Annotated in this window: 107 protein-coding genes and 4 pseudogenes (2 of these 111 only partly in view); 57 read left to right on the plus strand and 54 right to left on the minus strand. The window is 62.8% G+C overall.

Features of this window, described 5'->3' with window-relative positions; translation table 11 throughout:
* The 5 genes from AB3X98_RS16270 to AB3X98_RS16290 form a co-directional block, all read left to right on the plus strand.
* Positions 1-180: the 3' portion of a 2Fe-2S iron-sulfur cluster-binding protein gene (locus tag AB3X98_RS16270; RefSeq protein ID WP_368602340.1), read on the plus strand. It extends 108 nt beyond the left edge of the window; the window shows 180 of its 288 coding nt (coding positions 109-288); the start codon falls outside the window, past its left edge; its stop codon occupies positions 178-180.
* The gene (locus AB3X98_RS16275) at positions 174-1,121 is read left to right on the plus strand and encodes an alpha/beta hydrolase (protein ID WP_368602197.1); all 948 of its coding nucleotides are present in this window, start codon (positions 174-176) and stop codon (positions 1,119-1,121) included. The genes AB3X98_RS16270 and AB3X98_RS16275 overlap by 7 nt, the downstream gene beginning before the upstream one ends.
* A gap of 121 nt (positions 1,122-1,242) precedes the next feature.
* Positions 1,243-1,935 carry a GntR family transcriptional regulator gene (locus AB3X98_RS16280; protein WP_368602196.1) on the plus strand — a complete coding sequence of 231 codons (693 nt, stop codon included), beginning with the start codon at positions 1,243-1,245 and terminating at the stop codon, positions 1,933-1,935.
* Positions 1,936-2,268: 333 nt separating this feature from the next.
* Positions 2,269-2,559, plus strand: coding sequence for a hypothetical protein (locus tag AB3X98_RS16285; RefSeq protein ID WP_368602195.1), 291 nt, complete (start codon positions 2,269-2,271; stop codon positions 2,557-2,559).
* Complete coding sequence (locus AB3X98_RS16290; RefSeq protein ID WP_368602194.1) at positions 2,517-2,867, plus strand: hypothetical protein; 351 nt, start codon at positions 2,517-2,519, stop codon at positions 2,865-2,867. Before AB3X98_RS16285 ends, AB3X98_RS16290 begins: the two co-directional genes overlap by 43 nt.
* 327 nt (positions 2,868-3,194) lie before the next feature.
* On the opposite strand, the gene AB3X98_RS16295 is transcribed toward AB3X98_RS16290, so the two are convergent.
* Positions 3,195-4,109 (minus strand): LysR family transcriptional regulator, encoded by a 915-nt coding sequence (locus tag AB3X98_RS16295; RefSeq protein WP_368602193.1) that lies wholly within the window; start codon positions 4,107-4,109, stop codon positions 3,195-3,197.
* Positions 4,110-4,203: 94 nt separating this feature from the next.
* On the opposite strand from AB3X98_RS16295, the gene AB3X98_RS16300 reads away from it, so the two are divergent.
* The gene (locus AB3X98_RS16300) at positions 4,204-5,181 is read left to right on the plus strand and encodes a zinc-binding dehydrogenase (RefSeq protein ID WP_368602192.1); all 978 of its coding nucleotides are present in this window, start codon (positions 4,204-4,206) and stop codon (positions 5,179-5,181) included.
* A gap of 642 nt (positions 5,182-5,823) precedes the next feature.
* On the opposite strand, the gene AB3X98_RS16305 is transcribed toward AB3X98_RS16300, so the two are convergent.
* The 4 genes from AB3X98_RS16305 to AB3X98_RS16320 all read right to left on the minus strand — a co-directional run bounded on the left by AB3X98_RS16305 (position 5,824) and on the right by AB3X98_RS16320 (position 10,355).
* On the minus strand, positions 5,824-6,879 hold the full coding sequence (locus AB3X98_RS16305) for a hypothetical protein (RefSeq protein WP_368610284.1): 1,056 nt from the start codon (positions 6,877-6,879) through the stop codon (positions 5,824-5,826).
* 125 nt (positions 6,880-7,004) lie between these two features.
* Positions 7,005-8,324 carry a hypothetical protein gene (locus AB3X98_RS16310; protein ID WP_368602190.1) on the minus strand — a complete coding sequence of 440 codons (1,320 nt, stop codon included), beginning with the start codon at positions 8,322-8,324 and terminating at the stop codon, positions 7,005-7,007.
* A 25-nt stretch (positions 8,325-8,349) separates the two neighbouring features.
* Complete coding sequence (locus AB3X98_RS16315) at positions 8,350-9,609, minus strand: hypothetical protein (RefSeq protein WP_368602189.1); 1,260 nt, start codon at positions 9,607-9,609, stop codon at positions 8,350-8,352.
* A gap of 44 nt (positions 9,610-9,653) precedes the next feature.
* Entirely contained in the window at positions 9,654-10,355 is a 702-nt protein-coding gene (locus AB3X98_RS16320) for an NADPH-dependent F420 reductase (RefSeq protein WP_368610285.1), read from the minus strand.
* Between the two features lie 117 nt (positions 10,356-10,472).
* Here AB3X98_RS16320 and AB3X98_RS16325 point away from each other — a divergent pair, with 117 nt between their 5' ends.
* On the plus strand, positions 10,473-10,931 hold the full coding sequence (locus AB3X98_RS16325; RefSeq protein WP_368602188.1) for a nuclear transport factor 2 family protein: 459 nt from the start codon (positions 10,473-10,475) through the stop codon (positions 10,929-10,931).
* Positions 10,932-11,060: 129 nt separating this feature from the next.
* Entirely contained in the window at positions 11,061-11,972 is a 912-nt protein-coding gene (locus tag AB3X98_RS16330; protein WP_342947280.1) for a LysR family transcriptional regulator, read from the plus strand.
* A 75-nt stretch (positions 11,973-12,047) separates the two neighbouring features.
* Here AB3X98_RS16330 and AB3X98_RS16335 read toward each other — a convergent pair whose 3' ends face one another.
* Positions 12,048-12,959: a LysR family transcriptional regulator gene (locus AB3X98_RS16335; protein WP_368602187.1), complete on the minus strand. Its 912-nt coding sequence runs from the start codon at positions 12,957-12,959 to the stop codon at positions 12,048-12,050.
* A 212-nt stretch (positions 12,960-13,171) separates the two neighbouring features.
* Here AB3X98_RS16335 and AB3X98_RS16340 point away from each other — a divergent pair, with 212 nt between their 5' ends.
* Entirely contained in the window at positions 13,172-14,149 is a 978-nt protein-coding gene (locus AB3X98_RS16340) for a zinc-binding alcohol dehydrogenase family protein (RefSeq protein WP_368602186.1), read from the plus strand.
* 43 nt (positions 14,150-14,192) lie between these two features.
* On the opposite strand, the gene AB3X98_RS16345 is transcribed toward AB3X98_RS16340, so the two are convergent.
* The 4 genes from AB3X98_RS16345 to AB3X98_RS16360 are packed head-to-tail and all read right to left on the minus strand — an operon-like array spanning position 14,193 to position 16,881.
* A complete protein-coding gene (locus tag AB3X98_RS16345; protein WP_368602185.1) occupies positions 14,193-15,125 on the minus strand; it encodes an MBL fold metallo-hydrolase in 933 nt (310 codons plus the stop codon).
* Between the two features lie 53 nt (positions 15,126-15,178).
* Complete coding sequence (locus AB3X98_RS16350) at positions 15,179-15,577, minus strand: cupin domain-containing protein (RefSeq protein WP_368602184.1); 399 nt, start codon at positions 15,575-15,577, stop codon at positions 15,179-15,181.
* 23 nt (positions 15,578-15,600) lie between these two features.
* Positions 15,601-16,080, minus strand: a complete 480-nt coding sequence (locus AB3X98_RS16355; RefSeq protein ID WP_368602183.1) for a carboxymuconolactone decarboxylase family protein — start codon at positions 16,078-16,080, stop codon at positions 15,601-15,603.
* Positions 16,081-16,125: 45 nt separating this feature from the next.
* Positions 16,126-16,881 carry an SDR family oxidoreductase gene (locus AB3X98_RS16360; protein ID WP_342947277.1) on the minus strand — a complete coding sequence of 252 codons (756 nt, stop codon included), beginning with the start codon at positions 16,879-16,881 and terminating at the stop codon, positions 16,126-16,128.
* A gap of 182 nt (positions 16,882-17,063) precedes the next feature.
* Between AB3X98_RS16360 and AB3X98_RS16365 the strand changes: the two genes are divergently transcribed.
* The gene (locus AB3X98_RS16365) at positions 17,064-18,653 is read left to right on the plus strand and encodes a winged helix-turn-helix domain-containing tetratricopeptide repeat protein (RefSeq protein ID WP_368602182.1); all 1,590 of its coding nucleotides are present in this window, start codon (positions 17,064-17,066) and stop codon (positions 18,651-18,653) included.
* A gap of 184 nt (positions 18,654-18,837) precedes the next feature.
* On the opposite strand, the gene AB3X98_RS16370 is transcribed toward AB3X98_RS16365, so the two are convergent.
* On the minus strand, positions 18,838-20,523 hold the full coding sequence (locus AB3X98_RS16370) for a sialidase family protein (RefSeq protein ID WP_368602181.1): 1,686 nt from the start codon (positions 20,521-20,523) through the stop codon (positions 18,838-18,840).
* A 378-nt stretch (positions 20,524-20,901) separates the two neighbouring features.
* Here AB3X98_RS16370 and AB3X98_RS16375 point away from each other — a divergent pair, with 378 nt between their 5' ends.
* Both AB3X98_RS16375 and AB3X98_RS16380 read left to right on the plus strand, forming a co-directional pair.
* On the plus strand, positions 20,902-21,252 hold the full coding sequence (locus tag AB3X98_RS16375) for a hypothetical protein (protein ID WP_368602180.1): 351 nt from the start codon (positions 20,902-20,904) through the stop codon (positions 21,250-21,252).
* 26 nt (positions 21,253-21,278) lie between these two features.
* Positions 21,279-22,265, plus strand: a complete 987-nt coding sequence (locus AB3X98_RS16380; protein ID WP_368602179.1) for an aldo/keto reductase — start codon at positions 21,279-21,281, stop codon at positions 22,263-22,265.
* Here AB3X98_RS16380 and AB3X98_RS16385 read toward each other — a convergent pair.
* Complete coding sequence (locus AB3X98_RS16385) at positions 22,262-23,311, minus strand: methyltransferase (RefSeq protein ID WP_368602178.1); 1,050 nt, start codon at positions 23,309-23,311, stop codon at positions 22,262-22,264. The two genes, AB3X98_RS16380 and AB3X98_RS16385, sit on opposite strands and share 4 nt — an antisense overlap.
* Positions 23,312-23,713: 402 nt before the next feature.
* On the opposite strand from AB3X98_RS16385, the gene AB3X98_RS16390 reads away from it, so the two are divergent.
* Positions 23,714-24,475 (plus strand): DUF4239 domain-containing protein, encoded by a 762-nt coding sequence (locus tag AB3X98_RS16390; protein WP_069266418.1) that lies wholly within the window; start codon positions 23,714-23,716, stop codon positions 24,473-24,475.
* A 66-nt stretch (positions 24,476-24,541) separates the two neighbouring features.
* Here the strand turns inward: AB3X98_RS16390 and AB3X98_RS16395 are convergent, their stop codons facing one another.
* Complete coding sequence (locus AB3X98_RS16395) at positions 24,542-25,459, minus strand: AraC family transcriptional regulator (RefSeq protein ID WP_368602177.1); 918 nt, start codon at positions 25,457-25,459, stop codon at positions 24,542-24,544.
* Between the two features lie 96 nt (positions 25,460-25,555).
* On the opposite strand from AB3X98_RS16395, the gene AB3X98_RS16400 reads away from it, so the two are divergent.
* From AB3X98_RS16400 to AB3X98_RS16410, 3 genes are all read left to right on the plus strand, one after another.
* Positions 25,556-26,311 carry an SDR family oxidoreductase gene (locus AB3X98_RS16400; RefSeq protein ID WP_368602176.1) on the plus strand — a complete coding sequence of 252 codons (756 nt, stop codon included), beginning with the start codon at positions 25,556-25,558 and terminating at the stop codon, positions 26,309-26,311.
* A gap of 19 nt (positions 26,312-26,330) precedes the next feature.
* A complete protein-coding gene (locus AB3X98_RS16405; protein ID WP_368602175.1) occupies positions 26,331-27,089 on the plus strand; it encodes an SDR family oxidoreductase in 759 nt (252 codons plus the stop codon).
* A 388-nt stretch (positions 27,090-27,477) separates the two neighbouring features.
* Entirely contained in the window at positions 27,478-27,834 is a 357-nt protein-coding gene (locus AB3X98_RS16410) for an STAS/SEC14 domain-containing protein (protein ID WP_342947269.1), read from the plus strand.
* Between the two features lie 206 nt (positions 27,835-28,040).
* On the opposite strand, the gene AB3X98_RS16415 is transcribed toward AB3X98_RS16410, so the two are convergent.
* A complete protein-coding gene (locus AB3X98_RS16415) occupies positions 28,041-28,925 on the minus strand; it encodes an alpha/beta fold hydrolase (RefSeq protein ID WP_368602174.1) in 885 nt (294 codons plus the stop codon).
* Positions 28,926-29,028: 103 nt separating this feature from the next.
* Here AB3X98_RS16415 and AB3X98_RS16420 point away from each other — a divergent pair, with 103 nt between their 5' ends.
* A complete protein-coding gene (locus AB3X98_RS16420) occupies positions 29,029-29,931 on the plus strand; it encodes a LysR substrate-binding domain-containing protein (protein WP_368602173.1) in 903 nt (300 codons plus the stop codon).
* Here AB3X98_RS16420 and AB3X98_RS16425 read toward each other — a convergent pair whose 3' ends face one another.
* The 4 genes from AB3X98_RS16425 to AB3X98_RS16440 form a co-directional block, all read right to left on the minus strand.
* On the minus strand, positions 29,932-31,356 hold the full coding sequence (locus AB3X98_RS16425; protein ID WP_368602338.1) for an NAD-dependent succinate-semialdehyde dehydrogenase: 1,425 nt from the start codon (positions 31,354-31,356) through the stop codon (positions 29,932-29,934).
* Positions 31,357-31,456: 100 nt separating this feature from the next.
* Complete coding sequence (hpaI, locus tag AB3X98_RS16430) at positions 31,457-32,248, minus strand: 4-hydroxy-2-oxoheptanedioate aldolase (protein ID WP_368602172.1); 792 nt, start codon at positions 32,246-32,248, stop codon at positions 31,457-31,459.
* A complete protein-coding gene (locus AB3X98_RS16435; RefSeq protein ID WP_368602171.1) occupies positions 32,223-33,557 on the minus strand; it encodes an MFS transporter in 1,335 nt (444 codons plus the stop codon). The genes hpaI and AB3X98_RS16435 overlap by 26 nt, the downstream gene beginning before the upstream one ends.
* 57 nt (positions 33,558-33,614) lie before the next feature.
* Positions 33,615-35,162 carry a UxaA family hydrolase gene (locus tag AB3X98_RS16440; protein ID WP_368602170.1) on the minus strand — a complete coding sequence of 516 codons (1,548 nt, stop codon included), beginning with the start codon at positions 35,160-35,162 and terminating at the stop codon, positions 33,615-33,617.
* Between the two features lie 206 nt (positions 35,163-35,368).
* On the opposite strand from AB3X98_RS16440, the gene AB3X98_RS16445 reads away from it, so the two are divergent.
* Complete coding sequence (locus tag AB3X98_RS16445) at positions 35,369-36,421, plus strand: LacI family DNA-binding transcriptional regulator (protein ID WP_069266407.1); 1,053 nt, start codon at positions 35,369-35,371, stop codon at positions 36,419-36,421.
* A gap of 81 nt (positions 36,422-36,502) precedes the next feature.
* Here the strand turns inward: AB3X98_RS16445 and AB3X98_RS16450 are convergent, their stop codons facing one another.
* The 4 genes and pseudogenes from AB3X98_RS16450 to AB3X98_RS16465 all read right to left on the minus strand — a co-directional run bounded on the left by AB3X98_RS16450 (position 36,503) and on the right by AB3X98_RS16465 (position 41,466).
* On the minus strand, positions 36,503-37,690 hold the full coding sequence (locus AB3X98_RS16450; RefSeq protein WP_368602169.1) for a porin: 1,188 nt from the start codon (positions 37,688-37,690) through the stop codon (positions 36,503-36,505).
* A 108-nt stretch (positions 37,691-37,798) separates the two neighbouring features.
* Positions 37,799-39,130 carry an MFS transporter gene (locus tag AB3X98_RS16455; protein ID WP_368602168.1) on the minus strand — a complete coding sequence of 444 codons (1,332 nt, stop codon included), beginning with the start codon at positions 39,128-39,130 and terminating at the stop codon, positions 37,799-37,801.
* 1,530 nt (positions 39,131-40,660) lie between these two features.
* Positions 40,661-40,813: pseudogene (locus tag AB3X98_RS16460) on the minus strand (LysR family transcriptional regulator); the annotation flags it as partial.
* 26 nt (positions 40,814-40,839) lie between these two features.
* Positions 40,840-41,466, minus strand: a complete 627-nt coding sequence (locus AB3X98_RS16465; RefSeq protein ID WP_069266404.1) for a response regulator — start codon at positions 41,464-41,466, stop codon at positions 40,840-40,842.
* Between the two features lie 369 nt (positions 41,467-41,835).
* Here AB3X98_RS16465 and AB3X98_RS16470 point away from each other — a divergent pair, with 369 nt between their 5' ends.
* Positions 41,836-43,815, plus strand: a complete 1,980-nt coding sequence (locus tag AB3X98_RS16470; protein ID WP_368602167.1) for an ArnT family glycosyltransferase — start codon at positions 41,836-41,838, stop codon at positions 43,813-43,815.
* A gap of 177 nt (positions 43,816-43,992) precedes the next feature.
* Here the strand turns inward: AB3X98_RS16470 and AB3X98_RS16475 are convergent.
* A pseudogene (locus AB3X98_RS16475) lies at positions 43,993-44,136 on the minus strand (2-hydroxy-6-oxo-6-phenylhexa-2,4-dienoate hydrolase); the annotation flags it as partial.
* A 219-nt stretch (positions 44,137-44,355) separates the two neighbouring features.
* Complete coding sequence (locus AB3X98_RS16480) at positions 44,356-44,934, minus strand: TetR/AcrR family transcriptional regulator (RefSeq protein WP_368602166.1); 579 nt, start codon at positions 44,932-44,934, stop codon at positions 44,356-44,358.
* A 129-nt stretch (positions 44,935-45,063) separates the two neighbouring features.
* Between AB3X98_RS16480 and AB3X98_RS16485 the strand changes: the two genes are divergently transcribed.
* Both AB3X98_RS16485 and AB3X98_RS16490 read left to right on the plus strand, forming a co-directional pair.
* Positions 45,064-45,798 (plus strand): SDR family oxidoreductase, encoded by a 735-nt coding sequence (locus AB3X98_RS16485; RefSeq protein WP_342947256.1) that lies wholly within the window; start codon positions 45,064-45,066, stop codon positions 45,796-45,798.
* Between the two features lie 92 nt (positions 45,799-45,890).
* Positions 45,891-46,496 (plus strand): annotated as a pseudogene (locus tag AB3X98_RS16490) (NADPH-dependent F420 reductase); the annotation flags it as partial.
* Between the two features lie 82 nt (positions 46,497-46,578).
* Here the strand turns inward: AB3X98_RS16490 and AB3X98_RS16495 are convergent.
* Complete coding sequence (locus AB3X98_RS16495) at positions 46,579-47,046, minus strand: CBS domain-containing protein (protein WP_368602165.1); 468 nt, start codon at positions 47,044-47,046, stop codon at positions 46,579-46,581.
* Positions 47,047-47,201: 155 nt separating this feature from the next.
* Positions 47,202-48,131, minus strand: coding sequence for an N-acetyl-gamma-glutamyl-phosphate reductase (gene argC / locus AB3X98_RS16500; protein WP_342947254.1), 930 nt, complete (start codon positions 48,129-48,131; stop codon positions 47,202-47,204).
* A 139-nt stretch (positions 48,132-48,270) separates the two neighbouring features.
* Here argC and AB3X98_RS16505 point away from each other — a divergent pair, with 139 nt between their 5' ends.
* From AB3X98_RS16505 to AB3X98_RS16530, 6 genes are all read left to right on the plus strand, one after another.
* Positions 48,271-49,155 carry a LysR family transcriptional regulator gene (locus AB3X98_RS16505; protein ID WP_342947253.1) on the plus strand — a complete coding sequence of 295 codons (885 nt, stop codon included), beginning with the start codon at positions 48,271-48,273 and terminating at the stop codon, positions 49,153-49,155.
* An 875-nt stretch (positions 49,156-50,030) separates the two neighbouring features.
* Complete coding sequence (locus AB3X98_RS16510; protein ID WP_368602164.1) at positions 50,031-52,841, plus strand: bifunctional YncE family protein/alkaline phosphatase family protein; 2,811 nt, start codon at positions 50,031-50,033, stop codon at positions 52,839-52,841.
* A 308-nt stretch (positions 52,842-53,149) separates the two neighbouring features.
* Complete coding sequence (locus AB3X98_RS16515; protein ID WP_368602163.1) at positions 53,150-53,782, plus strand: energy transducer TonB; 633 nt, start codon at positions 53,150-53,152, stop codon at positions 53,780-53,782.
* 25 nt (positions 53,783-53,807) lie between these two features.
* Positions 53,808-54,539, plus strand: coding sequence for a MotA/TolQ/ExbB proton channel family protein (locus tag AB3X98_RS16520; protein ID WP_368602162.1), 732 nt, complete (start codon positions 53,808-53,810; stop codon positions 54,537-54,539).
* Between the two features lie 15 nt (positions 54,540-54,554).
* Complete coding sequence (locus tag AB3X98_RS16525) at positions 54,555-54,971, plus strand: biopolymer transporter ExbD (protein ID WP_069266394.1); 417 nt, start codon at positions 54,555-54,557, stop codon at positions 54,969-54,971.
* 384 nt (positions 54,972-55,355) lie between these two features.
* On the plus strand, positions 55,356-57,317 hold the full coding sequence (locus AB3X98_RS16530; protein WP_368602161.1) for a TonB-dependent receptor: 1,962 nt from the start codon (positions 55,356-55,358) through the stop codon (positions 57,315-57,317).
* Positions 57,318-57,329: 12 nt separating this feature from the next.
* Here AB3X98_RS16530 and AB3X98_RS16535 read toward each other — a convergent pair whose 3' ends face one another.
* From AB3X98_RS16535 to AB3X98_RS16545, 3 genes are all read right to left on the minus strand, one after another.
* Complete coding sequence (locus tag AB3X98_RS16535; RefSeq protein ID WP_368602160.1) at positions 57,330-57,644, minus strand: DUF4148 domain-containing protein; 315 nt, start codon at positions 57,642-57,644, stop codon at positions 57,330-57,332.
* Between the two features lie 162 nt (positions 57,645-57,806).
* On the minus strand, positions 57,807-58,298 hold the full coding sequence (locus AB3X98_RS16540) for an aminoacyl-tRNA deacylase (RefSeq protein ID WP_069266391.1): 492 nt from the start codon (positions 58,296-58,298) through the stop codon (positions 57,807-57,809).
* A 128-nt stretch (positions 58,299-58,426) separates the two neighbouring features.
* Positions 58,427-58,747 (minus strand): DUF4148 domain-containing protein, encoded by a 321-nt coding sequence (locus tag AB3X98_RS16545; RefSeq protein WP_069266390.1) that lies wholly within the window; start codon positions 58,745-58,747, stop codon positions 58,427-58,429.
* Between the two features lie 307 nt (positions 58,748-59,054).
* On the opposite strand from AB3X98_RS16545, the gene AB3X98_RS16550 reads away from it, so the two are divergent.
* Positions 59,055-60,206 carry an MFS transporter gene (locus AB3X98_RS16550; RefSeq protein WP_069266389.1) on the plus strand — a complete coding sequence of 384 codons (1,152 nt, stop codon included), beginning with the start codon at positions 59,055-59,057 and terminating at the stop codon, positions 60,204-60,206.
* Positions 60,207-60,262: 56 nt separating this feature from the next.
* Here AB3X98_RS16550 and ccsB read toward each other — a convergent pair whose 3' ends face one another.
* The 4 genes from ccsB to AB3X98_RS16570 all read right to left on the minus strand — a co-directional run bounded on the left by ccsB (position 60,263) and on the right by AB3X98_RS16570 (position 65,295).
* The gene (gene ccsB, locus AB3X98_RS16555) at positions 60,263-61,453 is read right to left on the minus strand and encodes a c-type cytochrome biogenesis protein CcsB (RefSeq protein WP_368602337.1); all 1,191 of its coding nucleotides are present in this window, start codon (positions 61,451-61,453) and stop codon (positions 60,263-60,265) included.
* 88 nt (positions 61,454-61,541) lie between these two features.
* Entirely contained in the window at positions 61,542-62,213 is a 672-nt protein-coding gene (locus AB3X98_RS16560; RefSeq protein WP_368602159.1) for a cytochrome c, read from the minus strand.
* 52 nt (positions 62,214-62,265) lie between these two features.
* Positions 62,266-63,774, minus strand: a complete 1,509-nt coding sequence (locus tag AB3X98_RS16565; protein WP_256094851.1) for a cytochrome C — start codon at positions 63,772-63,774, stop codon at positions 62,266-62,268.
* Positions 63,775-64,227: 453 nt separating this feature from the next.
* Positions 64,228-65,295 carry a purine nucleoside permease gene (locus tag AB3X98_RS16570; RefSeq protein WP_368602158.1) on the minus strand — a complete coding sequence of 356 codons (1,068 nt, stop codon included), beginning with the start codon at positions 65,293-65,295 and terminating at the stop codon, positions 64,228-64,230.
* Positions 65,296-65,580: 285 nt separating this feature from the next.
* Between AB3X98_RS16570 and AB3X98_RS16575 the strand changes: the two genes are divergently transcribed.
* Both AB3X98_RS16575 and AB3X98_RS16580 read left to right on the plus strand, forming a co-directional pair.
* Complete coding sequence (locus tag AB3X98_RS16575; RefSeq protein WP_069266384.1) at positions 65,581-66,942, plus strand: metallophosphoesterase; 1,362 nt, start codon at positions 65,581-65,583, stop codon at positions 66,940-66,942.
* Positions 66,943-67,366: 424 nt separating this feature from the next.
* Positions 67,367-68,617: a hypothetical protein gene (locus tag AB3X98_RS16580; RefSeq protein ID WP_368602157.1), complete on the plus strand. Its 1,251-nt coding sequence runs from the start codon at positions 67,367-67,369 to the stop codon at positions 68,615-68,617.
* Between the two features lie 98 nt (positions 68,618-68,715).
* Here the strand turns inward: AB3X98_RS16580 and AB3X98_RS16585 are convergent.
* Together AB3X98_RS16585 and AB3X98_RS16590 are read right to left on the minus strand one after the other, a co-directional pair.
* Positions 68,716-69,088, minus strand: a pseudogene (locus tag AB3X98_RS16585) (PaaI family thioesterase); the annotation flags it as partial.
* An 11-nt stretch (positions 69,089-69,099) separates the two neighbouring features.
* Positions 69,100-69,336 (minus strand): hypothetical protein, encoded by a 237-nt coding sequence (locus AB3X98_RS16590; protein ID WP_342947246.1) that lies wholly within the window; start codon positions 69,334-69,336, stop codon positions 69,100-69,102.
* Positions 69,337-69,473: 137 nt separating this feature from the next.
* Between AB3X98_RS16590 and AB3X98_RS16595 the strand changes: the two genes are divergently transcribed.
* On the plus strand, positions 69,474-69,782 hold the full coding sequence (locus AB3X98_RS16595; protein ID WP_342947245.1) for a DUF4148 domain-containing protein: 309 nt from the start codon (positions 69,474-69,476) through the stop codon (positions 69,780-69,782).
* A gap of 24 nt (positions 69,783-69,806) precedes the next feature.
* Here the strand turns inward: AB3X98_RS16595 and AB3X98_RS16600 are convergent, their stop codons facing one another.
* Positions 69,807-70,640, minus strand: coding sequence for an oxidoreductase (locus AB3X98_RS16600; protein ID WP_368602156.1), 834 nt, complete (start codon positions 70,638-70,640; stop codon positions 69,807-69,809).
* Positions 70,641-70,734: 94 nt separating this feature from the next.
* On the opposite strand from AB3X98_RS16600, the gene AB3X98_RS16605 reads away from it, so the two are divergent.
* From AB3X98_RS16605 to AB3X98_RS16660, 12 genes are all read left to right on the plus strand, one after another.
* Entirely contained in the window at positions 70,735-71,706 is a 972-nt protein-coding gene (locus tag AB3X98_RS16605; protein ID WP_069266379.1) for an AraC family transcriptional regulator, read from the plus strand.
* 460 nt (positions 71,707-72,166) lie between these two features.
* On the plus strand, positions 72,167-73,255 hold the full coding sequence (locus tag AB3X98_RS16610) for a sn-glycerol-3-phosphate ABC transporter ATP-binding protein UgpC (RefSeq protein ID WP_342947242.1): 1,089 nt from the start codon (positions 72,167-72,169) through the stop codon (positions 73,253-73,255).
* Entirely contained in the window at positions 73,245-74,171 is a 927-nt protein-coding gene (locus AB3X98_RS16615) for a carbohydrate ABC transporter permease (protein ID WP_368602155.1), read from the plus strand. Before AB3X98_RS16610 ends, AB3X98_RS16615 begins: the two co-directional genes overlap by 11 nt.
* A complete protein-coding gene (locus AB3X98_RS16620) occupies positions 74,168-75,031 on the plus strand; it encodes a carbohydrate ABC transporter permease (protein WP_069266377.1) in 864 nt (287 codons plus the stop codon). The genes AB3X98_RS16615 and AB3X98_RS16620 overlap by 4 nt, the downstream gene beginning before the upstream one ends.
* A gap of 114 nt (positions 75,032-75,145) precedes the next feature.
* Positions 75,146-76,477 carry an extracellular solute-binding protein gene (locus AB3X98_RS16625; RefSeq protein ID WP_368602154.1) on the plus strand — a complete coding sequence of 444 codons (1,332 nt, stop codon included), beginning with the start codon at positions 75,146-75,148 and terminating at the stop codon, positions 76,475-76,477.
* Positions 76,478-76,551: 74 nt separating this feature from the next.
* Positions 76,552-78,063 (plus strand): alpha-N-arabinofuranosidase, encoded by a 1,512-nt coding sequence (locus tag AB3X98_RS16630; RefSeq protein ID WP_368602153.1) that lies wholly within the window; start codon positions 76,552-76,554, stop codon positions 78,061-78,063.
* A 17-nt stretch (positions 78,064-78,080) separates the two neighbouring features.
* A complete protein-coding gene (locus AB3X98_RS16635) occupies positions 78,081-78,845 on the plus strand; it encodes a FadR/GntR family transcriptional regulator (protein ID WP_256094849.1) in 765 nt (254 codons plus the stop codon).
* A 174-nt stretch (positions 78,846-79,019) separates the two neighbouring features.
* Positions 79,020-79,982 carry a hypothetical protein gene (locus tag AB3X98_RS16640; protein ID WP_368602152.1) on the plus strand — a complete coding sequence of 321 codons (963 nt, stop codon included), beginning with the start codon at positions 79,020-79,022 and terminating at the stop codon, positions 79,980-79,982.
* A gap of 399 nt (positions 79,983-80,381) precedes the next feature.
* Entirely contained in the window at positions 80,382-80,567 is a 186-nt protein-coding gene (locus AB3X98_RS16645; protein ID WP_342947239.1) for a hypothetical protein, read from the plus strand.
* 41 nt (positions 80,568-80,608) lie between these two features.
* Positions 80,609-80,809 (plus strand): DUF6726 family protein, encoded by a 201-nt coding sequence (locus tag AB3X98_RS16650; protein WP_069266533.1) that lies wholly within the window; start codon positions 80,609-80,611, stop codon positions 80,807-80,809.
* A gap of 14 nt (positions 80,810-80,823) precedes the next feature.
* Entirely contained in the window at positions 80,824-81,645 is an 822-nt protein-coding gene (locus AB3X98_RS16655; RefSeq protein ID WP_368602151.1) for a hypothetical protein, read from the plus strand.
* A 129-nt stretch (positions 81,646-81,774) separates the two neighbouring features.
* The gene (locus tag AB3X98_RS16660) at positions 81,775-82,470 is read left to right on the plus strand and encodes a flagellar basal body L-ring protein FlgH (protein ID WP_368602336.1); all 696 of its coding nucleotides are present in this window, start codon (positions 81,775-81,777) and stop codon (positions 82,468-82,470) included.
* A gap of 606 nt (positions 82,471-83,076) precedes the next feature.
* Here AB3X98_RS16660 and AB3X98_RS16665 read toward each other — a convergent pair.
* Together AB3X98_RS16665 and AB3X98_RS16670 are read right to left on the minus strand one after the other, a co-directional pair.
* On the minus strand, positions 83,077-83,895 hold the full coding sequence (locus tag AB3X98_RS16665; RefSeq protein ID WP_368602150.1) for a response regulator: 819 nt from the start codon (positions 83,893-83,895) through the stop codon (positions 83,077-83,079).
* 85 nt (positions 83,896-83,980) lie between these two features.
* The gene (locus AB3X98_RS16670; RefSeq protein WP_342947236.1) at positions 83,981-84,532 is read right to left on the minus strand and encodes a hypothetical protein; all 552 of its coding nucleotides are present in this window, start codon (positions 84,530-84,532) and stop codon (positions 83,981-83,983) included.
* 480 nt (positions 84,533-85,012) lie between these two features.
* Between AB3X98_RS16670 and AB3X98_RS16675 the strand changes: the two genes are divergently transcribed.
* The 3 genes from AB3X98_RS16675 to AB3X98_RS16685 all read left to right on the plus strand — a co-directional run bounded on the left by AB3X98_RS16675 (position 85,013) and on the right by AB3X98_RS16685 (position 88,094).
* Positions 85,013-85,930, plus strand: a complete 918-nt coding sequence (locus AB3X98_RS16675; protein WP_368602149.1) for a lysozyme inhibitor LprI family protein — start codon at positions 85,013-85,015, stop codon at positions 85,928-85,930.
* A 78-nt stretch (positions 85,931-86,008) separates the two neighbouring features.
* Positions 86,009-86,776 carry a response regulator gene (locus AB3X98_RS16680; RefSeq protein WP_069266729.1) on the plus strand — a complete coding sequence of 256 codons (768 nt, stop codon included), beginning with the start codon at positions 86,009-86,011 and terminating at the stop codon, positions 86,774-86,776.
* Positions 86,777-86,780: 4 nt separating this feature from the next.
* Complete coding sequence (locus AB3X98_RS16685) at positions 86,781-88,094, plus strand: ATP-binding protein (RefSeq protein ID WP_368602148.1); 1,314 nt, start codon at positions 86,781-86,783, stop codon at positions 88,092-88,094.
* Positions 88,095-88,134: 40 nt separating this feature from the next.
* Here the strand turns inward: AB3X98_RS16685 and AB3X98_RS16690 are convergent, their stop codons facing one another.
* A complete protein-coding gene (locus tag AB3X98_RS16690) occupies positions 88,135-89,067 on the minus strand; it encodes a tyrosine-protein phosphatase (protein ID WP_368602147.1) in 933 nt (310 codons plus the stop codon).
* A gap of 430 nt (positions 89,068-89,497) precedes the next feature.
* On the opposite strand from AB3X98_RS16690, the gene flhC reads away from it, so the two are divergent.
* Positions 89,498-90,208: a flagellar transcriptional regulator FlhC gene (flhC, locus tag AB3X98_RS16695; RefSeq protein ID WP_069266731.1), complete on the plus strand. Its 711-nt coding sequence runs from the start codon at positions 89,498-89,500 to the stop codon at positions 90,206-90,208.
* Positions 90,209-90,226: 18 nt separating this feature from the next.
* On the opposite strand, the gene AB3X98_RS16700 is transcribed toward flhC, so the two are convergent.
* Complete coding sequence (locus tag AB3X98_RS16700; protein WP_368602146.1) at positions 90,227-90,778, minus strand: hypothetical protein; 552 nt, start codon at positions 90,776-90,778, stop codon at positions 90,227-90,229.
* A gap of 23 nt (positions 90,779-90,801) precedes the next feature.
* Between AB3X98_RS16700 and AB3X98_RS16705 the strand changes: the two genes are divergently transcribed.
* The 3 genes from AB3X98_RS16705 (at position 90,802) to AB3X98_RS16715 (ending at position 93,485) form a co-directional block, all read left to right on the plus strand.
* A complete protein-coding gene (locus AB3X98_RS16705; protein ID WP_342947231.1) occupies positions 90,802-91,257 on the plus strand; it encodes a hypothetical protein in 456 nt (151 codons plus the stop codon).
* A gap of 119 nt (positions 91,258-91,376) precedes the next feature.
* The gene (locus AB3X98_RS16710; protein ID WP_368602145.1) at positions 91,377-92,348 is read left to right on the plus strand and encodes an alpha/beta hydrolase; all 972 of its coding nucleotides are present in this window, start codon (positions 91,377-91,379) and stop codon (positions 92,346-92,348) included.
* Between the two features lie 162 nt (positions 92,349-92,510).
* The gene (locus AB3X98_RS16715; RefSeq protein ID WP_368602144.1) at positions 92,511-93,485 is read left to right on the plus strand and encodes a hypothetical protein; all 975 of its coding nucleotides are present in this window, start codon (positions 92,511-92,513) and stop codon (positions 93,483-93,485) included.
* Between the two features lie 183 nt (positions 93,486-93,668).
* Here AB3X98_RS16715 and AB3X98_RS16720 read toward each other — a convergent pair whose 3' ends face one another.
* The 13 genes from AB3X98_RS16720 to AB3X98_RS16780 form a co-directional block, all read right to left on the minus strand.
* Complete coding sequence (locus tag AB3X98_RS16720; protein ID WP_368602143.1) at positions 93,669-94,100, minus strand: cache domain-containing protein; 432 nt, start codon at positions 94,098-94,100, stop codon at positions 93,669-93,671.
* A 71-nt stretch (positions 94,101-94,171) separates the two neighbouring features.
* A complete protein-coding gene (locus AB3X98_RS16725; RefSeq protein ID WP_069266736.1) occupies positions 94,172-94,588 on the minus strand; it encodes a PaaI family thioesterase in 417 nt (138 codons plus the stop codon).
* Between the two features lie 57 nt (positions 94,589-94,645).
* Positions 94,646-95,422 carry an enoyl-CoA hydratase/isomerase family protein gene (locus AB3X98_RS16730; protein WP_069266737.1) on the minus strand — a complete coding sequence of 259 codons (777 nt, stop codon included), beginning with the start codon at positions 95,420-95,422 and terminating at the stop codon, positions 94,646-94,648.
* Between the two features lie 8 nt (positions 95,423-95,430).
* The gene (locus tag AB3X98_RS16735; protein ID WP_069266738.1) at positions 95,431-96,093 is read right to left on the minus strand and encodes a 4-carboxy-4-hydroxy-2-oxoadipate aldolase/oxaloacetate decarboxylase; all 663 of its coding nucleotides are present in this window, start codon (positions 96,091-96,093) and stop codon (positions 95,431-95,433) included.
* Complete coding sequence (locus tag AB3X98_RS16740) at positions 96,090-96,758, minus strand: RraA family protein (protein WP_342947225.1); 669 nt, start codon at positions 96,756-96,758, stop codon at positions 96,090-96,092. The genes AB3X98_RS16735 and AB3X98_RS16740 overlap by 4 nt, the downstream gene beginning before the upstream one ends.
* Positions 96,759-96,794: 36 nt before the next feature.
* Positions 96,795-97,448, minus strand: a complete 654-nt coding sequence (locus AB3X98_RS16745; RefSeq protein WP_368602142.1) for an RraA family protein — start codon at positions 97,446-97,448, stop codon at positions 96,795-96,797.
* Between the two features lie 40 nt (positions 97,449-97,488).
* Positions 97,489-98,487, minus strand: a complete 999-nt coding sequence (locus tag AB3X98_RS16750; protein ID WP_368602141.1) for a protocatechuate 3,4-dioxygenase — start codon at positions 98,485-98,487, stop codon at positions 97,489-97,491.
* 43 nt (positions 98,488-98,530) lie between these two features.
* Positions 98,531-99,769: a CaiB/BaiF CoA transferase family protein gene (locus AB3X98_RS16755; RefSeq protein WP_368602140.1), complete on the minus strand. Its 1,239-nt coding sequence runs from the start codon at positions 99,767-99,769 to the stop codon at positions 98,531-98,533.
* A gap of 12 nt (positions 99,770-99,781) precedes the next feature.
* The gene (locus AB3X98_RS16760) at positions 99,782-100,225 is read right to left on the minus strand and encodes a Zn-ribbon domain-containing OB-fold protein (RefSeq protein ID WP_368602139.1); all 444 of its coding nucleotides are present in this window, start codon (positions 100,223-100,225) and stop codon (positions 99,782-99,784) included.
* Positions 100,226-100,227: 2 nt separating this feature from the next.
* The gene (locus tag AB3X98_RS16765; protein WP_368602138.1) at positions 100,228-101,391 is read right to left on the minus strand and encodes a thiolase domain-containing protein; all 1,164 of its coding nucleotides are present in this window, start codon (positions 101,389-101,391) and stop codon (positions 100,228-100,230) included.
* Positions 101,388-102,533 (minus strand): acyl-CoA dehydrogenase family protein, encoded by a 1,146-nt coding sequence (locus tag AB3X98_RS16770; RefSeq protein ID WP_368602137.1) that lies wholly within the window; start codon positions 102,531-102,533, stop codon positions 101,388-101,390. The genes AB3X98_RS16765 and AB3X98_RS16770 overlap by 4 nt, the downstream gene beginning before the upstream one ends.
* A gap of 18 nt (positions 102,534-102,551) precedes the next feature.
* A complete protein-coding gene (locus AB3X98_RS16775; RefSeq protein ID WP_368602136.1) occupies positions 102,552-103,745 on the minus strand; it encodes an acyl-CoA dehydrogenase family protein in 1,194 nt (397 codons plus the stop codon).
* 16 nt (positions 103,746-103,761) lie between these two features.
* Positions 103,762-105,921, minus strand: a complete 2,160-nt coding sequence (locus AB3X98_RS16780; protein WP_368602135.1) for an acetate--CoA ligase family protein — start codon at positions 105,919-105,921, stop codon at positions 103,762-103,764.
* 311 nt (positions 105,922-106,232) lie between these two features.
* Here AB3X98_RS16780 and AB3X98_RS16785 point away from each other — a divergent pair, with 311 nt between their 5' ends.
* The 7 genes from AB3X98_RS16785 (at position 106,233) to AB3X98_RS16815 (ending at position 112,964) form a co-directional block, all read left to right on the plus strand.
* A complete protein-coding gene (locus AB3X98_RS16785) occupies positions 106,233-106,976 on the plus strand; it encodes a GntR family transcriptional regulator (RefSeq protein WP_256094894.1) in 744 nt (247 codons plus the stop codon).
* A gap of 38 nt (positions 106,977-107,014) precedes the next feature.
* On the plus strand, positions 107,015-107,392 hold the full coding sequence (locus tag AB3X98_RS16790) for a RidA family protein (RefSeq protein WP_069266747.1): 378 nt from the start codon (positions 107,015-107,017) through the stop codon (positions 107,390-107,392).
* Positions 107,393-107,461: 69 nt separating this feature from the next.
* The gene (locus tag AB3X98_RS16795) at positions 107,462-108,466 is read left to right on the plus strand and encodes an amidohydrolase family protein (RefSeq protein WP_069266748.1); all 1,005 of its coding nucleotides are present in this window, start codon (positions 107,462-107,464) and stop codon (positions 108,464-108,466) included.
* A gap of 2 nt (positions 108,467-108,468) precedes the next feature.
* A complete protein-coding gene (locus AB3X98_RS16800; RefSeq protein ID WP_069266749.1) occupies positions 108,469-109,716 on the plus strand; it encodes an aromatic ring-hydroxylating dioxygenase subunit alpha in 1,248 nt (415 codons plus the stop codon).
* 67 nt (positions 109,717-109,783) lie between these two features.
* Complete coding sequence (locus tag AB3X98_RS16805; RefSeq protein WP_368602134.1) at positions 109,784-110,770, plus strand: 2Fe-2S iron-sulfur cluster-binding protein; 987 nt, start codon at positions 109,784-109,786, stop codon at positions 110,768-110,770.
* 31 nt (positions 110,771-110,801) lie between these two features.
* Complete coding sequence (locus tag AB3X98_RS16810; RefSeq protein WP_069266750.1) at positions 110,802-111,605, plus strand: crotonase/enoyl-CoA hydratase family protein; 804 nt, start codon at positions 110,802-110,804, stop codon at positions 111,603-111,605.
* 24 nt (positions 111,606-111,629) lie between these two features.
* Positions 111,630-112,964, plus strand: coding sequence for a 3-hydroxyacyl-CoA dehydrogenase NAD-binding domain-containing protein (locus AB3X98_RS16815; RefSeq protein WP_368602133.1), 1,335 nt, complete (start codon positions 111,630-111,632; stop codon positions 112,962-112,964).
* A 76-nt stretch (positions 112,965-113,040) separates the two neighbouring features.
* Here AB3X98_RS16815 and AB3X98_RS16820 read toward each other — a convergent pair whose 3' ends face one another.
* Positions 113,041-113,066 carry the end of a GntR family transcriptional regulator gene (locus tag AB3X98_RS16820; protein ID WP_342947214.1) on the minus strand. It continues 721 nt past the right edge of the window, so 26 of the gene's 747 nt are visible here — the last part of the coding sequence; its start codon lies beyond the right edge, outside the window — the gene reads right to left on this strand; its stop codon occupies positions 113,041-113,043.

The raw sequence follows: 113,066 nt of genomic DNA on the forward strand, positions 1-113,066 counted from the left end.
CCGTTCAAATGTGGCGGCGGCCTCTGCGGCACCTGCAAGTGCAAGGTGGAGCGCGGACTCGAAAATACCGATACCGTCAAACCGAAGGAAAAGCGGCACCTCAGTCCGGAAGAGATCGCGGCCGGCTACCGGATGGCGTGTCAGACGTTCGTCAAGGGCGATGTGAGCGTGTCATGGTGAAATCCGATCCGGCTCTCGCGCCTTTCGGCACCCTCTCAGAAGATGACCGTCGCGCGATGAACGCGCTCGGTCCGCGCTGGGCCGACGATATCGTCGGCAATCGCAAGGCGGTGGTCGACACCTACACCCCGGTCGTAGCCTCGGCGCCGAAGCTCGCCACCGTCGAACGGGACGTGCGCTACGGCGAACACAGCCGCCATACGCTGGACATCTTTCATCCTCCCGGGCCGCCGCACGGCGACATCCTGCGCGACGCCGTGGTATTCGTTCACGGCGGGGCGTTTGTCCGCGGTAGCAAGAGCGTGAACGGCGAGATTTATGACAACGTGTGCCACTGGTTCGCCAACCAGGGACTCGTGGCCTTCAACGTCGAGTACCGACTCGCCGACGCCGCCCCCTATCCAGGCGGCGCCGAGGACGTCGCCGATGCGCTTGCATTCATTCGCGGACTGGCCGCCCGGCTTCGCTTCGACTCCCGCCGCATCTTCGTCATCGGACACTCGGCGGGCGGCGCGCATGCCGCCGCCTGTCTATTCGACCCCGCTCTCGCGGTCCGCGCGAATACGCAAAGCGTGGCCGGCCTGGTGTTGATCAGCGCGCGAATCGTTGCCGACGTGAGGCCTGGCAACCCGAATGCGCAACCCGTGCGCGCGTACTTCGGCACAGACGAAACGCTGTACGCGCAACGCTCTCCGCTCACCCACGTAGCCCGCTCGGCGGTACCGCTGATGATTGCGGTCGCCGAATACGAAAATCCGTACCTCGACGAGTACGGCGCCCAACTGTTCATCGATGCCCTGCGCCATCGGGGCGTTCCGCCGCGTTTCGTGCAGATGCGCGGGCACAATCACACGTCGATCGTCGCGCACTTCAACTCAGGGGAGACCTATCTCGGCAACGAGATCCTTGCATTCATCGATGACGCCAACTGGGAAAGCTAAGCGGACGCCACACCGAGCCCTATGACGCAACTCAAACGGTATGACGTGTACTGTCTACAATTTCCGCCGTGCGTTAAAATGGGGCGTTGTCGGCGTGGCCGGCATAGAGCGTGGAGTTTCGATGAGTACCCTCCCGGATACATCCGGCCCGGCCGGCCAATCTGAGCGATCCGCCCCCATCCGGCATAAGCAGTTGTCCGAACTGGTGCTTGCGCGCATCCGCGAGTCCATCACAGCGGGTGTCTACGCCCCGGGCGACCGCCTCGTGGAAGGCCGCATCGCCGAGGAACTGGACGTCTCGCGCGTGCCAGTGCGAGAGGCGCTGCGCGCGCTCGCCGCAGAAGGTCTGGTGGAAGTCCGCCCGCGCCATGGTGCGGTCGTCGCATCGCTGGACCCGTCGTCCGCGCGCGAAATGGTGCAGATCCGCGCGACCCTGGAAGGGTTGAACGCTCGGCTCGCAGCTGAACACTGCACGCCGGAACTCTCGGCCCGCATCGAACGGGTGCTGGAGGAAGGCAAGAAGCGCGCGAGCAACGGACAAACCGCCGGACTGCTCGACCTGAACGCCCAGTTTCACGATCTGCTCTATGCGGCCGGGGCCAATATGATCCTTGCCGACTTGATGCGTTCGCTGCGCGATCGTACGCGCCGGCTCTTCACTAAGTCGAATGACGACGAGATCCGCATGACGTGGGACGAACACGCCGCCATTCTGCGAGCGGTTCAGGCCGGCGACGCGGCGCTCGCAGCCCTGCTGGCGGAGCGTCACGTGATGCGTGCGGCGCAGCATTATTTGAGCAAGGCAGCGGGATAGGCTTCTGCATTACCCGGACGTCGACGGCGTTCCCCTGCCAGGCCTTCCTGCATTTTTTCCACCCTCATGCCTGGACTCGGGGCACGTTGTGCTGTCGAAGACTTGAAGTTCGCGCGAGCTTCCAATCGATATGCTGACCGCAAAGATGCGGATATGCGAACGTCAAAAGATAGTCCGGAAGGAGCCATCGACGTCGTTCCGTCCCGAGCGGCGGCTTAGGGTCGACTGCCGCCGACCGCATCGGGCAGAGGTCGGCGAGGATCGGTCGTTCGCCCGCCTCCCAGAAATCGTCGACAATCGTGACCTGCATTCAGACACAGAGGAGTCAAATCAGTGAAGGAAGCCGAATTTTGTGAAATGCTTGAACGTCTCTCAGCCACGCACAAGACGGGTGACGACTCACTGTTAATAACAGCGGCGGACGCCCGTGAAATGTTTGATTGGCCGGTGTCTGCGGAGAAATCGGCAGCACGGCTGCTAACTGCACGTCCTGATTTGCGGCTCGTGTCCATAGAGGACGATTACCTCGACATGCGTTGCATGGCCGCTTTCGAGAGTGCCGTTGCTCCGGTGAGAGTCAAATGGCTGCAGGCGATGCTCATCGACGGGCGCAATGGCCGGTAGGATCAATCGAAACTGAGAAATGGGTGATGAACGACGCGCAAGCCTTCAACGCCGAATTGGATCGGTCTCTGGAATGCGAGGGGAAGATCGACCGCGATACCTACGTCCGGTTTCTCGATGCATACCACTTCGATGCGGCGACGAGCGTAAGCTGGTTGCGATCGAAGCTTCAGATTCTCCAACAGCGGCTCCGCCGCGGAGAACCGATCCATCTCTGGGATACAGCGATGGATATTCAGATCAAATACACCAAGTTACAAGAATTTTCTGACTGGGTGAGCGCGCATTTTTCCTCTATCCAGTTGTAGAAGGGCCAACATCTGACAAGCGGGAAGGTAAGGACGCAATCGTCTGGCGCGCTGTTTTCCATGTTCGAGCCGAGGTCGAATGGCAGCTTTGAGCGGCACTGAGAGTCCGCTACGGGTCGGACTATGCCTTTTGCATGACGCGCATGTGCCAAGTGTTCAGCGCGCGGCGCCGTCGGGATCTGCTCGGACCAGAAAGAGACAGTGGACGTTGATGCTGTAGGTAACATTCGAGCAACGGCCGTTCAACCGAATTAGCTCAAGCGCGAACACCGAGGTTGTATGCCGTGCTGTCAAGTTCGTACACGGCAATAGACCGCCATTTTGGAATCAGTCCGCGGTTGAGATTTTAAAGTTCGGGGCGCGGTCTCTGATGTGCTGCCAAAGCAAATTGGCGATTGGCCCGTGGGGCAAATCGCGTCGGCGCGCCGCGGTTATCTCGACGCGTCCGCCTTGCAGATGTCGCCCGCCGATTGAGAGAAGACGTCCATCGCGTAGATCGCTCTCAATCAGAAAATCGTGCAGATGACCCCAGGCCGCGCCCTGCAAAATGATTTCCTTCTTCATCAACTGATCGCCGACCGACCACGTTTGGGCGCCCTCAATGATGTAGTAATTCGGCCGCACGATATGGCGTGCCGTGTCGCGAATGACGCACTGAACGTATCCGCGCATTTGCTCCGGCGTGATCTCGTCCGAAATGGGCATGCGAAGAAAACCCGGCGCGACGACAGGGATGAGTCTGACGGGACACAGATCGATGTACTCGAGCCGCGGATCCGCCTTGTCGATGTGATGAATGATCAGATCGGCTTCGCCGTCAAACAAGCGTTCCCACGGACCTGCAATGGCCTCCACATGCAAATGCAGTTGCGTCGCAGGATGACCGTCGAAGAAAGAACGAAGCAGTGCGAGTACCTCACGCACGGGTGAGAGATCGCCGATCACGACGCGAAGTTCGCGCTCCTCGCCCATGGCCAGTTGCTCGGCATGGTTCTTCAGTCCGCGAAGCTCTTGAAGGAATACGCGCACGTGGTCATGAAACGAGCGACCCGCGTCGGTCAGTGCCACGCGATAGCCGCTCCGATCGAGCAAGGTCAAGCCAAGCTGTCCTTCGAGGTTCTTCACCGCGGCAAACACCGTCGGCTGCGTGCGCAAGAGCTTTTCGGCCGCGGGCTGGAAACCGCCTTCCGATACCACTGCGTCGAAGCACTGCAGCTGATACAACGTCAGGCCCTCGATCATCGACGAGTCCTATTAACTTGATCAAAACTTCATTATTTTTAACAGAATCTCCGATCTCTAATATTAGACGACACTCACTGATATGGAGATTTTCATGCGTGCCATCGTTATCAAACAGTACGGGGGACCCGAGGTACTGAGCATCGAGGAGCGTCCTGATCCGTCCCCGCGGCTCGGCCATGTTCTCATCGAGGTGAAGGCTTTTGGCGTGAATCGCGCCGAGATGCATATGCGCGAAGGAAAGTGGCCCGAGGCGACTGAGATAAGCGGAATCGAATGTGTCGGGACTGTGCGTGCCGATCCGGATGGCCGGTTCGTGCCGGGTCAAAAGGTCGTCGCATTCATGGGGGGCATGGGCCGAAAGATAAATGGAAGCTATGCCGAGTTGACCAGTGTCCCGGCAAGCAATGTCGTTGCCGTGAATACCGATCTGACCTGGGAGCAACTCGCGGCGATTCCGGAGTCGTATGCGACGGCATGGGCAGCCCTCTTTGGCAATCTTGATCTTGAGTCCGGACAGACCTTGGTTGTTCGTGGCGCCACGTCCGCATTGGGTCGGGCGGCGGTGGATATCGCCGCTCATGCCGGCGTTCGGGTTATCGCCACCACGCGTAACCCGGAACGCGCGCCGTCGCTCGAAGCGCTCGGCGCCAAGGAGGTGTTGCTCGAGGCGCCTGATCTTCCACAGCGTGCGCGCGATTTGCATCCTGACGGCGTTGACGCAGTGTTGGAATTGTTGGGCAACAGTACGGTAATCGGTTCGCTGACCATGGCCCGGCGGCATGGTCGCCTTTGTCTGGCGGGATTTCTGGGTGGCACCGATCCGATTAACGGCTTCATGCCCGTGGCCCAGATGCCGAGTGGGGTGCATTTCAGCTTCTTCGGCAGTTTTATGTTTGGGGCGCCAGCGTTTCCGACGGCGGAGATTCCAATGCAACTCATCGTCGATCGCGTGGAACATGGTCAATACAAAGCGATGGCCGCGCGGGTCTTCCGATTTGAGGAAATCCGCGAGGCCCATCGGCTGATGGAGACCGACAGCGCGAATGGAAAGATCGTCGTACGGTTGTGAGTGCAACTATCAAAGCGGCGGCTCGACCACCCGCATAAACCCTCGGACACCTCGTTGGAGGCCTTCGACCTTCATATTGGATCCAGCGGTGAATCCGCACCCAGCATCCGTCACCGGCGTGTCCAGGCGAATGGCCGTTGTGCCATTTCCAGGTTCGGCCAACTTCGGCCAGTCGACAACGGGGCGAAGTTCGTCGACAATGCCTCGGCGCGAATAAACGGGTAGGAGATGGGAAATGACGATCTTTTGGACGTTGAAAAGCATCCCTGAGCTGGCAAATCTAAGCGCGAGAGAGAGACGCGCGTATTGGCGACGTGCCTTTCGTCGAACATGGCGGCATTGGGAGACATGGGCCGGCCTCCTCGGGTGCGCCATATGCGCCGGAGTAGGTTCTGGACTGGGTGCGCTTGCTAATCACACTGTCGTTGGAGCGATGATCGGCGGCGGTGTTGGCGGATTCGTGTTCGGACAAGCGACGGTGCATGTCGCCCGTTTACATTACAAAAACGTACTGCTCAACCGAGACCGTTAAGCAATCGAGCAACTAGCTTGGATGCGGCTCCTTCGCTCGAAATCGTTGCCAATCCACACGTCCCGTGGCGAACGACTGGCCGCCGAGGCCAAGGGTTGCCTCCACAATCGTTACGCGGAATTCGCCGGCCGTGTGAGTTCGAAGCGAATCGTGCGGTTGGTGCGTTGCGCGCTCGATTCGCGGTGCGCTCGCAGCGGCCCGTCAAAAGCCTCGAACAGGGTGTTGCCGCAGACGTCTTCAAGGTCCGGCGCGACGCGAATGGCGGGCCGCGTCGCCGTCCAGGGCGAATCCGGCGTAAAGGTCCAGCGTCTTTCGCCCTTTTCGATCGCGACTCGCCCTGCTACCGGCCGTTCGTCGTCGCCCACGACCACAATCGCGCGCCGCAGCAACGCCCAATCCAGCGGCCTGGGAAACACGATCTCCAGAGGTTGACAACTCTGCGCCGCAGGAGGCAGAACCGTCCAATGCGCGAGCGCAACGGGCTCCCGGACCGCCTGAGCGACAACGAACGGCTTGTAGAAATTCTGCCGAAGCGGACGACCGGATGAGTCGACCATTGCCGAGCCGATGGCCAACGCGTAGCGTTGCCCCAACCTCAGCGGCGGACCCAGTTCCCGATTGGGACCGACCCAGCGTTTCAGCCTGCCCGGATCCAGCAGAACCGTCAGGCATCGCATGCTCCTGTCCCAAAGCTCCAGCGCAGGCCGATAGAGCACGTCGTGCGCAGGCCGTCCATTGGGGCCGATAAGACTAATCTGCGTTTCGGCACCGCCACGCCGCATCGGGCTGGAAAAGCAAACGTAGAAGCGAAGCAGGTTTTCCGGCAGGACATCGGCGGATGGAAAGACATCCGACACCGAAGCCGGGTCGACGCCGATGGGGTTCGGTAGCGAGAATTCGAGCGTCAGCACGTCCGCATGCCCAATACGGCCGAGCGGCCGCAAATCGAAGCTTGCTCGATAGCGAACGCCCGGTTCGAACGGAAAACGCGGAACGAATCGCACCCCGGCCTCCAGAAGCTGACAGCAGCCAGCCACATCGGGAAGTTCGTCGCCGTCCCGCATGGCTGCATCGATAACGTTCACACGCAGCACGGGTTGCAGCGAGCGGGCCGTCCCCTGGTGTTCGACGACAAGCGCAGCAAGATCTGCATCGAGGTTGCGCACGCAGACGCAAGCCACCCCGCTCCTCTGGGTCTCGTGCTCGACTCGCAGTGTTGGCTGGAGTGTCATCGGCATCCTTACTCGGTCGCGTTGCGCGATATTCTGCGGCCGGCTGATCTCGCAACCGGCTACGCGTGGTCGATCTCGTTGCGATGTTCGCGGTAGTGGAACGGATCGGGACCATTCGGCCAGTTCATTTCCGCCATTCCCAATCGGCGGTCGAAGAAGTACGGAACCATCAGCGTGCCGATGTCCAGCCGCCAGGACGTCTTTGGATGCCGCCAGATGACGACTGCCCATCGTGGATCGAGAATCGCGATATGTTCCGCCCGGATCGGCAGATCGCGCTGCGTACGCCCTAGGCCACCCGGCCCGAAGTCGATGGGACCACCGGTCGGCTCGGGTTTCGCGGTCGTCAACTCCGCAGCTTCGATACGCGACGCGCTGCGTACGTCGATGGTCACGAGCAAGTAGTCCTTATTGTCCGTCGGATCGGTATAAGTCAGCATATCCAGCGGATTCGACCCATAGCCCAGTTCGCCGATCGTGTCCCCACGCACATGCGCGCCATCCTTCAAATCTTCCAGGCGGAAGCGAACGAGCGGCGTGCAACCGTACACGGCAAACAGGTACGGTTTTCCATCCATCTCCCGGATCAGTTGCCGCACGATCGGGGCGCGCGTTTCGAACTCCCCGTGCGTCGGGTGCCAGATTTCGACGGTGCTCGTCGACAGGCGGGAACGGAACGGGTACGGGATGCGATACAGCGTCGATGCAAAGCGCTGATTCGAGATTCCTGTGACGAAAACCTCGCCGTTGTAGTACTTGACGTCCGTAATCGCATAGACCTGCTGGGGCTCGAACTCCAGCATCGCGTTCTGGTCCGGCTCGTTTGGAATTGCCGTTTTGGAGTGCGTAATACCGTCTAGTTCGAGCAACTCGAGCTTGCCGTGATTGACCTTCACAATCGCAGCCATGGCGCCCGGTCCGCTGCCGCGCTCGACCGACATGAAAATCTGTCGCGACGGCTGATGGATCGCCATATCGTTGATGACGATATTGCCGACTGTCGTCCCGAAGAGCGCAGCGAGCTTCTGATCCACGCCCAGGACCAGATCGCGGCCTTCGAAGTTATGAAAATTTCCCATTTCCACGTCGGCCTGAGAGGTCACGTCCGAATCCTTCAGTGCAAACGCATGAACGGCCGCACCTGTGATATCGCCGACGAAGAGGACATTGCCGGGCCCGAACTCGAGGGCTCCCGCAGACTGGAGTGGACCGCCCGGCCGCGGTGTGCCGCCCTCCTCTACATCAGCCCTGGTCTTTTCGCCCGCGGCCAGCGCCGGGCCCGCCAAGGCAAGCATGAGTGCCGAAGCCGAGCCAGCCCGCAGAAACTCGCGCCGCGCACGGGCCTCTTCCGCCATACCGGATGTTGTCGTGTGATCCATTGCGTTCCCTGGTTGTCGTTCGGTGCTAGATGGTGGCGAATCCGCCACCGGCAGCCGTCAATCCACCGCTGACCTCGAGCGCGTCGATTGCGCCGTGCAGTTCCAGCGGATTGACGCCTTCGCCATGCGTGATCAGGCCGCCGGCGATCGCGATCTTGCGCGCCGATCCTCCGGGCTTGATGCTGAGCGCTGTCGCCGCAAGCCGGACAACGACGCCCTTGACCAATGAGTCGCCGGTACCGCCCCACGTCTCGATGCCCCGGCGGACCGTGATTTCGCCGACAGGTTGGCTGATCTGAATGCCCACTGCGCCATCGGCATGCGTGACGACGCGCTCGAATTGCGCCGACCGCACGGTGCCCGTGTAGACATTGAAGCCGCGCGATCCCTGGCCGAACGTCTCGATCAACGCGTTGACTTCGAGCCGCTCGAGGGAGCCGAAATTCACGAAGCCAATGCCGCTCGGCCCGTGGGACGTGACCTTCCCGTCGACGATCCAGCGATCGACGGCTCCCCAGTTGTCGAGCACCATGTCATTCGGACCGTAGGTCGTCACCGGGCCGTGATTGTGCACGCTGGCCACGAATGCGCCCGACACGACGAATACGCCGCCGGTAATGCGATCCGGCGTGCCGGGCGCGATGCCGCCATCGCTATGGACGGCGCCTGTCTCCAGCCGATTCGCCACGACGCGCCCGCCCGCCTCTCCGGCGCCGCCAACGAAGATGCCGCTGCCGCGAACCGGCGCACCGGCACGGCCCGCCGAAAGCCCGGTGAGGTCCGCCGTGATGACTACGCCGCGGTCTTCGCGCTGATTCCAGAGCGTGAAGACGCCGGGAACGACTTCGACGCCGTATCCCTTCGGGCGCTCTTCATAGCCGCGGGCGTCCGCGGCCCCAATGTCGATATCGTGTGCTTCGACATGGCCGCCAGCCACGCTGTCGCGGGCCAGCAGTTGCACGACGCCCGCAACATTCAGATGGCGCAGCACGAGCCGACCGAATCCGTCGACACGCGTGTCATTGAAAATGGCGCGCCGATCGGGGTCCGTGGCAAGCCGCAAGCCTTCGACCCGATTGTCGGCGGAAAGCTGGAGCCCGTCGCTGCCGGGCGCGAAGCGCAGGGCGGCATGTGCGTCGATGCCGGTCAGAGCCAAACCGGGCCGCAGGCGAAGGGCTGCCACCCCATCGATCTGCGCTGAAACGACGATATGCAGAACCTGGTCGTCGTCGACTGCCGTCTGCAATTCGGCGAGCGTGGAGACGGTGCGCGTTTCGGTGTTCACGATGAGTCGTTCCTCCATGATCTGATGAACGGCGCGCATGCCGCTTAGACGAGCGACGCGGCCTCTTTGGCGCTGACCAGCTTGCCAAGCTGTCCATACTCGTGCAGATCGCCGCCAACCTCGATCCGGATCGACTGGTCGATGCCGCCCACGCGCAAAGGAGAAAACCCGCTGACGGTAATGAGTCTTGCTACGACCTCGCCGGCTTGCGCATCGTCCGCTGCATAAAACAGCACGGCCCGCTCCGGCGACCGGTTCGCGCCGGCCTCCAGCGATTGCGCGCCCAGCGTGCCGAACGCTTTGACGAGACGCGCCCGAGCCGGGAGTAGCCCGGAAATCAGCACGCCAGAAGATTGCTCGTCAGGAATGGTCTTTCTGTATCCGCCCTTACCGTCCGGGGCGATCGGGTTTGACGGGTCCACGATGATCTTCCCCGCCAGCGCCTCACGATGCGTAACGAGAAATTGCCTGATCGCGTCGAACTGGATCGCCAGGACAATGACGTCCGCCTTGGCGACTGCATCCTCGACCGTCAGCGCTTCGGCATGGCTGCCGAGGTCTCGGGCCACCTCCTCGGCCTCGTCCGGCGTCCTTGCCGCGACGATGATCGTCTCGCCACCCGTTACCAGATTCTTCGCCAGCCGGGAGCCTATGTTTCCAAGGCCGATGATTGCCGTGCTCATGACAGTTGCGCTCCTTTCTGTTTCCCGCTTGCGTGACCGCAATGTGATCTCAATGGTAGCCAACCGTTCGGTCGACCGCTAACGGACAGTGCGGAAATCGGATTTCCATTTCTGGAAAGCTCACGCGAGCGGCCGCGTTTGTATGCTTGAGCGTGTGCCCTGATGAGGAGGAGAAAGCCCATGCTCGCGCCAACCGAAGTGCTGTCTTCGATACTCGAGAAGCCAACCGATATCGAGCACGTCCGTGCGCTCGTTACACCTGACGTGATCTATGTTTCGCTCAACTACGACAATCCCGATCTGAAGCGGATCATGCCGTGGGCCGGTACGTCTCGTGGTCCCGAGAGCATCGTGAAGACCTTTATGGATGTCGGCCGCTACTGGGAGATTCAATCCTTCGAGCCGGAGGCGCTGTTCGGCACCGACGAATACGCCGCCATGTTCGGTCGTTTCACGTACCGGTCGACGGTACTCTCAAAGGTCGTGACGACGCCGTTCGCGGTGTTCGCCAAGGTCGAACATGGCCGCTGCACGTATCTCCAGTTCATGGAGGACACGTTCGCGACAGGCGCGTCGTTCCGAAGCGGCGGAAGCTGGACTTTTCAAGGCAATCCGAACGGCGAGCGAGTCGTGCTCTAGCCGAATGGTTCCTTTACCTCGCCAGGCGGACTGCCGCCTTGCTGCCGCCCGGTTGCGGCGGTAATCTGCGTCAGACGATGGAAGCTGCAGATCGCCAGCAAGTTGCAGGTCGAACGGAGCGTAACGGTAATGAAAGATCTCAATACGCTGCTCATTTTTGCGAAGGTCGTCGAGGCGAGCAGCTTCTCGGAGGGCGCGAGGCGGCTCAAGATGCCCATTTCCTCTGTGAGCCGCCGTATTGCCGAACTCGAAAATCAGCTGGGTGTTCGTTTGCTCGATCGATCCACGCATCACCTGAGGCTCACGGACTTCGGCACCGAAGTATTCGAGCTCGCAAGACAGGCCACCGAGGTCAGCGAAGCCGTCGACAATGTCATTTCGAACCGCCTGCCCGAGGTGTCCGGCGCCGTACGGCTCTGTGCGCCGCCAAACCTCTCCGACTCGCTGATCGTGCCTGTCGTCGAAGCCTTTCAGCAGTCTTACCCGAACGTGGAGGTCAAGGCGTTCATTACCGAACGCATCGTCGACCAGATAGCCGAGGACGTCGATATCGCGTTCAAGGTCGGAACCTTCACCGACGCGACGCTCGCAGCGCGCACGCTTCTGACTTACCGGCATCAGGTCGTTGCAAGTCCGAAGTACCTCGCCAGATGCCCGCCTCCGCAGTCGCCGCGGGACCTTCCCGCGCACCGGCTTTTCGCGTTCTCTTTCTGGAAGCCGGACTATAGCTGGAGCTTCGTTCATGTCAACGGCCGGGATACCGAAACGGTCTCCTTCCAGCCGACAATGGCCATGAACGACTACACCGGGCTCATTGTGGCGCTGCTCGAGGGCTGCGGCATCGGGGAACTGCCGCCCATCGTCCAGCCAGACCTCGTGCGCAGCGGGCAGCTCGTCGAGGTCTTGCCGGACTGGCATCTGCCTGTGTTCGACCTGACCATCGCCAACCTGCGCGACCGCTATCTGCCCCGGCAGGTACGCATCTTCAGGGACTTCGCCTCGAAGATGGTGCCCGGGCTCTTTGGCACCTTACCATCCTGAAAGGCAAAAACAGGCGATACCATCGAACCCGTTTCAACCATTCTAAATCCCTCAGGAGTTCGAATGGTCTGCATCTTACTGCGGAAAATCCGGAAACAACACGGGTGCCATTTCAATCGCGAATTCCTTGAAGAGCCTGCACGGTTTCGAAATGTGCCGGTTGCCCAGGTACACGAGCGAGAGGTCGTATGTCGGGAGGCGCCACTGCGGCATCACCTCCACCAGCTTGCCCTCGCGAACAAGATCGGGCCGGACCACAGGGGGCAGTTCACCAATGCCGGCACCCGCCAGCAACATGGAAGCGAGGCCGGCAAAATCGTTCATCGCGAATAACGGCTGGAACGTGAGCGTCTGCTTTTCCCCTCCATTCTCGTGCACGAAACACCAGCTGCAATCCGCCTTCCAGTGCGAAAACGCAAGGAGGCGATGCTCGAGCAGATCCTGCGGCTTTCGGATCGCCCCGCAGCGCTTAAGGCACGCAGGCGTCGCAACGATGCGATGACGATAGGCCAGAAGGCGCCGCGCGACCAGCGACGAATCGCGCAACGCACCAACCCGGAACACAAGGTCGACGCCGTCCGCGATATGTTCGACGTAGCGCTCGGTAACGAGAATCTGAAAACGCACGTTCGGATAGCGCTTCTGAAATTCCAGGACAAGCGGCGTCAGCAAGGTGTCCGAAACGCTTGGCGGCGCCGAAAGGCGCAAGAGCCCCGACACGTCCGAGAGATGGCTGGACGCGACGCTGTCGATGGCCTCACCCAGCTCGACGCCTCGCACGGCTTGCTCATACACCTCCTTGCCGAGGTCGGTGAGGGTGAGATTGCGCGTGGAGCGCTCAAGGAGCCGAACGCCCAGCGCCTGCTCGAACTCAGCGATGTGCCGGCTGACCGTAGAGACCGGCATGCCAAGCCGGCGTGCCGCCCCGGAAAGGCTGCCCGATTCGACCACCTTTGCGAATATCACCAGCGAGTTGAGGTTCGCCATCGCTTTTCCATCCTTGGAAAACCATTGTGCGCCAATCGTCGGCGACGCCGCAAGGATAGATGCCAACCCGGAGCACGAGCGCCCACGTGACATATCATGGCACGCTGATCTTTCCGGAAGTGGAAAACGATTTTCTGCATTACCGCCTACCGGAAAATCGCAGCTGCTCTATGGTTTCGAATAGACACTCGCGAGCCGCAAAGGAGGCGTCGATGACGACCATGAAAGCAGCAGTGATCCACGAGCCCGGTGGTCCTGAGGTGCTCAAGCTCGAACAACGGCCTATACCGACGCCGCAGCGCGGCGAGGTACTGATCCGCGTGAAGGCGTTCGGACTCAACCGATCCGAAATGTTTACCCGCCAGGGATTTTCTCAGAGCGTGAAGTTTCCACGCGTGCTGGGAATCGAGGCGGTCGGCATCGTGGAAGACGCACCGGGAATGGAGTTCGCCAAGGGCGAGACGGTTGCCACCGCGATGGGAGGCTTGGGGCGTGAGTTCGACGGCAGCTATGCGGAGTACACCTGCGTACCTGCCCGGCAGGTACAAAAACTGGTCACTGGCTTGCCCTGGGAAACGCTCGGCGCAATGCCGGAAATGCTTCAGACCGCGTGGGGCTCGCTGTTCAAGGCCCTCGCGCTGCAAGAGCGGGACCGGCTGCTGGTTCGGGGCGGAACGACATCGGTTGGACTTGCCGCTGCGGCGATCGCCAAAGCGCACGGTGCGTTTGTGATTTCGACGACCCGCAATCCGCAGAAAGGCGACGCGCTGCGTGCAAACGGCGCCGACCGTGTCGTCATAGACTCGGGCACAATCGCGCAGGAGATCGGCGAAGTGTCGCCCGGCGGCGTGGATAAAGTGCTGGAACTCATCGGAACCACGACGCTGAAGGACTCGTTGCGCTGCGCGAAACAAGGCGGTGTGGTGTGCATGACTGGCATTGTTGGCAACCAGTGGTCGTTCGACACCTTCAGTCCGATGGAAGTGATACCGAGCACGGTGAAACTCACCATTTACGACGGCGGAGTCGATGAATTCATGGCGACGCCGTATGACGAATTGCTGGCGCAGGTGAAGGCCGGGACACTTCGCGTCCCCGTTGGGAAGGTTTTTCGACTCGACGAAATCGTAGAAGCACACCGGTGCATGGAAGAGAACAAGGCCGGCGGGAAGATCGTCGTGCTGCCATGAAGGCGGCCTTCACGCCCGCCGATGATTGACAGGCGTTCATCAATCAGTAATCCCACTGCACCGGCACGAAACGGAAGCCTTTACCGTTCCTTGCAACGTGACCGATGGACGGGAACGCCACATGTGCTGCGGCCAGCAAAGCGCCGGTTTCAGCAGCGTCGGTGAGCAGCGCGATACGCACGTCCGCAGCCACGTCAGGATCGTGCTCGAAGCCATTCTGCCATTCGGGATGGTCGAAACCGACTTCGAAAATCGCGTCGCCTGCGAACGTCAGTTTCTCGCCGTTCGAGGCGACGTCTACGACGCAATGCCCCGGCGTGTGCCCACCCGTTACGCGCGCCGACACGCCCGTTGCGACTTCGACGGTCTGATCGAACTGCATGATGTTTTCGCTGTAGAGTTCCGTGAACTTCGCAGCCGCTTTGCGGAGCGCGGGAGGAACGGCTTCCGGCATCACCGTCTTGCTGAAGTCCGGATTTTTCCAGAATTCCACTTCGGCCGCAGATACGTGAATGCGCACGTCCTGGCGCAGTCTGGCCTTAACGCCATCGACGTTCAGTCCGCCGACGTGATCCATGTGCATATGCGTAATCACGATATCGGTGATCGCAGCCAGGTCGATGCCAGCCGATTCCAGTCGCATCACCGACCGACCTGCACGGGTGAAGTATTCGAAACCCTCGCCCACACCCGAATCGATCAGGATCAGGCGTTCGCCGCTGCGCACGAGCGCAATATTCAGCGCCCAGTCGAACATGTCGCGTTGCAGGAAGCGACCGTCGAACCATTCGTTGCGGTCCGCTTCGCTCACGTTGGTGGACATGGTCGAGGTCGGAAGCGGCAGAATGCCATCGCTGATCAGCACGACGTCGACGTCACCCACGCACACGGCGTAGCGGGAAGGCACGAGTTCGACTGAACCTTCTTTGCCAAGGTTGGCGGTAACAGGCTGCACATTGCGGGTTGCTTTAGTCATCTTAAGTAATCCTATTAATAGATTTCGTGAGCCGCGCCGGGCGACGGCATGGCTTACTTCGCTGGCACGAGAACCGGTGCGCCCTTGTCCTTGAGCAGCACTACGATGAACGTCGCGGACTTCGTCTGGCTCGCATTGCGCCCAACCGTATGAACGTCGTTCGGCCCCTCATAAAACGTCTGTCCCGGACCGAGCGCGACTTGTTTGCCGCCCCTGACCTGCATCACGATGTTGCCTTCCAGCACGTAGATGAAACCGTGCGCATTGTGCCGATGCACGGGGTCCGACGCGCCGGGCGGATATTCCACGCGGATCATCAGCGCTTCCTTGCCCGGATAGTCGTCCAGCGCCTTGGTCATCAGCGGCGTGACTTGTGCTTGCGCCGGCTCGTGCGCTTGCCCAGCGTCCGCAGCGAGCAGCAGCGATGCGATCAGCAATCTCGTAATTTGCATGACGCTACCCCTTTGCGCCGCGGTCAGGCCAGGCCCGACTTGTCCACGCCGAAGGCTTTGTCGTAGATCCCCGGCGGGATGCGGAAGCCGATGTTGACCCGGTTCCACGCGTTGATCGACATCACCTGGAACGTGAGATCGGACAGCTCCTTCTCCGAAAACTGGGTCCGCACGCGGTCGTAGATTTCATCGCTCACGCCAAGCGGTGAAATCTGGGTCAGCGCTTCGGTCCAGGCCAGCGCGGCACGCTCGCGCGGCGTGAACAGGTTGGACTCGCGCCACACGGCGACGTGATGAAGACGCAGCGGACGCTCGCCATGGATCGTGGCTTCCTTCACGTGCATGTCGACGCAGAACGAACAGCCGTTGAGCTGTGAGGCCCGGATATCGACTAGATGGCCGATGGATTCCTCGATAGTGGACTTCTTGAGCACGAGGCTGAATTCGACAAATTTTCTGAACAGTTCCGGGGATTGTTGCTGGTAATCGATGCGCTGGGTCATGGCATGTCCTTTATGGGGTTAAACAGAGGAAAATCGTTGCAGGAATCAGTCTTTCGCAACGGAGAGGCTGAGCCAGGTGTGAAAGCGCGTCGGGCCGACGCGATGGCCACTGCCGGCGACCAGGGTGCGGTCGTCGAGTTCGCTGCCGAAATAGCGCGCGTGGACATCGGCGATCACCGTGCGTGGATCCTTGTGTGCGGCGAGGAACTTGCGGGCCAGGTCGTCCAGCGGGAAGCGGTCCTGACCGGCGACTTCAATGGTGTCGTTCAATGGCATCCCCGCCGCAAGATCGGCGAGGACTGCGGAGACGTCGTCGGCAGCAACCGGCTGGATCAGCGCGGGCGAAAGGTGCACCTCGTCTCGCTGGGTGCCGGAGGCGATGATGCCGCCGACGAATTCGAAGAACTGGGTGGCGCGCAGCAGCGTGTACGGGACCGGCGACGCCTTGATCAGCGTCTCCTGCGCGGCCTTGGCGCGAAAATAGCCGCTTTGCTGCAGGCGTTCGGTGCCCACGACGCAGAGGGCGAGGTGGTGCTCGACGCCCGCAGCGTATTCGGCGGCCAACAGGTTGCGGCCCGCTGTCTGGAAGAAGGCCATCACGGCGTCGTCCTCGAAGGATGGCGCGTTGGCGACATCGACAACGACCTGCGCGCCTTCAAGCGCCCTCACCAACCCCTCGCCCGTCATCAAGTCCACCCCGGTCGAGGGGGATGCAGCCACCACTTCGTGCCCATCGCGGCCAAGCCGCCGCACCACGTTCGAGCCGATCAGTCCGCTGCCACCTATGACGACCACTTTCATGTTGCACTCCCACTGGCCAAGTTTACGAAGGGCTTGCCGCCTTATCCGATGGGTGCAGTATGATTTCCGGACGCGGGCGCCGCTTTGCCTGCACCTTGTATTTCCGTCCAAAATTCCTTGATCTGCTTCATCGGCGCGCCGGGTACCCCATGCCCGGCGGCCCTCTCGCGCTGGAGCCCCGAATGCAATGGGTTTTCGCTGACTGCACGCTGGACCTGGAACGTCGCGACTTGTGCCGTGCTTCCCAACCGGTCGCCACGACGCCGAAGGTGTTCGATCTGCTGGTTTATCTGGCGAGTCATCGCAACCGTGTCGTGGGACGTGACGAGTTAATCAATGCGGTGTGGGACGGACGCGTGATTTCCGAATCCACCATGGCGAGCCACGTCAATGCCGCGCGCACCGCGGTCGGCGATGACGGTCAGCAGCAGCGTGTGATCAAAACCGTGGCGCGCAAGGGATTCCGGTTCGTCGCCGATATCACCGAACGACCGCTGGCGCTTCAGTCCGGCGAGACAACCACGCCGTCCGAAGCATCGTCGCCGCACGCGGCGCAGCTCAACAAGCCTTCCATCGCCATCCTGCCGTTCGTCAATCTCAGCGGTGACCCGGAGCAGGATTACCTCGCCGACGGTGTGATCGAGGACGTCATCACGGCGTTGTCGCGATACCGCTGGTTATTCGTCGTGGCACGTAATTCGAGCTTCACGTACAAGCATCGAAACGTGGATGTGAAGCAGATCGGGCGCGAGCTTGGCGTGCGCTACGTGCTCGAAGGAAGTTGGCGCCGGGCACAGGGCCGCGTTCGCATCACCGGTCAGCTCGTCGATGCGAGCACCGGCGCGACTCATTGGGCTGGTCGCTTCGAGGGCGTGCTCGACAATATTTTCGAGTTCCAGGATCAGATCGCCGACAGCGTGGTCGGCGCAATTGCGCCGCAGCTCGAACAGGCGGAGATCGCTCGCGCCCGGTTCAAACCGACCGAAAGTCTGGATGCGTACGACTTCTACCTACGCGGCATGGCGCGGCTTCATCGAGGCACCCGCGAAGCGATTGACGAAGCGTTGCCGCTATTCCAGCGCGCGTTTGAGTGCGACCCGGAATACGCATCGGCATACGCAATGGCGGCCTGGTGTCATTGCTGGCGCAAGGTCAACGGCTGGATGCAGGATCGCCCGCGGGAAATGGCCGAAGGCGCGCGTCTGGCGCGCCGCGCGGTCGAGCTTGGCAGATACGACGCCGTGGCCCTGGCGCGCAGCGGGCACGCCCTCGGACATCTTGCCGGTGACCACCTGGCGGAAGGCATTGCGCTTCTGGATCGGGCGTTGGAACTGAATCACAATCTCGCCGCCGCGTGGTTCCTCGGCGCATTCGTTCGCTTGTGGCACGGCGAAACCGAACAGGCGATCAGGCAATTTTCCCATGCGATGCAGCTGAGCCCGTTGGATCCAGAACGCTACCGGATGCAGTTTGGGTTGTCTGCTGCGCATTTGTTCATGGGCAACTTCGTCGAGGCCGCTGCGTGGGCAGAGAAGGCGATGCGGGATTTGCCGAGTTTCGGCCTTGCCCACGCAACGCTCGCCGCGAGTCAGGCCTGGCTCGGGAATCAACGGGAGGCTCGACAAGCTGCGATTCGTCTACGTGAACTGGTTCCCGATTTGCGCCTCGGCAACTTGACCGAATGGATGCCGATCCAGCGCAACGAAAATCTTGCCGTTTTCACGGAAGGCTTGGCCAAGGCTGGATTTAATCCACAACCCTGCAAGGATTGATGCGATCCGGCGAGCACACCGATGTTACTTCATGACAGTTTCTCTCGCAGTTCAACGAGGCGCTCTCGCCGCCGTCCTGACGAGGAGTGCACGCGTGTCCAACTCCCGTGTCGGCCGGATCGGTCGTCTACACGTGCTTCCCGATTCATGGGCGGCGACCTCCGCCGGCCGCCGCCGTTAGCGCTTACGGCAAGGTGATCTTACGGGTGTATTCGGCCGTCACGTTGGCACTCGTGGCAACACCGAATAAGGGGTAAATAGTTTTCGGTCCGCTAGCGGCCAGACCCATGTAGTCGCCGAGGAAATGTCCGCCCGCTACGGGTGCGTTCAGGATGTTGAACGAGGCGTCAGTCAGTTTCCGTTCGTTACCCCAGTTGGCGGAGTTCGTGCAGGCAGTGGCGGTCGAGCAGAACACCGCGAAATAGTCGCTGCCCTCGAAGCCCACAGGCGTGTTCGTGTCATTACGAAAGTCGTAGTAGGTCACCACGATCGTATTGCCGTCGCCCGAAGGCACTATCGCCGGAATGTACGCCTGCTGACGGCAGGGGTTCGTACCGTTCGGCGGCGTCTTGTTGATCATCACGGGTGCTGACCAGGTCGCCCCGCCGTCATCCGACTCGCTGAAGACGACCCCGACAATCGGAATCGATCCGGTGGGTGTGGTGCAGGTCCCGGACGAAAAGCGATCGTCCTGCCAGGCAAGATAGATAGCCCCCGAGACCGGGTTCACAGCGACACTGTAGAGAATAGCGGCGTCGCGTATCGGCTGACCGCTGTCAGGTGTGACCACGCCGGTGACCACGCCGCCGATCGTATGAATATTGTTGGTGAACGTCGGCCCCGACCAGCTCGCGCCTTTGTCCGTCGACTTGATATAGCCGATGCTCAGTGGCGATGGCGTGACGTTGATCGCGGTGAAGAAGTCGAGCACGGTTCCATCAGGCAGCACGCGCACCATGTTGTCGATTGTCTGCGCGTTCGTGCCAGGCTGGTAGATCGGTGCGGCTGTGCTCCACGTCGCGCCATTGTCGGTGGACCGTGAGAAGAAGCTAGGGCCGGTGAAACTGAATTTGGAGGAGGGGGCACCACCCGCGCACGGCGGCGTCCCACATGTCGAAGAGAGGCCCGCCAATTGGCGCGCGATCTCAACACCGTCACTTTGCGCGAGCAGTTGGGCGCCCTCCTTCGTCGGCGGGAACACGCTCAACTGATCCCAGACCGCATAGACGTATTTGTTCGCAGTCGGATCCGCAGTGAGTGAGTTCTTGTCATTGAGCACGTGCGGCGAGTTGGTGCGGATCAGCGTAACGGGAGGCTGCCACGTCGCGCCATGGTCAGTGGAGCGGCTGACCAGCATCCCGCTATTTCGGGCTCCGAATGGAGTCGTCGGCTGCGCAGGGTCCAGTACCAGAGAGAAGAAGAAGGCCGTTCCGTCTTGCGCGAAATCTACCCAGGGATCGGAAGCTCGCCGGAATTTGCCTGCGGTGCACGCAGTCACGCCGGACGGAATCGTATTGGACCAGGTTGTGCCCGCATCGCTCGAGGCGACGCCGACGAGCCCGCGTGAACCGCCGTCGTTCCAGCGATCCTGCTGGTGGCCGGCGAGGAGACGAGACGGGTCGGTCGGATCGACCGCAATCCATGGCTCAATCGAGGTCGCCGGATACAGGACGCTGCCGAATGCCGATTCCTGCGCATGCACCTGGTCGGCGGCACATCCGCTGAACGGGTCGCCCGCGGCTACCTGGACGAGCGATCCGAGTGTTTGCGCGTTCGCGCCTGGGCCGATCGAGCATGCGAGCGCAATGACCCCGCCGCCTGCCACGCCCTGGAAAGCAAACCGGGATAAGCACCTGATATTGATTTTCATTCTGAGCCTCGCGAAAAAGGGAAAACGCCTGTGCACTTTCCGGCTGTCCGTCACCGGAGCCATGACTGTCATATCGTGATCTTCCGGTATATGTGAAACCGACTTGCCCCCACCGCAAAACCAACGCTTGCTACCGTCCGCGTAAACATGCAGCGAAGATGCCACTACCAAAACACACTAGGTCGCTGTAGGCGCATTTGTGTGAAAAAAACATTACGGATTCCGATTCATCACGCGGCGCCCTCACTAATATTGGCTTGGTACGAGGATTGCAGATCCACGGTCAAATCATGTATACGCTTGCAGAAGCATGGTGACGGAACTCCATGGGAGCCATAGACGACTGCGTGTTCGACGGCTCAGTTCTTTCAAACATCGTTGTTTTATTCGGAATGCTTATTTACCTGGAATGAGAATGATCGCGCTTCCACAAGCGTCGCAAAGGAAGCGTTTCACGATATTCCCGGCGTGCTTCTGGACGAGATGGAGGACCTTATCCGGCACATGTCCCAAGCGCAGATCGATGCGAGTGACATCATCGACCAGGCCGGCAAGCCAAGCGCGCAACTCGACGGCATGGGTGGTGTCTATTGCGCTGACTGCGAGGTCGCACTCGCATTGCCTTGCGACGACTCAATGGAGTTGGTGAGCGTCCCTTATCTGCAGGAGAATCGTGCAAGCAATCAGGAGTATCGTGCTAACACGTATCCGACGCGCGTGCCATGCTAGGTAGCTAGCCACCACAGGAGGGCAATATGCTGAACACGCGCAAGCTTGGACGTGAAGGACTCGCCGTTTCGGAGATCGGGCTGGGGTGCATGGGGATGTCCTACGCCTACGGCACGCCCGACGACGCCGAGTCGATCGCCACGATTCATCGGGCGATCGAGCTCGGTTGCACATTCCTCGATACCGCTGAGATCTATGGTCCTTTCGCCAACGAGGAACTGCTCGGACGCGCGCTAAAAGGGCGTCGTCACGCAGTGACGATCGCGACGAAATTCGGCTTCAAGATCGACAACGGCGTACGCGGCCTCGACAGCCGCCCCGAGCATATCAAGGAGGTGATCGACGCGTCGCTCGTCCGGTTGCAGACCGATCACATCGATCTGCTCTACCAGCATCGCGTGGATCCCGACGTGCCGATCGAGGACGTGGCGGGCGCGGTCAAGGACGCGATCGCCGCGGGCAAGGTTCGCTATTTCGGCTTGTCGGAAGCGAGCGTCGATACCATCCGGCGCGCCCATGCCGTGCAACCCGTCTCGGCCGTGCAAAGCGAGTATTCGCTGTTCGAGCGCGGCGTCGAAGACAAGGTGCTGCCGGCGCTGCGCGAACTGGGTATCGGCTTTGTTCCCTACAGTCCGCTTGGCCGGGGCTTCCTGACCGGCAACGCCAGGCGGGCGGAGGACCTTCCCGCCAACGACTGGCGGGCAGCCAACGATCCGCGCATACAGGGCAGCAACTTCGATACGAACGTCAAGCTCGCAGATTTCATCAAGGCCCTTGCCGACGAGAAGTCCGTGACACCGGGCCAGCTCGCGCTCGCCTGGCTGCTCAAGCAAGGTGACGATCTGGTGCCGATCCCCGGCACCAAACGGCGCCAATACCTCGAGGAAAACGTGAACGCAGCTTCAGTTCGGCTGACGCCGGCGGATCTGGATCACATTCGGAGTTTCCTTGGCGGACACCAGACCGCGGGCACACGTTACCTGCCGCCCATGCTGTCGCATCTCGACCGCTAGCGCACGCCAATCACCATCGAGTTCTGCCCGCCCAGCGGTTCGACCCTGATCTCCCGAAAACCCGCCTCGGTCATCCATTCGCGGCACTGCCTGGCGGTATAGTCGAAACCGCCGGGCGTCTCGACCAGCATGTTTAGACTCATGAGCAAGCCGAACGCATTGCGCCTGCGCTCGTCGTCGATCATCGCGTCGTAGACGATCAGACATCCGCCGGCGGGCAACGCCTGATAACTCCTCGCGAGCAGTTCGCGCTTCTGTTCGAGATTCCAGTCGTGCAGAATGTGTCCCATCACCATAACGTCGGCTGAAGGCAAGGCGTCCACGAAGAAGTCGCCCGGATGAAAGCGAATTCGATCCTCTAGCGCGTTCGCCGCGATGTAGTCGTTGAATACCGGAGCGACGGCGGGCAGATCGAACCCGATTCCCGCAAGATGCTCGTGCGTACGCGCAATCTCCGCCACGAGGGCGCCCTGCGCGGTCCCGACGTCGACGACCGAGCGATAGTTCTGCCAGGGAAACTTTTGCGCAATCTCCTTTGCCAGATCCATGCTGACACCGCTCATTGCGCCCAGAAACTCACGGAGTCCGCGTTCGTCACGATAGATTGCATCGAACGGGTTACCGCCCTCCTTTGCTTCGTTCTGCGGGAGCCCCGTGCGCAATGCTTCGGTCAACGAGCCCCAGAACGGATATAAGCGGTTGTTAGCCATGAGCAAAAATCCGGCGATACAACCCGGCCTGGATCTGTCCAGAAATGCATCGGCCTCGGCGGTATTCCGGTACAGCCCGTCGTCTCGATCCAGGACCCCTAGCGCGACCAGAGCGTCGAGGAAGTCGTGTGCCGATCTCGGATGCAACTGCATTTGATCCATCAGTTGTGTTGCTGTGCGCGGACCCCTTCCCAGAACGGTGAACAGGTCGAGTTCGACCGCGGAGAGCAGCGTCTTCGAGGCCCAGAAACCCATGGCCAGCTGAAGCAGCTTTTGTGGGGAGGCGGCAGATGCGTTCGCGGTTTCAGACGTCAAGGTGCTCAATTGCGTTTCCATTGTCTTGTTTCCTTTCGCAGAGATAGCAAGTTTCTCGATGGCTTTGCTTTGCTACACGAATCGTCTTTGCGTCAACAGAACACCTTGCGGGCGAAGACTATTCCGCGCTTACCTCATCTTCAGGCGGCTGGAAGCGCACGGCGTCTGAAAGAGTGCTTTGCTTCGGCAAGACCTCGACATGCCGCCTTCGAGCCTTCCGGAGCCGAATCGAGTGTATATACGGGAAAGTGAGCCATGATTTTTCCTTGGGAGTCGGACGCATGCATCAAGGGGCGATGACACGACAAACAAAGAGTAGTGATGCGCCGCAGCCTCGCCAATTACATGGGGTGTAATACAAAATAGTCGTTCAGGCATCCGGCGAAGGCAACCACGCCTCAAGCGAAAACGGAGAATCGAACCGTGCCACACCTGGGCATTGCGATCATTGTGTTTGCATGCGTGTTTAGCTGCGCCCTGCTCGGCCTGTATCTGCATACCATGCTGCCAGCGCATCATCTCGGCGACGAATCGGTCAGCGTCATTAAGCTGACGATTGGATTGATAGCCACCATGGCCGCATTGGTGCTCGGGCTGCTGATCTCGTCGGCGAAAAGCTCATTCGATGCCGCGAACGCCGCGGTCGTACGCGACGCCACCGAAATCATTCTGCTCGATCGCACACTCGCCCAGTACGGTCCAGAGACGCAGGAGATCCGGGTCTTGCTGAAGCAGGGCGTCGCCACTGGCATCCAGAAGATCACCTCCGGCGATCCGGCTCAGCTGGCAAGCATGCGCAGCCCCGAGGAGCTTAAACGCGGGGAAAATATTCAACGCCGGTTGGCGCAACTGTCACCGAACAGTGAAACGCAACGCCGGCTACAGGCGCGCGCCATTCAGATCGCCGGCGACGTCCTGGCGATGCGCGAGCTTGCACTGCTGCAGGCGGCAGGCTCGACCCCAATGCCGCTGCTGCTCACGCTCGTGTTGTGGCTGTGCATCATCTTCGGCTCGTTTGGGCTGTTCACCTCACCCAACACGACGGTCGTCATCACGTTCTTTCTGGGCGCGATATCCACCTCTATCGCCATTTTTTTGATTCTGGAAATGAACACGCCGCTCGGCGGCATCGTCGCTGTCTCCCTCGCGCCCGTGCATGAGGCGCTCTCCATACTCGGACAGTAGTCGCCGCAGTACCGCCTGGAAATTTGCCGACGCGAACAGCCCTCCCGGCAACCCGCTCGCGCCTGCTTACGCGCCATCCGGGGCCACCTGCTCCTCACGCGCGTACTGCGTAGGCGGCCGGCCGACGTGCCGCGTAAAGGCAACGCTGAACGTGCTGGCCGAGCTGTAGCCGACAAGTTGCGCAATCTCGGCGATACGGCCGTGATTGCGACGCAACAGGTCCTTCGCGAGCGCCATGCGCCAGGTCAGCAGGTATTCCATCGGCGCGACGCCGACTGCGCGGCTGAAGCGTTCGAAAAACGTCGAACGTGAGAGCGCGGCCTCCTTCGCGAGCGCGGCAACCGTCCACGGCTTCGTCGGGTGCTCGTGCATCTCCCGGATCGCGGCCGCGAGGCGGCTGTCGGAGAGTCCGCGCACGAGCCCCGGTGGCGCATACGTTCCCGCCGTGGATCGCAGTGCTTCGATGAGCAGCACTTCCAGCAGGCGAGAGAGCACCACTTCACGCGCAGGCCGCTGCGCTCTCGATTCCTCGCGCACGAGCTTGACGAGTGCGGCCAGCCGTTCCTGGCCGCGGACATGCACGAGTTGCGGCAGCAGCGAAACCAGCAAAGATGAATCCGGCGACCCGAAGCTGCAGTGGCCCGCCACCATGCGCGAATCGACCGGGTGGTCCGCGGCGCCGATTCTGAATTCATTGTTGCCCAGCGCGACGGGCGTCACTGGCTCGACGTCCGGCGGGGGAGGCTCGAGGCTGCTCACCTCGATGCCATAGGACGCAGGAATCAGGACGAAGTCGCCGGCCACGAGTTCGAGCGGCGCGTGATCGTCGATCGTGATGCAGCACCCGCCATCGAGGATGACGCAATAGAAAGGCTCGCCCGCACCCGAACGACTGATGCGCCAGGGGCCGGCGCCGAGGACGAGTTTGGAGAAGCGCGCACTCGGCTGCAGCAGCGTCACGACTTCAGCCAACGGATCGATCATGGCCGGACTCCTGCAAACGAAATTCGGACCTTTGATTGTAGCAAGTACGGTCTGCGCGATCTATCGTATGGACACACGCAAACCAAAGGAGATTCCATGCAAACCGTGCTGATCACCGGCTGCTCGTCCGGCTTCGGGCTCGAGATCGCCCGCTACTTCCTGGCCCGTGACTGGCGGGTCGTCGCCACGATGCGTACGCCGCGTGACGACGTGCTGCCGCCTTCGGAACACCTGCGCGTGCTGGCGCTCGACGTCACGAAGCCGGAAAGCATACGCGCGGCCGTCACGGCTGCGGGCCCGATCGACGTCCTCGTCAACAATGCAGGCTATGGCGCGGCGTCCCCGGCTGAGCTTGTTCCGATCGACGCCGTGCGCGAGGTCTTCGAGACCAACACGTTCGGCACGATCGCGGTGACGCAAGCCGTGCTGCCCCAGTTCCGCGCGCGCAAGGCCGGCGTCGTCGTGAACGTTACGTCGAGCGTGACGCTGAAGGCGCTGCCGCTGATCGGCGCGTACCGCGCGAGCAAGGCGGCGGTGAACGCGTTCACCGAGTCGATGGCGCTGGAACTCGAACCGTTCGGCGTGCGCGTGCGCCTCGTGCTACCAGGCCGTTCGCTGGAGACGCGCTTTGGAGAGAACGAGAACGCGCGTGCCCATATCCACGGCTTCGACAATGAAGCCTATGCGGGTCTCGTCAAAGAAGTCATCGCGCGTCTGGAGGACACGGCGTCCCCGCTCACCCAGGCACAGGACGTCGCCGAAGCCGTGTGGCGCGCGGCGACCGATCCCTCGACTCCGATGCACATTCCCGCCGGTGCCGATGCACAGGCGTGGGCAGCTGAGGCGAGCTAATCAACACCAGGAGATTTGCATGCAGGACAATGTCATCGCGCTCGTCACCGGCGCCAATCAGGGAATCGGTCTGCAGATCGCGAAGGATCTCGCGTTACACGGCCTCACGGTGCTCGTCGGGTCGCGCAATTTCGAACGCGGTGAGGCCGCGGCCAGGGAGATTGGGCCGAACGCGCGTGCGCTCCAGCTCGACGTGACGGATCAGGCTTCGATCGCCGCCGCCGCGCAGCGCATTCGCGACGAGCATGGCCGCCTCGACGTGCTCGTCAACAACGCCGCGATTTCGAGCACGAACCGGCAGCCCGGCCAGTCCGTGGAGGACTTCGCGAAGACCACCCGCCCGAGCAATGTCTCTTTCGACGAAATGCGCGCGGTGTGGGACACCAACGTGTTCGGCGTGCTGGCCGTTTATCAGGCGATGCTGCCGCTCCTGCGCAAATCGATGGCCGCCTGCATCCTCAACGTCTCGAGTGGTGTGGGATCGCTCACGACAAACTCGGACCCTGCGTTCCCGTGGCGCTCGATCTTCGGTCCGGTGTACCCCGCGTCCAAGACGGCGCTCAACGCATTGACCGTTGCCATGGCGATCGAACTGGAACCGGAGGGCATCAGGGTCAACGCCGTTTCGCCGGGCTACACGCGCACGAACCTGAACGGCTTCACCGGCACGGAGACCGTCGAGGAAGGTGCCCGCGAAGCGGTACGCGTCATTCTGCTGGGTCCGAACGGCCCGTCGGGGACATTCACCCGCTGGGAAAATCAGACGATTCCGTGGTGAACGAGGGGCCGCCGCTGAAGCACCCTCATTAAAAGCGACGCGGCCGATCTAGCCCAGACTGCAGCGCACCGCAAGATTCCCTAATTTTGTTGTTGCGCCGTGTCGACACGAAGCGCCGCTATTTTTGTCGGCTAGATGAATGTCACACAGCTTGAGTAATCTGGCGGTGCGCCTGCACACGGAATAGCCCCCGTCAGGTGCCCCCCTCGGCCGCGTCCCTGTATGCGGCTTTTTTTATGCACTGCAAACATTTGAGGCGGCTTTCAAAAGGCACACCACTTTCTTGCGGGCAGCATGGCGCATGAAAAGGGGTACTATGAAAGTGCTGTCGAACGCCAGGCCTCGCCGCGCCTGAGCGTGTAACGTCTCCTTACCATGGGGGCCCGCCATGATCCAGTATCACTCCACTCCCGATTCGCCCGTCGTCGAAATCACCGTCGAAGGCAAAATCACCGACCACGATTTGCGCGAAGCCATCGAGCGCATGCGTGGCGATCTTGAACTGAACGGGAAAACCCGTGTGCTCGAACGCATCGAGCATTTCAGCGGTATCGAGCCAAAGGCGCTGTGGACCGACATGACGCTAGGCGTGTCCGTCGCCCGCAAGGTCACGCGCGCCGCGGTGGTGGCCGATGCGGCCTGGATTCGCGCCTCGATGCATTTGGCGCGATTCTTTACCAAGGCTGAAATCAAGGCGTTCCACGTCAACGAGCTGGAACAGGCGCGTGCCTGGATCAACGCGTGAACGTCGCCTGCAACCGCACGCTTCGGACGGTGGGCGGCGAGGAGCCGCCCACTGTTCCCCAACGTCGATTGACTGATTTCGCAGTCACGATGCGTTTCGCCTTCATGGCAGCAGGCAGCGCCGTATCGAGGACGGCGTGGACACAATTTATTCCGGCAGATCGACTAAGGGTCGCCAAGTACCGCCAAGCCCCCTGCGCGTAGCGCCTATCGACAGAACCGCAAAATCGCATCGGCAACGTCCTTTGGCGCTTCGCGCTGCGGGAAGTGGCCTACGCCATCGAGTACCTTCCTCTCATACCGTCCAAGGAACAACGACTCCCGCCCGCTGGAACTATCGGGATGGTTGCAGGTGTCCGCGCCGCCGTGCAGCACCAACGTTGCGACCGACAGCCTCGGCGCGGGATTCAGACGCGCCTCATCCTCGGCATAGGCAGGGTCGCCGTCGACAAAGCCCCAACGGTGTCGGTAGCTATGAAGCACGACCTCTGCCCAATCGTCGCCCTCGAATGCCTGCGCCGCTTCGTCGAAGTCGGCCGGCGCATACCAGCCAGCCGGCGCCCAGGTATCCCACATCTGCCGGGCGAAAACCTCACGTTCGTCCCGCACCACGCGAGCGCCTCGCGGCGTCGCCATGAACCAGTGGTACCAGTAATTGCGCACCTGCTGCAGGGTCAGAATCTGGTTCGGATCATTGGTACCGTATCCCACCGATAGCATCACCAGATGAGAAGCCACGCCGTCACGCAGGCCGCACGCATTCGCGACCGCGCGTGCGCCCCAATCATGGCCGACCAATACCGGCTGCTCAACGCCCAGCACGGCGAGAAAATCCAGAAGATCGCGGCCCAGCGCGGACAACTGGCCGCTGCGCGGCGTGGCCGTATCGCGGAAGCGGGTGGGCGCGAAGCCCCGCAGCGCCGGCGCGAGCACGCGGTAACCCGCATCGGCCAGAATGGGCGCGACGTTCTTCCAGGACTGGGGGCTGTCCGGCCAGCCGTGCACCAGCACCGCTGTGCGCGCCCCCTGCGGGTTCCATTCGAGCCAGGCGATGTCGAGCCGCCCGGTGGCGGCATGTTGGTAGGTGTTCATCGTGTTCCTCGTGCAAACAGGGAAGTCCCACGATAGCTCGACGCCTCGTGCCGATTGGTGAATAATCACTAATCATTGGTGATTTTTCGCGTTGAATGATCTGATGGACATTCTGCCCACTGCCGACGGTGTTCCGCTCGATACAGTGTTGCTGCGCACCTTTTTCGAAGTCGTGGACAGCGGCAGCTTTGCCACGGCCGCCGAGCGTCTGGCGCTGACCCCTTCGGCCGTGAGCGGACATATCAAGCGCCTCGAACAGATCGTCGGTGTCGGACTACTGACACGCACGACTCGCCACCTGGAATTGACGCAAGCCGGCGACACCTTGTACGCCTACGGCCGAAACATCCTGGATCTGGAACGCGAAGTCCGCGCGAAACTACGCGGTACGCCGCTGCGCGGGCTGCTGCGAGTCGGTGCATCGGAAGATTTCGCGGGCGCCTGGCTGCCCCAGGTGTTGCAGCGTTTTCGCCGCCAGCATCCCGAAGCGACAATCGACCTGAGAGTCGGCATCACGGCCGATCTGTTGCGTCAGCAGGAGCGCGGCCGTCTGGATCTCGTGTTCGGCAAGCAATGCAGCCGCGTCGGAAAAGGCGGCACGCTGCTGTGGGAAGAGCCGCTAGTCTGGGCCTACACGGAAGATGCAGATCTGGATCTCGACCAGCCGTTGCCGCTGGCCGTTTTCCCCGATCCCTGCATTTATCGCGAGTCGGCGATCACCGCGCTGAACAGGGCCGGTCGAGCGTGGCGCCTCGTGTTCGAGAGCAGCAGCATGGCGGGCTGCCTGTCGGCGGCGAGATCGGGTTTCGCAGTGACGGTCATCGCCGATAGTCAGCGAGTCGATGGCTTGCGCTTGCTGGGTCGCAAGGAAGGACTGCCCGCATTGCCAGTTGCCCGTTTCTACGCGTTTCCTCGTACCGACTCGCCGGCCTGTGCAGCTTTGATCGATGCTGCATGCCGCGCAGGCCAGCAGGGCCGCTTCAGCCCACGCGCACTTCGCGGGTGATCAGTCGAGCCCGCCCTGGCACAAATACTTGATGCTGAGGTAGTCGTCGAGGCCGTACTTCGAGCCTTCGCGCCCATAGCCAGACTCCTTCACGCCGCCAAAAGGCGCCGCCTCGCTGGCCACGGCGCCTTCATTGATGCCAACGATGCCGACTTCCAGTTTTCGCGCCACGCGATCGATCCGGCGCACGTCGTTCGTGTAGAAGTAAGCCGCGAGACCGAAAGGCGTGTCGTTTGCGATCCTGATGACCTCATTCTCGTCCGTGAAGCGGAACAGCGGCGCGACCGGGCCGAACGTTTCCTCACAGCACAGCACCATCGCGTCGGTCACGTCGGCGAGCACAGTGGGCGCGTAATAGTTCGGCCCCAGCTCGCCAAGCCGCTTGCCGCCCGTGAGCACGCGCGCGCCATTCGCCACGGCATCCTCGACGTGCTTCGCGATCTTCTCGATCGCACGCTCGTTGATCATCGGACCGATCTGCGCCTTCGGGTCCGTTGCGGGTCCCACGTGAAGCGCTGCGACGCGCTTCGCCAGCAGATCGCCAAATCGTTCGTACACCGATTCATGCACGTAGATGCGGTTGGGGCACACGCAGGTCTGCCCGCCGTTGCGGAACTTGGCCGCCATCAAGCCGTTGACGGCTGCCTCGAGGTCGGCGTCCTCGAACACGATAAACGGCGCGTTGCCGCCCAGTTCCAGCGAGAGCTTCTTGAGCGTGGCTGCCGATTCGCGCGCCAGATGCTTGCCCACCGCGGTCGAGCCTGTGAAGGTGATCTTGCGCACGCGGTCGTCGGCGAGCCAGTCGGCAACAGCGGCGATCCCTTCGTCCCGCGCGGCCGAGATCATGTTGAGCACGCCGTCGGGCAAGCCCGCTTCCTGCGCGAGCGCGGCCAGTGCGAGCGCCGTAAGTGGCGTGTCCTCGGCGGGCTTCGCCACGACTGTGCAGCCTGCAGCGAGCGCCGGTGCGATCTTGCGCGCGATCATTGCGAGCGGGAAATTCCACGGCGTGATCGCGGCGACCACGCCAATCGGCTCCTTGATCGCGCTCATGCGCTTGCCGCGCTGTGTCTGCGGAATGATGTCGCCGTAGACCTTGGTCGCCTCTTCGGCAAACCATGCGACGTACGACGCACCATACGCGACCTCGCCGCGCGCCTCCGCAAGCGGCTTGCCCTGCTCCATCGACATGAGGCGCGCGAGGTCCTCGGTGTTCTCGACAATGAGCGCGTGCCAACGGTTGAGCACGTGCGCCCGCTCGCGGGGCAGCCTGTCGCGCCAGGCGGGCAAGGCGCGGCTCGCCGCGTCCGTCGCCGCGCGGGCGTCGGCGGCGCTGCTGCTGGCCACCTGCGCGAGCGTGCCCTGCGTCGCCGGATTCGTCACGGCGTAACGGTTGCCTCCGGCGGCGGCGATCCACTTGCCGTCGATGAAATTATCCTGTTCACTGCGTGCTCCTTTCTACAAGGGATGTCGTGATCCGTTAAACCCGTCGCGACGGGTGTGACCGGCGAACCGAACGCGCGCGGCATTAGCCCGCCGTGCGCACGTCCGCGAAATCGCGCGCGAGCTTGCGCGCCGCGTTCGCGAACATCAGGATGTCCACGCCCGTCGCGACAAACGTGCAACCGAGCTCCAGGTAGTGACGCGCGAGCGCCGGGTCGGACGTGAGTGTGCCCGCCGCCTTGCCCGACGCGACGATCGTGCGGATCGCGTTGTCGATCGCCTGCTGCACTTCGGGATGCGTGGCCTTGCCGCGATGGCCCATCGAGGCCGCGAGATCGGCCGGCCCGATGAACACGCCGTCCACGCCGTCCACCGCGCAGATCGATTCGAGGTTGCCCAGCGCCGTCGCCGTTTCGGCTTGCACGAGCAGGCACACTTCGTGATCCGAAATATCTAGATAGTCGGTCCGCAGACTCCAGCGCGACGCACGGCCCACGGCGCTGCCCACGCCGCGAATGCCATGCGGCGGATAGCGCACGGCGGCGACGAGCGCGCGTGCTTCTTCGGCGGTATCGACCATCGGCACGAGCAGGTTGCGCGCGCCGATATCGAGCAGCCGCTTGAGCAGCGCCGGATCGCCGTTCACGGGGCGAACGACCGGCTCGACCGGGTACGCCGCCACGGCCTGCAATTGCGCGAGGATCGTGCGCAGTTCGTTGGGTGCGTGCTCGCTGTCGATGAGGAGCCAGTCGAAACCGGCCGTCGCGCTCACTTCGGCGAGATACGGATCGGCCATGGAAAGCCAGAAGCCGACTTGCTTCCTGCGCGCGGCGAGCGCGGCTTTGAACGGATTAAGCCCTGACGTCTGCGGGTTCATGAATGCGTGTCTCCTGTGAGGGGTCGCCGAATTGAATGGGTTCCACCTTCCCGAGGAGGAACAGATAGTTGAGGATCGCGATGCCGATCAGCGCCGCCGAGAACAGCAGCGCGGCAACGAACGAGCCGGTCGCGCCGACGATGGCGCCCGTGACGATCGGGCCGACCACACCGCCGAGATTCGACACCGTGTTTTGCAGCCCCGCGATCATCGAAACCGCATTGGGCGGCGCGACGTCGCCGGGCAGCGCCCACACCTGCGAGGCCGCGACCGTCGTGCCGGACTTCGCGATGCACAGCAGCAGCACCGCCACGAGCGCCGAATGCGCGAACGCCGCGAAGCCGATGCTCGACGCCATCACGAGCCCGATCACGAGAAAGAGCTTGCGCGTTGCCGTGAGAGAAAGCTTGCCGCTCGCGAAGACGCGATCCGACGCCCAGCCCGCGAAAATCTCGACGACGATCGACACGAGCAGCGGCAACGAGGCCATCCAGCCCATTTGCAGCACGCTCATGCCGCGTTCCTTCATCAAATACGTGGGCAGCCACGTGATGAAGAAGTACGAGTTGTAATTGATCATGAAAAAGCCGATGCACATCGCCCACACATTGCGGTGCGCAAGCAGCTTGCGCCACGGCGGACGCACGGGCGGCTGCGCGCTTTGCACGCCTTTATCGCTTTCGATATGCGCGAGTTCCGCCGCATTCACGCGCCGATGATCGGCGGGTGAATCGATAAAGCTCACTAGCCACACGACGAACCACACAACGCCGAGCAGGCCCGTGAGCACGAAGGTCATCTTCCAGTCGAACGCGGCCAGCATCCACGCGATCAGCGGCAAGGCGATCGCGCCGCCCAGCTTCGAGCCGCTGTCGAAGATGCCCGCGACGGTCGCGCGTTCCTTGCGCGGGAACCAGCGCGTGGCGATACCGGCGTTGCTCGGGTACGCACCCGCCTCGCCCACTCCCAGCGCCACGCGCAACGCGACGAGCGAGCGAAAGCCGCTCGCGAGGCCCGTCATCGCGGTCGCGAGTGACCACCAGAGCACCGCGAAACCAAGCACTTTCTTCTGGCCCAGGCGATCGGCGAGCAAGCCCGCGGGCAATTGCAACAGCGCATACGACCAGAAGAACGCCGACATGACGATGCCCATCTGCATCGCGTCGAGATGAAACTCCGACTGAATTTTCGGGGCTGCCGCCGAGAGCACCGTGCGATCGATATAGTTGATCGCGATGGCGGCCCACATGAGGCCCGCGACCCACCAGCGCATCTTCGATCGGCCATGCCGTTGTGCAGATTCGAGCATCTGCTGTCTCCCTTCCTGTTCTATTGATACCGATTCGAGGCGCGCAGTTACGCGCCTTCAGCTCACGATGCCCATGTGCCAGGGCACGAATTCGTTGTCGCCGAGTCCGAGCAGTTCGCTCTTCGTGCGCTCGCCGGAAGCCGCGCGAACGATCAGATCGAAGATGTCCTGACCCATTTCCTCGATCGTGCGTTCGCCGTCGATCACGAGACCGCAATTGATGTCCATGTCCTCTTCGAGGCGCGTGAACATAGGTGTGTTGCTCGCGAGCTTGAGCGTCGGCGCGGGCTTCGAGCCGAACATGGAGCCGCGCCCCGTCGTGAAGCAGATCAGGTTCGCGCCGCTCGCGATCTGCCCCGTCACCGCGACGGGATCATAGCCGGGCGAATCCATGAACACGAAGCCCGCGCGATCGATCGGTTCTGCGTATTCGTACACGGCCTGCAGCGGCGTCGTGCCGCCCTTCATCGCGGAACCGAGCGACTTTTCGAAGATGTTGGCGAGACCGCCCTGCTGGTTGCCCGGCCCGACCACGCCGTTGAACTGACCATTCTGGCCGCGCGTATAGCGCTCCCACCACGCGAGCCGGTCGAGCAGTTTCTGGCCGACTTCGGGCGACACGGCGCGGCGGGTGAGCATGTATTCGACGCCATGAATCTCGGGCGTTTCGGAGAGGATCGCGGTGCCGCCGTGCCGCACGAGCAGGTCCATCGCCGCGCCCAGCGCGGGATTCGCGGTGATGCCCGAGAAGCCGTCCGAGCCGCCGCATTCGAGACCGATCTTCAGATGGCTGACGGGCACCGGCGTACGGACGATGTCGTTTGCGGCAGGCAGCATGTCCTGCACGGCCTGGATGCCGGCTTCGATCGTCGCGCGCGTGCCGCCCGTGTCCTGCATCACCAGCGCGTGCACGGCCTTGCCCGTCTCCAACCCTTGCGAGTCGAGCAGATCGCCGACCTGGTTGCGCTCGCAACCCAGTCCGACGATGAGCACGCCGCCCAGGTTAGGATGACGCGCGTAGCCCGCAATGGTGCGGCGGAGCACGTCGAAGTGCTCGCTCGGCGAGGACATGCCGCAACCGCTGGTTTGTGCGAACGCGACCACGCCGTCGACATTGGGATAATCGCGCAGGCGTTCGGGCGTGAAGTAATCGGCGATATGGCGAATGACCGTGGCCGAACAATTGACCGACGCGATGATGCCGACGAAGTTGCGCGTGGCGACGCGGCCGTCGGGCCGCACGATGCCGTTGAACGTCGCGCGCTGCTCGGGCGCAACGTAATCGACTGGCTTTACGTCGAGACCGAAGCCTGGATCGCGGTCGAAATCGACGAGCGTGATGTTGTGCGTGTGAACGTGGTCGCCGGGCTCGATGTCGCGCGCGGCCACCCCGATCACGGTGTCGTACTTGCGGATGGGCTCGCCCGACGCAATGCGCCGCGCCGCCACCTTGTGGCCCGCGGCGACCTGCGCGCGCAGGCGAATCGCTTCGCCTTCGATCAGGACTTGATGCCCGATCGTCAGCGGCTCGCGCGCGATCAGGACGTTGTCGTTTGGGTTGAGCCGGATCAACGGCCCGCTATAGGACTTGTTGGACTGGAGCATTCGCCTGTCTCCGCTGACGATCCGGACGGCGCGCAGGGGCACCTGCTCCGGTCCCATGCGAGATGGTTGCTGGCGGCGCCGGGAAACGCGCCACCTATCGTTCTGGAACAAAGTTACCGGTTAATGTAACCGGTAACATAGATGCCATCGTAGTACAGTTTTGGGATAATTGCCAACACCTTTTTGCAGCAGGAGCGCCCGCGCCCGTGACCAAGACCTCGACAGAATTCGCCCCGCCCGCCACCGGGACCGCGTCGCGGCGTGCCCGCAAGAACACCGGCCGGGTCACGCTCAGCGATCTGGCCCGTCTGACCGGGGTCACGAAGGTCACGGTTTCGCGCGCCCTCAACAACCCCGAACTCGTTTCGGTCGAGACGTTGGAGCGCGTGCGCGAGGCCGTGCGGCAAACTGGCTACACGCCCGACCTGATCGCGGGCTCGCTCGCCTCGAATCGCAGCCACCTCGTCGTCGCGCTGATCCCGGCGATGGCGGGCAGCGTGTTCCAGGAAACCGTCGCGGCCCTGACCGCTGAGCTGGAGACGGCCGGCTATCAGTTGCTGCTCGGCCAGAGCGGCTACGACGAATCGCGCGAAGAGGCGCTGCTCGACGCCATCATCGGCCGGCGTCCGGCCGGCATCGTGCTCACCGGCGTGATCCACTCGGAGGCGTCGCGGCAGAAACTGCGCGCGGCCGGCATTCCCGTGGTCGAAACGTGGGACATCACGCGCTCGCCGCTCGACATGCTGATCGGTTTCTCGCACACGCGCGTGGGCGAAGCGGCTGCGCGCTACCTGCGTGAGCGCGGCGCGCGGCATCCGGCCATCGTCACCCCGGGCGACCGCCGGGCGAAGCTGCGCGCCGACGCCTTCATCGAAGCCTTCGGCAGCGAGCGCGAGATTCCCGTGGCCGCCGTGCCCTCACCCGCGCATCTCGGCGACGGACGACGCGCGTTCGCAAAGCTGCTCGACGACCATCCGCAGATCGACGCAATCTTCTGCGGCGCCGACATCATGGCGCTCGGCGTGCTCATGGAAGCCCATGCGCGCAAGCTCGACGTGCCGGGACGCCTCAGGGTGATTGGCTACGGCGACCAGAATTTCGCCGCCGACGCCGACCCGCCGCTCACGACGATTCGCATCGACGGCACGAAAATCGGCAAGCTGGCGGCGTCCATGCTGATCGAGAAAATCGAGACCGGCACGAGCAAGCGCGCGAAAGTGGACGTCGGTTTCACGCTGATCGAGCGCGGCTCGGCCTGAGATTCGTCGTCTCGCGATGACTACGCAAAAAGGCCTCGCAAACATCGCGAGGCCTTTTGCTTTTAGCGCCTGAAAGCGCGCTCAGAACTTCGTGCGGATGCCCGTGAACACGTCGACCTGGCGATTCGTGGACGATGCGCCGCCCGCATAGGCGATCGCCGCGATCCGGCTGTAAGTCGAACCCACGCGCGTCGACGCGTCGCCGGCCGCGAGCTGATACGTGCCCGAAAGGTAGACGTCCGTGCGCTTTGAGAGCGCGTAATCCACGCCCAGCGTGAACTGATGCCACTTCGGCTTGAGCGTCGCGCCGCCCGTGCCCGGCAGACCGTTCGCGCGGCCGTCGGTGAACGTGTACACGCCGATCAGCGTCGTGGCCGGCGTGAGCAGGTAGCGCAGGTTCGCGTCGTAGTTGTTGAACTTGCGCGTGGAACCGTCGTTGTAGTTGAGTTCGGTGTGGCTGAACGCAAAGCCCGCAATCGCGCTGCCGATCTTGTAGTTCGCGCCGGCCACCGCAATCTGCTGACGGGCTACGCCGCCGTCGAGCCCGTAGAAGAATCCGCCGCTGTAGTCGTCGCCGGTCGTGCTCGACGCGCCGCCGATCGCGCCGCTCGTGTTGGTCGTCGTGTTCGGATGATCGAGCAGCACGTAGCCGCCGCCGATCGAGAGCGGTCCGTTCACGTAATTCGCGGCGACGCCCCAGGCGCGATTGTTGCCGAAGCCTTGCCGGGCCGAGCCGCTCGCCTGGTTGCTGAACGCGTACATGCCGTCGACAGTGAAGCCCGCGATGGTGTCGCTGCGGAACTTCAACGCGTTGTTGATGCGGAACGTCTGGTTCAGGTTGTCGTTGTCGCCCACGTGGGTGGACGGCGACCACGTGCCCGGACCTGCGTACTGCGCAACGAGATCCGCCAGCGGTTCATACTGGCGGCCGAGCGTGAACGTGCCGATGCCGCTCTTCGCAATGCCTACGAACGCGCTGCGGCCGAACAAACGCCCGCCTTGCGCGGCTGTGCCGTCGTTGGGCTTGAAACCGCCTTCGAGCGTGAACACCGCGCTCAATCCACCGCCGAGATCCTCGTTGCCTTTCAGGCCCCACCGGCTGCCGCTCAGGCGGCCGCTCGTCAGCTGGAACGCCGAGCCGCCCTTGATGTTGTTGACGTAGCCAATACCGGCATCGACGAGACCATACAGCGTGACGGAACTCTGGGCCTGCGCCACGACGGGTGCGACGGACAAAAGCCCGGCCGCTGTGAAAAGTGCTTTTTTCATACAGGTGACCTGTCTGGTTTTAATATTTACAGGAGTACTACGCATTCCGGCTTGAAAGGAATTAGCGGGAATTTTTCCATCGACAAAACGAGGGCCGAGCCGGTGGATTTACGGGGCGTTGCTGTACTCGCGCGCCTGCGGCTGCGTCGAGGCACCGTCGAGACGAATCGGCTCGACCTTGCCCAGCAGGAACAGATAGTTGATGATCGCCACGCCGATCAGCGCCGACGACACCACGAGCGCGGGCACGAACGAACCCGTCGCGCCGACGATCGCGCCCGTCACGATCGGGCCAACCACACCGCCGATGTTCGATACCGTGTTCTGGACGCCCGCAACCATCGACACGGCGTTGCGCGGTGCGACGTCAGCTGGGAGCGCCCAGACCTGCGAAGCCGCCACGGTCGTGCCCGACTTCGCGATGCATAGGAGCAGCACCGCAACGGCGGCCGAGTCGGCGAACGCGGCGAAACCAATGCTCGATGCCATCAGCAAGCCGATCACGAGAAAGAGCTTGCGCGTGGCGGTGAGCGAAAGCTTGCCCGAGGCAAACACGCGATCCGAGGCCCAGCCCGCGAAAATCTCCACCACGATCGAGGCGAGCAGCGGCAGCGACGCCATCCAGCCCATTTCCATCATCGTCATGCCACGCGCCTTCACGAGATACGTGGGCAGCCACGTGATGAAGAAGTACGAGTTGTAGTTGATCATGAAGAAGCCGATACACATCGCCCAGATGTTGCGATGCGCGAGCAGCTTGCGCAGCGGCGGCCTCGGCGCCCGGTCGCTTTGCTCCGCCAGCAAATCGCTCTCGATGTGCGCGAGTTCCTCGGAATTGACCCGCTTGTGGTCACGCGGCGAATCGCTGAACGTGAACTGCCACACGACGTACCAGATCAGGCCGAGCAATCCAGTCAGCGCGAAGGTGATCTTCCAGTCGAACGCCGTGAGCATCGCGGCGATGAGCGGCAGCGCAATGGCGCCGCCGAGCTTCGAACCGCTGTCGAAAATGCCCGCGACCGTCGCGCGCTCGCTGCGCGGGAACCACTTCGACGCAATGCCCGCGTTGCTCGGATACGCGCCCGCCTCGCCCACGCCAAGCGCCACGCGCAACGCGACGAGCGATTTGAAACCGTTCGCCACGCCCGTGGCCGCCGTCGCCAGCGACCACCAGAGCACCGCGAAACCCAGTACTTTCTTCTGGCCCAAACGATCGGCGAGAAACCCCGCGGGCAATTGCAGCAGCGCGTATGACCAAAAGAACGCCGACATGACGACACCCATTTCGACCGCGCTCAGATGGAATTGCGACTGGATGCGCGGCGCCGCCGCCGACAACACCGTGCGGTCGATGTAGTTGATCGCGATCGCCGCCCACATGAGGCCGGCAACCCACCAGCGAATCCTGGAACGGCTCCGCGCGTTGGTGGCGAGATGCATCTCGTGTCTCCTGTTCTATTAATAATGGTCGCTTCCGGCCGCGCCGGGGTGAATCCCGGCTTTGCCCGCCGCAATGTTACCGTTTACTGTAACCGGTAACATTTGGCGCAATCGTAGTATGCCCGCCGGAGAAATGCCAGCGTCTTTTCCTTGGGGTAATTGCGGATACCCGCCTTTCAATTCGCAAGGATTGCCTGCGTTGGCGAGTATGAAACGGCGGAGGACTGGCAAGCGGAACAGGTTGATTTGATATTCCCGCAGGCTCTCGTGCAGACAAGTTACGGACCTCGCGCCATCAACCCAGTATTCGGCGTGGATTTGTTCGTGCTACCAGTAGGAGTCTTAACTAAATTGACAGGCGTTCGCCGCGTGCAGCGAATCTGTCGATGCTTTCGGAGCCTGGCGCGCCCGACTTCTAAGCTATACACCGCCCCTGACACGTTCCCAACCGTGCCTCACAGCCGTCTTGAAGCGTTCCCATCCACTTTCCGGATATCGCGACTCCCAGTTCGCGCGCGCACTCGCTTCCACGCCCTGCCAGTCTGACCCGCGAAACCGCTCGTCGCGTCCGAGCGTGGCGCCGTGTGAGTAGGCACGTCGATACTCGTCGAATGACGCACCCGTGTTCGCGTAATGTGCGTCGTAGTCCTTTTTAAATTCGCTGTCGTACGGGTGTGGGTCGTCATGCTGGGCGCCGAGACCGGGGTCGCCCATGAAGCCCGTCATTGGACGCTGGGCGTTTGCCGCGGCGGCGTTGCCGTCGGGCGCTTGCGCGGCGTGAGGCTGCTTCTCCCCTGCCGGGGTCGGCCCTCGCCCTGCCGCGGCAGGAGCACCCGGGGAAGACGCCGGCCGCGCCGCCGATGCGGCCCGCGTGTCGCCTGGCCACCCGTGTGTGACTTCCAGCGGCTTGGCGCGTTCGCCGATCACGCCGCCGCCTGGATGCGCTGTGTGTTCCGGACCTTGCGCCTTCGCAGAGCCCGTACGCCACGCATTGGCGCGCTCCTCGATGTCGGCAGCGCCCATGCGGCTCATCGTTTCAATCGCCTGATCGACCTGTGATTCAGAAACATCGGCGCTGACTACCGTGCCACCGCGACGGATGAATTCCCTGTAATCCTCCGCATCGGGTGGATACGCTCCCTTCGTGAAGATGCGCGTGAACAACTGCTCCAGTCGATCGAAGACTTTCTTGTGGTGGTGCGTATCGACAGCGCCCTGCACATAGACACGTGGCCCCTTTTCGCGGGGAGCATCAGCCGATATCGAGTAGATGGCAATATCCGCCTGCGCTATCCCAGCCTCGCCCAGTGCGCGCTGCGCCGAACTCGCATTCGCGTAGCTGTCGTACACGCCTAACACGGTTGGCCTCATGACTTTCCCCTCCGCAATTGCGCGCGGCGTCCTCGCCGCCTGTCGGCGCGAGCCGCATAACTCGTGCCCGCGTTCGTCGTATAGACCGCCACGAAGAAGCTTGCACGCCTTGGATTGTAGGCCGTGACCGATATGCGCGTAACATGATCCACGAGCTCGCACGAGATCGACAGTCGCATCGGAGAGATGCAGGTCGATCGACACCTCGGGGTAGAAGCCCGGCAGCAGCGGCGCGACCCAGCGCAGGCCGAACGACATCGGCACGGCCAGGCGCACCGGTCCGCCCGGCTGCACCGACATTTCGCGCGCCGCCCTTTATCGGCATCGCAGACGCAAGATCAGCTTGGGGCGGTATTGATCGGGTCAACTGTAATCTGCTCAAAGCGCGTCAGCGTCGCAACGCTACACACCATGATCTCGTACAAGTCGATTGCCAGCCCGGTCTCGATACCGCGCCGTTCAAGCCCGGATATCCGGCGCTCCTGCTCGGCCACCAGTTCGAAGGCGCGCGCAACGCGCTGATGCTGCCGATTCGCGCTTGCCGATGTCATGCCCGATTTTCCCACCCCGTACGCGGCGCGACGCGACTTCGTGAATTCGCTTGCGCTTCCATACTTCTTGCGCTCTGAAAGGCTCGCAAGGGCATCGAGAAGCAGGCTTGGGTCAAAAGGTTTGTGGAGAAAACCTTCGGCAACGATACCTGCGCGTGTGTCGTCTCCAGACATGAGAATGACTGAAACATCGCAAAACCGTGGGATAGCTCGCAACATCGATACGGCGTCCGGCCCTTCGAGAACAGGCATGTGGACGTCGGAGACAATCACCTCTGGCGTGGCGGCCAGGGCCGCCGAAACCGTTTCCAGGCCATTGCCGGCGGTCGCGACTTCATGGCCGGCGTCGCCCAGCAAGGTCTGAAGTGCATCACGAAAAGCGGTATCGTCGTCAGCCAGTAGTACGCGGCTCATCGCTATTTCCCATACAGTTGGCTACTTCGCCGCATCGGTCGTTCCCACCGACAAATACCAGAAACTGATTTCGGAAACCACGGAGCGGTCGTGCCCCGAATTGGCTCATTGCTCCACTAACGAGGTGCTAGAAAATTTGCGACGTCCTGCACGGCGTCACTGGCGCTTGTTAGGGATGCAAATAAATGAGGCAGGCCGGACGGCTTGTGTAGTGCTCCAGTTGCATAGTGGGAAGCAAACCCTTCAAATACACTACACCCTGTAATGTTTGGTAATAATCGGCGCATACAATCGTATTCGTGACAGCTGTCCGTCGACGGCGATAACGAAAGGCGCTGACCAGATAGGCGCGCCGGGAGCAGAGGTTACATGCAGGAAAGCAAGGGTGACGCCGGCGTCGCACAAGTTAGCCTCGAACAGGCTTCCGTCTCCACTGGCGTGGCGCACCTGCGGGACTTGACCACGGGCGGTCAGCCGGCGCCGCCCGTCACTCCGTTGCCCCCGGAATTACCAGCTACCCGCAAAGGCGCGCGGGCATTGGCGACTTCACGATTGTTCGTCGGGCTGCTTGCATTCGCGCTCGTTTGCGCCTGGCTCCTGCCTGGCACGCTCGGCCACGATCCCTGGAAGCAGGACGAAACCTACACCTTCGGCATCATCGAGCACATGCTCGACACCGGCGATCTGGTCGTCCCGACCAGCGCCGGGCAGCCCTTCGTGGAAAAACCGCCCGTCTACGATTGGGTAGCCGCCTCACTCGCGTGGATGTTCGGCCGCTTTCTGCCGCTGCACGACGCGGCCCGTCTCGCGAGCGTCGTCTTCGCTGCACTCACGCTTGCCTGCACGGCGCGTCTCGCCCGGCGCGCTACCGGCGCCGTGCGGTGGACCGATCCGCGCGTGCCCGGAACACTCGCACTCTTCGCCAGCACGCTGGTAGTCGTCAAGCATATCCACGACATGATGACGGATGTCGCGCTGATGGCCGGCGCCGCGCTGGCATTCTGCGCACTTTACGAGCTTGTCTGCGCTCACTTGCGGATGGAAGGCGGCTTGCGTCGTTCTCCTAACGGAGGCCGCAACACAGCACCCGCGTGGCCAGAATCCACAACTTCACAGCAAGCGTCCAGCGACTGCGAGAACAGCCGCATTCAAGGGCGCGCTGCCCGTCATGCCGCTGCGATGTTCGGTGTTGGCGTCGGCATCGCCTTTCTGGCGAAAGGCCTGTTCGTGCCGCTCGTGTTGGGTGCGACCATCTGCGCGGCGATGCTGCTTTACCCTGCGTGCCGCAGCAGCCGTTTTGCGCGCTCACTGGCACGTTCGGCGCTCTACTTCGCTCCCTTCGCGCTGATCTGGCCGCTTTGCTTCTATCTGCGCTCCGAAGCGCTATTCAAGATCTGGCTGTGGGACAACAACATCGGCCGCTTCTTCGGCTTTTCGGTGGCGCAACTCGGCTCGGAAAACGTCGGGCACCTGTTTGTGCTGCGCACGGCGTTGACAGTCGGCTTTCCGGTCGTTCCGCTCGCCCTCGTGGCGCTTGCGGGCGGCGCATGGCGACGTCTACGCGATCCCGAAGTCGCACTGCCGGTGCTGTTTTCGGGGATTGGCTTCGCGGTACTGCAGGCGTCGTCGACAGTGCGCGAACTCTACATCCTGCCGTTCATTGCCCCGCTCTCGCTGTTAGCCATGCAGGGAATCCGCTATCTGCCGCCGCGCGTGCACCTCGCGTGGGATATCACGAGCCGTATCGTGTTCGGATCGTTCGTGGTGCTTGTATGGGTCGTGTGGTGGAAGATGACGGGCGCCCCCGAGACCCACGGTGTCCTGCATTTGCTTGGCCGCTGGCTGCCGCTCGAATGGGTGATGCCCATTCAGCCGAAGCTGATCATCGCGGCGCTCGCCCTCACGCTCGGGTGGGTATTGCTGCTTCCCCGGCTCAAGTCAGCGGGCAACTGGCGCGGCGCATTCAGCTGGTGTCTGGGCGCCATCGTCGCATGGGGGCTCGTCGGCACGCTGCTGCTGCCCTGGCTCGACGTCGCGAAGAGCTATCGCGCACCGTTCGAGGATCTGCGTGCCAAACTGAACAGCACCTGGAAAGCCGGAGACTGCATGGCGAGCAGTGGGCTGGGCGAATCTGAAGCGCCCATGCTCTATTACTTCGCCGGTGTCATGCACGTGCCCACCGCGGACCCTCAGACCACGTCCTGCAACTGGCTCATCGAACAGGGTCGACCTGCAGACGGTCAGTCGCCCGTCGGGGGCTGGCGACTGTACTGGGAAGGCAGCCGTCCGGGTGACAACGACGAGGTGCTGCGCGTCTATCAGCGCATGGCGACGAAGACGGCTTCGTAATCGGTGCCGCTGAGCCGTTTGAAGATCGCTTCGCCGAAGGGCATGCCGCGCGGTTGAAGCCGTCCCTAGCCTCCAGGACTGGCAAACTCATTTGCCGATTGGCTACACAATCCGTCTCAGGTCACGGTTGCAAAACTACCCGGACCGAAGAACAGGCGGCTTTCACACAAGCGACGCTTAGTTGGACAGGAAGTCCAGCACCATGCGATTGAACTTGTCCACGTGTTCCCATTGCACCCAGTGACCACAGCGGTTGAACATATGGAATTCGGCATTGGGGAGACCCGCCATCAGACGAAGACCCATGTCGTAGGGAAGGAACTATCCACTATCCCGATACTGCAAGAACCGTAGCCCGACTGAGTCAACGCTGAGCAAGAAGGGGGCAAGGGCGAAGACTTGAACTCACAACTCGACCTGTTTCGACTCGCCGGCGCGATAGCGGTCGGCTGCCGGCGCACGAGACGGTGGGCCGGCACTTACGCCATCAACCGCAAATGTGCGACGTCTCGGCCCCGCGCATCCGATCGCCGATCCGATTCAACACCTTGCTTTCCTGACATCGCCGCTCGTGCGCTCAGACAGAATGGCGCTCGCGATGACCTGAAAGAGATGGTCGGCCCGTGGTGCGAATGAGGGTTGGTCACCGAGCCAGCCGAGCGCCGACATCAGCGCGAACAGGTCGTCGCCATTCACATCGGCACGCGCGGACCCCTCGGCCTGAGCACGGAGCAGCAAGCGCTCGCCCGCTGAGTGCACCGCTGCACATGAAGCGTAAAGCGCGGAGTCCGGGGTCGCGTGGGCACTCGCCATCATCGCGACAACGCCGCTATAGCTATGGACGAATGCCACCCCTTCGCGAAACCAGGACACGAGCGCTTCATCAGGTGGATTCGACCTTTCGAGTTCGACTGCCTTCTGCGTCAGCGCGTCCAGATCCTCTCGCAGCAACGCTTCGAACAAGGCTTCTCGAGTCGGGAAATGACGAAACAGCGTGGCCAACCCGACGTCGGCCCGGCGGGCGATATCTCGCATTGACGCATCGGCACCATGCTCGGTGACGACGTCCCGCGCGACTGCTAATAGATGGTCGTAATTCTTTCTGGCGTCGGCCCGCATAGTTTTCTTGACAAGTGGATCGGTGATCCGTATCTTCGGAATCTGGATGTGGATCAGTGATCCACAAGATACAGCGAATTTGTGCAAATGGGAACAGAGACGCTGTCCGACACCACGAAAGGAGCCATTATGGGAAAGCTCGAGGGTAAGGTTGCAGTCATCACCGGTGGATCGAGCGGCATGGCGCTGGCAAGCGCCAAGCGGTTCGTTGAAGAAGGTGCCTACGTTTTCATCACGGGCCGGCGGCAGCAAACGCTGGACGAAGCCGTCAACTCGATTGGCCGGAACGTCACCGGCGTGCGCGGCGACGCCGCCAATCTCAACGATCTCGACCGCTTGTTCGATACCGTCAAGCGGGAAAAAGGCAAGATCGATATCCTCTACGCGAGCGCCGGCTGGGGCGAAGCCGTACCACTGGGCGAGATTACCGAGCAGCACTACGACGCGATCTTCGACCTGAATGCGCGCGGCACGCTGTTTACGGTTCAGAAGGCGTTGCCGCTGTTCAACGATGGCGGATCGATCTTCATGACCGGGTCAGTCGCTTCGGTAAAAGGCTTTCCTGGTTACGGCGTGTATGCGGCGAGCAAGGCGGCATTGCACTCATTCGCACGCACGTGGCTCAACGAGCTAAAGGGCAGGAATATCCGCGTGAACGTGCTGAGCCCGGGGCCGATCGCCACACCGATGCAAGACCAGGTTCTCGACGAAGAGGCGAAGCGGATGTTCGAATCCGTGATCCCGCGGGGAAAGATGGGGCGCCCCGAGGAAATCGCGACGGTCGCGTTGTTTCTTGCTTCAGACGATTCGAGTTTCGTGAATGGGGTGGAGTTGTCCGTCGACGGCGGCTTGTCGGCTATCTGAAATCGTGCCGTAAAGCCAGGAGTGAGTGATCCAGATTGTGTATATAAATATGGATTCCTGATCAATAGGCGGAATTTCCGCCTGCATGGAGAGTTCGCATGAGCTATTCGATTATTGGCTTTGGCGCCGTAGGCCAGGCGCTCGCCCGAGCGTTTGCAAGAAAGAACATCGACGTGAGCGTCGCCAGCCGGCGCCCACCCGATGCGTTGATGGAGCAGGCACGAGCGATCGGCCCCACCGTTGTCCCGAGAACGCTGCAGGATGCGATCGCGTCCGACACGATCTTCCTGGCAGTTCCGTTTTGGGAACATCGCGAAGTCGCGAAACTGCTCACGACCTGGCAGGACAAGACGATCATCGACACGACAAATGCTTTCGGCGTTCCCGTCGCAGACCTGGAAGGACTGCCGTCGTCCGCGGTTGTCGCCCGGGCGTTTACCGGCGCCAGGTTCGTAAAGGGCTTTAACCATCTGCCCGCTGCCGTTCTGGCCGCTGATCCGAACGTGAAGGGCGGCAGCCGTGTCGTATTTCTGTCGAGCGATGACGAAAATGCGGTGGCACCGGTCGCAGCTTTGGCCGAACAGCTCGGTTTCGCGCCCATTGCGCTAGGCCCGCTCAAGGATGGCGGCTCGCTTGTCCAGGCCAAGGGGAATAGCTGGGCTCAGCTGATCTTCAAGGATCTCGTCAAGTTCAAATAGCGGCGCGTTGCGACAAAGTCAGATCGACCACGCGCATCGCTAAATGCGTGCTGGTGATCTGGCCTCGCCGCCCGCGAATGAATTAATAGGCGCCACCCGTATCGACGGTCAGGTAAAGCATGTCATGCTCGAGAATGCTGATGAAATGTTCGTCTTCCTGGATCAATTCTTCGAGGACATCGCTAGTGGATAGCACGCCGATTACCTGTCCTGAATCGATGACCGGCAGATGCCGGATCCGCCTCGTATGCATCAACGCCAGGCACTGGTCACAGATATGCTCTGGCGTGACGTAAATCACCTCGGAAGTCATGATCTCGCCGACCTTCGTCTCTGCCGCGTTGCGCCCGGCCAGTTCGACCTTGCGCGCGTAATCGCGCTGAGACAGGATGCCGACAAGATTGCTGCTCTGCAGCACCAGCACGGCGGTGACATCCTTATCGGCCATCAGACGCAGCGCCGTCAGCACTGAGTCCGCGGGGCCCACCGAGATCACCTCCCGGGAGTTCCCGGACAGAATTTGCCGGGCTGTTTTTCGCTCCTTTTTCATGGTCGTCTCCTATAGAAGACTGGCAATTGCGCGCCGACGCCATCAGTCGGCTCACAACGAAAGGGTACGCTCCTTCGCGTCGCTACAGGAATGTCTGCTGCCGCGAAAACCAGGAGACATTCAGCGTCGAAAACGGAAGCTCGAGGCATGGGCCACTATTGCCGCGTGAGCATGAGGTTCAGGTTCTGAACCGCAGCTCCGGATGCGCCTTTGCCAAGATTGTCGAAAACTGCCGACAGTAGGACGTGCCCGTGTTCCTCGTCGTGAAATACGCTCAAGTGCATGTCGTTCGTGCCGTTCAGTACTTGCGGATCCAGCTGTTTTAAGGCGCTCGATTCGTGCAACGGCAAAACTCGTACGTGAGTTGCCTCGGCATAGTGGCGTGCGAGGCATGCGTGTAGCGTGGCGCCATCCACGCCGGGTGCCAGCAGCGGCAACGCCAGCGGCACCGTCAGCACGATGCCCTGACGGAACGATCCGTACGCAGGAACGAAGATGGGACGCTGCGCAAGCCCGGCATGCTGCTGGATCTCCGGCGTGTGTTTGTGCGCGAGTTCCAGGCCATAGACCTGGTATGAAGGCGCGTTGGCGGCTCCCTGCCCCTCATGTTCCTCCACACCGGCACGTCCGCGCCCGGAGTAGCCGGATACAGCATGAATGCTGATCGGGTAATTGCCCGGTATGAGCCCGGCGTGCACCAACGGACGCAGCAGGCCGACTGCACCGGTCGGATAGCAACCAGGATTGGTGACCCGACATGCGTTCGCAATTTGCTCAGCCTGCCCCGGCGTCATTTCCGGAAAACCGTAAGTCCAGTCCGGCTGCGTGCGGTGAGCGGAGCTTGCGTCGATCACCCGGACGGCAGGATTGGCAATGGCGCCCACTGCCTCGCGCGCGGCGGCATCCGGCAAACAGAGGATAGCGATGTCGCAGGCATTGATGGCTTCTGCGCGACGCCGCGAATCTTTGCGCTGGGCAGCGGCAAGTGTGAACAGTCTGATGTCGGTCCGGTTGCGCAGCCGGTCGTGGATTTGCAGCCCGGTGGTGCCTTGGTCGCCGTCGATGAAAACTACGGGAGAGCTCATATGTGGATGACTCCGCTGACTATGGATTGGAACAGTTGAACCGAGGTAAAGCGAACCCCTATGTTGCGCGGACGGCTAGAATAGGGAAAGTTGAATTTCACAACGCAAATATTCAGTTTTTCTGAATCTGGACGTCGTCATGCGAGAGATCAGCCTGGACCGCCTGCGCACTCTGGTCGCCGTCACCGACCGTGGTTCATTTGCCGATGCGGCGCGTGCATTGCACCTGGCGCCGCCAACGGTCAGCCTTCACATCGCCGAACTCGAAGACCGCGTTGGGGCTCCCCTCCTGTTACGCAAGCGCGGAAATGTGGGGCCGACCTCGATCGGCGAGGTGCTGGTGGAGCGCGCGCGCCGACTGCTGGCCGACGCGGAGCAGGCGTTAGACGATATTCAACGCCAGGTAGAGGGGCTCGAAGGGCGTGCGCGTCTCGGCGCGTCCACGGGCGTGATTGCGCACCTGCTGCCGCAAGCGCTCGAGGTCCTGCGCGAGCACCACCCTGCCATCGACATTCAGATTGCAGTGCTGACTTCGCAAGAAACGCTGTCCCGGCTGGTGGATGGAACGCTGGATGTCGGGCTGGTCGCGCTGCCTCAGCCCCCGGTGCCTGGACTCGTGATAAAGCCTTGGCGCCGCGACCCTGTGATGGCCTTTGTGCCGGCGCATTGGCGGTGTCCGGCCCGCGTCACCCCCGAATGGCTCGCCGCCCAACCGCTCATTCTCAATGACTCGACCACGCGTCTCTCGCGTCTGACTGCGGAGTGGTTCGCGACCGCGGGGCACCATCCTTCGCCGCGCATACAGCTCAACTACAACGACGCGATCAAGAGTCTGGTAGCGGCGGGTTACGGCGCAGCGCTCTTGCCCCATGAGGCCACCACGCCATTACCCGACAATCGCATTGTCATGCGTCCACTGCGCCCGGCGTTGTGGCGACGGCTCGGCATTGCATATCGCGCGGGGTACGTTGAACGTTCCACGCAACACGTACTCGATGTGTTGTGGGATTTGCGATTTGCGTAGGAGTTACCGGTTGTCGCTCAGATTCCTTTTCGCTGATCCATGCTCTTGCCCGCGACGACGATCTGCCTCGCGTCAAAGCTTTAGGCGTAGCGGCATCTATTCTTTCTTGTTTAGGGAATTCCGCGGGCAGTGCCGAGGAAGCTCCGTCAATCTTGCGAAATGAAAGGCGAATAGAAGGATAGAGAAAGGTATGACGTGTCCTCGACGTGGCGCATCCCGGCCATCAACACCGGTAAAACTGCCCATTTTGGGCAGCCTGATTTCGACGCGAGGGACAACATGCGAGTAGACATGCCATCCTATGCATCGAAGAATCTGCGCATCTTGCTTGCGGACACAACGAGACGATAGCCGGCCTCTGCAACCTTCACCTATCTGTCATGCAAGACTCGTAGCCTCTATGGCGAACCGTTGCGCAACCACACAGGTGCATTGAGTGCCACAATGCACCAGGCCCCGACTGCGCACCAAAGACGGCTAGCGACACCCCCTGCATCGCACCCCGACCTCAATTTTTTGGCACATATATAACTCAGTATTCCGAAATAACCGACGAAGCAACAGAGAACGATTCGCATTCTGAATATCCACGCTCAGAACATGTCATTCGATTGACATTCGAAACTGACTAAATGTTACCGGGCTGAAAGCGCCGGGATGGCGCCACTGCAATACATCCCACCTGGTCCAATCGCTTGCACGTCTCCGCAATCAGGGGCAACAGACCTGACAAATGATTCCGCTTGAATCGAATTTGGTTTTTCTGTTTTGATTATCTGGAGAGAACCAAAATGAATCAAAACGTCGTTCAATCTGGCATAGCATTAGGATTACTGACTAGCTGTATTGCATTTGCAGCACCGCCGCAAGGCAACATGGAACTCCTGCCGACGGGCCAGTTCATCTCCCCGGGAGCCATTCCGGGTGCTGTGCAGCAGTTGCTCAACCCGCGACTCGCCGCAAAGCCGACCCAGGTCGTCAGCGGCGCCATCCGGTCGCAACTCAGCCCGGACGGTAATACCCTCGCCGTGATCACGGCAGGCTACAACACCGTCTACACGGGCCCCAGTAACAGCACGCTCGACAAGACTGACTCGACTCAGTACATATTCATCTACGACGTGTCGGGCGCCAACAAGGCCAATCCGAAGTTCGTCCAGGCCATTCACCAGAACAACGCGTTCGATGGCCTCGTCTGGAATGGAAACCAGACCCTGTACGGCACCGGCGGCGCTGACGACGCGGTCTACGTGTACGGCCGCCCATCGGCGCTTCCGTCGGCCCAATGGTCGCAAACCGCAGCCATCGCCCTGAATCACAGCAAGGGGATCGGCAACGGTGTGAAACCGAACGCCGGTGGTCTCGCCCTCTCCGGCAATGGCCGGATCCTCGTCGTTGCGAACAACTACAACGACTCGATCACCATCATCGACACGACGACGAACACGGTTACGTCCGAATACGATCTGCGTCCGTTCAACACATCGGGCACGCAAGGCGCCGCAGGTGGCGAATACCCGTGGGCCGTCTCACTGAAGTCCGACGACACCGCGTTCATCTCGTCGGTGCGCGACCGTGAAGTCGTGGTGCTGAACCTGTCGAACCCGGCCGCACCGCAATTCATCACTCGCATCCCGGTGAAAGGCAATGCTTATGGCATGACCCTCTCGCCCGATCAGTCGAAACTCTATGTCGCCGTGGCGAACACCGACCAGGTTGCGGTCATCAATACCGCCAGCCACAGGGTCGAGAGGACGATCGACATCGCCAGCCAGTCCGGCGACGGCGACCGCGACGATCAGGGCCACGGCAACAACAAGAAGTACAGCGGCCGCGACACGGTGAACGTGACCGTGTCACGCGACGGCAGAACCCTGTATGCGGTCAACAATGGCGACAACTCGATCGCCGTGATCTCGCTCGATGGCGACGAAGGCTACCACGTCACCGGCCTGATCCCGACGGCCTATGCGCCCAAGGACATCACGCTGAGCGCCGACGGGTCGCAGATGTACATCATCAATGGCAAGTCGAACACCGGTCCGAACCCGCTGTACACCTCGGGTACCTCGGCGCAGTACCAGTTCGGTCTCGAGCAGAGCAGCCTCGTGAGCGCACCGGTTCCGCGGGGCGACGCGCTTGCCCGGCTGACCAGCCAGGTCGCTGAAAACAATCACTACTCGATCAGAGAGTCGGAAAGCGAGCGCCAAACGATGCATTTCCTGCGCGATCACATCAAGCATGTGATTTATGTCGTCAAGGAGAATCGCACGTTCGACCAGATCCTCGGCGACCTTGGCAACGGCTCGAACGGAGATCCCTCGCTGACGATGTATGGCAAGTCGACCACGCCGAACTTCCACAATATCGCCGGCAACTTCGTCACGATCGACAACTTCACCGATCCGGGCGATGGTTCGATGGACGGCTGGTCGTGGGTGCAGCATGCGCACGTCACGCCGACCGAGGAGGTTTCGCAGCAGGAAAACTACGCTGGCGTAAGCCGCGGCATGTCGTATGAATCCGAAGGCGCCAACCGCGGTCTGCCGGTCGGCCTCGCCACGACTGCCATGCGCGACACCGTCTCGGGCGGCGCCTACTCCACGGTAACGTCGTCGCTGCCGGGCGGCACGGCGAATGCGTTGCCGGGAATCGCCGATATCTCGGTGCCGGATGCCCCGTTCGGCTATCAGAAAGCGAGCATCTACGATGCGGTGCTGCAAGCCGGCGGTACGGTCCGCAACTACGGCGGCATGGTCAACAACACCGGCTCGATCGGCACGATCGCCAGCCCCCTCCTCACCCCGTTTGCCTCCGGCAATATTCAGGTCTACCCGCTCAAGCCGTCGCTCGTCACCTTGACGGACCCGTACTATCGCGGCTTCGACCAGGCCTATCCGGACACGTTCCGCGAACTCGAATGGAACCGCGAATTCCAGCAGTACGTCGCGAACGGCCATCTCCCGTCGTTTGAATTCGTCCGCATGGGTTCCGATCACACCGGCAGCTATGCGCAGAACGTCGGCCAGATGGGCACGGCCGAGCAGGAGCAAGCGGACAACGACTTCGCGGTCGGCAAGCTGATCGAGACGGTCGCGCACAGCCCGTACGCGAAAAGCACGCTGATCGTGGTGGTCGAAGACGACTCGCAGGCCGGCTCCGATCACGTCGATTCGCACCGTGCTCCGGCCTACGTCGTTGGCGCGTATGTGAAGAAGAACGCCGTGGTCAGCACCGCCTACAGCCAGGTCAACGCGGTCCGCACCATGGAAGACGTGCTCGGCACCCAGCACATCGACCTGAACACGGCGTACGCGCAACCGATGGCCGATGTCTTCGACACCGGTTCGGACGGTTCGTGGACCTACACCGCCGTTGCGTCGACGATCCTGAAGGGCACGAACGTGGGCAACGTGGCGACTGGCCCGACGTCGAGCGGCAACGACGGCAACCAGTATGCACAGGGTCCGGACATTCATCCGCTGCATGACGCGACCTACTGGGCGAACGCGACGAAGGGCTTCGACTTCTCCAAGGAAGATCGCGTCCCGCCGGAAGTGTTCAACCGCGTGCTGTGGGCGGGCGTGATGGGCAATAAGCCGTATCCGGAGCCGCACTCGGTCTATACGAAGCCCACGACCGATGGCGCGAAGACGGTCGCCGCTGCTGACGACGATGACGATTGAGCGAATCACGTCGTCCGGGCGTTGCGTTGACGGGATCGTGACGCCCGCTGCGTTAAGCGCACTGTAGCTGGCATCGGCGGGCGGCTGTCCATAGGGGCAGCCGCCCGTTGGCATCGACTGCGCAGACGTTCGATAAAGCGAACCGCTTGAACCGGATCTAACGCATGCACATTTCGCTTCCTTTTAGTGCCGATCGCGAGCCGGCATGGCCCGACAGACCCAATGTCCGCGCAACGAGCGCCATCGTTGTCGTCGCTGCCATACACGCGGCGCTACTCGCGGTCGTGTCGAGCAGTCGCAACGATCCTGTGCCGCCGGCCGCCGAGCCGCGCACGATCACGGCCGAGTTGCTGAGTCCCTCGCCGGTTACGGCACCTGCCGTCGCGCAGTCGCCTCCTTCCCCGCTCGAGCACCGTGCGACATCCGTCGACATTGCGAAGCCAAAGGTGCAGCCGCAAAATATCAGGAAACCGAATCATGTGACGACACTGCATGAAACCATGACTCCCTCACCGCGCAGGCTTGCTGCAACCGAACCCGTCTCGGCGCAGTCGAGCACTACCTCCACCTCGACACCAGCGGCACCCATGGCCGCTGCACAGCAGGCAGCCGCGTCGTCGCATGATGCCGTCTCCGCCCGCCCAACAATCGCACTGGCCGCTCCGCAGGATATCTCGCATCTGCATTGCAGCATCGCACAACCGCCCTACCCGGCGCTCTCGCAACGACGAGGCGAAACAGGTTCTGTGATGGTGAAATTCATCGTGGGACTGACGGGCCAGCCTGAATCCGTGGAACTGAAGAGCGGCAGCGGGCACGACCGCCTCGACGAAGCGGCGCTTGCCGCTGTGCGCGACAGCACGTGCCAGCCGTATCTCGAGAACGGAACGCCGCGCCGTGTGCCGACGTCTGTGCCTTTCGTATTCGCCCTGAACAACTAGCGCGGACGTTTATAGGGAACCCGCCATGCAAAACTATGGTATTTCGCACTTCCTGGCAGCCGGAGACTTTGTGACGCGCGGCATCGCGCTCGTACTGCTGGTCATGTCGGTGCTCTCGTGGAGCGTGATCATCGTCAAGGGCTGGAATGTCATCCGGCTCAAAAAACTGGCTCGCGACATCGATCCGACAATCGCACAACTCGACGATTTCACGGACGGGGCATGGCAACCGGAAAACCGCGCAAGCACCACGCGAGACAATCCGTTTCTCGCACTCGCGCTGGCCGGCAAGGAGGCCGCCGATCATCATCGCAGCGCGCAGCCGCTTTTGCGCGAGCGCATGGACGTATCCGACTGGATAACGCGCTGCCTGAAAGACACGATGGACGAGAGTGTCGCCCAAATGCAGGGCGGTCTTTCGATCCTGGCATCGATCGGCAGCACTGCGCCGTTCGTCGGATTGCTGGGTACGGTGTGGGGCATCTATCACGCCCTGCTGGCGGTTGGGGCGACTGGCGAGTCGTCGATCGACCAGGTCGCGGGCCCCGTCGGCGAAGCGCTGATCATGACGGCATTCGGCCTTTTCGTGGCCATTCCCGCCGTGCTGGGCTACAACGCGTTGACGCGCGCCAACAAGGCGCTCGCCGGAAAGCTGAGGCGGTTCGCGCATCGGCTTCACGCGTACTTCGTGACCGGTTCGAGCCTCTCGCCGACTGTCCACGACAGCGGCCTGCGGCTCGCCACCGGCAGCGACTGACCTCGAGATACGGCAATGGCCATAACCCCGTTTAGTGACGACGAAGACGATGGTCTGATGGGCGAAATCAACATGACGCCGCTCGTCGACGTCATGCTGGTTTTACTCATCGTCTTTATGGTGACGATCCCTGCGTTGCGCCATGCGGTAAAAATTGAACTACCACACGCAAGCAGTCAGAAGGAGGACGCGAAGGCGGCGCAGGTCAATGTTTCGATCGAGGCCAATGGCACCGTGCTATGGGACGGGCAGCCAGTCACCCCCAGTGCGCTGCGCGCGAAAATCGCCGCGGCCGCACACGAGAACCCGCTTCCCGAACTGCATCTCGGCGCAGATCGCAAGGTGGCATACGAAGCGGTGGCACAAGTGATGTCAGCTGCCTATGCAGGCGGCCTGACGAAGATCGGATTCGTCACCGAGCCCAAACCATAGACCATTGCTTCACCAAGCTGCTTCGAGGTAGCGGGCGGGCTGCTCGTAAAACGGCCCACGCGTTGTCTATTTGCAGCTTACATATGCAAGTCATTTCCGTTCAAGAATATAGGGGGCGACGAATTATCAGAAATCCCCAAAAACAGGATGACGTTAATGAAATCGTCCCCGTCTCGCATCGCAATCGCCGTATCGGTTGCGTTTTCAACGCTGTCTTTTTCTAGCGCAGCGAACGCTCAACAGGCCCAACAATCTCAACCGCCATCCACACTGGACACGGTCGTTGTCCGCGCAACCAGACCGACGACCGCCCCCGACAACGTCAACGATCCTGACCAGACTGCAGACGTCAGCAAGACCGGAACGCCGATAGGCGACCTGCCCATGACTGTGCAGGAAATCCCCAGCGGGCTGCTCAAGGAGCAAGGCGCCACGAAGCTTCAGCAGAGCCTCAGCAACGCCACCGGGGTGAATTCCGGCGGACCGGATGCCAAGGGCTTCTTCGATCACTTCATGATCCGCGGCCTCCAGGCGCAGATTTACACCGACGGGTTTTCCGACGGCGATCAGGTCAACGGCGTTTCGCATTCGCTGAATGGTGTCGAGCGCATCGAGGTTCTCGAAGGACCGGGTTCATCACTTTTTGGCAGCGGACCGCCGGGCGGCACGATCAATATCGTCCACTACACGCCGTCTCCCACGCTTCAATATGGAGGCAGCATCCAGGCCGGTTCATTCGGCACGGTCTGGGGCAGCACGTATGTCACGGGGCCGACCGGCCTCTCGGGCTTGAACTATCGCGTCGACGCGACGGGTGCGAGATCGGACGGATACCGCAGCCTGTCGTACTGGGACAAGGAGATCCGTCCTGCAGTCGAATGGAAGATCGGCGACCACAAGATCGACTTCTCGCTCGAGGCGCAAGACTCCCGCTCGACGCCGGATTCGTACGGCATCATCTATTACAACGGCACCCCCATCCGGAACGTTCCATTCGACGCGAAATATTCGACGCCGTTCGCCTATGCGCGCGCAAGCTACGTTCGCCCGACCCTCACCGACGAGTGGAAGGTCAACGACGTGCTGACGATCAACAACCGGCTCTCGTTCCTTCACCGCTCCCTGGAGTTCTTTGGCAATGGGGATAGTTCGAAGACGAAGGTGGTCGGCAACGAGGTCGTCAACCGGCAGTTGCGCCAACAAAACGATTCGGACAATACGCTCGACTATCAGCTCGAACCTGTGTGGAAGTTCGCAACGGGAAACGTCAAGCACACGCTGCTGACAGGCTTCGAGTACCAGCATCAGACCATCAATACCGATCGCTCCACGGCGGACCTTCCGAATATCGAAGATGTGTTCGCACCAGTGCCACCTGAAACTTCGATTGCGAGCCTGCATTTCCTTTGCGATGCGAAGCATTCATGCGACAACGATCATCTGGTTGCGAACTTCTACAGCCTGTACGCCACCGATCAGGTGGATGCGACGAGCAAGCTGAAAATACGAGTCGGTGTGCGAAAGGACTGGTGGCAGACTTCGCTGACACCGAATATCACCGTGCCAGGACGGGTGGACAACGAAGGCGTACCGATACTGGCGGGCAATACCTACTCGCGCAATGATGCGCCGGTGAGCTGGAATATCGGCGCGCTTTACAAGCTCACGCCGTGGATGTCGCCGTACTTCGGCATATCGAAGAGCTATCTGACGAACTTCAACTCGGAGAACACACAGACGGGTATCGGCGCGCCTGAATCGGCGCTGCAGTACGAGGTGGGCGTCAAGTTTTCATTGCTCGACGGCCAATACGTGCTGAACACGGCACTCTTCGACGTATCGCGCGACAACGTGGCGACGCCGACGACCGTCAACAACATCGAAACCGTCGTGTACGACAGCCAGCGCACACAAGGCGGCGAGGCGTCTCTCGATGCCGGCATTACGGACAACTGGCACGTGATCGCCAATTTCACGGCGCAGCACGCCTATGTCACGAGCAATCCCCAAGGGATAACGGCGGTCGGCCACCGCCCGCAGGACGTGCCCGCGTTCATGGCGAATCTGTGGTCGACCTACACATTCGCGATCGTGGGACATCCCGGGTTTCATGTCGGAGCGGGCATCAATTACATGAGCAAGGTGTACAGCGACATCTCGAACATCAATTCGGTGCCATCCTATGTCATCGCCAATGCGGCGTTCGGCTATCAGGCGAATCACTGGGGCGTGGATCTCAATGTCCACAATCTGACTAACCGGCGCTACTTCATCGCCGCCAATGAGGCCGGCGCCTATCTTGGTGAGCCCCTTAGCGCCTACATTACCCTGCATGCGGATTTTTGAGGCATTCGGCCGCTATTGACTGGCTCCCTGCCCAATCCCCGCCTTTTTTTGCGCGTTCTGGAGATCCTGCGGATAGTTCTGATCATTGGCGCGGCCGGGTTGATAGCCCGCGGCCTCCAGCTTCTTCAATTCGGCGTTCTTTTTCGCCCGGGCTTCCTTTCGGGCCTGCTTGCGCTCCGCTTTGGTTGGCTTCGCAGACGACGCGCCCCCCGGCACTGCGACATTGGCTGCACCCGAAGCGTCGTCCTGCGCGAAGGTTGGTGTCACTGTGCCACTCCCAAGCGATGCCGCGACGAGCAGGGCCGATATTTGTCTGGCGATAGGCATTTTCTCTCCTGTTCCCGGTTAATTGATACGATTGCGAGGACGGCGCCGTTAATCGTTGCTTACGCAACCACCCATGCGCACGAAACCAGGACGCGATTGCCCCGGCGCGATGTGGTCAATCGGCACCGCCCCCGCCTGAACGTACGCAGTTCGACTACTCACTCACGCACGTCCACCCATGCCTCGCATGCGTCTTGCGAAATGGGCTCGCTCCGCGTCGTCCATTAGCGCCAGAAACTGGTCCCCGTCCATATGAACCAGTTCTTCGTGATCGCCCGCCTCGAAGTAGACGTCCGGCTGGCCGGCCAGGTTCGTCTCGAGGTAGGTTTTCATCCCATACGCCGCACAGATCGGCGGCAGCGCCCCCGCATCGCAGTCCTTGAACAGCTCACGCAGCTCGTCTTCCGTAGCAAGGCCGAGCCTGCGCCCTGTCTTGTTCCAAAGCTCGGACAATTGCACGGCATAGGTTGACGGCAGCACGACGGCCACATAGCCGTGCTCGTCCTCGAGCAGCACCGTTTTTGCTAGACGGTCGCCGGGAATGTGCGCCGCAGCAGCACTTTCCATGCTCGAATGGCTGTATGGGTGGCGCACGATTTCGTAGCGTGAGCCCTTGCTGCGCAGGCGCTCCTGCAAAGTGGTCGACATCGACATGGCACACCTCCTGTCGAATGCGGAGAAGAAAACCAGCCTCCACTAATCCTTTCAGGATAGTCCACTCGCGAGAGACCCGGTAGCAGAACTCCGCGTTGTTGCCGGGAAGTGGAGCGAATCCACCTTTCTCACCCGGGCGCAGACGGGTGGCACTCCGTGTTGAACCAATAGTCGACCACGCGCTGCGCCGCCTGCAGATCGTCTGGGTAGTACGGGTCGTCGTACCAGGGTGACGGGTTGTAACCCGCTTTCCTCAGGGCCGCCAGTTCGCTTTGGTGCTGCGCCATCGTCGGTGGCGCGTTGCTTCTGAGCGCAGCCAGGTCACGGCACTCGGTTGGGCTCAGATGTGGCCCGCTTTGTTGCACGCTTTGTGACACGCCGATGGCACATCCCGCCAGCAGGAGCGCCAACGCAGTCAGCGTCGGGGACATTCTCGAGAGGCTCTTCATGGCGCATCTCCACGCGTCTGATGGGCGCAGCGCAACCCAGGGTTCCATCGCGCCGCAACTCCATGTTACGTGCATGCGAGCCAACGGGCAGGCGAGGCGGAAACACGAATCAGTCGCGACCGATGCAGCCGCAACGCATGGAAGAACTGCGGTAGGATCAGCTTGCTGCACGAGCCGCTGCTGGTGACGGCATTGGACATTGTCGTCATCGCCCTCACGTGGCACGAGTACACGTATCTCCGGAGCAAGCGCAGTGCTGCCTGAGACGCCCGCTACCTCACGCATCCCCATTCCCCGCGCGGTACGCATGCTGGGATACGTGAGCCTTTTCATGGACCTTTCCTCCGAACTCATTCACGCGCTGCTACCTGTCTTCCTCGTCACCACGATGGGTATGAGCGTGAGCGCGCTGGGCTTGCTCGAAGGGGCCGCCGAAGCGACGGCGATGATCGTCAGGATCTTCTCGGGCCCCGTGAGCGACTGGCTCGGCAAGCGCAAGGCGCTGTTGCTGCTCGGCTACGGGCTGGGCGCGCTGTCCAAGCCGCTTTTTCCGCTGGCGCACACGCCCGCGCTTGTCGCGGTGGCGCGTCTCATCGACCGTGCCGGCAAGGGAATTCGCGGTGCGCCGCGCGACGCGCTCCTCGCGGATGTCGCGCCGCCGGAGATTCGCGGTGCGTGCTATGGGCTCAGACAGTCGATGGATACGATAGGCGCGTTCGCCGGGCCCCTCGTGGCCATCGTGCTGATGCTGCGCTTCTCGGATCACATCCGCGCCGTCCTCTGGTTCGCTGTCGTGCCAGCCGTCATTGCGGTCGGTCTGATTGTGTTCGGCATCGAGGAGCCGGCTCATGAACAGGCGTCTCGCAGCTTCCGGTCACCGCTGCGCTGGAAAGCGTTGCGGGAATTTCCGGGGCGCTACTGGTTCGTGGTCGCGATAGGCGCGACCTTCACCCTCGCGCGCTTCAGCGAAGCGTTCCTTGTGTTGCGCGCCCAGCAGACCGGCATCGATATCGCGTGGATTCCCGGCGTGATGGTGGTGATGAGTCTCGCCTATGCACTTAGTGCGTACCCCGCGGGCGCGCTGTCCGATCGAACCGACCGTCGCGTTTTGCTTGCGCTCGGCATCGTCACACTGATCGCGGCGGATCTGGTGCTCGGCGCGAGTGCGTCGATCATCACCGTGCTCATCGGCGTCGCACTGTGGGGCCTGCACATGGGGCTCACGCAAGGCCTTCTCGCTGCGATGGTCGCCGAAACCGCGCCGCAATCGCTCAGGGGCACGGCGTTCGGCGTCTTCAATCTCGCAAGCGGCATCTGCCTGCTGTTTGCAAGCGTCATCGCCGGCTGGTTGTGGGATCGGCACGGCGCGTCCACCACATTCTTTGCCGGCGCCGTCCTGGCACTGCTCCCCCTCGTAATGTGCCGCTTCGCACCGCGCCTCGCGAAGCTCAAACCCTGATAGGGCCTTGTGGCGAGAACAGAAGCTTCATACGTCATCGCATTCGTTCGTTATCCTCATAGGCGGCCGTAGCTATGCAACCCGGACAGGAACATATTCACCCCGAGGAATGCGAAGGCGGTGACCATCAGGCCCGTGAGCGCCCACCACGCGGCAACATGCCCCCGCAACCCCTTCATCAGCCGCATATGCAGCCAGGCCGCATAATTCAGCCAGACGATCAGCGCCCACGTTTCCTTCGGATCCCAGCTCCAGTAACCGCCCCACGCCTCGGCGGCCCACAGCGCGCCGAGAATCGTCGCAATGGTGAAAAACCCAAAACCGACAGCGGTCGACTTGTACATGACGTCGTCGAGCACATCGAGCGTCGGCAGCCGGTCCGACAGCACACCCCGCTCCTTCAGCAGGTACGCCACGCCGACCATTGCGGACAGCGCAAAACTGCCGTAGCCGATGAAGTTGGCCGGGACGTGAATCTTCATCCACCAGCTTTGTAGCGCCGGCACCAGCGGCTGGATCTGCTGCGCGTCGCGTGCGATCGAGTACCACATCAGGAACCCGACCGACGCGCTGATCACGAGCAACACGAAGGCGCCAAGCGAGCGCGTGTTGTAGTGCTCCTCGTAGTACAGGTAAAAGAGCGCCGTGATCACGCAGAACAGCACGAACACTTCATAGAGATTCGAAATCGGAATGTGGCCGACGTCCGCACCGATCAGATACGACTCATACCACCGCACCATCATCCCGACGAAACCCATCAATACCGCGGCCCACGTCAGTTTCGAGCCGATTGCGCCGCCAGACGGCGAGCGCGACAGCGTGCCCAGCCAGTAAAACAAGGTGGCGAGCACGAAAAGCACGCTCATCCAGAGAATGGCCGACTGGCTGGACAGGCAATACTTCAGGAAGAACGTGCTGTTGGCGCGCCCCAGGTCGCCCTGGTACAACTGGATTGCAAACAGCGACAGCGCTGCGATTGCCGCGATCAGCAGCCGTGCCGGCTTCCAGCGCCAGCCGAGCACGACGAAGGCCGGCACCGAGCACACCAGCACCAGTTGGTCATAGACGCTCATGTACGCGTGGTAGCGCGACAAGGCAAAGCCAGCGCCTCCAACCATCGCAAGGGCAAACAGCCAGTCGAATGCACCGAGGCGCCTCGCAAAGGGGCGTTCGTCGGACAGCAGGCTCGTTTGAGCCGCTCGCCACGTGGATCGTGGCCGATGTAGTGCCGCTGGCGTCGCCATCGCAGCATCGGAAGACGGTGAGGATGATTTCATGGCATTCGCTATTCAAAGACGACGTCGAAAGATCGCGGTCTGCGCGCCTGATTGCTCATCGATCGTCTGCCGGACTGACGGACGCCTCCCCTTCCGGCGGGAACACCTCGACGTAGGCCGCGACGGCACGCATGTCACGGTCCGACATGTTGGCGCACACAGCCTTCATGACTGCGCCGCGAGGCCGGGTATCCGTTTGCTGGAAGACCTTGAGCTGCTTCATGACGTAGTCCGCGTGCTGGCCCGCGAGCCGGGGAAACTGATTTATCCCTTCGCCATGCTGTCCATGGCAAGCCATGCACGCCGAGACGCCCTTGTCCGGCAGGCCCGAATGATAGATCGCGTTGCCTTCGTTGATGAGCGCGAGATCGCTCGCTTCGCCGAGAACCGCGGGTTGACTCGAGAAGTACGTCGCGAGCTCGTCGATCTGCGCGTCGGTCAAATGGGTGAATCCCCACATGAAACGCTGCGCATTCGGGTCGGCCCGCGAATGACTCTTGAAGTCCGTCAGTTGATCGACCAGATATTCCTTGCGCTGCCCGGCGAGCTTCGGAAACGTAGGCGACACCGAAACGCCGTTCACACCATGGCAGTTCGAGCACACCTGCAAGGCGATGGTCTTTCCGCGCACCTGCGGGTTATCGACCTGTCGCGAATGCTCGAGGTCCTGACACGCCGACCCGGCCAGCAGCATCCCAATGGAGACGATATGCGTCACCTTGTTCATGGCAACAACCTCCTTGCTGCAGCCTTTGCTGTCCCCGGTAGCCACTGGGACATCACCATGAAGCAGCCCACAGATAGATGAAAAGCGTGTCGTTGTCTCTCGCATTACGGCCCGCGCCGTCGTAATTCGACGTCGCACCGAGAAATTTGGTGTAGTGCGTGTACTGAATACCTATCCGGATGCGTTGATTCGGTATCCAGAATATTTCTGGCGTCCATCCCTGCGTATTGGGGTGGAAATTCGCGCTGGCCGCGTAGGCTGTGCTGTCTGGACTACCTGTCGTATTGAAGAACGAAAGACTGAACCCGTACTTGGCCTGATACACATACGATGCCTTGATCCTCAACGAGTCGAGATTCCCCGACGTGCTGTCGCTCAGGACCAGATTATTCGGATCGTGGACGTTCTCACGCACGTAGCGGGCTTGCGCGGTGATCGTGTGCGGCTCGAGCAGGTACTCGTACTGCGCGTCCACGCCGTAATCGCGGTAGCGCGTCACGCCCTGCGTAAAGATCGGGAACTGGTTCGAGTCGTTCGGATAGATGTTCACGTTCAACAGGAACGCGCCGACCATTGCGCTATGAGGCCCCCAGTCCCGCGTCAACGCAATGCGTGCATACGGGTTGTAACCGCGCAGATAAATTTGCGGGTGAGCCGCGTTTCCTTCCCGGTTGCCGTGACTCATGAACGACCAGATGCCATCGGCCGTGCTGTACGCGGTCAGTTCGGCGTAGACCGTCTTGTTCCAGTACAGGTAGCCGCCGAAACCCACCACCTGCGACGCAAGACTTCCTTCGATAACGGGAAGATTGGGGATTTTGGCAACCGGACTGATCGTCGATGAAATGTACGGATAACCCCATGCCGGCGCGGAGTTCCAGACATCCTGCACGGTTGGATTGTTGTGCAGCGTTGCTCCGAGGATCAGGTCGTTCGCTTCGCCCATGATCCGGTCCACGAACCGGAAGTCTGTATTGTCGGATGCCCAGTGGCCTTCCCATTTGTTCGTTTCGCCATTCTGATGGTCGTAGTTCGTGTAGGTGAATTGCGTAAATGCACCAATTTTGTCGGTGATCTTTCCGGCAAGAAAGATGCTCGCAAAGTCGAAGATCGGCAGACCATTCTTGGTGTTGATGGTGTTGCCGCTCGCATCAGTATTGACTCGCGTCTGGCTCAGATTGCCGATTGCCATTGCGGCAATCGGGATCGTGCGTTCACCGAGCGTATAACCGGTGAGCTTGAACATTCGCCCATATGGCGTGAGCTCAGGAAATTGTCCCCCGGCGTGGCAAGCCACACAACTCTGGCCGGTTTGGCGCGCGAAGATCGGCAGCGCGTGTGCGATGGTCGCCGGCAACAACGCGAGCAACACGAATGCGAGTGCCCAGCCACAGAACAGCCAGTGATGAAATGCTGCATGGCTGACGAGTAACTTTGTCATGGCTGCCACTCCTGCGCCGCATGGAGCAAATACATCGCGTCGGCAGTGAGAGCTGGAGTCCGTATTCCGTGTGCCGCGGCGATCGAGGAGCGCGAGGCTCCAGCTGGTGAAACCGTTCACGATGAACCCTTTGCACGCACGCGACGTCTTCATTGTGCAAATGCGCAATCAGAATCGCGATGGGTCAACCCCCTCTATTTTTGGTAGGGGGCTCGCTAGCGGCATGAACTGAATGCGGACAGTAAACGTGAAGTTTCCATTCGACACCTCCTGCGCGTACGATGGACCTGATCGATCATGACGGGTCGCGCAGCGTTGCTTCGCGCGACTCGCGTCCTGCGTAAACGAGAAGGCACCTCGAATATTCCCGCCGGGTTGTGGCGCGCCAATGGAAAGGCATCCGAAAGAATGCCTGGATAGATGAAGAAAGTTGAGCCGGTGCCGCAAGACGCCACCCGCCTGCGCTGGTTTACACGTGACCACCGCCCACGACGCAGCACATGAATCAATGGCGCAGACACGCGATGCGTGCGCGGGCCGGCACCCGGCCCGCGTCACCGCACCTCAAATGCGTTACCGCTGCGGTACGCCGTTGCGCCACTCGCCCCAATGCGTGACGATGTCCTGCACCAGCGGATTGCCCGCGAGGAACAGATTATCGATCGCGATCGTGAAGCCGCCTTGCGACGCGTAGTTGAGCAGATTATCGGCGCTCGACTGGCCCGCATACGGCCGGTCGAAGTCCGAGCCGGCGCGCAGCACCGCGACGCGATTCAGGTCGACGCGATGCACGTTTGCCGCACGTGTCAGCGCCTCGAAGGTGGCGTTGTCCTCCTGCTGCGTCGTGCAATAGGTGCCCTTGCCGTCGGTCAGGATCTTCGTCCATTGCCGCGCTCGCTCGCCGAGGTCGGTGCCTGACCACCAGGTGTCACCCGCAAGCGTGTCGCACTGGATCACGCTCGGCGGACGGTTCGCGGGTGCATAGCTGTACCTGGCGCGCGCGGCCTGCGCCTGGGCGTCGTCGGTGAGCGTCACGTTGCGAGACAACGCGAATGCCGCCTTCGTGAGCGCAGGGTTCAACTGGAACACTTCGGTGCGATAGTCGAGCGGCGGCTTCTGCGTCGGGCCCGTCGTGTTGATGCCGAGATAGCCGGTGTTCCAGCCCGCCGGAATTTCGCGTCCGTCGATCTCCCACTGAATCCCGAAGTCGACGAGCCAGTTCGCCCACGCAGCGGAACCCACGGTCCCCTGAAGCGGATCGATACCGGCGATGCCCGCCACCATGAAGTATGTGTGGCGCAAGTCGAAACGCGGCGAGAACGTCAGCGCCATGATCGACGCGGCGGCGTTCGCGTGCCCCATGCCCGTCGTCATCACGCAGATATCCTGCCGGTTGCAATGCACGGCCGGGTAATCGGGGGACAGACCCGCGACGGTGATGTCCTGCCACGGTCCGAGATGATCGAGCCACACCTGCCCTTCCGGACCGAACATCGAAATGATCATCACCTTGACCGCTCGGCCATGCGACGCGTCGTCGTCCTGCGCGAAGCTGTCTTCGGCGTGCGCGATGGCAGGTGCAGCGGCCGCACCGGCCACGAGCAACGATGAAATCACTGCGCCAAAAGCACGATTTAGCATAAAAGGTCCCACCTGTCATGTAAGAACCGCGGTTACGAAACGTGAATCGCGTGCCGTGTTGTCGACTGATGTCGTGGTTTTTTCTCGGCGTGCAGCGTGGGACCTGGGCATGCGCCATTCAGGCGAGAGTGAGTATAAGCGGAGAAAAAAAATCGCCTGTTACGACCTGCAACGACTACGACTGAACCTCTCCCGCAAGCCACCGTCTCACCCGGAGCATTCGGCAGGGAATCGCGTCAGTCAAACGCGGTCCCGCCTTTCAACCGCGATCGGAGGAAACAAAACATGCCAAAGAAGCGCTCAGTTCGAACGTCAGCCAGCAATGGCAGTGACGGCGGCAACGGCCGCGTTCTCGCCGCCCCCGTCTTCTCGCAGCCGCAGCCAACGCCAGATCCGCAAACCTTCATCGTCAGGCACGCCTCCGATGTGGCGGCCTACCGGATGATCGACGAACTCAACCGCGAGCACAAACTCAAGGCCCTTCCGTTTCCTGCGCCGCGCGGCGGCGTCGAGCCCCGCCTGACACTCGCGGACGTGATCGACAACGATCAGACCGTCCTCGACCAGATCAACGCGAACGCACAGATCGTTTTTCACTCGACGGGCGATTGCGGCAGTACCCGCGGCCCCAAAACGCAGAACGAAGTCTCCGACAAGATGGTCAGCGACTTCGACGAAACCGATCCTGCTGAAGTGCCGCAATTCAACTTTCTGCTGGGCGACATTGTCTACAGCTTCGGCGAAGCGCAGTACTACTACGACCAGTTCTACGAACCCTATCGCGACTATCACGCACCGATCCTCGCCGTTGCCGGCAATCATGACGGGATGATCTCGCCTTTGCAGCACGAAAAGAGTTTGCAGGCGTTTCTGCGAAACTTCTGCTCCGACTGCTTTCAGGTCTCCCCCGATGCAGGCAATCTTTCACGTACTGCGCAAATTCAGCCGGGCGTCTTCTTTACATTCGAAGCGCCGTTCGTGCGCATCATCGCGTTGTATAGCAATACGCTCGAAGATCCTGGCGTGATCTCGAACAGCGACATCGGCAACAGCCAGCTGAAGTTTCTCAAGGCGGCGTTGACGCGGGTGAAAAAGGAGGGCTACAGGGGCGCATTACTGTTCGCGCATCATCATCCGCCGTATGTCGCTCGCGGACGTCACGGCTGGAGTATCGAGATGCAGCAGCAGATCGATGCGATATGCGAAGAGGTGGGCGTATGGCCTCATGCCGATCTTGCGGGACACGCGCACAACTATCAGCGCTTTACTCGCACGCGTCCGGATGGCACCCACATTCCGTACATCGTGTGCGGCAACGGCGGACACAACGTACAACGACTGACCACCAACGGGCAACCGCCGCTTCGTGCACCGCAGCTGATCCAGGCCGCAACGAAGACCACCGATGCCGTGGTCATCGAAAACTACGACGACCAGAATTACGGCTATTTGCGCATCGTCGCAAACGCCACGCAGTTGCGCATCGAATATCACGCTGCCGTCGACGGACCGTATACCAAAGCGCCCGACGACCAGGTGACCGTCGATCTGGCTACACGCCAGCTTTCCCACTACGTGGCCCGCAATGCTGGCATACCGGCACTCGCCACGCGCATCCGCGAATTTGCGCAAAGCGGGAAACTCTGACGCCGATCGGAACGTCAGCCCCGGTGTTCTGAGGAATTCTGTGGCTCCTCCAGGTTCCTCTTCTCCGGAATCTGCGCACGGTTCATGCTGTCCCGGCGATTGATAAAGACTCTTATTCAAGCCCACTCGGCAGGGATCACACACGTGACATGTGGTCAGATCCGGACATGACGCCTGGAGACTTTGCCGATGCCAATTCTTCAAAATGCCATCGGCGAAAACACCCAACCGTACCAGGAAACGCCAGGGTGAGCGCGGCTGCATCGGGCGATGCATCGTATTTTTCGTAGTTATCCTTACTAGAATCGATTCCCCTGCTCATCGTGGCACATCGTATGCGCGAGACGGCTGCTGGCCTACGCGCAGAATTCGAGCGTGCACCGGCGCACTTTCGAAGCGGTTTGTAGGAAGAAAGGGGCGGACGATGAACCGAGCGACGAAGTACACGGCGACATGGGTGGTGGCTTTAGCGCTGTCCGGTGCGGCTTACGCAGCGGCGGGTGGCAACGGCGGCGGCGGCGGCGGCGGTGGCGGCCACGGTGGCGGCGCGGGCGGCAACGGCGGTGGCCACGGTGCTGGCGCAGGCGCAGGCGTGGGTGGCAACGGCAACGGCAACGGCAACGGTAACGGCAATGGCAACGGCAACGGCAATGGCAATGGCAACGGCAACGGCAACGGCAATGGCGGCCACGGTGCGGGCGTCGGTGCGGGCGTCGGTGCGGGCGTCGGTGCGGGCGTGGGTGCGGGCGTCGGTGCGGGCGTGGGTGGCAATGGCGCGGGGGTCGGTGCGGGCGTCGGTGCGGGTGTAGGTGGCAACGGTGCAGGTGCGGGATCGGGAGCGGGCTCCGGCGGCAATGGTGCCGGGTCAGGCGGCAACGGCGCGGGCTCGGGAGGCAGCGGTTCCGGCTCCGGTGGTGCCGGTGCCGGTTCGGGCGGCGCGGGAGCGGGCGCGGGTGCGGGTGCGGGTGCGGGTGCGGGTGCGGGCTCCGGCGGCAATGGTGCGGGCTCGGGGGGTAGCGGTTCCGGCTCCGGTGGCGCCGGTGCCGGTTCGGGTGGCGGCGGTGCCGGTTCGGGTGGCGGCGGTGCCGGTTCGGGTGGCGCCGGTGCCGGTTCGGGTGGCGGCGGTGCCGGTTCGGGTGGCGCCGGCGCCGGTTCGGGTGGCAATGGTGCGGGTTCGGGAGGGGGCGGCCACGGTGCCGGCAGCTCTGGCGCAGGCAGCTCCGGTGCAGGCAATTCGGGCACGGGTAGCGCAGGTGGAGGCGCCGGCGGTGGTAATGCGAGTGCTGGCGGCCCTGGCGTGGCATCGGCCAGCGCCCTGGGAAGCATGTTCGCCCGGCTGCGCATGAGGCAGAACGTAGTCGCGGTAATGCCCCGGACCGCGCCGAACTCCATCGCGCACCCCGCGCCGGCAACATACGGCCAACCGAGGGCGGGTGCGGGCGGGAGCACAAACGCCTCCTCGACGGCGACCTCGGATACCGGCTACGGCCCGCCAGGCGCCGTTGGCACGGCCACGGGCACTCGTAGTACGGCAGCCGCCATACCGGTCACCAGCCAGTACGGCCCGCCGGGTGACGTCGGCCCGAGTCCCGGTTCGGGTCCCTGGGGCGGCTTCGCCGTGGATACGGGCGGTATTGAACCACCGATCCTGACCCCCAACGGGCCGGTCAAGTGATCGAGGACGGCTGCCACGCCGAAGCGTCATAGCGACAGGGTTGGTGCTGCCGTTGCATCTTCCGCTTCTTGGGGTGGTTCCAGGCGAGTATTTCCGGATCAGCGAGTGATGCTTGCGCCCGGCTCGATGGGTTGAGCCGGGATGTGCCCTCTCTTCAAAAAGCAGGTTGCGGTAGCGGTCGCTAACAGCTTTCCATCGAAGGACTTCAATGTACCCTCCGAGGTCGCGATGTTTCGAGAGATGTGGACCGAGCGAGCCTCGGCCACCAGATCCTGATCGATCGGTACGGGTCGCAACATCTAGACTTGCAGATCGATCGTGCCGTATCCAACGCCCGCTTCCAGCATCGAATGAACTGCGCAGCCCGTTGCGGAGTCGAGTACCGTTGCCGCGAAGCCGCCGTGGACGCCGCCAGGAGGGTTGAAATGTTGCTTCCCCGCGCGCCGAAAGCTTTACATAGCCTGGATCGACGTCCAGAAACGTCATCGGTGGAATACATTGCTATGTCGTCGTCCTTGCTTGCGTCGCGCCGAAGTCAGCGCGACCGCAGATCGCTCGACAGCGTCGGCGATCCGCTTCGACAGCGCCGGATCCGGCACCGCGCGCGCCAGCGTGACTCCGCCCGACAACATCGCAAGCAGCGCGATCGCACGGTCGTCGCGCACCGCGCCGGGTTCGTCGGGCAGCCCCGCCGAGACCTCCTCGATCGAGCGGCGCAACTCTGCCTCATAGGCTTCGCGAGTCTTTCGGTATCTACTGCGCCTCCCCCGCGACTGGTCTAAGGCAAAATAACGCGGAAATCACGCGCGACGGGTGGCACCGCTCGTCGCGCCAATCGCACGCGTGGAGATGCGCCATGGAACGCCGCCCGAAAAACCGCTTCATGCTGACGGCGTTGGCGCTCCAGCTGGCTGGATGTGCCGCCGGCGGCGTCCCACCAGGCGGGCCACATCTGAGCGCAACGGAGTGCCGTGACCTCGCCGCACTCAGGAGCAACGCGCCTCCGACGATGGCGCAACACCAAAGCGAGGTTGCAGCGTTGAGGAAGGCAGGCTACGCCCCGTCACCATGGAACGACCCGTACTACCCCGAGGATCTACAAGTGGCGCAGCACCGGGTCGAGCAGTGGTTTGCAACGGAGTGCCAGCAGTCTCAAGCCGGGTGAGAAGCCCCGATACACCGGCAATCTTCAGCCGTCAGTCGAGACCGTCACGCTCTCCCAGGCACGAATTTCGTCTTCCAGCGCCGACAGCTTGCCCCTCACGAGCCCCAGTGCATCGCTACCGAGCAAAAGATGCGCGGGCGGGTGGTCCGCGGCAATTGCGGCAAGCATTGCGCGTGCAGCCTTTTGGGGATCGCCCAGTTGTTTGCCGCTTTTCTCCTCGCGCGCTTTGCGGACAGGGTCGAATATCGCGTCGTAATCCGGGATCGAACGCGGCGTCCGTTGCATCGAGCGACCGGCCCAGTCGGTGCGGAAGGAGCCAGGTGCGACGGCTGTCACCGCGATGCCCAAAGCCTTGACCTCTTTACCCAGCGCCTCGGAAATTCCCTCCAGTGCGAACTTGCTCCCGCAGTAATAACTGATGCCCGGCATGGTGATATAGCCGCCCATCGACGTGATGTTCAGAATGTGGCCACGTCTGCGCGCACGCATGAACGGCAGAACCGCCTTCATCATGGCGACAGCGCCAAACACATTGACGTCGAACTGTCTGCGCATTTCGGCCAGCGGCGATTCTTCCATGACGCCTTCATGCCCGTAGCCGGCGTTGTTGACCAACACGTCGACCGGCCCGACGCTCGCCTCGATTTCCTCGACGATACCGTCGATCGCATCGAAGTCGGTCACATCGAGCACGCGTGCGAATGCGCAATCCGCAGAGAGAGACTCGAACTCGCGCTTCGCCTCCACACTTCTCACGGTACCGACGACTTTGTGACCTGCCACAAGCGCCTCTTGCGCAAGCGCGCGGCCAAAGCCGCTGCTTACGCCAGTGATGAGCAGAATTTTGCTGGACTCCATTGAAGCTTCTCCCGAATGTTGGCTGGTGAGTGCATACTAGTCTGACGCGCGGAGCGAGCAAAGCCAAATTCCGCTATTTTTCTTGCCTAAAACTATGATCACGAAGCGGGCCTCTACCCACAATCCCGACCTCCCGTCCCGCAGCCGCAAGCGCATCATTGCGTTGCTTCGCGCGTTGGCGCCCGAAGAGGGCTACAACCTCACCGCGCTGCCCGGCGTGCGTATTCTGCGTTCGAACCGGCCGCTGTCACGCACACCGGTGCTCTACGACCCCGGCATCGTGATCGTTTGCCAGGGAAGCAAGCGAGGCTATTTCGGCGACCATCTCTACCTGTACGACGAACAGCACTATCTCGCCGTGTCCGTGCCGGTTCCGTTCAGCATGGAAACCGATGCGACCGAGCAGCGGCCATTGCTTGCGCTCTACTTGCATCTCGATTTCACGCTGGCCGCGGAACTGGCGGTACAGATCGATCGCGAAGGCGTAACCGGGCACGTGCAAGCGCCCCAAAGCATGATGTCGACGCGGATGGATGACGCAATGCAGGTATCTGTGCTGCGCTTGCTCGAAGCGATGCATCGGCCTCTCGAAGCCGCAGTATTGGGCCCGTGCCTGCTGCGCGAACTCTATTTCCGGGTGCTCACAGGCGCACAAGGCGGTTCGATGCGCGAGGCTTTGGCGATGCGCGGTCAGTTCGGCCGAATTGGCAGATCGCTACGCCTGATCCATGCCGGCTATGCAAAGCCGCTGGACGTGATGCAGTTGGCGCAAGAAGCGGGCATGAGCGTTCCGAGCTTCCATAGCCACTTCAAGGCGATCACACAGGTTTCGCCTATGCAGTACGTCAAGTCGACGCGTTTGCATCAGGCTCGTCTGTTGATGCTCCGCCAGGACCTGACCGCCGAAGCAGCGAGCCTCGCAGTGGGTTACACAAGTGCATCGCAGTTCAGCAGGGAGTTCAAAAGACTCTTCGGCCTGACGCCTGCAGCGGAAACGAAGCGGATGCGCGCGAGCTTTGCCATTCCGGAGCCGTTAGCGGATGCGATATATGTTTCGTCGCATTGAGTCTGGCTCGCTTTGGGCTTAATGGGCGACAACGCTGCGGAAACGATGTCAACGGGCAGAGCCCGCGCTCTGTCACGGTTGTTCCAACAGATCCCGTTTCCGCATTAATGCTCTCAGTATTCCAAATTAATATTCACGCGATCTACTTACGCAGACATTTCGCTAGCCCTCTCCGTTCTGATAGGTGTGGAATGCCGCGGCACACGCTACAGTTTGCATCGAGGGCGCCCCTGCGTCCTCTCTTGGTGTCTCCTCAAACCTCTTGCCCGCCTCGTGCGGGTATTTTTTTGCCTCGCGAATACGCGCGCGCAATCACCCTCCTCTTCGACGCAATACGCATAAACCCATTATTTGGGACGTCGAATGATTAAGTGTTTACACGAATGGGTTAGCACGCCACTCTTTTCATAATATCAACGCACTGAATGCGGCGGTACGAGACTACTCCACAGGAGGCACCGTGACGGGCATCCGACTGAGCGGCGTAACGAAGCGGTATGGCGAAACCGAGGTGATCACCGGCCTCGACCTCGACATTCAATCCGGTGAATTCCTCGTCTTCCTCGGCCCTTCGGGTTGCGGGAAATCCACCTTGCTGCGCATGATCGCCGGCCTCGAAACCGTGAGCGACGGTCAGATCAACATTGGCGAGCGGCGCGTGAACGACCAGCCGCCAGGCAAGCGCGGCGTGGCGATGGTGTTCCAGCACTACGCGCTCTACCCACACATGACCGTGTACGACAACATGGCGTTCGGCCTGCGCAATACCGGCGTGAGCGCGGGCGAAGTCGACCAGCGCATCAACGAGGCCGCGCGCATGCTCGAACTCAGCCCGCTGCTGCAGCGCCGCCCTGCCCAGCTTTCGGGTGGCCAGCGCCAGCGCGTCGCCATCGGCCGCGCCGTCGTCAAGGAACCCGAAGCATTTCTCTTCGACGAGCCACTCTCCAACCTCGACGCCGCGTTGCGCACCCGCACGCGGCTCGAGCTCGCGCGCATTCATCAGCGCCTGCACTCCACCATGGTGTTCGTCACGCACGATCAGGTGGAGGCCATGACGCTCGCCACGCGCATCGTCGTCATGAACCGCGGGCGTATCGAGCAGATCGGCGCACCGCTCGACATCTACAAGCGGCCCGCCACGCGCTTCGTCGCGGGCTTCATCGGCACGCCGGCCATGAACTTCATCGATGTCGAGCGCGTTGGCGACAACGGGGGCCGGCTAATCGTCGCTCTGCCGTTCGATGGCGTTGAGGCGCCCACCGCGATTGCCGCGGCGAGCCTGCCAGCAGGCAAGCTCACGCTGGGCGTGCGTGCCGAACACGTGCTGCTGGACCCGCAAGGGCCGCTGGTCGGCCGCGCCGAAGTCATCGAACGGCTGGGCGACCGCTCGCTCGCGCATGTGAGCATGCCCAACGGTCAATTGCTCGTGGCCGAATTGCCGCGCGCACGCGAGCTCGAAATCGAGACGGGCGACACCATCCGCATGAGTCTCGACGCAGCCCACCTGCATGTGTTCGATGAAACTGGCAAGGCCTGGCATGGCCTCTAACCGCTCGCTCGCCATGCGGCTTCCGCAATCGCGCAAGGGCCGGCGGCGCAACCTGCGGGCGCCGTGGTCCAACGCGCTGTTCGTGCTGCCCTTCGTGATCGTCTACGTCCTGTTGCTGATCGTTCCGCTGTGCTTTGGCTGGTGGCTCAGCCTGCAACGCGTGGATTTGCTCGCCGGCACGAGCGAATTCATCGGCATTCGCAACTATCTCGACCTCACCCTCGACCCGATCTTCCGCGGCGCGCTGCGCAACACGTTCTACTTCGTCATCCTCACGGTTCCCGTGTTCGTGCTGCTCGGCCTCGCGCTCGCGCTGGTGCTGAACCGGCCAGGGCGCTTCGGCGCCGCGCTGCGCGCGCTCTTTTTCGGCTCTTCCGTGTTATCGGTCACAATCGTCACGCTGGTCTGGAAACTCGTGATGATGCCCGGCAACGGCCTGCTCGCCGACCTGAGCCACGCGCTCCATTTGCCGGAATTGGTTCCGTTGATGCACGAGGCCACCGCGCTGCCCGCCATCGCCGTCGTCACGGTCTGGTGGATCATGGGCCTGCCGATGATGCTGTTCCTGGCCGCGCTCCAGCAGATTCCGCAGGAACTCTACGAGGCCGCGGCGCTCGACAGCGCCTCGCGCTGGCGCACGTTCACGAACATCACGTTGCCTTCCATCTGGCGCACCGTCGCGCTCGTGGCGGTGATCGAAGCCGTGCTGCAGTTTCAGTTGTTCGGCCAGGCCCAGTTGCTCACGGACGGCGGCCCGAACAATTCCACGCGACCGCTCGTGCAATTCATCTACGAAACCGGCTTCCGCCAATGGTCGTTCGGCTATTCCGCCGCCGCCGCGCAAGTGCTGTTCGCGCTGATGCTGATCGGCGTTGTTGCACAGGCCTGGCTTCTGCGCAAGAAGGAGAGGGCATGAGCACGCTCGCTTTCGAAACCCGCTCCCGCGGTTCGCTGACGGGCCGCATGGGCGACCGCCTGATGCTGGGCGCCGTGGTCGTGCTCGCGCTTTTCTGGATCACCCCGCTCGTCTGGGTGCTGTGCCTCTCGTTCAAGCCGAATGCATTTCTCGAACGGCACACCGACGTGCTCTTCTCGCCGCCCTTCACGCTGCAGAACTACACGAACATCCTCAACACCTCGGCGGTGGGCGGGTGGCTCGTCAACAGCCTCATCGTTTCGATCGGCCAGACGCTGCTCACGCTCGTGATCGCCTCGCTCGCTGGCTATGGCTTCGCGCGCACCGAGTTTCCCGGCAAGCGTTATATCTACGTGCTTTGCCTTTGCGGACTCGCGGTGCCCGAACAGGCGCTCGTGATTCCGCTGCACCATATCTTCGCCACGCTCGACTGGCACAACACCTATGGCGCGCTGATCCTGCCGCGCCTTGCCTCGCCGTTCGGCGTCTATCTCATGACGCAGTACTTCAAGGCCGTGCCCATCGAGATCGAGGAGGCCGCCTTGCTCGACAATGCCTCGCGCTTCAAGGTGTTCTGGCGCGTCGTGCTGCCGCTTTCGCTGCCGGCGCAGGCTACGCTCGCCATCTTCACGTTTCTCAGTGCGTGGAACGACTATCTCTGGCCGCTCGTCTCCGCGTCCAAGCCAGAGATGTACACGCTGACGATCGGGCTCGCCTCCACGCAAGGCAATTTCGCGCAGTCCGAGGGCATCGGCTACCTCATGGCGCAGGCCGTCTTCGCCGGCTTGCCCATCTTCGTGCTGTATCTGTTCTTCCAGAAGTACATCGTGGCGGCCGTAGCCGGCACCGCAGTTCGGTAGGCGGTGACACCGAATCATACATCGGCCGGTCGCCCATTGATTCGTAGTACAAACAAACGATCCACTGGTAGCACGTGAACAACGCGCCAGCGGGGTCTAGCACAGGAGAGAGACATGACAAGATCGTTGGTGCGCGGCGTACTCACGCTGGCTGCGCTCGGCCTCGCGGCGACCTTGACCGCGCCGGCCCACGCCAAAACGGAAATCACACTGTCACGCTTTTTCGGCGCCTGCGACGCCGAATACGGCAAGGTCAATGACGTGAGCCAGGCCTCGGGCGAATGCGGCATCATCACGACGCTCGTGAACCAGTTCAACGCGACGAATAAGGAAGACATCGTCGTCAAGCCGCAGATCATCGAGTGGGCGCCCTACTATACGCAGATCGATGCGCGCATTCTGAGTCGCGACGTGCCGACCATCTCGGTCATGCACGAGGCGGTCCTGGGCGACTACGTGAAGCGCAATCTGGTCGAGCCGCTCGACGACGGCTTCAAGTCGGTCGGCGTGGACGCCAACGATTTCACGCCCCAGGCCCACCGCGCCGTGACGTTCGGCGGTAAGACCTATGCGCTGCCGTTCGACACGCATTCGTGGCTCTGGCACATCAACGTCAACCTGTTCAAGAAGGCGGGACTCGTCGACGCGAGCGGCAAGCCCATCCTGCCGAAAACGCCCGACGAACTGCTCGCGCAGGCGAAGCAGTTCAAGGACAAGACGGGTCTGCCCTACTTCGCCGTGCCGATCGCCAATGAATCGGCCGCGCAAACGCGCACGTTCGACACGTGGGTCTATCAGCAAAATGGCACGCTGTTCCCCGCCGGCCCGACGAAGATCGACATGCACACGCCGGCAGCCGCCAACGCGCTCACGCTCTACGACAAGCTCATGAAGGCGGGCGACGTCACGCCGGGGCTCGACTATGGCGCTGCCAACCAGGCGTTCGAGAACGGCAAGGCCGGCGTGCTGATGGTCGGCACGTGGATGATCGAGGACTTCACGAATCTCGCGAAGAAGCCCGATTCCCCGCTCGCGAATGGCTACGACGTGGTGCCGTTCCCGAATCTGTATCAGAAGAAGGCGGTCTGGGCAGACGGCCATTCGTGGGTCATGCTCAAGGGCGGCGCGAAGGACGAAAAGACGCGCCACGCCGCGCTCGTCTTCCTCAAGTTCCTTTACGACCACGATGGCGACTGGGCGCGCACCGGCCATCTGCCCGCGCGCCAGTCGATCATCACGAGCGCCACGTTCAACGCGCTGCCGCATCGCGCCGAAATCAAGGAAATTTCCACCACCGGTTACGCACTGCCGAACACGGTGCCGCGCCAGTTCGCGATCCAGCAGATCGTGGGCGAAGAGATCAGCAACATGCTCTCGACCGGCAAGTCGGTCGCCGACGTGCAGAAGGAAGCCGAACAACGCACCAACGCCCTGCTCGCGCGATAACGCCACGTTAGGTCCGCGCCCGCCCGGCGCGGCCGCCTCACTTCACACCGCTACAGGATGGATAGAGGAACACCATGATCGCTTCCCGCCTCATCGTCGACCGCGACTTCGTCATTTCCGAGCTAGACCGGCGCCTGTTCGGCGTCTTCGTCGAGCACATGGGCCGCTGCGTCTATACCGGCATCTTCGAGCCCGGCCATCCGGACGCCGACGAGCGCGGCTACCGCAAGGACGTGATGGCGCTCACGCGCGAACTCGGTCCGACGATCGTGCGTTACCCTGGCGGCAATTTCCTCTCGGGCTACAACTGGGAAGACGGCGTGGGACCGCGCGAAAAACGCCCGCGCCGGCTCGATCTCGCGTGGTACTCCACCGAAACCAACCAGTTCGGCACGAACGAATTCATCGAATGGTGCCGCTCGCTCGACATCGAACCCATGTACGGCGTGAACCTCGGCACGCGCGGCCCCGACGAAGCGCGTCGCTTCGTCGAATACTGCAATCATCCATGCGGCACGGCGCTCTCCGACCTGCGCCGCGAGCACGGCTATGAACAGCCCCACGACATCAAATTCTGGTGTCTCGGCAATGAAATGGACGGCCCGTGGCAGATCTGCCGCAAGACCGCCGAAGAATATGGGCGCGCTGCGCTCGAGACGGCCAAGCTCATGCGCTCGGTCGACCCGACCATTCAGCTCGCCGCGTGCGGTTCCTCCACGCACGAAATGCCCACCTACGGCGCGTGGGAGGACCGCGTGCTCGACCACTGCTTCGAGCAGGTCGATTTCATTTCGCTACATACTTACTTCGAGAACCGGCGCGATTCGACCGCGGAATTCTTCGGCAACATCGAAGTGATGGATCTGTTCATCAAGGAAATCGTCTCGGTGGCGGACAGCGTGGCCGCGCGCAAGCATTCGTCCAAACGCATCATGCTTTCATTCGACGAATGGAATGTCTGGTACAAGGCGCGCACTATCAACGACCTGCGCAAGCCGGGCTGGCCCGAGGCGCCGCGGCTGATCGAGGAGGTCTACAACCACGAAGACGCGCTCGTGGTGGGCGGCGCGCTGATCACCATGATGAACAATTCGGACCGCGTGAAGACCGCCTGTCTCGCACAACTCGTCAACGTAATCGGGCCGATCATGACGGAGCCTGGCGGCCGCGCTTGGCGCCAGACCATCTTCCATCCGTTCGCGCAGGCCTCGAAATTCGGCCATGGCCGCGTGCTCAAACCGGTGATCGATTCTCCCACCTATGAAGCGGAAACCTTTCCGGAGATCCCCTATCTTTGCGCAGCGGTGGTGGACGATCGCGTCACGGGCACGACGACCCTCTTCGCGCTCAACCGCCACCTGAGCGACGAAATGGAACTCGATGTCGAGCTGCGCGGGCTCGGCAAGGAACGTACGCTCGATCACGCGCTCGAGTTGTATCATGCCAACATGAAAGCGGTGAACACGGTGGAAGCGCCAACGACGGTGGCGCCGGCAGTGAACAACGCCGTGACGGTCGAGGGGGAACGCGTGCGCGCGAAGCTCAAACCGGGCTCGTGGAACGTGATTGTGACGACCGCCCGATAACGCAGCACGGACACGCTGTGCACGACGTCCATGAAGGGGAAGTGATGTTCGAGCGCGAACCTATCGTTGGCAATATAACAACGCAGATCGCCAAGATTATCGGCATGCGCGTGGTCTCGGGCGAGTTTGCGCCCGGCGACGCGCTGCCGGTCGAAAGCGAACTGTGCAGCGCGTACGGCGTGAGCCGCACCACCCTGCGCGAAGCGATCAAGCAGTTGGCGGGCAAACGGCTCATTGCCGTTTCGCCCAAGATCGGCACACGTGTCCTGCCCTTCTCCGACTGGAACCTGCTCGATCGCGATGTGCTCGCGTGGCGCCTCAATGCGCAGTTCGACTCGAAGATCGTCGAAGACATCTTCGAAATGCGCATCTGCTTCGAGCCGCGCGCGAGCTTTCTCGCCGCACGCCACGGCAAGGAAGAGACCTTCCAGATCATCGAGCGCCGCTACCTTGAATTGGCTAGCGCTTACGGCCAGTCTGCCCAGCATGGCGCCTCGGACATACGCGCGGCCGCCGACGCGAATCTCGAGTTCCACCTCGCCATCATCACGGCCTCGCAGAACGGCATGTTCATCACGATCGGCAACGCCATCAAGGCCGCGCTGCGCGTGTCGTCGGAAATGATGCAGCGCCAGGCCGCGAAACCTAGCGAAGATCTCGAACTGCACGATGCCGTGCGCCGGCACATCGTCGCGCGCGAAGCCGACGCTGCGGCGGCTGCGATGACGCGCCTGCTCGAGCAGTCGCGCGACCGGATCCTGCGTTATACGATCGCGCCTTGACGAGCGCAGGCGCGCGTTGGCATGGATTGCCGCGTTGTGCCGATTGCACCTGAATCGGACGTCTTCCCCGGGGTGCCAGATCGCCCGTATCGCCAGTTCCGCAATCGGGCATGACCGTTGCGCCCACGCCTCGTACGCGGCGGCACCGCCCGTCGAAAGCGAAGGGAGACAGTCATGAGGCAAACCGTATTGGGCGTCTACGACAGCTATGGGAGCGCATGTTCCGCGCAAAAGGCACTAGGCGACGCAGGCGTCGCGCAAGCCGATATCGCCATTTACTCGATGTCGATGGAGACCCCGGTGGAAAAAGGGCCGCGGGTGTATGCAGCGGGCGCGAGCGATACTGAGCAACGCACGCCGGTATTCGATCAGCTCGAACGCTTGTTCGCGCGGCTCTTCACGCCCGGCGCGTATCCGCCGGAGACCGAAGATTACCGGGAGTTCATCCGTCGAGGCGGAACCGTCGTCAGTGCAGACGTTTCTGAAATGCAGGTAAATCTGGCGCGCGATGTGATGCGCAGCGCGGGTGCAGCGGACATCGAGGAGCGCAGCCGTGCCTGGCACCAAGCTTCGTCGGGCATTGCACCCTCCAGGAGTACGGCTCGCGCGGCCGGCAATTTTCACCAGACGTCGCCCGAAGCGCCCGCCGAGACACGGCACGCCGCCTATTCATCTGCAGTGCCAACTGTAGTCAGCGGCATGCAGCAGGTCTCCACGCGCACAGCGACGGAACCCGAACGGACCTCCAGCACGGCCAATGCGCCACAGACATCGACCAATGCGCCACAGACATCGACCAATGCGCCACAGACATCGGCCAATGCGCCACAGACATCGGCGAGAGGCCTCGTAGGGGATCCCGTCATGGGCACCCCGCTCGACGACGGATCCGACGAGACGGAAGTCCGCAAAGACTATGACGCAAATTACGCGGACTCCGGCATGTCCTACGAAGAATATTGCGCAGCCTACGAGCACGGCGCAACGCTCAGCCAGGATGAGCGGTATCGCGGACACGACTGGCAAGGCATTGAGCCGAGTGCTCGCGAGGATTGGGAGTCGCGCTACCCGGAAAGCGGCTGGGAAAGATTCAAGGCGGCCGTGCGGCACGGCTGGGAACGCATGAAGAGGGTTTGACGCCGCCTGCTTCCACCTTATTTTGCTTTCACCCAGGCTGCTGAGCCAGGCAGCCAGCCTGGGAACGTGCGCTCGACTCACCTTTCTGGTCCTCCCCACCCCTTACACGCCGCGCGCAAATCGCGTTTGCGGATTTCCTTCGGTTCCAGCCTAGTTCTGCGCCTCGTCAGCGGCTCCCCGCCGAATTCCCGCCTTTCAAACTTGCACATTCGTATACCCCTGGAAGGACTCGTAAGCGATTGGCCAAAGGCCACGCTGATTCCCGCTTCATGCACACGCTCTGGAAGCGAAGATTTGCCTCGCCGCACGTCGATTGCCCCCCGATCGGCGTAAGGCGGGGCGCGCTTACCCCTTCTCGGCGCGCCCCTTTTTTGTTCCATTGCGCCAAGGAGGCCCATCATGACCAGCCCTATCGGTTCGAGCAACATCGCGCACACGTCCTCGTTGACGACGCTGGGCGAAAACCGCAACACCAGGAACTCCAGCACGGGAGGTACCGCCGGTAACCCCTTTCCGCAGCAGGAAACCGTGAATCCGGCCCCACCGATCGGTCCACTCGGCCACAACATCAACACTTCGGCATGACCACTTCGCTGTCACGGGAGCCGTCGACGCAGCGCTCGCCCATGTGCCTGACACCCCGGTTGTCAACGCATCTGGCGCGCGCCGCGTCGGCCATTGCCCTCGCCTGCCTGGCTCTGCCGCTCGACGGCTGCGCCGTGGTGGCCTTTCCATGCCGGGTCGCATCGGCCACGCTGAAGATCGTGCCGCTGGTCGGCCATCCCGCAGCCGTGCCGTTCGACGCGTGCGCGGCGGCGGTCGACTGATCGAGGTTTAGCCGATGAAACGGGCGTCATTGATCGCTTGCGCTTTGAGTGGCGCATGCCTGGCCGCGCCGCTCTCGCCCGCGCATGCGGACACGCACTACGAAGGGCGCGTGCAAATGTACGTCGCGCCGCAGGCCCCTGCGCCGGCGAGCCCGCCGAGCGCATTGATTACCGCGAACGCGGTGCATGAGGCAAGCGCAGCGAAACCGCCCGCGGCGCCGGCGAGAAAACGGCGGCCGTCGCCCGCTTCACCGCCCACCCGTCCGCGCGTTCCGGCGCCGGATGAATCGCCCTTTGCGTTTCGCGGCATTGTGCTCGGTACGCCGCTGAGCGCGCTGCGACAAACGGACATGGTGCGCGCAACGCCGCACGAGAGCGAACTGCTTTGCGAGACCGACATCGCAGGCAGCGACATCGGCATGATGGTCAAGAGTTACACGAGCCAGACGGTCGCTTGCCGGTGGGCTCACCATACGGCGCAAGGCTGGACGCCCTCGCGCGCCGTCGTGGACGGCGTGCCCGCGGTGGACCATATCCTGCGCTTTGCGCACGCATCGGCGGGCGACCCGCTGCGGCTCTATGAAATGTCGTTCGTCGTGGACTCGACAACGGCATTCGACCTGCGCAATCTGCTCGCCTCGCGCTACGGCGCGCCGCGCGTGCTCGGCGCGTCTTCGCTGCCGCTGCTCGTGTGGGAGAACGCATCGAGCACGATCACCATCTGCCTGCTGCCCGACAGCCAGCGCGCGACGCTCACCTACCTGCTCAAGCCCGCCACGCTGCGCGGCAGAGGCAGCGAGAAGACGCTCAAGCTGAGCCAGTTCGACGAAGGCTGAAACGATGCGCGCCAACCCGTCGCCCGAACGAACTCGACGAATCTGCTGACTTCGCTGGATTCGCCAAATCCGATGAATCACTCTTGCACCCGACCGACCGCCATGCCCTACGATCAATCGGAATCCTCAATGTCCAGCGCATGCCGGACGACTCGTTCGAAAAGCTTGCGGTACGTGTTGCTGTGCGCGTCGCTCGTCGCGGCGCTGGCTGGCTGCGCGACGCCGGAGTCGATCGTCAACACGCCGATGACGCCGCCGCTCGCGGAACCGCTGCTGAACGTCAACACCAGCGGCGCGATCTATCAGTCGGGCACCGCCATCTCGCTGTACGAAACACCGCGGGCGCAGCGAATCGGCGACGTGCTCACAATCCGGCTTTCCGAAACCTATAGCGGCAACGATGTCGCGAATGCGGCTGCGAAACGCGACAGCAACATCACGGCCACGGCCGCCGACCAGTCGACCGGCGCGGCGGCGCGACTTGCGCGCCTGTTCAATATCGGCTCGGCTTCGACCTCGTTCAACGGCAGCGGCAGTCACACGCTTTCGAGCGACATGACCGGCACGCTGGCCGTCACGGTCATCAGCAAGACGCCTACGGGTAATCTGGTTGTGTCAGGCGAGAAGATTATCGCGATGAGCGGTGAGCATCAACGGTTGCGGCTTTCCGGGATCGTTAATCCTAACGATGTCGAAGCCGATAATTACGTTGAGTCGGGGAAGATTGCTAATGCCCGGATCGAGCAGGTGGGGCGTGGGTTGCTGAATGATGCGACTACTGTTGGGTGGTTGCAGCGTATGTTTCTTAGTGTGCTGACGTTTTGATTGTTTTTGTGTTTTGTTGTTTTCTTGTTTTCTTGTTTTCTTGTTTTCGCGTCGGTATGCATGCGTTGCCCCTGTGCGGGGCGGCACCTACTTTCTTTGCGGCGGCAAAGAAAGTAGGCAAAGAAAGCCGCTCACACCGCCAGCGCCTGCCACAGTTCACATCTCGACGTAAATGGTGAATGGCTCCGGAGCGTCTGTCACCTCGCACCACCCAAGTGAGTGACAAGGCAGTCATTCATCCCGCTGCTCGCTACGCTCGCTGCGGTTGGGTCTGCATGGGAAACCAGGGGGGATTGCCAAGGTTCGCGAGAACGCACGCGCCCCGCTGGTGTTGGGTTATGCCATTCGGCGCGCGCAGCGCCGCCGGAAGTATGAGCGCCTTGTCACTACCTTTGAAGGCGCGAGGTGACAGACGCTCCGGAGCCATTCACCATTTATGGCGAGATGTGAACTGTGGCAGGCATTAGCGGTTTGAGCGGCTTTCTTTGCCTACTTTCTTTGCCGCCGCAAAGAAAGTAGGTGCCGCCCCGCACAGGGGCAACCCAGGCAGACCGACGCGAAAACAAGAAAATGCCAACGGTTTAACGAAAAGCACAAAAAAGCCGCTCAGTCATCCTCACCATCAGGCATTTCACCTTCAAACTCATCGGCATATTCACTGCCGCCTTCACCGGCCGGCTCCCGAGCAGCATGTTCACCAAACCGCTCGGCAAACCCCACCTCACCGTCCGGCACAAACACATACCCATGCCCCCAAACAGTCTGAAGATACCGCGGTTCAGAAGGATCGGTTTCTATGAGCCGCCGCAAACGCCAGATCGCGACATCGAGACTGCGGTTCCGATACCGCCCCGCCTCCCCATACACGATTTCAATAATGCGCTCACGCGAAAGAATCGTCATTGAGTGATTGACGAATAGCTTGAGAAACGCGAATTCACTGGAACGCAGCGGCATGCGAACTTCCTCGCGATACAACTCCCGCGAACGAAAATCGAGTTCAAAAGGGCCGAAGCGAAACGATTCCCGGCTCTCCGGCGCGCCCGTGAGATTCGATATGCTGCGCCGGCGCATGACTGAACGAATGCGCGCCACCAGCTCGCCCGGATCGAACGGCTTGCCCACGTAGTCGTCGGCGCCGAATTCGAGGCCCAGTACGCGATCGATTACTTCGTTACGCGCGGTGAGCATGATGACCGGCAAGTCGTCGCCGCTTTCGCGCAAAGCGCGCAGCGCGCTGATGCCATCCACTTCCGGCATCATGATATCGAGCACGACAACCTGCGGCCGCTCGGAGCGCAGCCGCTCCTGCATCGCGCGCACGGAAGGCAGCGTCGTCACAGTAAAGCCACGCATCTGCAGATATTCGGACGTGACGTCGCGCACGACCGGATCGTCGTCGACGAGAAAGATATTATTTGCCATGCGTAAATCGTAAGGGACGAGAACGAGCCGGTACAGGCCCGCAGCCTTACCAATCCTTTCCCACGCCTCGCGTGGGACACCCGTTTTACTGGTCGCTCGAAGCGGACTGGAATGAATTGCCCAATTGCGTCTGGTCGACCACCATGCTGTCCAACAGCCCCTTGAGCTTCACCGCCGCGCTCGAATAGCGGTCGGTGCCAAGGCCGTGCACTTCGTAACGCCCCGTAACGGCAATATGATTGTGCATGAAGATCGTCAGATTGATTGTCGAAAGATAGGCCCGGCTTTCGTCGCTGAACGTCGGCTTGCCGAATTCGATCGATGCGTTATACACGAGGCGTCCTTCACAACTCACCGGCTCGGTTCCGGCGCCGTAGACGTCCGAAGTCACGCCGCGCTGCGCGAGCACGAGCTGCAGCGATGGCACGAAGTCTCCCGACGTGACCATGGGATTGTTCTCGATGCAGATCGAACTGAGATTGACCGGCCGGCCCGACACGAATTTAGGCGAGGAGTAATTCGACGCGACTGCGTAGCCCGCCTGGATCACGGAGCCGGTCGCATCGGCCGCGGTGATGAGCGTCCATGCACAGCCGTTGAGCGCAAGCGCCGCGGCGCACGGGGCGCCGAGTTTCACCGCGCGCGCCCTCGCACGGCTGACGTATGACACGATTTCATGTGGCATGGGAGCGGATACCCGATGCGTTGATGGGCTGCGCGGAACATGACACATTCCCTGCAGGACTCGCCACGCATGATCGGCGCAAAGCGATGCGCGCGATGGCCGGGACATCGGTCAATGTTGAATGCCACTTTCCACTTCTTCAAAAACCTCCCGCCTGGTAAGGCGTTGAACGGCACTCGTGTGCGCCGTTTCAACGCGGAGGCGCGCACCACAAGCGCTCAACGACCTGCGGTCACGACCGCGGGCGGCTGCGCGTGTAATGTTTCGTAAGCGCTCCTGCATTCTCCCCGCTGAGCGAGACATTGCGGATTCACCGCCGCGCTATCGTTCTCACTGCGGTTCTCACTGCGGCGCCTCGCGCCTTTGCGACGCCGGACGAGCCACACGCTGTTCCTGTCTTTCTCCTGCTCTTTCAACATCATCATGGCTGCCATGAACCGAGAACCGAAAATCCGTCGCGCCCACTTCTTGAAGCGCGGCCTGAACGCTGCTGCGATCGCGCTGTTCGCGTCGCTCGCTGGCTCGCCGTTCGCGCACGCTGCAAGCTTTCACTGCCCGCATAACGCGTCCGCCTCTGAGCGGCTCGTGTGCAACGATCCGACGCTCTCCGCGCTCGACGACAAACTCGCCGCGCTCTATCGCAGCGCGTTCGACGCGAGCACCGACACCACCGCGCTCGAAGCCGACCGCGTGAGCCAGTGGCAATGGCGTCAGCACAACTGCAAGGACAAGGCGTGTGTGTCGGACTGGTACGACCGCCGCATCGCCGAACTCGAAGGCGATCTCAAGCATGGCAAGCAGGCTGCCGCGCGCCGCGTGAAGGAAGGCGTCGTCGACCAGCACCTCGCCCCGTCGGCACAAGACGCCGTGCTCGAAATGCACGGCATCCCGCCCGCGCCGAAGGACGATAGCGCAGCGGCCGCGCCCTCTGCGGACAGCACGAAAAGTGTGAAGAAGGCGGGCGCGAAGGTCGCGGGTGCCGAAGCCGATGCGTCGCTGCACCTGCAAAAGATGCCGAGCGGCGTGGCCGCCGACGCGCGCCAGACGCGACTCGCGCAAGCGCAGGCGCAGGCACACGCGCATGGCCTGCCCCAAAAGGATGTCGCCCCGACGGGTGACGTTTCGGCGATGACCGCGAAAATGGCTGGCGCGAACTCGGCGTTCGCCAAAGCGGCAGGCATGGCATCCATCGACGCGCCGGCCACACAGCCCGCGAGCCCCGCGGCCAATGAAGCAGCCGCGAAGCCGGCGGACCAGGCGAGCGCACTCAACTGCGCATCCGTCGCGTCGACGGAATCCGCGCACGCTACGCAGGCATCCATCGAGCCAGGCGCCGTCGCCATGAAGTAACACGCCATGTAAGCTACGGCAAGAAATCTGCGGTCGCGCGCTGTTCTGCCGGTTGTCGATATCAAATAAAATACGGCGATGAGTCCACACGTTCTCATCGTCGACGACGATCCGGTCGTGCGCGATCTCCTCTCCAGCTTTCTTCGGGCCAATGGTTTCGAGGCCTCGGTCCTCCACGACGGCACGCATCTCGGCGCTCGGCTGGAACGCGAGCGGCCATCGGTCGTCGTGCTCGACGTCATGATGCCGCGCACGGACGGCTTGCGCGCCCTCGCCGCCTTGCGCGCGCAGGGCGACAACATTCCGGTGATCTTCGCCTCCGCACGCGGCGCGGTGGGCGACCGCATTGCGGGTCTCACGCTGGGCGCGGACGACTACGTCGCCAAGCCCTTCGATCCGCAGGAATTGCTGCTGCGTATCCAGACCGTGCTGCGCAGGCGCGGCAACGGCCCCGCGGGCGCACCCGTGGCGCGCGAACGCTACCGCTTCGGCGATTTCGAGCTCGATTTCATGGCGCGCACGCTCGAACGCGACGGCAAGCGCGTGCCATTGCGCAGCAGTGAGTTCGTCCTCCTGAAGATTTTCACGGAGCATCCGTATCGCGTGCTTTCACGCGTGCTGATTCACGACCTGCTCCACGCAGACGGCCTCGAATTCAACGAGCGCAGCCTCGATGTACCGGTCTGGCGCCTGCGCCGCGTGATCGAAGACAATCCCGCACAGCCGCGCTACGTGCAGACCCTGCGAGGCAAAGGCTACGTGTTCGTGCCGCAGAGCGGGGTCGGCATCGAAGGCGACGCAGGCAACCCCCCAGCAGACGACAGCGGCCGCAGCCTGAACGCGTAATTGCATGAACAATCCGTTGAATACGCTGTTCGGACGCATGGCGCTGATGTCCGCGCTCCTGCTGTTCGCCATTCAGGCATGCTGGTTCATCGTGTTCGCGCCGCAGCCGCGCCGCCACGAAGTGGAAGGCTTCGAGCGCGGTCTGCTGCTCATGCTGCACGCGGCAACCAGCGCAGCGCCCGGTACGGCGACGAGCGCGGCACCCAGCACGCCCCCTAACGAGATGGACCTCGCGCCAGCCCTGCGCGTGCATCTCGTGCCCACCTGGAACATGCCCGCCGATGTGCGGCTCGAAGTGCCCAAACGCGAGCCGCTTGCCGACTTGCGCAAGCAACTCCTGCGCGATTTGCCGCCCGGCACCGAGATTCTCGCCGACCTGCGCCATCGCGAAGCCCTGTGGGTGCGTTTCGCGGGGCAGCCAACGTGGATCGTCGCGCCCGTCGATCTGCCGCCACCGCGAAACCTGCTGCCGCTGTTCGGTTCGATGCTCGCCATTTCGCTGCTGCTCGCGCTACTCGCCATGTGGCAGATGCAGCGGCCGCTTTCGCTCGTGGCCCAAGCCGCGCGCGCATTCGGCACCGGCCATCGTCCCGCGCCCGTCAAGCAGCACGGGCCGCGCGAATTGCGCGAACTGATCGGCTCATTCAACGGCATGATGAAGCAGCTCAACGAAGCCAACGACGATCAGGCCGTCATGCTCGCGGGCGTCGCCCACGATCTGAAGTCGCCGCTCACGCGCCTGAAGCTGCGTGCAAGCATGATGGGCTCCGAGCGCGAGCGCGAACAGCTCATCCGCGAAGTCGATTCGCTGAACGATATCGTCCAGCAGTTCCTGGAATTTGCCCGCCAGCGGCCCGAATCGGGTCCCGAGGTGGATGTCGATGCGCTGCTGCGCGAGCAGTTCTTTTCCGATGCAGGCGATGACGACGATGCGCTCTTCAGGCTCGATCTGCGCGCGGGCTCGGCGTTCAGGCTGCCGCGCACGCTGCTCGACCGGCTCGTGTCGAATCTCGTCGACAATGCGCTCGAACACGGCGTGCCGCCCGTGGAAATCGCCACGCGCCGCGAAGGCACGCAGTGGATCGTCGAAGTGCGCGATCATGGCCCCGGCATCCCGCCCGAGCGCGTGGCCGCAGCGCTCAAACCCTTCGTACGCCTTGACGAAGCGCGCGGCGGCGAAGGCCATTGCGGGCTGGGTCTCGCCATCGTGACGCGCCTCACGCGCAATCAGGGTGGCCGCTGCGAGCTGACCAATCACCCCGAAGGCGGGCTGCGCGTGCGTATCGCGCTGCCGGCCGATGCACGCTCCGCTGTGTAAGCCCGCTCGGATTACCTGTTGATTCAGCGCTGCGCGCCGCTCAGACCACGAGCCGGCCGCGCAGACGATTCACCGTGTCGGACGCAAGGCCGAGACCCGCGGTGAGATACCGGTTGAGGTCGCCGTAGCTGCCCTGCACCGCGTCGAACGCGGCCTGCAGATAGCTGGCCTGCACGGGCGGCGTGAGATTGGTCGAATCCACACCCGTCGAGCGCCACGCATCGGTCAGCATGAAATCCTTCACGATGATTTCGAGCGGCACGTTTGCGATCAGCAGCAACAGGGCGCACGCCCAGCCCGCCACGTCCAAGCCTGTGCCACCCGTGATGAGCAGCGGCCCCGGTGCGTCCGCGATGTGTTCGAGCAGCGCGCCGTAGATCGAGCATTGCGTGCGGCCTGTCACGAGCGTGCGCCAATGCATTTGCATCGCCGCATCGAGTTCGCCGGCCAGCATGCCCCCGAACGACGGCGGCTCGAGCGTGCCCAGCACATTCAGCGCGAGGTAACTGGCGGTGCTGGGCGTTACGTCGGGCGCCGCGTCGATCTCAGCAGGCGTGCGCAGATCGTAGATGTTGGACAGCGCCATGCGCTCGAGCGTCGCGGCGTCGGCGGCGCTCGGCGTGAGCGCGTCGGAGCGGTAAATCAAGGCGCGGCGCACGTGCGCGCCGTCGCTCGTCGAGTAGCCAGGCGCAGCGCCGCCCAGATCGCGGAAGTTCGCGACGGAGCCGATCACCGGCGTGGGCGCATCCTGCGCGCCGTCGCCTCCCGTGTATTCGCCGCCGCACGCACTCAACAACGTGCTCGCGCAACCGCTCAGCGCAAGCAGGCTCACCGTGCCCTTGAGCAGCGCGCGGCGCGGCGGGTTGTCGAGCGCGCCGCCGCCACTGCGGTTGAAGTTGCCGGTCGCGGCCACAGGCAAACGCTTACGCGCCTGCGCGAACGAAGAAGTGTAGGCGGAGAAAGACAAATTCATCGGTTGGCAGCTTATGAAGGGAACCCGCAGTTCGCGCGGGCCGCTGCAACGTCGCACGTCGCATGCGTTCGGAAAGGCCGCAGTTTACCGGCAGATGCGCCTGAAAAGGTAAAAGCGCAAAACGCGGTAATAATTTTTTCCGATCCACGGTGCATTGCGCACTGATATTTTCCGCCGGTTTGTACTTATATTCTTACCGTACCTTTCTATTCACACCGAACAGGTAATTGCCGTGGTAATGCTCGGTTATTTCCCATTTCAATCCACACCTGAATATCGGCTGCACAGGCCATTTTCTTTATAGATATTCCAGATTCTTTCCAAATATTATCCTTGACGCTCTTTGTTGCGCTTTTATAATCGCCCGTGATTTCAGGCATTCGCCTGGACCACCGTGGCGGTCGTCGGCTGCCCCTGGGAGTACCACGTCATGTACAAAGGCAGTGTGACCGAAGAAGCGCGTGAAGTGCTGCGCGCAATCGAGCTGATCCAGCTGGGCGCACGCATGCCTGTGCTCGAAAAAGAACTGACGCTTTCGCGCAATCGTTTGATCAGGCTTTATCGGGAACTCAAGAATGCTTCGCCGCCCAAGGGCATGTTGCCGTTTTCGGCAGACTGGTATTTCACATGGCTGCCGAACATTCATGCGTCGCTCTTCTACAACATCTATCTGTTTCTTACGGATAGAGCGAAATGCAGCCGGCTCGATGCCCTCACGCGTGCATACCGCCTTTATCTCGAGCATTGCGAGAGCGCCGAAACCGAGCGCGTGCTGAGCTTCACGCGGGCATGGACGCTGCTGCGCTTCTTCGAAGGCGGCCTGCTCACGCTGTCGAGCTGCACCGTTTGCCACGGCCGCTTCGTGCGCCACGTGCGCGACGCACACAAGCCCACCGCCTGCTGCATTTGCATGCCGCCCGCGCGCGCCGGCATGACGCGTGCCGCACGCGCGAGTCGCACGACGGAATCCGATGCCCCGGCAGCCGCCTCCGCCACGCGGGGCCGCGCCGCAGCAGCACTGGGCGAACTTTCGGGCACCATGCGCGAAACCATGCGCGACACGCTCGCCGAAGTCACGCGCGCCCTCGATCCAAAGCGTTCCGCGAACCGCCTGCGCCTCGTCGCTTCCGTCCCTGTCTAGGTTAAAGCGGCACGTTCCTTACGTCACATCCTCGTCGCGCTCTGCATCCGGCTGCAGAGCGCGAATATCGCACGCACAAATCCGGCAGATTGCTTTGTGATCCTGATGAGCGTGCTGATTCTGACGACGCTCGCATTGCTGCGCCGCAAGCTCGATGGCGTGTGAGTGCGCGGCCTGCCAGATCTCCCACGCGATCTGCGCGCCGCTTTGCGAATAATCGTCGTTTTGATCGCGCTCGAGCGCATCGGGCAGGCGCGTGTGGACTTGCAGATAGTGCGTGCGATAAAGCGCCTCGAAAATCTCGCGGCGTGACGGGCGCTTCAAGCTCGCCTCTTCGCGAACGTGAACGGATTTGTGAGGCGCAGAGACTTCATCTACATTCGACGTCGAGGCGTGCTTCTTCTTGCGGGTGGGGAGGATCACACAGACGTCGCGCGGTAATACGCGCACGACATTACGGATACCGATATTGTCGCAGGCTCTGCAAAAGAATTGGCCGCGGAATATCGCGAATTTTTCGGCGTTATTCGTGAGTCGCTTCAGCGCTGGACCTGCGATTATTGCGGGCATAAGAAAGTCGAAAGGAGTCGACCATGCAAATCGGGGCGGCGACACAGTTCGCCAACGGTAGCGCCAACACGAGCACACTCCGTGCGGGCGCGGCTTCAGACCAGGCAGAACAGGACGGCACGCAGTCGAGCCACGCATCGACGAATGTCGCGCCGTCCACATCGCAGGACGAGGCCGTGCAGATTTCGCCGCAAGGCTATGCGGCTGCATGGACCGACGATAGCGCGGACAGCGGCGACGCCGCGGCCGACACGAGCGATGCGAGCGACACGAGCGATACCGGCGATGCCACCGACACGAGCGACGCAACCGACGCGACATCGACGCCGGCCAACGCGCAGCCCGTGAAATCGCTCGTCTATGGCGCGCTAGGCCTCGAGCGTCCCGACGCGCCCGCCGACCCGAACCACACCTATACGCTTGGGCGCTGGATCGCGGCGGGCATCACACTGGGCGGCATCATTTCGCTGTTCATCTGAGCGCGCTGCACCGCAATCCGGAGCGCATAATGTTTCGGAGACCCGATGATATGGGCGGCAAGTCGGCTATCATCACTGCCGGCAAGACCATCAACCCATAACGTACACGAGGTCCACCCGTGGTTCTCAGCGCCTTTGCCGCTTCGCAAGCCGTTCCGCTCGCTGCCATCGCCGCCGCGGCCGTCGCGCTCGCCAAGGGCGGCCCGAGGCAGCCCGAGCCGCTCGAATCGATCAACGCGCCGTTCAAGGAGGTCGACTTTTCCGACCTTCCTGCGGTGCGCCGTTATCCGGCGCGAGACGGTGCGTCGCTCGCCTGGCGTGCCTACCTGCCGCAGGCGGGCGCGCCACAAGCGTGTGTCGTGCTCATCCATGGATCGTCGGCAAGCAGCGCGAGTCTCCACCCGCTTGCGCGCCAGTTCGCCGCCGCGGGCTACGCGGCCTGCGTGCCCGATATGCGCGGCCACGGCGAATCGGGGCGCAAGGGCACGATTGCCTACATCGGTCAGTTGGAAGACGATCTCGAAGATCTGCTCGCCGCACTGCCGGGCGAGCTGGCAGCGCTGCCCAGGACGCTGATCGGCTTCTCGTCCGGCGGCGGCTTTGCGCTGCGCTTTGCGGGCGGTACACGTCAGCGCCTGTTCGAGCGTTACGTGCTGCTCGCACCCTTCCTGCACCACAAGGCGCGCACCACGCGCAACGAGGTCGGCGGCTGGGTCTCGGTCGGCATACCTCGCCTCATCGTGCTCGCTATGCTTAACGGCTTGCGCATCCGCGTCTTCAATCATCTGCCGACGATCGCCTATGCGCTCGCGCCCGAGGTCCGAGACGAGCTCACGCCGCAGTATTCGTTCAACCTGATGCAGAATTTCCGCCCGCACGACGACTACCGCGCGGACATACGCGGCGCGCGGCAGCCGGTGCACGTGCTGGCCGGCGCCGACGACGAGGTTTTTCACGCCAGCGAATACGCGGCGGCGTTCGAGGAAGCGGGCGCACACGTGCCGGTCACGATCGTACCCGGCGTGGGGCACATCGGCTTGACGCTGGATGCCACTGCAATCGCCACGATCATCGGCTGCGTGAAGGGATAAGGCAAAGGCGCCCTCGCCGCCGTTTCGCCTGTCCGTATCCGCCAAACTGGCGGAATCCGCCGATTGATCTTCGCGGCGAAGTGGCCCATATTCAAATGAGTGCGTACATCAGGCACCGGTTTTGCGGCAATTCGTCAATCGAAGCGAAAGCGCGCTCCTCCCATGCTCAACACCCCTGGTCACGACGATTCCGATCCGTCGGAATGCCCCTACTGTGGGACCAGGTTCAATGCGCCGCTTGCACTCTGCCCCCAATGCGGAGCGAATCAACAGGCCGCTGCCGCGCGCATCGCAGGCGCTGACGAAGGCTTGCCGGACGAACGGGCGCACGGGGTAGCCGAGCGCCTGCGTGCAAACCTGGCCCTTGGCGCCAATCGGCCCTACGACGGCGAGTACCCTTCGATCGACGAGGAACACGTCGCCGAGCGTAAGCGGTTGCCGCGCTATGCCTGGGCGGCTCTCGGCGCGCTCGCGGTCGCGCTCACCGGTTATGCGTTCCTGCATCGCGGCGAATGGGAGCCGAAGCTCGGCGTACAGGTGGTCCAGGGGTCCGTGAGCGGGTCGAAGGGCACGCGGGGCACTCACGGCAGCAGCCGCAGTGTCGCCGCAGTGACTAATCGGCCACCCGCCGTCCTGCCGCATGCGAACGCGGCGCAGCGCCGCGTCGCCCAGCAGAATACGCCGGCGGTCTCGCATCCGCTCGCCGCGCCGCGCTATGCGAGTGCGCATCCCGAGGTCGCGAGCAATCTGGCCAGCGCGCGTCTGAGTCTCGACAAGAACAACCTCTGGCCCGCACGCAGGGCGCTCACGAGTGCGCTAGCCGTCGAGCCCGGCAACCCTGAAGCGCAGCAGATGCAGGCCGAACTCGTCACGCGCGAGCAGCAGCGCGACGCGTTGATCGGCGAGGCGCGGCAATGCGAGCACGAGCGCCAATGGGCTTGTGTGCGGCAAGACGCGGGGCATGCGGTGGAAGTAGACGCATCGAGCCGCGAAGCGAGGCACCTGCTCACGCTCGCCGGCACCGAGCACCAGCCGGCCGCCGGCAAGCGCAATCGCCGTACATGGCCAGGGGAAAGCCAGTATGCGCAGGCAGGCGACAGCCGCTCTCGCCAGGAGCCCCTCTTCTGGCATCACTGATCCGCCCCGCAGGCAGTGACATCGGTTCAGTCGCGAACACATCGGCCGCCACCCGGATGGCTACAGTCATGCTGCCTATCCTTGCGCAGGCAGCACGAAGCGCGCAATCGCCACGCGCAAGCTCGCGGCCTGATCGCGCAACGAGTGCGCAGCAGCCGCGGCTTCTTCGACCAGTGCTGCGTTCTAGCGGCCAACATAGTCGGCAAAGCCACCACCTGGCTGGTTGCCCGCGGCCACGAGCTTCGGGAACAGCGGCTGACCGGCCCCGTCCATCATGCGGCTCACGTCCTTGCCGGTCATTTGCTGCAGGAACGGGTTCATCACGATCACGAGATGCGAGTCGATGACCGCGAAATAGCCGTCCTTGCCGTAGCGCAGCCCCGCTAGCGCGGCGAGCGCCTGCTTGCGTGCGTCGGAGTCGCTGAGCACCCCTTGCTGTGCGAGGCGGTGGTAGTGCTTGACGAGCGTTTCGGCCTGCTGCACGAGCGATTTCAATTGATCACGCCGGTCGTCCAGCATGGTCGAGCGCATTTGCCATGCACCAAAGCCGCCGATCAATACGAGGCCGATCCACAGCACGGCGATCATCGACAGGAGCTTGCGATTCAACGTCATGTTTGTATTTTTTTATAAGGATAACGAATCAGACTCAACAAAGCGCCACCCTGCCCCGCGCGCGGCGGCACTTACCGTGCGACGATCATGCACACTGCCGTTGCCGTGGCGATGAGCTTGTCTTCCTGCCAGAGTTCGCCGTGCACGTTGCATACGCCGCGCCCCCTGCGCACGAGGTTTGCGCGGCCGGTCAGCTTCCCGGGCCTTGCGGCCCTCAGGAATGAAGTGTTCAGGCTGAGCGTCGCGCAGTGCTCGCCTTCGGCGAGCGTGGAGGTAACCAGCGTTGCCGTCACGTCGTCGAGCATGGCACACAGCATGCCGCCCTGCACTTGCCCCGCCGGGTTGCGAAACGACAGGGCGCCCTCGTACTCGGCCTCGAGCGCATTGTCGCTCAGCGAGAGAAACGTGGCGCCCAGCGTGGTCGTGATCGGCGGCGCGCCGTTCACGCCGTACAGACGCGCGAGAGCCGGGTTATCTTCGATTTCCATGAATGCCGTCCTTTTCGTATAGCTTCGCGGGGGTGCTCGTGTTTTGCCGCTCGCGGCTCACTCGCCGCGAAATACCGGCTTTCGTTTCTCCTTCCAGGCGAGCGAACCTTCGCATAGATCGCGCGAGGCATCCGCTTCTTTCACGTCGCGCTGGAATTCGTCTTCGTCGAGCGTGCCACTCGCGATCCGATTCAGGTGCTTCTTCATACCCAGCAGAGCGAGCGGCGCCATTGCCGCCAGTTCGCCGCTCAGGCGCTCGACTTCGTCGAATAACATTGCACGCGCAACGACTGTGTCGAGAAAACCGCAAGCCCGCATCTGTCCGGCATCGAGGGTCGTGGCGCACAACAGCAGCTTCTTCGCCACGTTCAGTCCGAGCCGCGACACGTAGCGCCGCAAACCACCGCGATAGAACAGCAGGCCGAGCCGGGCCGCAGGCACGAACATCTGGCTGCTTTCGACGCCGACGCGGAAGTCACACGCGAGCGCCAGATCGGTCGCACCGCCATAAACGCCGCCGTTGATCGCGGCGATCGTCACAGGCCGCGCCTCTTCGAGTTCGTTGGCGAGCGCCTCGAAACTCGCCCCCGCGTTCTCGTCGGCAACGCTGCCAATGTCGAACCCGGCGCAAAAGTGCTTGCCTTCGGCGCACAGCCGCAGCACGAGCACCTCGCGTTGCGCGTTCACTTCGCGAATGAAACCGCGCAATGTGGCGAGGTCTTCGAATTCGAGGCGGTTCGCCATCTCGGGGCGGCGCAGCGTGATGGTCGCGATCTTCCCGGCGACGGTGAGTTCCGGCGCCTGACCTGCTGAATGAGCGGGTTTCGAGGTCATCGTCAGCCTCAGTGGAAGTTGTAGATCTGCATGGTAGTTTCGCCTCCCTCGATGCGCTTGCAGATCGCGGCTTCGTCGGCTTCGCGCTGCACGCCCTTCTCCACCACTTCTGCCGCGCGGGCACGCGGAACGGCCACCACACCGTCGCGGTCGCCGACGATCAGGTCGCCCGCACAAACCGTGACGTTTCCGATCATCACCGGCTCGTTGATCCAGCCGATCGCGCCAAAGTCCTTGCCCGTGCCGCGAATGGACAGCCCGCGCGAGAACACCGGGAAGCCGATCGACTCCAGCAGGTCGGCGTCGCGCACCGCGCCGTCAATCACGAGCCCCGCAAGACCGCGCACCTTCGCGGCTGTCGTCATCACCTCGCCCCAGTAGCCGTGTTCGTACACGCCGTTCGTGTAGACCACCAGCACGTCGCCCGGCTGAGCAAGCAGAATGGCGCGGTGCAGCCAGAGGTTGTCGCCGCCCGGCGAATGCACGGTGACTGCCGTGCCGCAGATCCTGAAGCCAGGCGAGACAGGCTTGATCGCAGCGGGCAGCGCGCCGATCTTGCCGCCGGCTTCGTGCAGCGTGGCTGCGGGCACCTGGCGGGCCGCGTCGACCACGCGTGCCTCGACGCGTTCGATTGAAGTGCGGATAGTGGTTGCCGAATCGTGTTCTTTCATACCTTTTGCTCCCGCGTTTGCAACTGGTGGTACTTGAACTGCTTGCGCGCTTCGTCCAGACGCATACCGCCGCGGCACGCCTCTCGAATCGCTTCCTCGGCATGATGGATCGCCTCCGCGGCATCGAGGACAGCGTCTTCGTGCTCGCGCGGAATCGCGAGCACGCCATCGGCGTCGCCGCGCAGGATGTCACCGGGCTGCACGCGCGCCTCGCCCATGTTGACGGGAATATTGGTCGCCTCGACCTGCACGCGGTCCTTGCCGGTGCGCATCCAGTGATCGCGGCTGAACACCGGATAACCGAGCTTCAGGCACAGCGAAACGTCGCGGCAGATGCCGTTGATCACAGTGCCCGCAATGCCACGGCGGTGCGCGATCTCGGTGAGAATGTCGCCCCACACGGTCGCATCTTCGCGTCCGCCGTTATCGAGCACGATGACCGCGCCTTCCGGGACGTCGTCGATATAGTCGCCCACCGTGCCCGGCGGGTTGGCGGCGGGACCGTACTTGAGCGTCCAGGCGCGTCCCGCGAGGCGGAAGTCCGTGCTGCGCGCCTTGATCTTGTAGCACTGGCCGTTGATGCCGAGCTTGTCGAGCGCGTCGGAGAGCGTGGCGGTGTCGAGCTTGCCGGCACGCTCCACGTTGCGGTTGTCGTTCGTCGTCATGGTTCTGGATCGCTTGCGTGAATTGTGAATATGCGCTCAGGCGAGCATGTGTTCGTAGTTGCCGCCCATGACCCTGCCGACTGGGACGCCTGCAAGAATCGCTTTTGCCATCGCGGCCTCCTTCGCCACAATCGTCTCCGCGGTGTCCAGCACGAGGCCGATATCGGCAGCGCGAATGAAGATCACGGCGCTGTTGTCGGCCACGACGTAGTCGCCTGCCTCCACCTGCACCTCGCCGATCTGAACCGGCACATTGGTGCCCTTTTCGACCACGCGGCCGCGTGCCGTGCGCGCCGTGGTGGCGCGGCTGAACATGGGCAATTCGTAGCCGATGGCCTCGTCGATATCGCGCACGGGCCCGTCAGCCACGACGCCGGCGACCTGGCGCACTTTCGCGGCGAGCGAGAGCAGGCCGCCCCAGCAGCCGGCTTCCACGCCGCTGCGCTGCTCGACCACGATCACGTTGTCGGCGTCGGCCTGTTCGATTGCGGTACATCCGAGGTGCACGGGCGGTCCGGGCGGCGCGTCACCGGTGCCGAGCTTGACGGTGATCGCGCGGCCCGCAATGCGGCCCTGGCCCGAGCGCTGCGGCAACCCGCTCACCACGCCGGGCAGTTTGAGTTTGTCGAGCGCGTCCGAGACGGCGCAGCAGTCGAGCCGCCGCAGGCGCTGTACATTTTGGTCGGCCATGTTCTAGTCTTCCGTGAAGGTCTTGCGCAAATGAAGCGGATCAGTCCAGCGTGCGCCACGCGGCGAAGCAAAGACCCGTGCCGGTGAGCGCGGGGCTGCGATAGCCCGGCGTGTACGAAACCCATTCGAGGTCGAGCGACTTGGCCGCCTCGACCGCGATGATCCAGTTGCGGATTTCCGAACTGCCCGCCTGTAGCTGCTTCGGATCGAGCGCGGCAAGCCACGCGCTGTCCTTGCGGTGGATCGCTTCGATAATGCCGTTGTCGAGCGCCTCGTCCACCACGAAGTGCGAGAGGCCGCCCGACGCGAGCACGCCCACCCTCAGGTCTTCGGGGTATGCCTCGATCAGCTCGCGCAGCGCGGCGCCAAGCTGAATGCAGCGGCGCGGCGTGGGCTGGTTCGGCGGATCGAAGGTATTGACGATCACCGGAATGACAGGCAAGTCGAGGCCCTGCAGATAACGGCGGTGAATGAACGAGAACGCGTGGCCCTCGTACTGGCCGCGCTCCAGACCGTCCATCGCCGCCATGTCGAAGTCGCGCTCGCAGAGTTCACGAATCATCCAGCGTGCCATCTCCGACTTGACGGGATAGTGCACCTCGGCATCCGGCTCCTGGCGCATGGTGCGGGCGCGGGCGTACCAACTGTCGTTCGGGCTCGTCTCGCGCTTTGCGTTGCGGATGGTCTCGCCATAGTAGATGGCGAATGCCGGGTTATTCGTGGTACGAAACAACTCGGTCTGATCGTCACCCACCACGATCAGCACATCGAGCCGGGCTGCGCGAATACGCTCACGCAATTCATCCATCGCCGCTTCCGACCGGTCGTAGCGCTCGCCCATGCGCTCGGGCGTGACCATCGCCTCGGCGTCGGCCGGTGCGCGTTCCAGCAGGTCGCCGTACGTAACGTGATTGCCCGCCTTGTCGTAGTAATGCGGATTCTTCGGGTCCACCGCGCGAAAGCCGTGCTGCCAGTCTTCGCGCTGCGACACCAGCATGATGCTGTGCGACGAGCCGAATGCCGCTACCAAACGTGCCATTTCGTCTCCTTCTCCTGTGCGTTATTGCTTTGCCGGCGCGCGCTCAGACCACGAATGCCGCGCGCCATTGTTCGATCTGTTCGTCCGCGTAACCGAGTTCGCGCAAGATGGCCTGCGTATGCTCGCCCTGCTCGGGCGCAAGCCGCGGCGACGCTTCGCGCGGATAGCGCGAGAGCCGGAACGGCTGGCCCACGAAGGCGACCTCGCCTTTGCCCGGCAACTCGACCGGCCACGCCATGCCGAGATGCTTGACCTGCGGGTCCTCGAACACCTCGTCGATGCGGTGAATCGGGCCGCAAGGCACGCCCGATTTAATCAGCACTGCAGTCCATTCTTTCGTCGTCCGAGTCTTGAAGACTTCGCCCACAGCGCGGTTCACGGCGTCGCGGTTGGCCACGCGCGCCGGATCGGAATCGAAGCCCGCGGCGCGCGCCAGATGTTCGAGGCCGAGCGCCTCGCACAACCGTGTCCACATCGTCTGGCCGATGGCAGCGAGATTCAGGTAACCGTCCTTCGTTTCGAACACGCCGGTCGGCACCGTGAGCGGATGCTCGTTGCCTACCTGCTGCGGCACCTTTTTGTCCACGAGCCACTGTGCGGCCTGAAAATCGAGCATTGCGAGCTGTGCCTCCAGCAGCGAGGTTTGCACCCACTGGCCTTCGCCCGACGCGTCACGCTCCAGTAGCGCGGTGAGAATCGCCATCGCGCAGAAGTGGCCCGCGCACAGGTCCGCGATTGGGATGCCCACGCGCATCGGGCCTTCGCCCGGTTTGCCCGTCACGCTCATGAGGCCGCCCATGCCCTGCGCGATCGAATCGAAACCCGGCCAGTTCGCATAGGGACCGTCCTGGCCGAAGCCCGAGATGCTCGCGTAGACGAGGCGCGGATTGATCGCTCGCAGCGCGTCCGGGCCAATGCCGAGGCGGTCCTTCACGTCGGGGCGGAAGTTTTCGATGAACACGTCGGCGCGGCGCACCAGCTCGCGGAGAATCCCGCGGCCCGCGGGGTCCTTCATGTTCAGCGTGAGGCTTTCCTTGTTGCGATGCAGGTTTTCATAATCGGCGCGATTGTGGTCGCGGCCGCCGATCATGTCGTCGCCACCCGGCGCTCCGGGCGGGATTTCGAGCTTGATGACGCGTGCGCCCATGTCCGCGAAAAGACGCATGGCAGTCGGGCCCGCTCGCACCCGCGAGGCGTCGATGATCGTGAAGCGTGACAGCGCGCCTTTACGGGCGGCGGCCGCACCCTGGTCGTGCTGGGTGTCCTTGTTTTCTGCGCTCATGGGCGTTTTTCCTCAGGCCGGAGTGAACATCGGAACCGGATAGCCGCCATCGCTCGGCTCGAACACGACTTGCACGCGCTGGCCGATGGCGAGCGTGGCCGGGTCGCAGTCGACGATATTGCTGAGCATCTGCACGCCTTCGTCGAGCGTCACATAGGCCAGCGTGTAGCGCGCCTCTTCCTTGCCCATCGTGCTGCACGAGTAGATCGCGCCTTTGCCCTTCGACTCGACCCACGCCGTGTTTGCGCTCAGGCAATGCGGGCAGATGTCGCGCGGGTAGTAGTGCGTCTCGCCGCAGTCGGCGCAGCGCTTGACGAGCAGGCGCCCATCCTTCGCCGCTTCCCAGAAAGGCATCGCCTCGGGCAACACGCGCGGCGGCGAAATGCGGCGCCGGCCGGTGGCCGCGGCGGCCTTGGCCGACTTTTCCGCAACAGGGTTCTGATTAGTCGTACTCATCGTTAAGCCCGTTCCAAAATGAGCGTTGCGGCCGTATGACGCGAAGCCAGTGCGCCGCCGATTCCGTTCGCCAGTGCGATATCGCAGTTCGGCACCTGCACGGCGGGGTGCGCTTCGCCGCGCAACTGGCGCACGGCCTCGATCACCTTCGTGACACCGCCCCGGTTCGCGGGGTGGTTGTTGCACAGGCCACCGCCATCGGTATTGAAAGGCAGCTTGCCCACGCCCGAAATCAGGCCGCCGTCCTGCACGAACCTGCCGCCCTCGCCCTTCTTGCAGAAACCGAGGTCTTCGAGCTGCATGAGCACGGTGATCGTGAAGCTGTCGTAGAGCGACGCATACTTGATGTCGGCGGGCGTCAAACCTGCTTCGGCGAACGCTGCCGCGCCTGACCACTTCGCCGCCGACCACGTGAGGTCGATCTTGCCGCCGCCAGCGTGCTTGGGCGCTTCGCCCGTACCGCGCACCTTCACGAGCGGGCGCTTCAACTGCTTCGCGATCTCGGTACGCGCCACGATGAGCGCGCCGCCGCCATCGCTCATCACGCAGCAGTCCAGACGATGCAGCGGGTCAGCGACCATCGGCGAGTTCACGACGTCTTCGACGGTCACGACGTTGCGCAGCATCGCGTGGGGGTTGTGCTGCGCGTGGTGGGACGCCGCGACCTTGATCCACGCGAGTTGCTCGCTCGTGGTGCCGTACTCGTACATATGGCGCTTCGCGACCATGCCGTACAGATTCTGTGTGGCCGGGCCGAACGGCAGCTCGAACTGCACTTCGGGCGCGTCCGGGTCCGGCGCCTTGAGCGAAAGCGCTGCGCCCGCCGCACGTGGGCGGCCCGCAAGCGTGATCAGCGCAATATTGCAGCGGCCGGCCGCAATCGCTTGCGCCGCGTGCGCGACGTGCAGGATCGGCGCGGACCCGCCGCATTCGGTCGAATCGACGTGGCGCAGCTTCAGGCCGAGGTATTCGGCAATGGTCGTCGTGCCGAGGCCGGGCGCATCCCCCGCGCAGAAGTAGCCGTCGATGTCGTCTTTCGTCAGGCCCGCGTCTTCCAGCGCGCCCTTCGCGACGTCGGCGTGCAGGCGCGCGACGGAAAGGTCGTCCGCTTTGCGCGTGGGGTGCTCATAGGCGCCGACGATACAGGCTTGTCCGTTGATACTCATTCGGATTCCTTATCGAGTCGTTGCGCCGTAAAGCGGTTCAGATGCCAGGTGGCGTCACCGTAGGTCATGTTGATCGCGAACATGCGCTTTGCGTAGTGGCCCGCGCGGCACTCTTGCGTCATGCCCATCGCGCCATGCAGCTGAATCGCCCATTCGCCCGCGTTCTTGCACACATCGCCGACAAAGGCCTTGACGGCGGAAACAAAGCGGCCACGGCGCGCCGGGTCGTTTTCATCGACGGCCATGGCCGCCGCGCACGCCATCGACTTGCCCTGTTCGAGCGCGATCAGCATGTCGGCCACGCGGTGTTGCAGCGCCTGAAACTTCGCCAACGGCGCACCGAATTGCGAGCGCGTATTCAGGTGCTCGGCGGTCAGTTCGAGCAGCGCTTCCAGCGCGCCGACCGACTCTGCGCACAGCGCCGCGTTTGCGCGGTCGAGCGCGGCTTCGATGAGCGCGTGCGCTTCGCCGGCCTCGCCGATCAGGTCGGCTTTGGTCACGACCACGTTGGCGAAGCTCACGTGGGCCGCTTCGCGTGCGTCGATCGTCGCAAAGCGGCGCAGCGTGATGCCTTGCGCTTTGGCGTCGACGAGGAAAAGCGAGAGGCCATGCATGTCGCCGCGCTCGCCCGAGGTGCGCACGGCTACCACGAATGCGTCGGCGATAGCGCCGTCGAACACGAGTGTCTTGGTGCCGTCGATGCGCCAGCCGTCGCCCGTTTCCTTCGCGCGCACCGCGATGCGCGCAAGCTCGTAGCGCGCATCGGCTTCGCCCACCGCGAGCGCAAGCACCTTCTCGCCGCACGCGGCCGCTTCGAGCCATTGCGAGCGCTGCTGCGCGCTGCCCGCCGCGCCGATCAGCGCAGCCGCCGGCAAGCCGCTCGACAGCCAGCCTGCGCCGCCCAACGCGCGGCCGAGTTGCTGCGCGACGAGCATCGTTTCCACCGCGCCGTAGCCGCTGCCGCCCTGTCCGGCGTCGATGATGAGGCCCGTGATGCCGAGTTCGGCGAAGCCCTGGCGGCGGTGTGCCGCAAGCGCCGCGTCTTCGGTGTCGCCGCGCCGGTGCGCGGGAAACTCGCCGTCGCAGAAGCGGCGTACCGCGTCTTGCAGCGCGACGTGATCTTCAGTCAGAGAAAAGTCCATGTTTATTCGTGTCCCGCTTCAGGCATTGAAGAACGCGCGGCTGATCAGGTTGCGCTGCACTTCGTTCGTGCCGCCGTAGATCGACAGCTTGCGTGCATCGAAGTAGTTGGCCGCGACGGCAACGGTCTCTTCCGGGCTCGGCGGCTCGTGGCCCGCCTGGTCGAGGAGCGCGGCTTCGTCGAACGGAATGCCGTCGGGCCCTGCGACTTCCGCGAGCAGCGCGTAGATCGCCTGGCGCAGCTCGGTGCCACGCACCTTGAGCATTGACGCCTCTACCGCCGGCACGGGGCTCTGCTGGTTTGCGCTCAGCATGCGCAGGCCCGTGAATTCGAGCGCCATCAACTCGATTTCGAAGCGGCTCACGCGCGCCTCGAATAGCGGATCGCCGGCGAGGCCCTGCTGCTTGCCAAGCTGCTTGACGCGCGCGAGCTGCTGCTTGCAGGAGCCGATGCCCGCAATGCCGGTGCGTTCGTGGCCGAGCAGATACTTGCCGTACGACCAGCCCTTGTTGATCTCGCCGACGAGGTTCTCGACCGGCACGCGCACGTTGTCGAGATAGACCTCGTTGAGGTCGGTGCCGCCTTCGAGCATGCGAATGGGGCGCAGCTCCACGCCCGGCGACTTCATGTCGATCAGCAGGAACGAAATGCCTTCCTGCGGCTTGGCGGTCGGGTCGGTGCGCACCAGCGCGAACATCATCTCGCACCAGTGCGCGTACGAAGTCCAGACCTTGTGGCCATTCACGACGAAGTGATCGCCGTCGCTGTCTCTGGAAAGCACGGCGGTGGTGCGCACGCTGGCGAGGTCAGAGCCCGCACCCGGCTCCGAGAAGCCCTGCGCCCACCACGTTTCGCTGCGGCGGATTGCGGGCAGGTAGCGCTCTTTCTGCTCGGGCGTTCCGAACGCATTGAGCACAGGGCCCAGCATGTTGATGCCGCTCGCGATGATGCGCGGCGCGCCGCCAACGAGCGTTTCCTCGTCGAAGATATAGCGTTGCAGCGGCGTCCAGCCAGGGCCACCGGCCTCCTTCGGCCACGACGGCGTGATCCAGCCGCGCTCGTACAGATGCGTGTACCACTCGACATAATCGGCGCGCTCGATGCGCAGGCCCAGTTCGGCCTTGCGCTTGAGTGCGGGCGAAAGGTTCTTCTTGACGAACTCGCGCACCTCGGCGCGAAACGCCTCGTCCTCTGCGGAGAATTCCAGTCTCATTGATTCATTGTCCTTATTAGTGATGTGCGCCGCTGTTTGCGCCCTGCGAACCGCACACGACGAGTGCATCGAGCGCGAGCACGCGGTCCGGGTAGGCAACGAGCGGATTCACATCGATCTCGGTGATCTGCGGGTTCGCGCGCATCTGCGCACCGATCGCGGCCACGGCCTTCGCGATGGCGGCCACGTCCACACCTTCGGCGCCGCGCACGCCGTCGAGCAGCGCGGCGGCCTTCAGGCGGCGCAGCTCGACCACGATGTCGGTTTCGGCCATGTCGGCGGGAATCAGGCGCACGTCCCTGAGCGCTTCGATCCAGATGCCGCCCAGGCCGACCAGCACGACGGGGCCCCATTCGGCGTCACGCCTGGCGCCCACCACGAGTTCGAGACCGCGCGGGCCCATCGCTTCGACAAGCGCACCGTCGAGCCGCAGCTCGGGGCGATGCGAAGCCACGCTCGCGTGCAGCTTGTCCCAGCCGGCGCGCAGCGAGGCCGCATCGGCGAGACCGACCACCACGCCGCCCACGTCGCTCTTGTGCGGCAGTTCGCTCGCCTGCGCCTTGAGCACGACCGGATAGCCGATTTCATCCGCAATCTTCTGCGCTTCGTCGATCGTCTTCGCGAGTCGCCCCGGCGGCACCGGCAGACCCGCTGCGGCAAGCCATTGCTTGCCCTGATATTCGGCATAAATACCGTTCGCCGGCACGGCGCCCGGCAGCGCGATCGCGGCTGGCTGCGCCGTTTGCGCGCGCTGCGCTCGCTGCAGCGATTCGCCGTAGGCCGCCACGCGTGCGCAGGCGCGCAGCGCGCGGTCCGGCGAACGGAAGAACGGCACGCCGCTCGCGGCAATCGCTTCGATGAAGAACGGCTCCAGCACGTTGTTGTCGCCCATTACCGCAAGCACCGCGGGCTTGGTGGCGCGCGCGAGCGCGGGCACGAGGTGGTCGGCCTTGTCGCGCTGCGCGATGGGAGGGCCGCCCATGATCGAGAGGACGAGGCTGCCGATGTTCGGGTCGGCGAGCACCGTGTCGATCAGTTCGCCGATCAGGCCGGGGTTGCGCACGCCGATCGTCGTGTAGTCGAGCGGGTTGTCGGCCACGGCGAAGTCCGGCAGCAGTTCGGTGAGCTTCCCGAGCGTCGGCTCGGTGAGCGGCGGCAGGTTCAGACCGATGTCGTCGGCGAAGTCGAGCGTAATGTTCTTCACCGCGCCCGATGCCGTCATGACCGCCGTACCCGCTGCGGGCGGCACCGGGAAGCGCGCGAGGATCGTCGTGGTGTCGAACAGTTCATCGAGCGAATCGACCACCACCACGCCTTCGCGCGCGAGTAGCACGCTCGCCGTGGCATGGTCGCCTGCGAGCGCGCCGGTGTGCGACTGTGCCGCTTCGCGCGCTCGCGCGCTCTTGCCCGGCATCAGCATCACGATCGGCTTGCCTGCCGCACGCGCTTCGCGCGCCAGCGCGAGGAAAGTCTGCGGGCGGCGCACCTGCTCCGCATACACGGCGATCGCAGTCGTCTGCGGGTCGGCGATGAACCACGCGAGATAGTCCTCGATGCCAAGCACGGCTTCGTTGCCGGTCGAAACGGCCGCCGTGATCGGCTGGCCGCGGCCCATGAAGGCGTCGCGCAGGTTCGCGGCCATCGCGCCGCTTTGCGCAACCACGCCAACGCCCTTGCGACCCGCGCACGGATATGGCGCGAGCGCCTCGAAAGTGACCGGCACGCCGGCCTGGAAATTGGTGAAGCCCATGCAGTTCGGGCCGATCAGCGCGATGCCCGCGGCGTTCGCGGCCTCAGTGAGCGCCTGCTGTTTCGCACGGCCTTCCTCGCCTGCTTCGGCGTAGCCCGAAGCGAAGATCACCGCGGCGCCCGCGCCGCGCGCGCCCAGCGTGCAGACGGCGTCGAGCACACCGGCTTCCGGAATGCACAGCACCACGAGGTCGATGCCTTCGGGCAGCGCGTCCACGCTCTTCACGCACGGGCGGCCGTTGATTTCCTCGCTGCTGCGCGAAACGAGATGGATCGCGCCCGCAAAGCCGAAACGCTCCAGGTTCTGCAGCACGAAGTTGCCGAACGAGCGGGGATCGGCGGAAGCACCGACGATCGCGATCGAGCGCGGCTTGAGCACGCGTTCGACGGACAACACGCCGCCTGCTTCGGAGAGTGACTTACTCATCAGGTCATGCCTCTTCTTGATTGCGATCCCGGCACTGGCAAACCAGGATCAGTTCGATTGAGAGCCATTCTGGCATACCACAACCGCTTTCTCAATACACCAGAAGCACATTTACCAGGTTAGTGTTTTCCCCTAACAGCACCCACCCGGGCCACCTATCAAACGGCATCTCATTGATTTTAATGTCTTTTAATTGTCGCTCGACGTACATCCAGCAAACGGCGCGACCGTATAAGAAAAACGCCGACTTGAATGCCACAACATCATATTGGTATATTTAAGCCATCCGAACCCCAACGACCGTCCTTTCCATGAAACCTGTAGCCGACCTGACCGCCGAACGCGACGGCGCAGCGCCCGCCCATCCGGCAGCCGCGCCCCGTATGCGAGCGAGTCTCGCGAACGACATTCGCGAGACGCTTCAGGCCGAGATCGAAACTGGCCAGCTCGCGCCGGGCATGCCGATCGACGAGCGTGCGCTCGCTGCGCGCTTCAACGTGTCGCGCACGCCGGTGCGCGAAGCGCTTCAGCATCTCGCGGCGCGCGAGCTCGTGGTGATCTCGCCACGCCAGGGCATGACCGTGGCGCGGCTGTCGATCGCCAAGGTGCGCTCGATGCTGGAGTACATCGGGGAACTGGAGGCGCTGTGCGCACGCTTTTGCGCAAGGCGCGCGAGCGACACCCTGCGCGAGGCGCTCGACCGCGCGCTGATGGCGTGCCAGCAGGCCGCAGTGGAAGGCGACGCCGGCGAGTACGCACGCGCCAATGCGCTTTTTCACGACACGATCTACGAAGGCAGCCGCAACGAGTGCCTCGCCGACCAGATTCGCGCCGCGCGCCGCCAGTCGGCGCGCTACCGCGTGGCCGACCTGCGCAACCGCAGCCAGATCAGCCGCTCGCTCCAGGAGCACTTCGAGATCGCGCGCGCCATCCAGGCCGGCGACGAAGCGAAAGCCGCCGAGGTGATGCGGCGTCACGTTCCCGCGGGCACGACCGGCTTTTCCGAATTCCTCGCCGCCGTGCCACGCCACTTCTTCGACTTCGGCACCGACTGAGATATCCAGTCATCCTGAATAATCCATACGGAGACACCATGCCCCGCTCCATCGACGTCCCAGGCCTCTCGCATAACGCCCCGATTCCGGTGGGCGCCCGCGTGGCCAACGTGCTGTGCTCGTCGGCGATCGCCGGCAAGGACCCGGCCACCGGCAAGCTCGCCGCCGGCCCCGCCGACCAGGCCCGCCTCGCGTTCGACAACCTCGAGCGCTTTCTCGACGCAGGCGGTGCGACGCTCGCGGACGTCGTGAAACTCACCGTCTATGTGAAAGACGACAGCGTGCGCGAACACATCAACGCGCACTGGCTCGCCTTCTGGCCCGACCCGGCGCAGCGGCCCGCACGCCATATCGTCGTGCACGACCTGCAGCACGGCATGGCTCTTCAGCTCGAAGCAATGGCCGTCGCGCCCTGAACGCGCGGCCTCCACCACCAACGTCAAGCAACGCAGCGCATCCCTCCATTTATTGAAAAAGGTTCCAACGTGATCATCGACTCCCACGCCCACGTCGTCATGCCACCGCAAAGCTTCCGCTACATGGCGGAGCTCGTTGGCGGCCGCGCCAACCCGTCGACCAACCCGAACATCCCGGACGAAGCGGTGCGCAAGCAGGCCGAGGAACTCGTGCGCAGCATGGACGCCGTCGGCACCGACGTTCAGTTCATCTCGCCGCGCCCCTACCTGCAAATGCATTCGGTGAAGCCGGCGCGCGTGACCGAGCTGTGGACGCGTCACTGCAACGACCTGATCAAGCGCTTCGTCGACATGTTCCCGGACCGCTTCCGTGGCGTGGCCGGCCTGCCGCAGTTCATGAACGAATCGCCCGCCGAAAAATGCGTGGCCGAACTGAAGCGCTGCGTGAATGAACTGGGCTTCGTCGGCACGCTGCTGAACCCCGATCCGACCGAAGGCGAGGGCCCCGCGCCGGCCGGCCTCGGCGATCCGTTCTGGTATCCGCTCTATGAAACGATGACGGCGCTCGACGTGCCCGCACTGATCCACTCGGCCGGCAGTTGCAGCCCGCGCGAGTCGTACACGCTGAAGTTCATCAACGAAGAAAACATCGCGGTCATTTCGCTGCTCGAATCGGACGTGTTCCAGAAGTTCCCGAACCTGAAGATCGTGGTGGGCCACGGCGGCGGCGCGATTCCCTACCAGATGGGCCGCTTCCGTTCGTGGGCCGTGCGCCGCAATCATCCACAGACTTTCGACGAACAACTGCGCAAGCTCTACTTCGACACCTGCAACTACTCGAAAGATTCGATCGAGCTGCTGCTCAAGGTGGCCGGCACCGACAACGTGCTGTTCGGAACCGAAAAGCCGGGCACGGGCAGCGCGCGCGACCCGATCTCGGGCCGCGACTACGACGACATGAAGCCGGTGATCGAAAGCATCGAGTGGCTCACCGAGGAACAACGCAGGAACGTGTTCGAGTGCAATTGCCAGCGCGTCTATCCGCGTGCGTTCCGCCACTATCAGGAGGCCTGAACATGGCCATGACCGCTGAAGAAAACGATCTGCTCACGCGCGTCGAAAACGGCGCGCCGATGGGCGAGATGATCCGCCAGCATTACTGGATCCCTGCCGTGCCGTCGGCGAAGCTCGAAGCGGATGGCGCGCCCGTGCTGGTTCGCCTGCTTGGCTCGAACTACGTGGCGTTTCGCGGCACCGACGGCAAGGCCGGCGTGATCGACGAGCTTTGCCCGCACCGCAAGACCTCGATGATGATGGCGCGCAACGAGAATAACGGCTTGCGCTGCATTTTCCACGGCTGGAAGGTGAACGTGGAAGGCCAGGTGGTCGAAGCGCCGAACCAGGTCGGCGACCAGGCGCAGTTCTGCAAGCGCGTGAAGACGAGTCAGTACAGCGTGGAGGAGCGCGGCGGCATCGTCTGGATATGGCTCGGCAAGGGCGGCGAGAACGCCGGGCCGCCGCGCTTCCCCGACCTGCCGTTCACGCAGCTGCCCGCCGGGCAGCGCTCGGTCACCTGCGTCGAAGTGCCGACCAACTGGGTGCAGGGCGTCGAGGCGTCGATGGATTCGTCGCACGTGGGCGTGCTGCACGAATCGACCACGCAGATCACGGCTGGTGGCGGCAACGAACGCATGCACATGACGAAAGCGCTCGCGCCGCGTCTCGAGTTCGAGGACCGGCCATACGGCTATCGCTACGCCGCGCTACGCGATTTGCCCGACGAAAAGGTCTATGCACGCGTCAACAATTTCGTGATGCCGTGGTACGGCATCATCTGCGCGCCGGACTCGAACGGGCCGAGCACGGTGTTCTTCTCCACGCCCGTGGATGACGTCACGCACCGCGCCTGGTTCGTGCACTTCAACCCTACGCGCGAGCTCGGCATGACGGTGATGTCGGCTACACCGGATGTGTGGAACTTCCCGCCGCTGCCGCCGGGAACGCGCGAAACCGGCTTCGGGCAGAACCGCGACCTCATGAAGCGCGGCCACGCCACCGGCTTTCACCAGCACCTGGGGACCGAAGACTTCGCGATGTTCCTCGGCCAGGGCCCGATTGCGGACCGCACCACCGAGCAACTCTGCTCCGCCGACGGCGCCGTGCTGCGCGTGCGCGGGCTGCTGCTCAAGTCGGCACGCGAGTTCATGGCCGGCAAGACGCCCACGCTCGCCGACAACCCCGAACTCGACTACTCGCGCGCGATCTCGATCGGCGGCGTGCTGCCGGTCGGTTCGGACTGGCGTTCGCTGACCGATGCCACGTAATCGTATGCAATCCTACGTAAGCCACCGAATTACACCCGCATAACACCGTATCTCCGGAATGATTTCGATGCTTGCTCCCCTGCTGCTCACGCTGCGCGTCGCGGCGATCGACACCGCGACTTCGCTCATCAAGTCGTATACGCTCGAAGCGGCCGACGGCGCGTTGCTGCCCGGCTTCGAGCCTGGCGCGCACCTTCAGGTCGAGATCCCGTCCCCGACGGGCGGCGTACCGCAGTGGCGTTCGTATTCGCTGATCCATCTCGATCCGTCCGTCGATCCTCGCGGTGGCGTTCCGGCCTACCGGCTCGGCATCCGCCGCGAGGACGAAGGCCGCGGCGGCTCGCGCCACATGCATGCGCTGGAAGTGGGCGCCACGCTCAACGTGCGCGCGCCGGTCAACCACTTCCGGCTCGCCGCGCCGCCGCGCGTGCTGCTCGTCGCGGGCGGCATCGGCATCACGCCGATCGTCTCGATGGCCAGCGCCCTCGCCGCACAGCAACGCGAATTCGAGCTGCATTTCAGCGGCCGCACGCGCGAGGCGCTGCCCTTCGTCGATGAACTCCGCGCGCTCGCGGGCAAAAGGCTCGTGCTGCACGCCGACGACGATCCGGCCACGCGCCTCTCGGTCGACGCGTTGCTCGACGGCGCTCAGGTGAACCAGCCGATCTACGTGTGCGGACCGGCGGGCATGATCGAAGCGGTGCTTTCGGCGGCGCGCCAGCGCGGCTGGCATGAATGTGATCTGCACTACGAGCTGTTTGCCGAGGCCGTGGCGCACGAAGGCGACGCCGCATTCGAAGTCGAACTGAAGTCATCGGGCAAATGCTTCACGGTGCCCGCCGACAAGTCTCTGCTCGACACGCTGATCGAAAACGGCGCCGACGTGATGTACGACTGCCGCGCCGGCTACTGCGGACTGTGCACGACCAAAGTGAGCAGCGGAGAGATCGAGCATCGCGACGTCTATCTCTCCGAGGCGGACAAGGCCAGCGGCAAGGTCATGCAGGTTTGCGTGTCGCGTTGCAAGAGCGGCCGCCTCGTGCTCGACCTCTAACACTTTCCACGCAATTCAAGCGGAATCCAGAATGAGCAAAATCCTGGTTACTTATGAACTCGACGGCCCGGTCGCCCTGATCGGCCTGAACCGCCCTGACAAGCGCAACGCGATCAACGAAGACGTGATCGCCCAACTGCGCGCCGCCGTCATGCGCGCGGGCGAAGAAGCCGACGTTGGCGTGCTGTTCGGGCACGGCGGCAATTTCAGCGCGGGTCTCGACCTGCGTGAAGCGCTTGCGCGCGCAACGGGTGAGACCGCGGCCCCGCGCAAGCGCCGCCGCCACTCATGGCACGAAGTGTTCGACATCATTGCGCGCGGACCGATTCCTTTCGTCGCGGCGCTGCACGGCGCCGTGGTGGGTGGCGGCCTCGAGCTCGCGACGGCGGCCCACGTGCGCGTAGGCGACTCGACAGCGTTCTTCGGCCTGCCCGAAGGCCAGCGCGGCATCTTCGTGGGCGGCGGCGGCACGGTGCGCATTCAGCGCGTGATCGGCTACACGGTCATGGCCGACCTCATGCTCACGGGGCGCCTGCTCTCGGCCGAAGAAGGCTTACGCGAGCACGTCATCACGTATCTCACGCCGCCGGGCGAAGCGCTCGCCAAGGCGAAGGAGCTGGCCGCGAAAATCGCCCAGAACGCGCCCGATACGAACTGGCGCATCACCAACCTGCTGCCGCGCGTGAACGATCTTTCGCACGAGGACGGCCTCTTCCTTGAATACATGAGCTCGAATATGGCGCGCTCGCCCGAAACCGCGAAGCGCCTGCAGGCGTTCGTGGATGGCAAGGCGAAGCCGCTCGAGCGCCCCGACACCCGCAAGACCACGGCATAACGACAGCGTGAGGCGCAACGAATCATGAATGCATCAAACGAACTGAATCCGCAGGAAGCGGTCGCGCGCGAAGCGGCGCTCGCGCACGTGAAGGCTGCCGAGAAGACAGCCGCGCAAATCCCGGTCGGCGACGCTGCGCCGCGCCCGGTCGCGCAGGCCGCCGTGATCGGCGCAGGCACGATGGGTGGCGGCATTGCGATGGCGCTGGCCGCCGCGGGCATCCCCGTGACGCTGATCGACGCGAACGAGGAAGGCCTCGCGCGCGGCCTCGCCCGCATTCGCGACAACTACGAAAACAGCGTGAAGCGCGGCAAGCTCGACGCCGCCGTGCGCGACGAGCGTCTCGCGCGCATCACGGGCTCCCTCTCGATCGCCGACGTGAAGAACGCCGACATCGTGATCGAGGCCGTATTCGAAGACCTCGCGCTCAAGCAGGGCATCTTCCGCGAGCTGGACGTGCACGCGAAGCCGGGCGCCGTCCTCGCCACCAACACCTCGGGCCTCGACATCGACGAGATCGCCGCCGCTACCAAGCGCCCCGCCGACGTGGTGGGCGCGCACTTCTTCAGCCCCGCGCACGTCATGCGCCTGCTCGAAGTCGTGCGCGCCGCGCAAACCGCCGACGACGTGATCGCCACGCTCATGGATCTGGGCCGCCGCATGGGCAAAGTGTCGGTGCTCTCGCGCATCTATCCGGGCTTTATCGGCAATGCGCTCTTTCGCAACTACAACCGCGAAGCGCACTTTCTTGTCGAAGACGGCGCGCTGCCGCACGAAGTGGATGCGGCGCTCAAGGCGTTCGGCTACGCGATGGGCATCTTCGCCGTGCACGACATGGCCGGCAACGACGTGGGCTACCAGACGCGCAAGGCGCAGATGGCGACACGTCCCACCGACCGCCGCTGGAACGATCTCATCATGAAGCTCGTGGAAATGGGCCGGCTCGGCCAGAAAAGCGGCAAGGGCTGGTATCGCTACGAGGCGGGCAGCCGCGAGCCGCAGCGCGACGAAGAACTGGAGCGCTTCATCGTAGAGGAATCGGAACGCATGGGCATTACCCGCCGCCCGATATCCGCCGGGGAAGTCGTCAAGCGCTGCGTGTACGGCATGATCAACGAAGGCGCGAGGCTGCTGGAACAGGGTATCGCGCTGCGTGCGAGCGACATCGACGTAGCTTACGTGACGGGCTACGGCTTTCCCGCGTACCGCGGCGGCCCGATGTACTACGCAGACCAGATCGGCCTGGCGAACGTCTATCGCGACATCCAGCGGCTCCATGAGGAGTATGGTTACTGGTGGAAGCCCGCACCGCTCCTGGAAAAGCTCGCGGCGGAAAACGGCCGCTTCGGCGATCTGTGACGCAACCGCGGTCCCGCTGCCGCCGCGCGTACGCGCACGGCGGCCGCTACGGCGCCCGGCCGAACGGGCCACGCTTTCACTCTTCGTCCTGCTCGGCGTCGA

This window comes from Paraburkholderia sp. BR14312 (assembly GCF_040948675.1).
Classification (GTDB): Bacteria; Pseudomonadota; Gammaproteobacteria; order Burkholderiales; family Burkholderiaceae; genus Paraburkholderia; species Paraburkholderia nodosa_A.

Bases quoted from the DNA above. Each gene is read 5' to 3' on its own strand.
- AB3X98_RS16275 (WP_368602197.1), top strand. From the start codon at position 174: ATGGTGAAATCCGATCCGGCTCTCGCGCCTTTCGGCACCCTCTCAGAA.
- AB3X98_RS16280 (WP_368602196.1), top strand. From the start codon at position 1,243: ATGAGTACCCTCCCGGATACATCCGGCCCGGCCGGCCAATCTGAGCGA.
- AB3X98_RS16290 (WP_368602194.1), top strand. From the start codon at position 2,517: ATGGCTGCAGGCGATGCTCATCGACGGGCGCAATGGCCGGTAGGATCA.
- AB3X98_RS16295 (WP_368602193.1), bottom strand. From the start codon at position 4,109: ATGATCGAGGGCCTGACGTTGTATCAGCTGCAGTGCTTCGACGCAGTG.
- AB3X98_RS16300 (WP_368602192.1), top strand. From the start codon at position 4,204: ATGCGTGCCATCGTTATCAAACAGTACGGGGGACCCGAGGTACTGAGC.
- AB3X98_RS16310 (WP_368602190.1), bottom strand. From the start codon at position 8,324: ATGGATCACACGACAACATCCGGTATGGCGGAAGAGGCCCGTGCGCGG.
- AB3X98_RS16325 (WP_368602188.1), top strand. From the start codon at position 10,473: ATGCTCGCGCCAACCGAAGTGCTGTCTTCGATACTCGAGAAGCCAACC.
- AB3X98_RS16330 (WP_342947280.1), top strand. From the start codon at position 11,061: ATGAAAGATCTCAATACGCTGCTCATTTTTGCGAAGGTCGTCGAGGCG.
- AB3X98_RS16335 (WP_368602187.1), bottom strand. From the start codon at position 12,959: ATGGCGAACCTCAACTCGCTGGTGATATTCGCAAAGGTGGTCGAATCG.
- AB3X98_RS16340 (WP_368602186.1), top strand. From the start codon at position 13,172: ATGACGACCATGAAAGCAGCAGTGATCCACGAGCCCGGTGGTCCTGAG.
- AB3X98_RS16345 (WP_368602185.1), bottom strand. From the start codon at position 15,125: ATGACTAAAGCAACCCGCAATGTGCAGCCTGTTACCGCCAACCTTGGC.
- AB3X98_RS16350 (WP_368602184.1), bottom strand. From the start codon at position 15,577: ATGCAAATTACGAGATTGCTGATCGCATCGCTGCTGCTCGCTGCGGAC.
- AB3X98_RS16355 (WP_368602183.1), bottom strand. From the start codon at position 16,080: ATGACCCAGCGCATCGATTACCAGCAACAATCCCCGGAACTGTTCAGA.
- AB3X98_RS16360 (WP_342947277.1), bottom strand. From the start codon at position 16,881: ATGAAAGTGGTCGTCATAGGTGGCAGCGGACTGATCGGCTCGAACGTG.
- AB3X98_RS16365 (WP_368602182.1), top strand. From the start codon at position 17,064: ATGCAATGGGTTTTCGCTGACTGCACGCTGGACCTGGAACGTCGCGAC.
- AB3X98_RS16370 (WP_368602181.1), bottom strand. From the start codon at position 20,523: ATGAAAATCAATATCAGGTGCTTATCCCGGTTTGCTTTCCAGGGCGTG.
- AB3X98_RS16380 (WP_368602179.1), top strand. From the start codon at position 21,279: ATGCTGAACACGCGCAAGCTTGGACGTGAAGGACTCGCCGTTTCGGAG.
- AB3X98_RS16385 (WP_368602178.1), bottom strand. From the start codon at position 23,311: ATGGAAACGCAATTGAGCACCTTGACGTCTGAAACCGCGAACGCATCT.
- AB3X98_RS16395 (WP_368602177.1), bottom strand. From the start codon at position 25,459: ATGATCGATCCGTTGGCTGAAGTCGTGACGCTGCTGCAGCCGAGTGCG.
- AB3X98_RS16400 (WP_368602176.1), top strand. From the start codon at position 25,556: ATGCAAACCGTGCTGATCACCGGCTGCTCGTCCGGCTTCGGGCTCGAG.
- AB3X98_RS16405 (WP_368602175.1), top strand. From the start codon at position 26,331: ATGCAGGACAATGTCATCGCGCTCGTCACCGGCGCCAATCAGGGAATC.
- AB3X98_RS16410 (WP_342947269.1), top strand. From the start codon at position 27,478: ATGATCCAGTATCACTCCACTCCCGATTCGCCCGTCGTCGAAATCACC.
- AB3X98_RS16415 (WP_368602174.1), bottom strand. From the start codon at position 28,925: ATGAACACCTACCAACATGCCGCCACCGGGCGGCTCGACATCGCCTGG.
- AB3X98_RS16420 (WP_368602173.1), top strand. From the start codon at position 29,029: ATGGACATTCTGCCCACTGCCGACGGTGTTCCGCTCGATACAGTGTTG.
- hpaI (WP_368602172.1), bottom strand. From the start codon at position 32,248: ATGAACCCGCAGACGTCAGGGCTTAATCCGTTCAAAGCCGCGCTCGCC.
- AB3X98_RS16435 (WP_368602171.1), bottom strand. From the start codon at position 33,557: ATGCTCGAATCTGCACAACGGCATGGCCGATCGAAGATGCGCTGGTGG.
- AB3X98_RS16440 (WP_368602170.1), bottom strand. From the start codon at position 35,162: ATGCTCCAGTCCAACAAGTCCTATAGCGGGCCGTTGATCCGGCTCAAC.
- AB3X98_RS16450 (WP_368602169.1), bottom strand. From the start codon at position 37,690: ATGAAAAAAGCACTTTTCACAGCGGCCGGGCTTTTGTCCGTCGCACCC.
- AB3X98_RS16455 (WP_368602168.1), bottom strand. From the start codon at position 39,130: ATGCATCTCGCCACCAACGCGCGGAGCCGTTCCAGGATTCGCTGGTGG.
- AB3X98_RS16465 (WP_069266404.1), bottom strand. From the start codon at position 41,466: ATGAGCCGCGTACTACTGGCTGACGACGATACCGCTTTTCGTGATGCA.
- AB3X98_RS16470 (WP_368602167.1), top strand. From the start codon at position 41,836: ATGCAGGAAAGCAAGGGTGACGCCGGCGTCGCACAAGTTAGCCTCGAA.
- AB3X98_RS16480 (WP_368602166.1), bottom strand. From the start codon at position 44,934: ATGCGGGCCGACGCCAGAAAGAATTACGACCATCTATTAGCAGTCGCG.
- AB3X98_RS16485 (WP_342947256.1), top strand. From the start codon at position 45,064: ATGGGAAAGCTCGAGGGTAAGGTTGCAGTCATCACCGGTGGATCGAGC.
- AB3X98_RS16495 (WP_368602165.1), bottom strand. From the start codon at position 47,046: ATGAAAAAGGAGCGAAAAACAGCCCGGCAAATTCTGTCCGGGAACTCC.
- argC (WP_342947254.1), bottom strand. From the start codon at position 48,131: ATGAGCTCTCCCGTAGTTTTCATCGACGGCGACCAAGGCACCACCGGG.
- AB3X98_RS16505 (WP_342947253.1), top strand. From the start codon at position 48,271: ATGCGAGAGATCAGCCTGGACCGCCTGCGCACTCTGGTCGCCGTCACC.
- AB3X98_RS16510 (WP_368602164.1), top strand. From the start codon at position 50,031: ATGGAACTCCTGCCGACGGGCCAGTTCATCTCCCCGGGAGCCATTCCG.
- AB3X98_RS16520 (WP_368602162.1), top strand. From the start codon at position 53,808: ATGCAAAACTATGGTATTTCGCACTTCCTGGCAGCCGGAGACTTTGTG.
- AB3X98_RS16525 (WP_069266394.1), top strand. From the start codon at position 54,555: ATGGCCATAACCCCGTTTAGTGACGACGAAGACGATGGTCTGATGGGC.
- AB3X98_RS16530 (WP_368602161.1), top strand. From the start codon at position 55,356: ATGACTGTGCAGGAAATCCCCAGCGGGCTGCTCAAGGAGCAAGGCGCC.
- AB3X98_RS16535 (WP_368602160.1), bottom strand. From the start codon at position 57,644: ATGCCTATCGCCAGACAAATATCGGCCCTGCTCGTCGCGGCATCGCTT.
- AB3X98_RS16540 (WP_069266391.1), bottom strand. From the start codon at position 58,298: ATGTCGATGTCGACCACTTTGCAGGAGCGCCTGCGCAGCAAGGGCTCA.
- AB3X98_RS16545 (WP_069266390.1), bottom strand. From the start codon at position 58,747: ATGAAGAGCCTCTCGAGAATGTCCCCGACGCTGACTGCGTTGGCGCTC.
- AB3X98_RS16550 (WP_069266389.1), top strand. From the start codon at position 59,055: ATGCTGGGATACGTGAGCCTTTTCATGGACCTTTCCTCCGAACTCATT.
- ccsB (WP_368602337.1), bottom strand. From the start codon at position 61,453: ATGGCGACGCCAGCGGCACTACATCGGCCACGATCCACGTGGCGAGCG.
- AB3X98_RS16560 (WP_368602159.1), bottom strand. From the start codon at position 62,213: ATGAACAAGGTGACGCATATCGTCTCCATTGGGATGCTGCTGGCCGGG.
- AB3X98_RS16570 (WP_368602158.1), bottom strand. From the start codon at position 65,295: ATGCTAAATCGTGCTTTTGGCGCAGTGATTTCATCGTTGCTCGTGGCC.
- AB3X98_RS16575 (WP_069266384.1), top strand. From the start codon at position 65,581: ATGCCAAAGAAGCGCTCAGTTCGAACGTCAGCCAGCAATGGCAGTGAC.
- AB3X98_RS16580 (WP_368602157.1), top strand. From the start codon at position 67,367: ATGAACCGAGCGACGAAGTACACGGCGACATGGGTGGTGGCTTTAGCG.
- AB3X98_RS16595 (WP_342947245.1), top strand. From the start codon at position 69,474: ATGGAACGCCGCCCGAAAAACCGCTTCATGCTGACGGCGTTGGCGCTC.
- AB3X98_RS16600 (WP_368602156.1), bottom strand. From the start codon at position 70,640: ATGGAGTCCAGCAAAATTCTGCTCATCACTGGCGTAAGCAGCGGCTTT.
- AB3X98_RS16605 (WP_069266379.1), top strand. From the start codon at position 70,735: ATGATCACGAAGCGGGCCTCTACCCACAATCCCGACCTCCCGTCCCGC.
- AB3X98_RS16615 (WP_368602155.1), top strand. From the start codon at position 73,245: ATGGCCTCTAACCGCTCGCTCGCCATGCGGCTTCCGCAATCGCGCAAG.
- AB3X98_RS16620 (WP_069266377.1), top strand. From the start codon at position 74,168: ATGAGCACGCTCGCTTTCGAAACCCGCTCCCGCGGTTCGCTGACGGGC.
- AB3X98_RS16625 (WP_368602154.1), top strand. From the start codon at position 75,146: ATGACAAGATCGTTGGTGCGCGGCGTACTCACGCTGGCTGCGCTCGGC.
- AB3X98_RS16630 (WP_368602153.1), top strand. From the start codon at position 76,552: ATGATCGCTTCCCGCCTCATCGTCGACCGCGACTTCGTCATTTCCGAG.
- AB3X98_RS16640 (WP_368602152.1), top strand. From the start codon at position 79,020: ATGAGGCAAACCGTATTGGGCGTCTACGACAGCTATGGGAGCGCATGT.
- AB3X98_RS16645 (WP_342947239.1), top strand. From the start codon at position 80,382: ATGACCAGCCCTATCGGTTCGAGCAACATCGCGCACACGTCCTCGTTG.
- AB3X98_RS16650 (WP_069266533.1), top strand. From the start codon at position 80,609: ATGTGCCTGACACCCCGGTTGTCAACGCATCTGGCGCGCGCCGCGTCG.
- AB3X98_RS16655 (WP_368602151.1), top strand. From the start codon at position 80,824: ATGAAACGGGCGTCATTGATCGCTTGCGCTTTGAGTGGCGCATGCCTG.
- AB3X98_RS16660 (WP_368602336.1), top strand. From the start codon at position 81,775: ATGTCCAGCGCATGCCGGACGACTCGTTCGAAAAGCTTGCGGTACGTG.
- AB3X98_RS16665 (WP_368602150.1), bottom strand. From the start codon at position 83,895: ATGGCAAATAATATCTTTCTCGTCGACGACGATCCGGTCGTGCGCGAC.
- AB3X98_RS16675 (WP_368602149.1), top strand. From the start codon at position 85,013: ATGAACCGAGAACCGAAAATCCGTCGCGCCCACTTCTTGAAGCGCGGC.
- AB3X98_RS16680 (WP_069266729.1), top strand. From the start codon at position 86,009: ATGAGTCCACACGTTCTCATCGTCGACGACGATCCGGTCGTGCGCGAT.
- AB3X98_RS16685 (WP_368602148.1), top strand. From the start codon at position 86,781: ATGAACAATCCGTTGAATACGCTGTTCGGACGCATGGCGCTGATGTCC.
- AB3X98_RS16690 (WP_368602147.1), bottom strand. From the start codon at position 89,067: ATGAATTTGTCTTTCTCCGCCTACACTTCTTCGTTCGCGCAGGCGCGT.
- flhC (WP_069266731.1), top strand. From the start codon at position 89,498: ATGTACAAAGGCAGTGTGACCGAAGAAGCGCGTGAAGTGCTGCGCGCA.
- AB3X98_RS16700 (WP_368602146.1), bottom strand. From the start codon at position 90,778: ATGCCCGCAATAATCGCAGGTCCAGCGCTGAAGCGACTCACGAATAAC.
- AB3X98_RS16705 (WP_342947231.1), top strand. From the start codon at position 90,802: ATGCAAATCGGGGCGGCGACACAGTTCGCCAACGGTAGCGCCAACACG.
- AB3X98_RS16715 (WP_368602144.1), top strand. From the start codon at position 92,511: ATGCTCAACACCCCTGGTCACGACGATTCCGATCCGTCGGAATGCCCC.
- AB3X98_RS16720 (WP_368602143.1), bottom strand. From the start codon at position 94,100: ATGACGTTGAATCGCAAGCTCCTGTCGATGATCGCCGTGCTGTGGATC.
- AB3X98_RS16725 (WP_069266736.1), bottom strand. From the start codon at position 94,588: ATGGAAATCGAAGATAACCCGGCTCTCGCGCGTCTGTACGGCGTGAAC.
- AB3X98_RS16730 (WP_069266737.1), bottom strand. From the start codon at position 95,422: ATGACCTCGAAACCCGCTCATTCAGCAGGTCAGGCGCCGGAACTCACC.
- AB3X98_RS16735 (WP_069266738.1), bottom strand. From the start codon at position 96,093: ATGAAAGAACACGATTCGGCAACCACTATCCGCACTTCAATCGAACGC.
- AB3X98_RS16740 (WP_342947225.1), bottom strand. From the start codon at position 96,758: ATGACGACGAACGACAACCGCAACGTGGAGCGTGCCGGCAAGCTCGAC.
- AB3X98_RS16745 (WP_368602142.1), bottom strand. From the start codon at position 97,448: ATGGCCGACCAAAATGTACAGCGCCTGCGGCGGCTCGACTGCTGCGCC.
- AB3X98_RS16750 (WP_368602141.1), bottom strand. From the start codon at position 98,487: ATGGCACGTTTGGTAGCGGCATTCGGCTCGTCGCACAGCATCATGCTG.
- AB3X98_RS16755 (WP_368602140.1), bottom strand. From the start codon at position 99,769: ATGAGCGCAGAAAACAAGGACACCCAGCACGACCAGGGTGCGGCCGCC.
- AB3X98_RS16760 (WP_368602139.1), bottom strand. From the start codon at position 100,225: ATGAGTACGACTAATCAGAACCCTGTTGCGGAAAAGTCGGCCAAGGCC.
- AB3X98_RS16765 (WP_368602138.1), bottom strand. From the start codon at position 101,391: ATGAGTATCAACGGACAAGCCTGTATCGTCGGCGCCTATGAGCACCCC.
- AB3X98_RS16770 (WP_368602137.1), bottom strand. From the start codon at position 102,533: ATGGACTTTTCTCTGACTGAAGATCACGTCGCGCTGCAAGACGCGGTA.
- AB3X98_RS16775 (WP_368602136.1), bottom strand. From the start codon at position 103,745: ATGAGACTGGAATTCTCCGCAGAGGACGAGGCGTTTCGCGCCGAGGTG.
- AB3X98_RS16780 (WP_368602135.1), bottom strand. From the start codon at position 105,921: ATGAGTAAGTCACTCTCCGAAGCAGGCGGCGTGTTGTCCGTCGAACGC.
- AB3X98_RS16785 (WP_256094894.1), top strand. From the start codon at position 106,233: ATGAAACCTGTAGCCGACCTGACCGCCGAACGCGACGGCGCAGCGCCC.
- AB3X98_RS16790 (WP_069266747.1), top strand. From the start codon at position 107,015: ATGCCCCGCTCCATCGACGTCCCAGGCCTCTCGCATAACGCCCCGATT.
- AB3X98_RS16800 (WP_069266749.1), top strand. From the start codon at position 108,469: ATGGCCATGACCGCTGAAGAAAACGATCTGCTCACGCGCGTCGAAAAC.
- AB3X98_RS16805 (WP_368602134.1), top strand. From the start codon at position 109,784: ATGCTTGCTCCCCTGCTGCTCACGCTGCGCGTCGCGGCGATCGACACC.
- AB3X98_RS16810 (WP_069266750.1), top strand. From the start codon at position 110,802: ATGAGCAAAATCCTGGTTACTTATGAACTCGACGGCCCGGTCGCCCTG.
- AB3X98_RS16815 (WP_368602133.1), top strand. From the start codon at position 111,630: ATGAATGCATCAAACGAACTGAATCCGCAGGAAGCGGTCGCGCGCGAA.